Source organism: Bartonella sp. TS25HLJMH (assembly GCF_042193505.1).
Lineage (GTDB): Bacteria > Pseudomonadota > Alphaproteobacteria > Rhizobiales > Rhizobiaceae > Bartonella > Bartonella grahamii.
The window spans coordinates 1-89,601 of sequence record NZ_JBHILV010000009.1 but is presented as its reverse complement, the minus strand read 5'-3'; the positions used below and the strand labels follow the sequence as shown (position 1 = coordinate 89,601).

65 protein-coding genes and 1 pseudogene are annotated in these 89,601 nt (G+C 39.0%); 29 read left to right on the top strand and 37 right to left on the bottom strand.

What is annotated here, in order from left to right; genetic code table 11:
• Positions 1–1,742: 1,742 nt before the first annotated feature.
• The 5 genes from ACFINF_RS05795 to tkt all read right to left on the bottom strand — a co-directional run bounded on the left by ACFINF_RS05795 (position 1,743) and on the right by tkt (position 8,896).
• Positions 1,743–1,910 (bottom strand): hypothetical protein, encoded by a 168-nt coding sequence (locus tag ACFINF_RS05795; RefSeq protein WP_244395825.1) that lies wholly within the window; start codon positions 1,908–1,910, stop codon positions 1,743–1,745.
• A 919-nt stretch (positions 1,911–2,829) separates the two neighbouring features.
• Entirely contained in the window at positions 2,830–3,861 is a 1,032-nt protein-coding gene (locus ACFINF_RS05790) for a class I fructose-bisphosphate aldolase (RefSeq protein WP_375620048.1), read from the bottom strand.
• Positions 3,862–3,991: 130 nt separating this feature from the next.
• Positions 3,992–5,185, bottom strand: a complete 1,194-nt coding sequence (locus ACFINF_RS05785; protein ID WP_375620052.1) for a phosphoglycerate kinase — start codon at positions 5,183–5,185, stop codon at positions 3,992–3,994.
• A 515-nt stretch (positions 5,186–5,700) separates the two neighbouring features.
• Positions 5,701–6,708 carry a type I glyceraldehyde-3-phosphate dehydrogenase gene (gene gap, locus ACFINF_RS05780; RefSeq protein ID WP_375620047.1) on the bottom strand — a complete coding sequence of 336 codons (1,008 nt, stop codon included), beginning with the start codon at positions 6,706–6,708 and terminating at the stop codon, positions 5,701–5,703.
• A gap of 181 nt (positions 6,709–6,889) precedes the next feature.
• The gene (gene tkt / locus ACFINF_RS05775; RefSeq protein WP_375620046.1) at positions 6,890–8,896 is read right to left on the bottom strand and encodes a transketolase; all 2,007 of its coding nucleotides are present in this window, start codon (positions 8,894–8,896) and stop codon (positions 6,890–6,892) included.
• Between the two features lie 335 nt (positions 8,897–9,231).
• Between tkt and ACFINF_RS05770 the strand changes: the two genes are divergently transcribed.
• Together ACFINF_RS05770 and ACFINF_RS05765 are read left to right on the top strand one after the other, a co-directional pair.
• A complete protein-coding gene (locus ACFINF_RS05770; protein ID WP_005774573.1) occupies positions 9,232–9,507 on the top strand; it encodes a DUF4164 domain-containing protein in 276 nt (91 codons plus the stop codon).
• 12 nt (positions 9,508–9,519) lie between these two features.
• Entirely contained in the window at positions 9,520–9,903 is a 384-nt protein-coding gene (locus ACFINF_RS05765; RefSeq protein WP_375620045.1) for a cell division protein ZapA, read from the top strand.
• A 1,394-nt stretch (positions 9,904–11,297) separates the two neighbouring features.
• On the opposite strand, the gene pyk is transcribed toward ACFINF_RS05765, so the two are convergent.
• Positions 11,298–12,734 carry a pyruvate kinase gene (pyk, locus tag ACFINF_RS05760; RefSeq protein WP_375620044.1) on the bottom strand — a complete coding sequence of 479 codons (1,437 nt, stop codon included), beginning with the start codon at positions 12,732–12,734 and terminating at the stop codon, positions 11,298–11,300.
• Complete coding sequence (locus ACFINF_RS05755; protein WP_375620043.1) at positions 12,731–13,219, bottom strand: DUF1036 domain-containing protein; 489 nt, start codon at positions 13,217–13,219, stop codon at positions 12,731–12,733. Before ACFINF_RS05755 ends, pyk begins: the two co-directional genes overlap by 4 nt.
• A gap of 264 nt (positions 13,220–13,483) precedes the next feature.
• Here ACFINF_RS05755 and ACFINF_RS05750 point away from each other — a divergent pair, with 264 nt between their 5' ends.
• Positions 13,484–13,744 carry a DUF2312 domain-containing protein gene (locus tag ACFINF_RS05750; RefSeq protein WP_039760779.1) on the top strand — a complete coding sequence of 87 codons (261 nt, stop codon included), beginning with the start codon at positions 13,484–13,486 and terminating at the stop codon, positions 13,742–13,744.
• 536 nt (positions 13,745–14,280) lie between these two features.
• On the opposite strand, the gene rimJ is transcribed toward ACFINF_RS05750, so the two are convergent.
• From rimJ to ACFINF_RS05730, 4 genes are all read right to left on the bottom strand, one after another.
• Positions 14,281–14,844: a ribosomal protein S5-alanine N-acetyltransferase gene (rimJ, locus tag ACFINF_RS05745; RefSeq protein ID WP_375620051.1), complete on the bottom strand. Its 564-nt coding sequence runs from the start codon at positions 14,842–14,844 to the stop codon at positions 14,281–14,283.
• Positions 14,845–15,380: 536 nt separating this feature from the next.
• Positions 15,381–17,243 carry an ABC-F family ATP-binding cassette domain-containing protein gene (locus ACFINF_RS05740; protein WP_375620050.1) on the bottom strand — a complete coding sequence of 621 codons (1,863 nt, stop codon included), beginning with the start codon at positions 17,241–17,243 and terminating at the stop codon, positions 15,381–15,383.
• On the bottom strand, positions 17,243–17,629 hold the full coding sequence (locus ACFINF_RS05735; RefSeq protein WP_375620042.1) for a hypothetical protein: 387 nt from the start codon (positions 17,627–17,629) through the stop codon (positions 17,243–17,245). Before ACFINF_RS05735 ends, ACFINF_RS05740 begins: the two co-directional genes overlap by 1 nt.
• Positions 17,630–17,732: 103 nt before the next feature.
• The gene (locus ACFINF_RS05730) at positions 17,733–18,368 is read right to left on the bottom strand and encodes a thiamine diphosphokinase (protein WP_375620041.1); all 636 of its coding nucleotides are present in this window, start codon (positions 18,366–18,368) and stop codon (positions 17,733–17,735) included.
• Positions 18,369–18,521: 153 nt separating this feature from the next.
• Between ACFINF_RS05730 and ACFINF_RS05725 the strand changes: the two genes are divergently transcribed.
• Positions 18,522–20,099 carry a M48 family metalloprotease gene (locus ACFINF_RS05725; protein ID WP_375620040.1) on the top strand — a complete coding sequence of 526 codons (1,578 nt, stop codon included), beginning with the start codon at positions 18,522–18,524 and terminating at the stop codon, positions 20,097–20,099.
• Between the two features lie 314 nt (positions 20,100–20,413).
• Here ACFINF_RS05725 and ACFINF_RS05720 read toward each other — a convergent pair whose 3' ends face one another.
• Entirely contained in the window at positions 20,414–21,325 is a 912-nt protein-coding gene (locus ACFINF_RS05720; protein WP_015856975.1) for an RNA polymerase factor sigma-32, read from the bottom strand.
• Between the two features lie 581 nt (positions 21,326–21,906).
• On the opposite strand from ACFINF_RS05720, the gene ACFINF_RS05715 reads away from it, so the two are divergent.
• The 3 genes from ACFINF_RS05715 (at position 21,907) to ACFINF_RS05705 (ending at position 24,739) form a co-directional block, all read left to right on the top strand.
• Positions 21,907–23,487 (top strand): hypothetical protein, encoded by a 1,581-nt coding sequence (locus ACFINF_RS05715; RefSeq protein WP_375620039.1) that lies wholly within the window; start codon positions 21,907–21,909, stop codon positions 23,485–23,487.
• Positions 23,488–23,508: 21 nt separating this feature from the next.
• A complete protein-coding gene (gene fdxA, locus ACFINF_RS05710; RefSeq protein ID WP_375620038.1) occupies positions 23,509–23,850 on the top strand; it encodes a ferredoxin FdxA in 342 nt (113 codons plus the stop codon).
• 304 nt (positions 23,851–24,154) lie between these two features.
• Positions 24,155–24,739 (top strand): CarD family transcriptional regulator, encoded by a 585-nt coding sequence (locus ACFINF_RS05705; protein WP_273787664.1) that lies wholly within the window; start codon positions 24,155–24,157, stop codon positions 24,737–24,739.
• Positions 24,740–26,018: 1,279 nt separating this feature from the next.
• On the opposite strand, the gene ACFINF_RS05700 is transcribed toward ACFINF_RS05705, so the two are convergent.
• Positions 26,019–26,147 (bottom strand): hypothetical protein, encoded by a 129-nt coding sequence (locus ACFINF_RS05700; RefSeq protein ID WP_375620053.1) that lies wholly within the window; start codon positions 26,145–26,147, stop codon positions 26,019–26,021.
• Between the two features lie 268 nt (positions 26,148–26,415).
• Positions 26,416–26,595 (bottom strand): 50S ribosomal protein L32, encoded by a 180-nt coding sequence (gene rpmF / locus ACFINF_RS05695; protein WP_005774555.1) that lies wholly within the window; start codon positions 26,593–26,595, stop codon positions 26,416–26,418.
• Between the two features lie 409 nt (positions 26,596–27,004).
• Between rpmF and ACFINF_RS05690 the strand changes: the two genes are divergently transcribed.
• Complete coding sequence (locus ACFINF_RS05690; protein ID WP_375620037.1) at positions 27,005–27,907, top strand: polyprenyl synthetase family protein; 903 nt, start codon at positions 27,005–27,007, stop codon at positions 27,905–27,907.
• Between the two features lie 1,943 nt (positions 27,908–29,850).
• Here the strand turns inward: ACFINF_RS05690 and ACFINF_RS05685 are convergent.
• From ACFINF_RS05685 to ispG, 3 genes are all read right to left on the bottom strand, one after another.
• Positions 29,851–30,228, bottom strand: a complete 378-nt coding sequence (locus tag ACFINF_RS05685) for a hypothetical protein (RefSeq protein ID WP_375620036.1) — start codon at positions 30,226–30,228, stop codon at positions 29,851–29,853.
• Between the two features lie 773 nt (positions 30,229–31,001).
• The gene (locus ACFINF_RS05680; RefSeq protein WP_375620035.1) at positions 31,002–32,153 is read right to left on the bottom strand and encodes an MFS transporter; all 1,152 of its coding nucleotides are present in this window, start codon (positions 32,151–32,153) and stop codon (positions 31,002–31,004) included.
• 491 nt (positions 32,154–32,644) lie between these two features.
• The gene (gene ispG / locus ACFINF_RS05675) at positions 32,645–33,886 is read right to left on the bottom strand and encodes a flavodoxin-dependent (E)-4-hydroxy-3-methylbut-2-enyl-diphosphate synthase (RefSeq protein ID WP_375620034.1); all 1,242 of its coding nucleotides are present in this window, start codon (positions 33,884–33,886) and stop codon (positions 32,645–32,647) included.
• 869 nt (positions 33,887–34,755) lie between these two features.
• On the opposite strand from ispG, the gene ACFINF_RS05670 reads away from it, so the two are divergent.
• Positions 34,756–35,040 (top strand): hypothetical protein, encoded by a 285-nt coding sequence (locus ACFINF_RS05670; RefSeq protein ID WP_375620033.1) that lies wholly within the window; start codon positions 34,756–34,758, stop codon positions 35,038–35,040.
• A gap of 476 nt (positions 35,041–35,516) precedes the next feature.
• Here the strand turns inward: ACFINF_RS05670 and ACFINF_RS05665 are convergent, their stop codons facing one another.
• The 8 genes from ACFINF_RS05665 to ACFINF_RS05630 all read right to left on the bottom strand — a co-directional run bounded on the left by ACFINF_RS05665 (position 35,517) and on the right by ACFINF_RS05630 (position 47,540).
• Positions 35,517–36,524 (bottom strand): HlyD family secretion protein, encoded by a 1,008-nt coding sequence (locus ACFINF_RS05665; protein ID WP_375620032.1) that lies wholly within the window; start codon positions 36,522–36,524, stop codon positions 35,517–35,519.
• A 29-nt stretch (positions 36,525–36,553) separates the two neighbouring features.
• The gene (locus ACFINF_RS05660) at positions 36,554–38,182 is read right to left on the bottom strand and encodes an MFS transporter (RefSeq protein WP_375620031.1); all 1,629 of its coding nucleotides are present in this window, start codon (positions 38,180–38,182) and stop codon (positions 36,554–36,556) included.
• A 24-nt stretch (positions 38,183–38,206) separates the two neighbouring features.
• On the bottom strand, positions 38,207–38,623 hold the full coding sequence (gene atpC / locus ACFINF_RS05655; protein WP_015856985.1) for an ATP synthase F1 subunit epsilon: 417 nt from the start codon (positions 38,621–38,623) through the stop codon (positions 38,207–38,209).
• A 108-nt stretch (positions 38,624–38,731) separates the two neighbouring features.
• Positions 38,732–40,375, bottom strand: coding sequence for a F0F1 ATP synthase subunit beta (atpD, locus tag ACFINF_RS05650; protein WP_375620030.1), 1,644 nt, complete (start codon positions 40,373–40,375; stop codon positions 38,732–38,734).
• Positions 40,376–40,394: 19 nt separating this feature from the next.
• Positions 40,395–41,306: a F0F1 ATP synthase subunit gamma gene (locus ACFINF_RS05645; RefSeq protein ID WP_375620029.1), complete on the bottom strand. Its 912-nt coding sequence runs from the start codon at positions 41,304–41,306 to the stop codon at positions 40,395–40,397.
• A 20-nt stretch (positions 41,307–41,326) separates the two neighbouring features.
• Positions 41,327–42,862 carry a F0F1 ATP synthase subunit alpha gene (atpA, locus tag ACFINF_RS05640; RefSeq protein WP_026500438.1) on the bottom strand — a complete coding sequence of 512 codons (1,536 nt, stop codon included), beginning with the start codon at positions 42,860–42,862 and terminating at the stop codon, positions 41,327–41,329.
• A complete protein-coding gene (gene atpH, locus ACFINF_RS05635; protein ID WP_375620028.1) occupies positions 42,862–43,446 on the bottom strand; it encodes an ATP synthase F1 subunit delta in 585 nt (194 codons plus the stop codon). The genes atpA and atpH overlap by 1 nt, the downstream gene beginning before the upstream one ends.
• Positions 43,447–45,332: 1,886 nt before the next feature.
• A complete protein-coding gene (locus tag ACFINF_RS05630; protein WP_375620027.1) occupies positions 45,333–47,540 on the bottom strand; it encodes a primosomal protein N' in 2,208 nt (735 codons plus the stop codon).
• Positions 47,541–48,680: 1,140 nt separating this feature from the next.
• On the opposite strand from ACFINF_RS05630, the gene fsa reads away from it, so the two are divergent.
• The gene (gene fsa / locus ACFINF_RS05625) at positions 48,681–49,334 is read left to right on the top strand and encodes a fructose-6-phosphate aldolase (RefSeq protein WP_375620026.1); all 654 of its coding nucleotides are present in this window, start codon (positions 48,681–48,683) and stop codon (positions 49,332–49,334) included.
• Here fsa and ACFINF_RS05620 read toward each other — a convergent pair.
• Positions 49,331–49,927 carry a hypothetical protein gene (locus tag ACFINF_RS05620; RefSeq protein ID WP_375620025.1) on the bottom strand — a complete coding sequence of 199 codons (597 nt, stop codon included), beginning with the start codon at positions 49,925–49,927 and terminating at the stop codon, positions 49,331–49,333. The two genes, fsa and ACFINF_RS05620, sit on opposite strands and share 4 nt — an antisense overlap.
• Positions 49,914–52,556 carry a leucine--tRNA ligase gene (gene leuS, locus ACFINF_RS05615; protein WP_375620049.1) on the bottom strand — a complete coding sequence of 881 codons (2,643 nt, stop codon included), beginning with the start codon at positions 52,554–52,556 and terminating at the stop codon, positions 49,914–49,916. Before leuS ends, ACFINF_RS05620 begins: the two co-directional genes overlap by 14 nt.
• Before the next feature lie 165 nt (positions 52,557–52,721).
• On the opposite strand from leuS, the gene ACFINF_RS05610 reads away from it, so the two are divergent.
• Entirely contained in the window at positions 52,722–53,411 is a 690-nt protein-coding gene (locus tag ACFINF_RS05610) for a YggS family pyridoxal phosphate-dependent enzyme (RefSeq protein ID WP_375620024.1), read from the top strand.
• A gap of 641 nt (positions 53,412–54,052) precedes the next feature.
• On the opposite strand, the gene ACFINF_RS05605 is transcribed toward ACFINF_RS05610, so the two are convergent.
• On the bottom strand, positions 54,053–54,220 hold the full coding sequence (locus ACFINF_RS05605; RefSeq protein WP_375620023.1) for a hypothetical protein: 168 nt from the start codon (positions 54,218–54,220) through the stop codon (positions 54,053–54,055).
• 307 nt (positions 54,221–54,527) lie between these two features.
• Between ACFINF_RS05605 and ACFINF_RS05600 the strand changes: the two genes are divergently transcribed.
• The 5 genes from ACFINF_RS05600 (at position 54,528) to ACFINF_RS05580 (ending at position 60,728) form a co-directional block, all read left to right on the top strand.
• Positions 54,528–54,821: a hypothetical protein gene (locus ACFINF_RS05600; protein ID WP_375620022.1), complete on the top strand. Its 294-nt coding sequence runs from the start codon at positions 54,528–54,530 to the stop codon at positions 54,819–54,821.
• Between the two features lie 1,124 nt (positions 54,822–55,945).
• Positions 55,946–57,889 carry an acetate--CoA ligase gene (gene acs, locus ACFINF_RS05595; RefSeq protein WP_375620021.1) on the top strand — a complete coding sequence of 648 codons (1,944 nt, stop codon included), beginning with the start codon at positions 55,946–55,948 and terminating at the stop codon, positions 57,887–57,889.
• A 557-nt stretch (positions 57,890–58,446) separates the two neighbouring features.
• Complete coding sequence (gene ftsE, locus ACFINF_RS05590) at positions 58,447–59,106, top strand: cell division ATP-binding protein FtsE (protein ID WP_273723097.1); 660 nt, start codon at positions 58,447–58,449, stop codon at positions 59,104–59,106.
• Positions 59,099–60,052 (top strand): cell division protein FtsX, encoded by a 954-nt coding sequence (locus ACFINF_RS05585; protein ID WP_375620020.1) that lies wholly within the window; start codon positions 59,099–59,101, stop codon positions 60,050–60,052. Before ftsE ends, ACFINF_RS05585 begins: the two co-directional genes overlap by 8 nt.
• 4 nt (positions 60,053–60,056) lie before the next feature.
• The gene (locus ACFINF_RS05580; RefSeq protein WP_375620019.1) at positions 60,057–60,728 is read left to right on the top strand and encodes a YdcF family protein; all 672 of its coding nucleotides are present in this window, start codon (positions 60,057–60,059) and stop codon (positions 60,726–60,728) included.
• Between the two features lie 1,353 nt (positions 60,729–62,081).
• Here the strand turns inward: ACFINF_RS05580 and ACFINF_RS05575 are convergent.
• The 8 genes and pseudogenes from ACFINF_RS05575 to ACFINF_RS05540 all read right to left on the bottom strand — a co-directional run bounded on the left by ACFINF_RS05575 (position 62,082) and on the right by ACFINF_RS05540 (position 77,808).
• The gene (locus ACFINF_RS05575; RefSeq protein ID WP_375620018.1) at positions 62,082–67,040 is read right to left on the bottom strand and encodes a DEAD/DEAH box helicase; all 4,959 of its coding nucleotides are present in this window, start codon (positions 67,038–67,040) and stop codon (positions 62,082–62,084) included.
• Positions 67,041–68,020: 980 nt separating this feature from the next.
• Positions 68,021–70,030: a MacB family efflux pump subunit gene (locus ACFINF_RS05570; protein WP_375620017.1), complete on the bottom strand. Its 2,010-nt coding sequence runs from the start codon at positions 70,028–70,030 to the stop codon at positions 68,021–68,023.
• Positions 70,031–70,033: 3 nt separating this feature from the next.
• Positions 70,034–71,260 carry an efflux RND transporter periplasmic adaptor subunit gene (locus tag ACFINF_RS05565; RefSeq protein ID WP_375620016.1) on the bottom strand — a complete coding sequence of 409 codons (1,227 nt, stop codon included), beginning with the start codon at positions 71,258–71,260 and terminating at the stop codon, positions 70,034–70,036.
• A complete protein-coding gene (locus ACFINF_RS05560; protein ID WP_375620015.1) occupies positions 71,257–72,738 on the bottom strand; it encodes an efflux transporter outer membrane subunit in 1,482 nt (493 codons plus the stop codon). Before ACFINF_RS05560 ends, ACFINF_RS05565 begins: the two co-directional genes overlap by 4 nt.
• A gap of 61 nt (positions 72,739–72,799) precedes the next feature.
• Positions 72,800–73,615 carry an exodeoxyribonuclease III gene (locus ACFINF_RS05555; RefSeq protein ID WP_375620014.1) on the bottom strand — a complete coding sequence of 272 codons (816 nt, stop codon included), beginning with the start codon at positions 73,613–73,615 and terminating at the stop codon, positions 72,800–72,802.
• Between the two features lie 30 nt (positions 73,616–73,645).
• Positions 73,646–74,254 (bottom strand): outer-membrane lipoprotein carrier protein LolA, encoded by a 609-nt coding sequence (locus ACFINF_RS05550; protein WP_375620013.1) that lies wholly within the window; start codon positions 74,252–74,254, stop codon positions 73,646–73,648.
• 132 nt (positions 74,255–74,386) lie between these two features.
• Positions 74,387–74,649, bottom strand: a pseudogene (locus tag ACFINF_RS05545) (DNA translocase FtsK); the annotation flags it as partial.
• Positions 74,650–75,366: 717 nt separating this feature from the next.
• The gene (locus tag ACFINF_RS05540) at positions 75,367–77,808 is read right to left on the bottom strand and encodes a DNA translocase FtsK 4TM domain-containing protein (protein ID WP_375620012.1); all 2,442 of its coding nucleotides are present in this window, start codon (positions 77,806–77,808) and stop codon (positions 75,367–75,369) included.
• A 731-nt stretch (positions 77,809–78,539) separates the two neighbouring features.
• Between ACFINF_RS05540 and ACFINF_RS05535 the strand changes: the two genes are divergently transcribed.
• Positions 78,540–79,817 (top strand): ubiquinone biosynthesis hydroxylase, encoded by a 1,278-nt coding sequence (locus ACFINF_RS05535; protein WP_375620011.1) that lies wholly within the window; start codon positions 78,540–78,542, stop codon positions 79,815–79,817.
• Between the two features lie 1,547 nt (positions 79,818–81,364).
• Here the strand turns inward: ACFINF_RS05535 and ACFINF_RS05530 are convergent.
• Complete coding sequence (locus ACFINF_RS05530; protein WP_015857007.1) at positions 81,365–81,652, bottom strand: H-NS family nucleoid-associated regulatory protein; 288 nt, start codon at positions 81,650–81,652, stop codon at positions 81,365–81,367.
• 128 nt (positions 81,653–81,780) lie between these two features.
• On the opposite strand from ACFINF_RS05530, the gene ACFINF_RS05525 reads away from it, so the two are divergent.
• The 12 genes from ACFINF_RS05525 (at position 81,781) to ACFINF_RS05470 (ending at position 89,369) form a co-directional block, all read left to right on the top strand.
• Positions 81,781–82,395 (top strand): hypothetical protein, encoded by a 615-nt coding sequence (locus ACFINF_RS05525; protein ID WP_375620010.1) that lies wholly within the window; start codon positions 81,781–81,783, stop codon positions 82,393–82,395.
• On the top strand, positions 82,395–83,018 hold the full coding sequence (locus tag ACFINF_RS05520) for a TrwN protein (protein WP_375620009.1): 624 nt from the start codon (positions 82,395–82,397) through the stop codon (positions 83,016–83,018). Before ACFINF_RS05525 ends, ACFINF_RS05520 begins: the two co-directional genes overlap by 1 nt.
• A 124-nt stretch (positions 83,019–83,142) precedes the next feature.
• Entirely contained in the window at positions 83,143–83,442 is a 300-nt protein-coding gene (korA, locus tag ACFINF_RS05515) for a KorA family transcriptional regulator (RefSeq protein WP_015857010.1), read from the top strand.
• Positions 83,405–83,728: a VirB2 family type IV secretion system major pilin TrwL gene (gene trwL / locus ACFINF_RS05510; protein WP_375620008.1), complete on the top strand. Its 324-nt coding sequence runs from the start codon at positions 83,405–83,407 to the stop codon at positions 83,726–83,728. Before korA ends, trwL (ACFINF_RS05510) begins: the two co-directional genes overlap by 38 nt.
• Positions 83,729–83,841: 113 nt before the next feature.
• Positions 83,842–84,162: a VirB2 family type IV secretion system major pilin TrwL gene (trwL, locus tag ACFINF_RS05505; protein WP_375620007.1), complete on the top strand. Its 321-nt coding sequence runs from the start codon at positions 83,842–83,844 to the stop codon at positions 84,160–84,162.
• A 113-nt stretch (positions 84,163–84,275) separates the two neighbouring features.
• Positions 84,276–84,590, top strand: a complete 315-nt coding sequence (gene trwL / locus ACFINF_RS05500) for a VirB2 family type IV secretion system major pilin TrwL (RefSeq protein ID WP_375620006.1) — start codon at positions 84,276–84,278, stop codon at positions 84,588–84,590.
• 130 nt (positions 84,591–84,720) lie between these two features.
• Positions 84,721–85,032 (top strand): VirB2 family type IV secretion system major pilin TrwL, encoded by a 312-nt coding sequence (gene trwL / locus ACFINF_RS05495; RefSeq protein WP_375620005.1) that lies wholly within the window; start codon positions 84,721–84,723, stop codon positions 85,030–85,032.
• 34 nt (positions 85,033–85,066) lie between these two features.
• Complete coding sequence (gene trwL / locus ACFINF_RS05490; RefSeq protein ID WP_375620004.1) at positions 85,067–85,387, top strand: VirB2 family type IV secretion system major pilin TrwL; 321 nt, start codon at positions 85,067–85,069, stop codon at positions 85,385–85,387.
• A 120-nt stretch (positions 85,388–85,507) separates the two neighbouring features.
• Positions 85,508–85,819: a conjugal transfer protein gene (locus tag ACFINF_RS05485; RefSeq protein ID WP_375620003.1), complete on the top strand. Its 312-nt coding sequence runs from the start codon at positions 85,508–85,510 to the stop codon at positions 85,817–85,819.
• A gap of 12 nt (positions 85,820–85,831) precedes the next feature.
• Positions 85,832–86,140 carry a type IV secretion system protein VirB3 gene (locus ACFINF_RS05480; protein ID WP_005774947.1) on the top strand — a complete coding sequence of 103 codons (309 nt, stop codon included), beginning with the start codon at positions 85,832–85,834 and terminating at the stop codon, positions 86,138–86,140.
• Positions 86,141–86,142: 2 nt separating this feature from the next.
• Positions 86,143–88,614 (top strand): VirB4 family type IV secretion/conjugal transfer ATPase, encoded by a 2,472-nt coding sequence (locus ACFINF_RS05475; RefSeq protein WP_375620002.1) that lies wholly within the window; start codon positions 86,143–86,145, stop codon positions 88,612–88,614.
• Positions 88,611–89,369: a type IV secretion system protein gene (locus tag ACFINF_RS05470; RefSeq protein WP_375620001.1), complete on the top strand. Its 759-nt coding sequence runs from the start codon at positions 88,611–88,613 to the stop codon at positions 89,367–89,369. The genes ACFINF_RS05475 and ACFINF_RS05470 overlap by 4 nt, the downstream gene beginning before the upstream one ends.
• The last annotated feature ends 232 nt before the right edge of the window (positions 89,370–89,601 follow it).

Here is an 89,601-nt window from a genome sequence, read left to right as displayed (position 1 = left end):
ATAAAATGATACCAAGTTAATCTCTATGGGCTATGAAGATGTGCAAGGAGTTCTTTTCATAACAGCACTGTCACGTTTATTTATAAGAGTAATTCATTGTTTTTCATGAGAGATCATGAATACCATAGGATTTTCTCATGTCAAACCCTCATAGTAAGTCAAACAAAATCTCTTGGCTTGCACATCACAAGCGGAGTGAGCGTGTGGAGTGAAACTGTACAAAAAAGAACAAAATGCCTATCTTACCTCTTTTAATACCAAAGGCTGTCACAACATTGGGGCGCTGACAAAAAGAGTAGACGCTGGAAAAAAGTATAATGGTGCTCGTTTTCTGGAGGTCCTTATGCGGCTCACTTGATAGGCTATAGGGACACAAGCTCTATCCTAAAGACTCATCACACTCTTTAAAAAACTTAATACGAAAAATTTTTCATACCCTCTATCACCGCCCTAAACAATAGTGTTTACCGAAAATCATGACAAATTGTAATTCACAAATAGGCTTTTCTCATCTACAAGAGTATCCTTTATTCTCTTTCAAAAGAACGAAGACTCTTTTAGCGCTTTTGGGCTTCTTATAACTTTTTTGTGAGCGCGTATAAGCAACAGCTTTTATAATAAACCAGCTGTTGGCAAAATCGTAAAATTTTATCAAATTTATTGTTTGTAAATATTACCACGACCACTGTTTTGCTCTTGCAGACACACAACCTCAAAACACTTTCTCTTTGCTCACAAATTGTCTCTCCAGCTCTCTCTTCCAGTCATAACCTACAAAAATAAGGATAGAATGCTTCGATTGGACACCATCTTCCCACACCACCACCAATCCCATCATTTATATATTTACAGCCCTCAACTTTATAGCACCCCCTGTCGTGCTTTAAGAAGGCACGTTAACGATAATAGAAACATGTACAATGAGAATATATCTTTAAGGTATTTATGTTTTAAAGCTTGCACCAAAGCATAATTTTTTTGCATAACTAACCAAGCCTATGCAGAACTGACACCCTAACCCTTTCAAATCATTCAGCTGTTTTAGTAACAGATAAGCCAAGTTCTATTATTATATCTTCAACCACAAATTCACCGAGGTGCAGAGAGGTTTTTCCATCATTTTTTAGCACTCCCTCTTCAGTAATCCTCTAGATAATCAACTAATTCGGCATCTATACCAGCAAAGCGAAATATTACGTGCTAATTTTCCTTTACAATCATTAACCAAGAACCCTCAAAATGACCTTTTAGTGAATAGAGCTAAAAGGCTAAGTCATTCAAAGTCATCTGGAGATATAGCTATATCAAAAGCACCTAAAATACGCCCTAGTTGCTAAGTATAGGCGACCTTCCCCCTTTTATCGTATCAGCTTGTAGAAGACTTTAAATCCTTTATGTTTAAATAAAAAAATCATAATTGGATTATATTACATAAAGATGCTTTTTCTGATTTTTCCATTTAACACACGATAAGGTACCATTTAAGCACCATGAGAAGCTTTCCCCTTAATCATGATTTCAGAGCCGCATGAGAAAAACAAAATAAGCCGTTTGGGTGTCTTAAGGTCAAGGATGCCGTTAGACGCAACCTTTAAAGAATTTCCTTGAGCTTAAGGACCAAGGCTTGTTAGTCCTCTCATTAAACGCAGGTCTGATGTTATGATTTTGGAGAGCGATTATTAAGAATTTGAGAGGCAGACAGCCTCTCATCTTGATTTATACACAAACGAATTGCACTCTATTTATTCAAAGAGCATAATTTCATACTCAGGAGGTGCTAAACGGAATAAGAGAGCGTCGTAACCCCATGCAGCAGACAGGCAGCAAATAGAAAAAACGCCTTCACCAATTGCTAAGAGTAATGTGAACGATATACCGGCTTCATCTGCTGTTGCTTCGCGGCGTTCCAAGTAGTATCCGACAAAAAAGAAAAAGCACGTTAATCCGCTCGCACCCGCAAAGAAGCTTAGTACGGCATGAACCGGTCTACGCATGCTGAACAGGATAAGAAAAATTATGAAAGTAAACACTCCAAATATTACAGCGAATGTTCTACGCACCATATTGCACAATTTTCGCATCATAATTACAGAAAAGCTCTGTTCTGCGTATCGATTTTTTCTTTTTGTGCTTGTATTCTTAGAAGATATGCTGTCCACAACTCCCCCCATTTTAAACCAAAATGCTGTAAAATTAGCTATTTGTAATTATATCATCATAAAATACAAGAAAAATTTATTCATTTTAACGAAAAATAGGTGTTTTATTGAGATGCAAATCTATTTTGTTAGCAAGAGTTATTCAATCCGTTCGTCAATAAAAAGCCACCCACCTTGCAGAGGAAGCTATCCTGACGCACAAAAACTTCATAAGCTGTATATTAAAATCCACTCAGACATCGCAACTCTCTAATCTACCCGCTTAATCCACCTTTGAAACTGCAATCAAATGAATTCTGCTGATGACAAGTAATGATAACATGAAAAAGAAAAAATATCACAATATCAAACTCTTCAATACAGTCTTAGCTTTATGATTTTCACTCAAAAAGCACGTGCCCTCCCATGAACGACACCATACTAAGATGCTGCGCATTCACAAATTTCCTTTAAAGCACCATCTCCCCTTCCCGAAATCGCACCTCTTGCGCAATCTTATCTCTCGATAGTACCCATTAGAGACTTTTAAAAGGTCCAAGGAGAAAACTCTCTGAAAAGGCTTTCAAGCCTAAAATGCCCTCGCCATTTTTATCATGATGAGAGCACCCCAAATCACGCAGAAACATGTAAAATCTCTCCGCATTTAGGCACTAGGCACAGAGCTTGTGCTTCAAGCGCAGGCTTTTTCTCGTTCTGTTGTCCATTGTCCCAAAGCCGCAAGATGATTCATCAAAGCCCGATGACTAAATGCCTTCTGTGCAACAGCAATATTCTCATCTTTTCCAGCCCATGCTTTTAAAGCAGCTGCTTGCAATGCCCGTCCATAAGAAAAAGTCAATTTCCAAGGCAATGCGCCCAAAGAATTCATGGCAGATAAATGCGCCGTTGCTTCTTGATCAGACTGTCCTCCAGAAAGAAAAGCAATTCCTGGAACAGCGGCAGGAACAGTCTGTTTAAGCACTTGGACGGTCTTTTCAGCAACTTCTTCAACAGAAGCGTTGCGGGCATCCTTTCCATCAATCACCATATTGGGTTTTAAAATCATCCCCTCCAAAAGAACACGAGCTTCAAACAATTCTTTAAAAACGGTCTGTAAGACAGCTTTTGTCACCTCAAAGCAGCGTGTAATGGAATGCCCACACGATGATCCATCCATCAACACTTCGGGCTCAACAATCGGCACAATCTTGAACTCCTGACACAAAGCAGCATAGCGTGCAAGAGCTTGTGCGTTTTGTCTTATTGCGCCTCTTGTTGGCAAAGTGTGTTCATCAATAGCAATCACCGCACGCCATTTAGCAAAACGTGCTCCCAAAGCATAATAGTCTTTTAGCCGCTCACGAAGACCATCCAACCCTTCGGTAATCGTTTCCTGAGGAAAAGCCGCCAAGGATTTGGCACCAGTATCAACTTTAATCCCTGGCAAAGCACCTGCATCCCGAATAAGATCCGTCAACATTTTCCCAGTTGATGCTTTTTGCCGAATGGTTTCATCAAATAAAATAACCCCAGAGATGGCGCTTTCCATTGCTTCTTTTGTACTAAAAAGCATTTCACGATAAGCACGGCGCCTATCTTCATTGGATTCAACACCAATGCTTTCAAATCGCTTTCCAATGGTCGCCGTACTTTCATCTGCCGCCAAAATACCTTTACCCGCATGCACCAAAGCAAGTGCAATATCTTCAAGCCGTTCATTCATAAAAAATTCCTCTTTATTTTGTCTTAAAATTTCATTTTGTCTTAAAACTTCCAAAAGTGCGCAACACATTAAACACAGTCTACACAACGACACACAGCTCTTTTTTAAAGCTGCTCTTTCAATAAACTCTCTAAGCCTGCATAAGGGCAAGAATGCCAGGCAGAACCTTACCTTCCATCCATTCTAAAAAAGCCCCTCCAGCAGTCGAGAGATAAGTAAAATCATTGGCAACACCAGCATGATTAAGAGCAAAAACTGTATCGCCCCCTCCCGCAATTGAAACCAACTTTCCCGTCAAACTACGTTCTGCTGCATGGCGTGCAACTGCAATGGTTCCCTTATCAAAAGGAGACATTTCAAAAACACCAAGGGGTCCATTCCACACAAGAGTAGCAGCTTTATCTATCACAGTATTGATATGCGCAATAGAGCGTGTCCCAATATCCAATATCATGCCATCTTGTGGAATATCTTCAATGTCATAAAGACGATGCGGTGCATCTTTTTCAAAGCGAAATCCAACGACAGCATCCTGAGGGAGCAGAAGCGTACATTGACACTCTTGCGCTTTTTTGATGATTTTTTTTATCGTGTCCATCAGTGCATGTTCACACAGTGACTTACCAACAGACACACCTTGCGCTGCTAAAAAACTGTTAGCCATGCCCCCACCAATCACGAGATGATCAACCTTTTCCACCAAATGATTGAGCACAAAAAGCTTGCTGGAAACTTTCGCTCCTCCCACAATGGCAACCACAGGGTGTGTTGGATTGCCAAGTCCTTTTTCTAATGCCTGCATCTCACCTTGCAAAGAGCGCCCTGCATAAGAAGGCAACAAATGCGTTATTCCCTCCACCGAAGCATGGGCACGATGAGAAACTGAAAAAGCATCATTGATATAGAGATCCCCATTATGGGCCAAAGCTTCCGCAAAAGAACAATCATTCTTTTCTTCACCAGCATAAAAACGAACATTTTCAAGCAGTAAAACACCCCCATTTTGTAATGACTCAACCGCAACCTGCACCGCCGAACCGATACAGTCAGGAGCAAAAGAAACAGGCTGATTAATGATCTTTTCCAGCACTTGCACAACAGGACGGAGTGAAAACTCTGGCTCTACCTTTCCTTTGGGGCGACCACAATGAGAAAGCAGAATAAGTTTAGCACCCCGCTTTTGTAGCTCAACGAGTGTCTCTTTATGTCGCTCTAAGCGCGTCGTATCACAGACCTCGCCCTGCGCCATTGGCACATTAAAATCCACCCGCACAAGAACACGTTTTCCAGTGACATCAACATCATCAAGTGTACGAAACCCCATCACTGCTTCCTCTTCACTTTCCATTATTTCAAATAAAAACGTATCCAACAACCCTGCCCACTTTTCTTTCCACTTATCCCCCTCTTTGCTTTTACAAGAGATCCAAGACAACCTATCTCTCACCCTCTGCTTGAAAAGCCGAAGCTTTCATCATCAAATGTACAAAAGTCTACCATTGCTCTTAATCTTCATATCCTATTGCGACAAAAAAAAATGCATTGGCTCAATTTGATCTCTATTAAAGCTTCCTTTTACTTCTAGGCAAAAGAGTTTACATCTCCTATTTTCTGACGTTTTCTCAAAGGGCGTCTCGTTCAGATCTTACTTTTTCAAAGTTTACTCTTTCATGCAGCTTGTAAAAGCACGTATTAATCCAGTATTAAAACAAAACACATCATCAATTTTTCAATAGTTTCTTCTCTCTAGCGCATGAAAACAACAGCCTCTATCTGTTTTTCTCAAAACTGTACAAAAATGAGACTTTTTCCTATAAAAAGAAGGACCCTGAGGTCTTCTTATATTGTCTTAGCAAAAGCCACAGCCGTATCACTCATACGGTTAGAAAAGCCCCATTCATTATCATACCAAACCAAAACGCGACAGAGCTTACCATCAATCACTTTTGTTTGATCATTGTGGAAAATAGCTGAATGAGGATTATGATTAAAATCACAACTTACGAGTTTTTCTTCTGTATAATCCAAAACGCCCTTCAAAGGACCTTGTGCAGCAATAGCAATGGCTGTATTAATTTCTTCGATTGTTGTGGAACGCTTAGCGGTAAATGTCAAATCAACCACAGAAACATTAGGGGTCGGAACACGAATCGATACACCATCAAGCAATCCCTTTAATTCTGGCAAGACCAATCCTACAGCTTTTGCCGCTCCTGTTGAGGTAGGAATCATAGAAAGAGCTGCCGCACGTGCACGATAAAGATCACGATGCATTGTATCCAACACAGGTTGATCACCCGTATAAGAATGGATTGTTGTCATAAAGCCCTTTTCAATGCCCACCGTGTTGTGCAAGACTTGTGCAACAGGCGCCAAACAATTGGTTGTACAAGAAGCATTTGAAACAACGCGATGCTCGCTGCTTAAAGATTGATGATTAACCCCATAGACAACCGTGAGATCTGCTCCTTCAGAAGGCGCAGAAACAAGAACACGCTTTGCCCCCGCATCCAAATGAGCACTTGCTTTATCACGCGCAGTAAAAATGCCCGTACATTCTAAAGCAATATCGATATCCAAATCTTTCCAAGGCAATTGAGCAGGATCACGCTCTGCGCATACCTTTATTAAACCACCCCCCACATCAATGGCATCCCCTACCACCTTAACGTTCCTAGGGAAACGCCCATGAACTGAATCATAGCGCAATAAATGGGCATTTGTTTCCACCGATCCCAAATCATTAATTGCGACCACTTCAACATCTTGCCGTTCACTTTCCACAAGTGCACGTAAAATATTGCGACCAATACGACCAAACCCATTAATTGCAACACGAACTGTCATTTCACATGTTTCCTCATCAATTTTTTTAAGCACAACATTTAAAACACAATAAATGGGTATTTCACCAATCTAAAATCATTAATTCCCACAATGTCAATATCTTGATCACTCACTCACTTATCCACAATAATGCACAGAATATGATGCCCTAAAACCACCCCATTCATGACAACACAAACTGTCATTTTGTCTTTTCCTCTTTGATCTTTTCAAGCTCTTTTTCAACGGTAGCGACCACATTCTCACAAGTAATACCAAAATGCGCATAAAGGGCATCAATTGTTCCACTTGCCCCAAAGTCCTCCATACCAATAAACACACCATCACAGCCAATAAAACGGTCCCATCCTTGCCGGATAGCAGCTTCAATGGCAATTTTAATCGGCGCATCTCCAATGAGAGCACGCTGATAGGAGCAAGACTGTTGAGAAAAGAGTTCAAAACAAGGCACAGAAACCACACGCGTTGGGATGCCTTTTTCTTCTAACACCGCATGTGCCTCCACCGCAATTTGCAGTTCCGAACCAGAAGCAAACAGCGTCACTTGTGCATCATCGCTAGCTGTTAGGAATTCATAAGCACCAAGCATACAGAGATTTTCTTCTTCATACTCTTGACGCAAAAGCGGTAAATTTTGTCGGCTCAAAGCCAAAGTAGAAGGCGTTTTGCGTGCTTTCAAAGCCAATTGCCAACACTCGACTGTCTCCATAGCATCAGCAGGACGAAACACAAGATGATTAGGCATTGCACGCAAGGAAGACAAATGCTCTACGGGTTGATGGGTCGGACCATCCTCACCAAGGCCAATAGAATCATGAGTCATGACATAAATCACCCGCAATCCCATAAGAGAAGAGAGCCGCATAGCAGGACGCATATAGTCAGAAAAGCATAAAAAGGTTCCCCCATAAGGAATAAAGCCGCCATAAAGGGCAAGACCATTCATCACAGCCCCCATTACATGTTCGCGAATTCCATAATGCAGATAGCGCCCTGAAAAATCTTCAGCAGAGATACTTTTCATCTGGCTGCTTTTTGTATTATTAGATCCGGTTAGATCAGCCGAACCACCAATGGTCTCAGCAACGACTCCATTGATAACTTCAAGAGCCATTTCCGAAGCTTTACGCGTAGCAACAACAGGGCGCTCTTCAACCAGTTTCTGTTTATAAATATCAATAGCGCCATCAAATCCGCCCACGAGATCGCCTCGCATCAATCTTTCAAACTCCACACGCTCTGAGACAGGAAGATCAGCAAATTTTGCTTCCCACTTTTGGCGTTTTTTAGCAGCATTGAGACTAGCCAAGCGCCAATTATCGAGAATATCAGCTGGAATAACGAAAGGCTCAGCATCCCACCCTAAAGCGATACGGGTTTCAGTGATTTCTCGTGCACCCAAAGGAGCTCCATGAACTTTATTGGTACCCGCTTTATTTGGCGCTCCAAAACCAATTGTTGTTTTACAAGCAATCAAAGTCGGTTTATCGGAATTTTGTGCCGCCTCAATAGCCCGTGCAATTGCTGCTTGATCATGCCCATTGACTTTATGTGTCTCCCAACCAGAAGCTTTAAAACGCGCAATCTGATCAGTACTGTCAGCAAGGGAAATCTCTCCATCAATGGAAATATTATTATCGTCCCACAACACAATAAGCTTATTGAGTTTCAAATGACCAGCAAGGGAAATCGCTTCTTGAGATATCCCTTCCATAAGGCATCCATCGCCCACCAACGCGTAAGTGTAATGATTGACGAGATCACCAAAACGGGCATTTTGCAAACGCTCCCCAAGAGCCATTCCCACGGCATTTGCCAACCCTTGTCCAAGAGGACCAGTCGTTGTTTCGATTCCCGCCACATGCCCATATTCTGGATGCCCAGCAAGCTTTGCCCCTAATTGGCGAAAATTTTTGAGATCCTCAAGAGAGAGATCTTCATAACCAGAAAGATACAAGAGAGCATAAAGCAACATAGACCCATGCCCTGCCGATAACACAAAACGATCACGGTTAGGCCAGCGAGGATTTTTAGGATCATGAGCAAGGAATTGTGTATAAAGAACCGTAGCAATATCGGCCGCCCCCATTGGCAAGCCCGGATGACCAGAATTTGCTTTTTCAATCGCATCAATAGCAAGAAAACGGATAGCATTGGCCATCTGATTCTGTTGGTGGGTGTTTGTCATGAATAATCGACCATTTCGTTAAATACGTTATTCTGTTGCTTTTTCCGTATTCTCTTAAAAATTCTCAAGAAATACTATTTTCTAACCATTAGCGTGAGACTTTTTGCCACCACTTCAATAACATTAATAACATTCCCCTCACGCGTCCTGTATATCCATGTCATTTATGCCAATACGCGCAAAAAATCCAGCTTTTAATTTATATCTATCCCCTGCTTTGCTTGCTAAAATATCCTACATACTTAAAAATAAAATGCACACAATACAAGAGTGAAAGTGATTCGTTTTTGCATAACACATTGATAAAGGATACAATTACCCAAAGGATAAAAGCAATGAACCAAGAAACGACGGTTCTACAAGATGCTCTAGAGCACCTAGAAAAAGCACTTAGAACTTTAGAGATCACCATAATAAACCGCAATGCCGTTATTGATAAAAATAACGAATGGGAAGAAGAAATTCAACGAATGAATGCTGACCGCAGCCATCTTGCCCAAGCGCTTGACAAAGCTGAAGCCCAAATTGAACGCTTAGAGTCCGTAAACAAAGAGGTTTCCAAACGTCTTATTAAAGCAATGGAAACAATTCGTGTTGTCATTGATAGATAAAGGTTTGAATGTATGGAAACTGTTTCCGTTACCATTGATGGTAAAATTTACCGCATGGCTTGTGATAAAGGACAAGAACGTCGTCTTATTGCGCTTGCTGCTCAATTGGATCAATATATCACACATTTAAAGAACAATTTTGGTGAAATTGGCGACCATCGTTTATCGGTTATGGCTGGCATAATGATTATCGATGAAATGGAAGAAATAAAACGAGAAAATAAAAAATTACAAGAAGACTACAATGCTCTTTTACGACTCCACAACGAAAAAGACCGCACCATGGGGAAAATTATGCGTGACACCACACAACGCATTGAAAATCTCACCAACCAATTGCTCAAAGATGATCAAAACAGTACAAACATTCAAGAACAAGAACAGGAAGATTTCTAAACGTACATCAGCGCGTAACAAACCAGTGATTTGACTTGTCCGCTACACCTCACAGGATAAAAATTCTTAAACCCACACCAGTCTGTAAATAATCCGGTTTTTATAGAGAGGATTCCAGCTACTCACCACTTATGGGATTAACTTAAAACTCAACAAGAAAACCCGACCCTGAATCTTTCATCTCCGCACAAACACTTCTTATATCAAGGAGGCAACCTTATACCACCATACTTCAAATGAGATGTCTTTTAACAGCGCAACAAGATAACAAAACCAACATCATTGTAAAAAAAAATCATATAAATGACAACAGCAGCAAACAAATAAAGCATCCTTCGAGAAAAAGAACTATATTCATGTTCCCTATGAATGCATACCAAAAGTCCTTTCCCTTAGATAATATCAAGCAGATTCAATATATATTAAAAATATATTAAAAAAATAACCTTATCTATTATTCCGTAAAACACCGCCATTTGATAATATAAGCACCATGCAGTCTTTGCACCTGAAATGTCCATCCGATGAAACCCACCGAAAAGAGCCGTATCATTTATAAACCAGCGTGAATTAAGTATTTTCATCCTTTAGAGCAGGAAAAAAGTCAAACCCGAAGAGTATGTTAATCTCATACAACCTCAACCATCATAAACAACAATAATAGCTCTTGAAAACATCCTCTACCGCTATTTTTATCCTTATAACAAATAATCCATATTCCTCTCCCCACCCCTCAAAATCTCCACGCTTAATAAAAGAGGAAATCGGCACCATCATTATAGCCAGCCCTCAATATTGCGACAGCCCTTAACACTTGAAACAATTCATAAGAGGCATTTTTAGTCATTTTTGTACAATTTTTACCCATATGGACCACTCACTTGTGACGTGCAAGCAAATAGTTATGATTAACAAAACATAAATAAATTTAAGAGAATCTTACGGAATTCGGGCTTCTAATTCAAGTTTAATCCAGCATGACTTTTTAGGCACATAATTCTAATTTTATTCATTTTTATTTGCAAAAGTTTAAAATGAGAAAAATTTCAAGGCTCTCATTCAAAAAGCAAAAGAATGAACTCTCATTATCAATGAACATCTCGCTCATATAACCATCAATAAAGCAATCCCCAATATGCCTCAATGAAATAAAAGGGGGGATCCCATTAAATGCCCTACCGTAAAAGCAGTTTCCTCAGAACTAAAACGAAATCAACAGACAACATCACCGCATCTGCTCCCATTCCCAAACCTGACGACCTAACGCAGCACCTTTCTATCTTACGATAGGAGATAAAAAATAATGGGTCTAGGGAGGCATTCACAAGAGGCGCACAGCCGTTGTTTTTAAAGCCTGTTCAAAGACGCATGAAAAAACACCATGCGTAAACGGCTCAAATCCCTTTCGTTCCATCTTGAGAGACAGAAGCAATACGCAAGAGATTTGTGGCACCAGGCGTTCCAAGGGGAACACCAGCTGTCACAAGGAAACGATCTCCCCCTTTGCAAAAACCTTCCTGAAATGCAATGGCTGCTGCACGATCAACCATATCCTCTAAACTCCGCGCATCTTGCGTGACCACACAATGAAGCCCCCAAACTAAGGCCAAACGCCGAGCTGTTTCCACAATGGGAGATAAAGCAATAATCGGTCTATTGGGACGTTCACGAGAGGCGCGCACCCCCGTTGTTCCTGAAGCCGTATAGGCAACGATAGCGGATAGCGCAAGTGTTTCAGCAATCTGACGCGCAGCAAGAGAAATCGCATCCGTTCCTGTTGATTCTGGTGCTGGATGTTGTGCCCCAACCTGAGCTGCATAAGTATGATCTTGTTCGATTTGCCGCGCGATTCGGTCCATCATAAGCACAGCTTCTTCAGGATAACGACCAGAAGCAGATTCAGCAGACAACATCACCGCATCTGTTCCTGCATAAACTGCTGTAGCAACATCCGACACTTCTGCGCGTGTCGGAACAGGAGATGTGATCATTGATTCGAGCATTTGTGTTGCCACCACAACAGGCTTTCCTGCTAAACGACAAGCTTTTATGAGCTCCATCTGAAGTGCTGGGACCCTTTCCAAAGGCATTTCCACTCCAAGATCACCCCGTGCAATCATAATACCATCGGATACCTCAATAATTTTCTCTATATGCTTTAAGGCTTGAGGCTTTTCGATTTTAGCCATCAAAGACACCTTGCTTTTCGTCAACCGGCGCACCGCTATAATATCTTCTGGACGTTGAATAAAAGAAAGAGCAACCCAATCAACAGGCTGCTGTAAAAGAGCCTGAAGATCCTCCTTATCTTTTGACGTCATCGAATCAAAAGGCAAAATTGTATCGGGAAAACTGACACCCTTTCGATCAGAGATACGAGTTCCAGCAACCACGCGACACTGTACAGAATGACCATCACACAACTCAGCACGCAGTTCCAGTTTTCCATCATCAATCAACAACCGATCCCCTGGTTTAACAGCCGAAAATACATCCTCATGAGGGAAAAAAACACGCTGTGCATCACCTGACACATCGCGATTATCTAACGTAAAGCTTTGCCCAACACGCAAATCCTCTTGACCCTTGGCAAAACGACCCACACGCAGTTTTGGCCCCTGAAGATCCACTAAAATACCTATGGGTCGCCGAACTGTTTTTTCAACTTCTCGTATAGACTTGACCAAATCACCCATCATATCACGGTCAGTATGGCTCATATTAAGACGAAAAACATCTGCTCCTGCCCTAAAAAGCTTCTCAATCATCAAACGAGAAAAAGAAGAAGGACCAAGAGTCGCAATAATTTTTACTTTACGTGCACGTTTCACGGTGGAGAATTTCCCGAAAGAGAAGGGATGACTGAATTGTTTAATAAAGACTCATCCGTCAACTGTACCATCCAACTGGTTTGATTTCCGGTATCGATTTCTTTAAATTCAGCCTTTTGATATCCTCGAGGGAAACAATCATGAACCCCTTGAATGGTAAACTGGCTATCTTGCACACACATGGTCACAGAGCCTGCCCAGTTCCCTTTTTTTTGTGCCCCTTCCGCATAAAAATAATAAAACCGTGAAGCAAGAGGCCCCTCAATTAAGGTTTTACACTCCGTCACGGGTACCGTCCACCAGCCTTCGCTCACCCACCCTGAAAATGTACGATATCCAAGAGCAACCCCTACAGACTGTTGAGTTGTATTACAAACCCTAAAGTCAGCTTTTGCAAAAACAACAAGGGGAAACAAGAGCAAAATGCTCAAGAAAAAAACCTTTAATCCTTTTTGAAATACCCAATATCGTTTTTTTAAAATCACAAAACTTCCTCTATGATGTCAAATTTTCAAAACAAATTACACATTTCTTTTTTCAAAAGCTTTTCAAACCTAAAACGTATATTTTTATATTTTTCTTTTTATAGCCCTTTTATCAATGCATATATCTTAAAAATTTTACAAAATATTTAAAGTCAATTTGTAAAAAAACTGTGTAGCTTGATTTACTTTTTGTTTTTCAAGCTTTTTCAACATAAATTCGTCGTCGAAAAATAACTTAAAATATATAACTTGGAGAAAAATACAATGAACGATACAGTAACCGATCAAACACACGCTATATCCGTCAACCAATTACGCTCTTTTATCGAACGCATTGAACGGCTAGAAGAAGAAAAAAAAACCATTTCTGATGATATTAAAGACGTTTACACTGAACTTAAAGGCTCTGGTTTTGATAGTAAAGCCGTTCGCAGCATTATACGGTTGCGTAAAAAAGAAGAGCATGAACGAATGGAAGAAGAAGCAATCATTGAGCTTTATAAAAATGCGCTTGGTATGAGTTAAAGCTATTGATAAAATTGGAAAATTTCTTAAGAAAAGAAAATGCAAAAAAACAAATGAATGTATAAAAATTTCACCCAATAATAAGCTGTTTGTGTAACTTGTAACGAGACTATCGGTCACAAAATACACAATATTGCAACAGCCCTCACATTAAAAGGATTTATACAGAGCATTTTTATCCTTGTCCTCCAATCATTTTTATCCACACAACCCCTCACTTGTACGCCAATCCAATTTGTGATGTGCAAGAGAGGTGATTTTTATGATTAAACATCTATAGATTTGAAATGAGAAAGTCTTACGATATTGAGGACTCTCTTCCTTCAAATTGAAAAAATGAATTATGACGATAAATCAATTCATTATCTACAAAAAGAAACATATAAAGTGGTCAGCAGTTGAAATCCACTAAATGAGAGTCTGAACTGTTTACAAAAGAAGAGCTGGTTAAGGATCTTTATCTTTTAGGATAGGCAGAAATTCGGCATATTTACACATTTGATAAAAAGCCCCTTGATAGAACTTTTAATAAAACTTTATTCGAATCTATTAACGGACTCATACAGATCATTGATTCGAGAGGTTAGAATGTGGTCTCTCCATTTTCCAGAAATCATCAAATAGTCTTTGGCATAGCCTTCTTTTTCAAAATGAAGGCGCTTTAATAAACGTTCGCTTTTTATGTTCTCAGGTCTATAATTTGCCATCACTCTATGCAGATGATAAACATGAAAGATATGCCGTATTAGAGCCGATAAACTCTCAAACATGAGACCTTTGCCTTGTTGTTTTTCATCAAGAGAAAAACCAAGATGACAAGCTTGAAAAACACCCCGAACCACATTTGTAAAATTCACAACACCAATGACTGTGTTTTCATTTTTTAATCGTACGGCATATCGGTATGCTTGTCCTTGTGCACTTTCATAAGCAAATTCATTAGCTCGTATTTCCCAAGCTGTTAGGCTGTGGTAACCATCAGATCTTAACGGTTCAAAAGGACGCAAATGATTCGCATTACGGAGGTAATAAGAAGACAGTTCAGCTGCATCTTCTAAACTGATCAATGTGGAAATTGTTCGCTTTGTTTTAATTGCCATCATTTTCTCTTCCTAGAAATGTTACAACAACACGTTGATTTATCCTGACAAATCATCATTTTTAAACTTAAATCATAACGTCGAATACAGTAAGCTTTCCTCATCACAACACTTCTCACAGTAGAATCAATGAGGATCATTTGCTTTTCCGTCATAAGCGGGGATGGTGTATTTAGGGTATAAGGTAAAGACAAGGAAATATTTCTTATGGATGCCCTCAAGTTCCAAAGGGGCTGTAGAAACATTGGGAACTGGCGTGCTTCCATATACGAAATTTTGAAAAAACTCACGGCAAAGGTAGTTTTGTTTCTTTGCCTTGTAAGCTCAGAGCATGCTTGTTTTGCGCTATCATATCACTGCACCCACATACAAATCCCAATGACCATCGCCTTGAGGTGCTATAGTTACAGTGCGATCTAAAAGTCTCTGCCATAACTCGTCAACAACACTGTTTCCGCTAAATCAGCCACAAACTCTTGTAACAAATCGAAGAAACCGTAATAATGCAATACAAATCTTTTAAAATGTCTTAGACATTACCGTGAACAAGCTTCCATTTCTTCGCGTAAAATTTCAAGTTCTAACCATTCTTCTTCTTTTTGTGTGCAAGTATTTTTCTTTTTTTCCAACGCTGTTGATAAACGCTCAAAACGCTCTTTATCACTGCGATAAAGAGCTGGATCAGAGAGTTCTTGCTCAATTTTTTTGATTTCATTTTGCAAAACAGCAATTTCTTCAGGCAATTTTTCCAATGCATAAACCTGCTTATAAGACAATTTACCTCGTGTTTTTTTCTCCCGCACTATCAAGCTATGATCTGTTGATGAATCCTGCCTTGAAAGCTCTCCCGCATGAGATTTTGAAGGTGCTTTACGCTGCGATAATTCTGTTTTTCTGCGTTGTAAACTCAGAGCATGCTGATTTTGCGCCATCATATCACTATAGCCGCCCGCATACAAAACCCAATGACCATCACCTTGAGGTGCTAACATATGCGTTACAGTACGATCTAAAAAGTCTCTGTCATGGCTGACCAACAATACTGTTCCCACAAAATCAGCAATAAATTCTTGCAACAAATCCAAAGTTTCCATATCTAAATCATTGGTCGGTTCATCAAGAATCAAAAAGTTTGCAGGACGTGAAAGAAGTCGTGCAAGCATGAGGCGTGCTCTTTCTCCCCCCGAAAATTCTTTAAGGGGAGTGCGTGCTTGTTCAGGCAAAAATAAAAAGTCTTTCATATAAGAAACTACATGCCGCTCCAGCCCATTGATCACAAGAGTATCACCCCTTCCTCCCGTTAAATAATGCGCTAAAGTTTCCTCTTCATTTAAAATACGTTGCTGATCAAGCAATGCCATAGAGAGGTTATAGCCATGCCTCACCGTTCCACTATCCACGGCTTCTTGCCCAATTAATGCAGAAAGGAGCGTTGTCTTTCCGATACCATTGGGTCCTACCAACCCGATTCGATCACCACGCTGAATGCGCAAAGAGAAATCTTTCACGATAATGCGATCACCATAGGATTTTGAAATTTTCTTTGCTTCAAGCACCAATTGCCCAGACTCATGACTTTTCGTTGCTGTCAAAAGTGCATTTCCCGGCTGCCCTTTATAGTTTTGATGACGCTGTCTTAAGTTTTTTAATTCCCCCAAGCGCCGTACGTTACGCTTACGCCGTGCGCTCACGCCATAACGTAACCATTGCTCTTCACGGGCAATTTGGCGCCCCAATTTATGCTGCTCGATGGCTTCTTCTTGCAACGCCTTATCACGCCAACTTTCAAATTCTGAAAAACGCTTTTCCAGTCTTTTGGTTGTGCCACGATCAAGCCATACCGTTGACCGTGTAACATTTTCTAAAAATCGCCGATCATGGGAAATCACCACAATCGCTGAACGCAAAGACGATAAAACCGCTTCCAGCCATTCAATGGTTGGTAAATCAAGATGATTGGTTGGTTCATCCAAGAACAAAATATCGGGTTTTGCAGCAATGGCCTGTAATAATGAAACACGCCGCTTTTCGCCTCCCGAAAGCGTTTCCAATTTTTCCGCCCCCGAAAACCCTAAATTTGTGCGAAGCGTATTGATCCACTGAACATCAGATGTATCATCCAGCCCCGCTTCCATATAAGCGTTAATATCTTCAAATCCTGCACAATCCGGATTTTGTGAGACATAACGGAGCGTCACTCGTGGGTGGCGAAAAATTTCACCACCATGAGGCTCTAATATCCCTGCGGCAATTTTTAACAGGGTTGATTTTCCACAACCATTACGGCCGACCAACGCGATACGCGCCCCCTGCTCAACCGATAAACAAGCTTGATTGAGCAAAGGCGTTTTTCCAAAATTTAAGAAAATGCGGTCAAGCCGCAGAAGCGGCGGCGCCATTAACGAACGCGGTGCGGACAAGGTGCTTTATACATCACCCCTCTAGCATCACGGTAAGAACACAATTGTCGTACAGGGACTCTTTGGGCACAAGGTGCTTGGTAAACATGTCCTCTACGACCACGATACGTACACAATTGTGATGCCTGTCTTTGTTGTTTTCTTTGATTTGCAGCCGCACCTGTTACTGTTCCAGCCAAAGCACCAAATGCTGCACCGGTAAGTGCTGCTCCAGGAGTACTTCCAGCAATAGCAGTTCCAGCCAAAGCACCGATTGCTGCTCCTCCTACGCCGTAACGTGCAACGCGTTCATCGTTTGTGGTACAAGCGACTGAACTGAAACCAATGGCTGAAACAACTGCCACTTTAAAAATTGATTTTAACATATCAAAACCTTTCCTTCTCAAGATCAATACATAATATATCGTTTATGTCGGCACTTAATCACTAGGCCCCCCCCTGCCTTATTCAAAATATATTGGAAGAGCTTTATGGAATAGGCACAGACGCTAACAATATAGCTTTTCCAGAACCTAAATGGCAAGAAAAGGTTCCACAAATACGGTTAGAAAGTGTTAAAGAAGAGCCAAATGACACATTTTTGTCACAAATCGGCCATTTTACCCCTGCAAGAGTTAAGCCTTCTAAATCAGAAAAACCGATAATACTAAACAAACATCCCTTAGGCAAATCATACGAACAAGGTTTCGACAAAACCGGCCAACCTTCTTCTAAACCACTTGTCAACAACACTGAAATACCCCTTTCAGCCATCATCAACGCTTGCGTCATATGAGAAAGGCTATGATCACTTCGCTCACCTGCCAAAGCACCGCATAAAATAAGCTTTTTAGCGCCATTTTGCAACGCTCTTTCACATGCCAGAGCACTATCTGTCATATCTTTATCAGAAGGAAAAACTTCACGCGGAACATGACTATATTCGCGTATTAAATTCTCATCCGATGAATCAAAGTCGCCTAACCACAACTCAGGCGACACATTAAGCGCTGCCGCATGACGCATACCACCATCGGCAGCAATCACCCGACTGTTTTGAATTTGATTAAGCAAGCGATCAGTGATACAAATGTCTCCATTTAACAATATCGTAAATGTTGTCATGCCATACTTTGCCTTTCACAAAATTTCCTTTATAGCTATAGCGCACCCTTTTATAAGCGAGAGTTATTTTTTATAAACAAAAAGCATGATATAGCCAAACGAGTCCTTATCCCTAATGACTCTCTTAAAGAAACATACGATACAAAGATACAAATGCAATTTGCCAAATTATTCCGCAAAAACAATGTGCACCATGGTCCAACGCACCCCATTTTTCAACGCAATCTTCTTTTTCGCTCGCGCCTGTATAAAGCAACTTTCATAAGTTTAATGTTTCTCCTTTCAGCTTGTCATACGCCCCTCTCTCAAAATGATAAGCTTTCTTCCACATCTTCTAAAACGATCAAACGTACCAACAATCACAATATCTATGTCACATTAAGCGCTCGGCAACACCCACGTATTTTGAAAATGTATGGCGGCGCTTATTATAATGCAAAACTTGAATACCTTTTAGCAAAGATTGTCCATAAACTGACAGTTGCATCACATAGTTCTCATCAAAGCTATTCTGTAACAATTTTAAACTCAGAAAGTATTAACGCATTTGCGCTCCCCAATGGTGCGATCTACATCACTCGTGGTATGCTGGCATTAGCCAATGATTCTTCAGAAGTTGCAGCCATTTTAGCCCATGAGATAGCACATATCAGAGCCAATCATGGCATTTTACGCCTGCAAAAAGAAGCTCAATTAAAGATGACAAGTCATACATCTTCACGTCTTCTTTCTTCTATTGGCAAAAAACTTCATAACCCTATGCAAAACAAGCAACAACTCGCGCAATTTTCCCGCAATCAAGAGCTGGAAGCTGATTCCCTTGCACTTGAAATGCTCCAACAATCAGGATATGATCCTTTTGCTTCACCGCGCTTTCTTCAAACAATGGAAGCCTATAGTGCTTTGCGTAATATCTCTGGCACCCAAAATGCCTCTCTAGATTTTTTAGCCTCCCACCCAACCACCCCTCAACGCATTCGACTTGCGATAGAAAAAGCGCGTAAAATCAGTAAAGGGAATAGTAAAACAACTGATCGCGATTCTTTTCTCAAAAGCATTGATGGCATGATTTTTGGAGGAGGCTTTTATACAGGTTTTGTACGAGGCAACCAATTTATTCACCCACAATTGCGCATAGCTTTTTCTGTTCCAAACAATTTTACAATAGAATATTCAGCACACACTGTTTGGGCCAGTGGACCAGATAAAATTGCGATTCGTTTTGATGCTATTCCGCATCCTGCTGGAATATCTGCGAGTGATTATTTGAAAAGCGGCTGGATTATCGGGCTAGACCAATCATCTATCCGCCCCATCAAAATTCAGGGGCTCCCCCATCAAGAATTTACGCGTCAAGGATTTCAAAGCCAAAGTTTACTTGGAGCACAAGCCCATGCTACCAATGAGCAATGGCAATTTGATGTAGTTGTCATTCCATTCAACAACCACATCTTTCGTTTTCTGACAGCCGCCCCACATAATTCTCAAAATTTTGTAGAGGTTGCACAAAAAACTCTACAAAGCTTTCATTCTCTTTCATCTTCACAATTAAAAAAACTGAAGCCCTTAAAAATCCGTGTTGTTCGCGTAAAACAAGGAGAAAACGTTGCAAACCTAGCCAATAAAATGCAACACACACCAGATAAAGAAAAACTCTTTCGCATCCTCAATGCCCTCTCACCAACACAAACTTTATCCGCAGGTACAAAAGTGAAAATTATTACAGAATAAGCCTTTTTTCTCATCTGCTACAGTTTTGATTCTTTTCTATCTGTATCACGCCCTCCCCCTTAAAGCATATTCGCAAATGAAGAGGACATTTTAAAAACCAATTTCATCATACCTTCATACGACTCCGTTTGATACATACTTCCTCGAACTAATATCACCCCCAATCCTCCTCTGTTCATCAATAGCACCAAACGCATCCCCAAGGAGGCATATCCCTAGACAAATCTGGCAATCCCTAAATCCAACTTCACCATACTCTCATATACCCCTACTTATACGTTCTCTCTCTGTCCTCCCACAAAGCCTTTCACTGCTTATATATCGTAAGCATCTTCTGAATGAACCGTAAGAAGAGCAGAACGCAATTTCTGCAAAGCCCGAGCTTCAATTTGACGCACGCGCTCTTTCGAGATTCCTAACTTTTCACCCAAAACTTCAAGAGTCGCACCCTCTTCATTTAAGCGACGAAAGCGAATAATTTCCAACTCCCGTTCATTGAGAATTTGTAACGCATCGTAAAGCCATTGTGTACGCCGTTGACCATCAATTACTTGCTCAATTAAAGCATCAGGAAGAGGACTATCATCCACCAAAACATCCATCTTAGCAATGGGATTATCACTGTTTTCAGAAACAGAAACACTCAAGGAATTATCAGAACTGGAAAAACGAAAATCCATTGTTTCAACATCGCGCACGGAAACGCCAAGCTTTTCAGCGATTGTGCGAAAAATATCCTGTTTTGACAAAGCACTATCATCTTGTATCAGTTTTGCACGCAAACGCCTAAGATTAAAGAAAAGTGCTTTTTGCGAAGAACTAGTTCCCCCTCGAACGATTGACCAATTTCGCAAAATATAATCTTGAATAGAAGCGCGTATCCACCACGTTGCATACGTTGAAAAACGCACTTCCCGATCAGGTTCAAAACGTGCAGCTGCTTCCAATAGCCCCACATACCCTTCTTGTACCAAATCCCCCAATGGCATTTTGAAACGTTTAAAGCGGTTAGCAATAGCAATCACTAAACGCATATGAGCCGCTGCAATTTGATGCATGGCATCATCATCACGTTTGTCTTTCCACCGCAGAGCCAAATCATGCTCTTTTTGTCGTTCAAGATAAGGTGCTTGCATAGCAGAACGCATCATATTACGTCCTAAGCTTTTGTCTGCATCGCTATAATTTTTGCTGCTTTTATAAACAGCATTTGAAAGATTACCCATAATAACCCCTTGCGATTAAAATTATCAAAATTGATTTGGCAACGACATCATTGTTCTTTGCATTGTTCTTTGCTTAAAAAGAACGCAAAAGTTGTTAACTTCCGCACCCACTACTTTAACGTGTATTTTTATAATCGCAATTGTTTTTTTTACTGTCATGGTAAAATTTCTTGTCATAAGACACAATTTCACCTGAAAAATGCCTTTAAAATATGCCTTTTAGCCTATGAAATATTTGAAAAAACTTTCTCTGCACCTTTCATAACAAAACAGCAAAAAAATAAAATGATCATGTAAAACAAAAGCTGTTTTTTGATAACCGGTTCTATTTCCTTTTAAATTGAAGAATTTATTTAGGCTTTCAGCTTTACAATACAACCAATAAGTGTAATTTGCAAATATAAAGCATCAAAACTGAATAAAAAAAAAGAATCATCCAAGTTTTAAAGACGCAAAAAGAAACAGCAAAAAACGACAAGAGTGATTGAAGCAAACGCAACAAACGTGTTAAAGAAAAAGAAGCATTATGAAATTGTCGCAAAAAGCTTTTGACCAATTTCGCACTGAGAAAGAAAATGATCATGGATAGCAAGATTGTTCAACAGGATGAAATTCTTCAAGATGATATTCTCATTGAAAAACACGGAAGGGGTAAATTTGAAGGTTTTCGTTTTTATGCCAACAAAAACAGTACTGATCAAATAGCTGAGAAGCAAATTTCAACAGAGAATGAAAATTTGATTCTTGCTTTTTCCAAACGCGCGACACGTTTTTGTGCTTGTGCAAATGGAGATTTTACCCTCAGTTCTGATGGAATTGTGCGCTGGATTGGTCAACCCGTAGGACAGCTTGTAGCAACAGAAGATTTTTTCAAACCAAAACTGATTGTTTTAGCAGATGAACAACTCACAGGAGAATCCCGCAATAACGTTGTGAAGCGATTAGAACGCTTTGTCACCTTTCATTTTGAAACGACTTTAAAACCTCTATTTGATTTGCGTAATGCTGATAATTTAACGGATTCAACAAACAGTCTTGCTTTACAACTTTTTAACTCTTTAGGGATTTTACCACGCCGCGAAGTCTTAGACATTGTCAAAGAACTTGCGCAAGAATCACGTGCTGTGCTTCGGCGTCTAGGCGTACGTTTTGGCGCTTTTCACATCTATGTTGCCGGAATGCTTAAACCTGCTCCGGTTCAAGCCATTACTCTCCTGTGGAATCTTCAAAATGCGGGACAAGATCAAACTGGTTTGGGTGAAATTTTGTCAGCATTATCTGCTGGTCGCACCTCTTTGATTGTTGACCCTACCTATAACCGCCAATTTTATCAATTAGCCGGTTACCGAATCTTAGGACAACGTGCTGTGCGAATTGATATTTTAGAACGTCTCGCCAATCTCATCCGCCCCGCACTTCATTGGAAACAAGGCAGTGATCCCAAACCCGATGGCGCCTATGATGGCAAAAGTTTTTTTGTTACACCAGCCATGATGTCCATTCTTGGAGCCAATGGAAACGATATGGAAGAAATCCTCAAAGGACTTGGTTATCAATCGTACAGCATAAGCAATACTGTTTTTGAACAAAATCTCCTTGCACACCAAGCCTCTTCCCCTGTCAATGGGACAATGCAAGATGTTCCTGCAGCAGAATGCGTTGGCAGTCAATGGAAAACAATAAGCGATTCAGAAACAACACGAGAAGAAAAAAATACCTCATACCCAAATACTTTATCCTCTTGTATTGAAAAACATCCCCATAAAACCAATCGTTTACCGGCAGCTGAACCTGTTGGAAATTTTGCCAAATCCCCTCTCCCTACAGAAGAAGATAAAGTTATTTTATTATGGCATTATAGACATCAATTTCACCACCACGCACAAAAAAAACGTGATAAATTAGGAAATAAGTGGCAAAATAAATCGAAGAACGCTGTAAAAAAAGGGGAACACACAAATGAAAATTTCCCTCAAGCAGCACCATCACAAACAAAACGCTCTTATAAGTTACACAAATCCCAAGGCAAACATGCAAATCATAAGCCTTTACAAAAAGAAAAGCGCTTTAATCCTGATTCACCTTTTGCGAAACTAGCTATACTACGCGATCAACTCACCAATCATAAAAATACGCACACACTTTCCTCTAAAGAGAATTAAAGTAACAAATGGAGTTTGATCTTGACCCACGTAGTAACCGACAACTGCATTCACTGCAAATATACGGATTGCGTTGAAGTCTGCCCTGTTGATTGTTTTTATGAAGGGGAAAACATGCTTGTTATTCACCCCGACGAATGTATCGATTGTGGTGTTTGTGTGCCAGAATGCCCAGCAGAAGCGATTTTACCTGATACAGAACCAGGATTAGAAAAGTGGTTAGAACTTAATCTTCATTATGCAAACAAATGGCCTAATCTAACCACCCAAAAAAATCCTCTTCCTCAAGCAAAAGAAATGGATGGCGTTCCAAATAAATTAGAAAAGTATTTTTCAGAAAATCCAGGAAGCGGCAAAGAGTAATGATACAGTGTACACCCTCCTCCTTCAACAATTGAAAGACTTCTCTTGTAAAAATAAAAAAATCCTTAAGCGAAATGATTGATTCTTTGAAAGTTTGATGTTAGTGTTATTTTAACATGATCATCTTTCTAAGTATTTTTCTTTGCTTTTTATAGTAAAGCGACGTATTTTTTTTGGATTTAAAAGTACTCGGCTTTTATGCTCACTTAATTGGTACAATATACTTGGTTAAAGAAAACTCAACCCTCAGGTTTATAACCTGTTTTCCGATACATTTGTTGATCATAAGGGAGTAAACTAAAATATGGCATCCCAACATGGAACGTCTTCCAAGACCAAAGAATTTGCAACCTCTGAATATATCGTCTACCCTACGCATGGAGTAGGGCAGATTATAGCGATTGAAGATCAAGAAGTTGCAGGACATAAATTAAAACTTTTTGTCATTCATTTCGCGAAAGATAAGATGGATGTCAAAGTTCCCATTGCAAAAGCCCTTTCCGTTGGAATGCGTAAATTATCTGCTAGTGATTCTGTCGAACGCGCCTTAAAAGTTTTACGTGGAAAAGCACGCGTTAAACGAACCATGTGGTCACGTCGTGCACAAGAATATGATGCTAAAATCAACTCAGGAGATCTTATTTGTATCGCCGAAGTGGTACGTGATCTTTTCCGCTCTAATTTACAGCCTGAACAATCTTACTCTGAGCGCCAACTTTATACAGCTGCTCTTGAAAGAATGGCCCGCGAAATTGCGGTTATTAATAGTCTTTCTGAAACAGAAGCTATTAATCTCATAGAGATGCATCTCTCCAACAAGCCAAAACGCGAATTTAAAACTGAGAGAGAAGAAACAGATGAAAACAGTAAAGCTGTCTACGCTGCGTAACACACTCTTTCATCATAATGATGATATTTTGATAAAACCAGCTTTTCGCTGGTTTTATTTTTTTAACATCCTCTCTGCCCTTAAGGACGAAGTTTCTTAACCAGCGCCAACCTATAAACAATCTAACTTTTCGACAAATTCCTCCTCCTCATTTTCTTGCTTGATAGATAACAAATTGATTAATCATCATAATCTAGAATTATTCATATTAAATTAGAATCTTGAATATCGTAAGATTTCTCATTTCAAATTTTTTTCATGCTGAATCAATCAAAATCTCTTGCTTTTCAGTCACAAGCGAGGCTGATCTGTGGATAAAAACTGTACAAAAAGAGCTAGTAGAACTGTCCAAGCACCAAAGGATATACCAACATTGGAATCTAGCAAAATGTGTAAGGGGCTGCGGACTTGCTTTTTCATTAAGCGTAAAGACCATAGTGCCGTTTACACACTGCACCGAGACTTTACCATTTACCCTTCTACAAAACCATTATAACATTCAAAAACGCTGTCATAAAATGGATGCAACAAATATTGAAAAATATTCCTTTTAAAAAAACGCGTGACGGTACAACATAAACATATTTTGTCTTGGGCGCTCTATTTTGCATGAGAAGCATTCCCCATTAAAGAACACGATAAAGAAAAGCATAAACTAAAACATCATCTCCATTCTGTAAAAGGCATTCCAAATACTTTTGAAAGTATTCATTATAGACATTTTGTCCTTTCTTATAGAATGTTCATCCACATGCCAGCCCCACTTGTGACCGAAAAGCAAGTGATTGCCATTGATTCAACATGCAAGAAATTTGAAATGAGAAAATCCTACGATAGACCTTTCATTCAAGGCACAAAACAACGAATGAACTTTATAAATCAATGTGATGTAAATCTCTATTTTTATGGAGAATCACATGTCACAATATAAGCCTATAGACAAACCATTGCCTTAAATATTCTCATAAAAAACACCAGTATGCTTAAAACCTTATATGGGTTAACCACCTTAAACGACGATATTTACGGTCTAATAGGATTTCCTTCTAGAGTGAGTAAAATAAGTGCGATACAAAATAACTCCATTACTGACCTAACTTATATCAATACCCCAGCTCTTAACGAAATCATCATAAAAGACACTGACACAAGCAATCCTTTATAGCCTCTCAAAAAAACAAAAAAATCATCTCCCACAATAGAATCATTTTTCTATGGCAAAGCCTTATCCCACACATGTTCTCAAGAAAAAGCGAAAAACGCATCTTACCCAATGCATTCACTCATGAATCAAAGGAAGCTTACCACTGGAAAAAAGATAAAACGCTAAAGTTTTAACCACTAAAACGGAACGCCCGCGATACATTCCCGTTTTCAAATCAATGTGATGAGGGCGACGCAAGGACACCTCAACATCCATCTTAAAGCGAAAATGCACGCCCCAAACGTGCATTCACTCATGAATCAAAAGAAGTTTACTACTGGAAAAGAGATAAAACGCTAAAGTTTTAACCACTAAAACGGAACGCCCGCGATACATTCCCGTTTTCAAATCAATGTGATAAGGGGCGACGCAAGGACACCTCAATATCTATCTTAAAGCGAAAATGCACGCCCCAAGCGTGCATTCACTCATGAATCAAAAGAAGCTTACTACTGGAAAAAAGATAAAACGCTCAGTCTTTAACCACTAAAACGGAACGCCCGCGATACATTCCCGTTTTCAAATCAATGTGATGAGGACGGCGTAATTCACCAGAATTTTTATCTTCGATATAAGTCGGCGCCTTCAGAGCATCAGCCGAACGGCGCATGCCCCTCTTCGCTGGAGAGGTTTTTCGTTTAGGTACAGCCATAAAAAGACACTCCAAATCCACTAAAACAGAAAAAGCAATGTCAAAAATGACAATGCTTCATTTAAAAACACCATAAAATTTGAGGATGTTATACACTGATAAAAAAGAAGAGGCAATGTCAAAATGAACAAATGAATATCAAAAACACCACAAAATTTGAAAATTTTATACACCAATGAAAGCATTCTCATAAGACCTTCATTCAATTTTTATTTGGCTTAAAAAGGGATTTGCACATACAATAGAGATACGGATAAAAAGAGAATTTGCACATACAATAGAGATACGGATAAAAAGAGAAATTGATTTTTAATAAAAAGCGACGCCAATTTATGAAAACAAGAAAAAGCAACAACATTTCTCTTTAAAACTTCATAATTTCATTTTTGTAAAAACAAAGGAAGCAAGAATGCACGAATTTACCACCCTTCTTGCAAAACACGGACACACCGTTGAAAAACGGCTTGATACCCTGTTAAGTGATCAAATCGAAAATGGTGAAATTTCACGCCCTAAAAAATTAATCAATGCCATGCGCTATGGTGTGCTGAACGGTGGAAAACGCCTGCGTCCTTTTCTTGTGATTCAAAGTGCTGCACTTTTTGATATCCCTGTCGAATATTCTCTTGATGTTGCATGTGCCTTAGAATGTATCCATTGTTATTCGCTCATTCATGATGATCTTCCCGCTATGGATAACGATATACTCCGGCGTGGAAAACCCACCGTCCATATAGCATTTGACGAAGCAACAGCAATTCTAGCAGGCAATGCCCTCTTAACATTTGCCTTTGAAATCATTGCCCATAAAGCCAGTACTCTATCTACAGACATTAGAATCAAACTGATCACGTCTCTTGCACAATCGGCAGGACTTGGGGGTATGTTAGGTGGACAAATGCTGGACCTTGAAGCTGAAAAAAGACCGCAAGAAAGTACTGACATCATCACTCTACAACACATGAAAACAGCAGCCCTGATAAGCTTTGCTTGCCAAGCAGGCGCCATCATTGGCAATGCATCTAAAGAATTAACCGAAAAACTTACTAATTTTGGTACCTATCTTGGTTTAGCCTTTCAATTAACCGATGACCTTCTTGATGTCACCGCCAACACGCAAACCTTAGGAAAAACTGCTGGGAAAGATGAAACGGCACAAAAAGCAACTTTTGTTCATCTTTATGGCATTGAAGAAACCCAAAAAAAGCGAGATACACTCATCAGTAAAGCAGAAGCATTCTTACATCCTTTTGGCGCTAAGGCACTCCCCCTCCAACAAGCAGCACACTTTAGTGCAATACGCAAAAATTAAACTTCATCCGCTCTTTTGCACATAGTGTACACCATCATCTTTGTTGAATGCATAATAAATCTTTCAAAGAAACGTTACCATTAATCTCCATTATAGTCCTTCTCATGAAATGAGATGCGACAAATATTGAGAGGAATTTCATTAAAAAAAACGCGTGAATTTATAACACAAGTGCATTCCAGGTATCCTATTTTGCATGAAAAATACCTTCCATTAAAGAATGAACGAAAAAAAATGTGAAACAATGCGCAATCACCATACTTTAAAAGATATTACCGTGAATGCTTTAAAGCCGAATAAAAACGACCGGAAAAAAGAAAACTCGTTTTCTCTTTCATGTCTTTAATCTTCTAACGATAAGGCAAAAAATAAACAGGATAAGTATAAAACAGGGCATTTCATAAACCCGCAAAAGACAATAAAAATGCCGATTGGCTTTGTAACCTTATCAAAGTCATCTGTTGTTCATTGCCAACCGTGGGAGTACACTGCCCTCAGTAGAGAATCATAATTTTTATGCCTTTCCACGCTATCTTGTTATAGAAGATCAAATATGGTTACATTCTGTAAATTCACTCGTATATTGCTTTCTCTCTAAAAACACTTTTACAAAAATGCTCGTTGTTTAGTTCAGGCATCATTTTTTTGAAGCCCGTATTTAAAATATCAGAAAAAATGAACACAATGGCTATTTTGATTTTTATGCCACCCTCAAAGAACAAAGTTTTTTAACCCAATCTGCTCTGTAAACAGTCTAGATTCTTAACCGAGTAAGTTCCTCTAGCTTTCCACGCATGCGATTCACTTAAACTAAAGACTCGATAAACAAGACTTAAGAATATTTACCATGCAATTTTTAAAATACTTAATGTGTCAAACAGGCGACCTTCACCACCCCTCAAATGGCAGTGTGTTACGGCATAATAGGATAAATAAAGTCATCAATTTCAATAGAATGAAAGACCAAAGCAGTATTATTACTGATCTCTCTTTTCTTCGCAAGAAAGCTACAAATAATTTATTTATAATAATAATTCAGCGTTATTCAACTTGAATTAGAACTCTGAAGACCGTAGGATTCTTTCATTTCAATTTGTATATGTTGAATCAACCAAAATCATTGGCTTGCCCCTCACAAATGGGGAGCGCCGCGTGGGAAAAAACATCAAAGAACGGATTAAAAAATACCTCTTATGAATCGTCTCAAGAGCCAAAAGCTGTAGCAACATTGGGGGACAGCAAAGTGAATGATAGTGTCAGCGCGCTCCTTCAAAAGTAGAAACATTTTTACAAAACTATTTAATAACTTCAATTTAATAATAATCATGATCACTGTACAAATTTAATTCGTCACGCTCTTTATCTCGTTTATTCAATTCATCACATAAAAAGAGAATTGATAAGATTAAACAGAGAATGATCATTGCAACAGAAAGATAAAAAAGATCTTATTATTATATGTAATAGCACAATTTAATTGATGATAAGTACTTTTTTCAAACTAAGTTTAAATTTCCTCCTTTAAGTGCAATTTTCTTATTAAGATGAAAAGCATCATTGTAAGTGAACCTATGCCTGTTGCCAAAGCTGGAAAATATGTCCACCTTTTGAAGACATAATAAAAAACATGCAACATGGCTAAGAAAATATCGTGATGATCAATAGAGTATCATAGCCATTTAATATCTTTCAGAAGAATTTTGCCCATTACCCATTAAATGTCATTTGTAAATTCTTCTTGGTTGCATCATGTCATATATCGTATTAAACTCTATGCAAAAACGCGCTATTTTTTTAGTATTGTCATCATGACCAGCTCTCATACTAGACACAAGGTCAATAATTTGTGTTGTTAGGCTAATACCATTTCCGCTTGAAGAATTAAGAAATTTTTTCGCATAATCAATCATGGGGTCGGTAGAATTCATAGACATATTATAAGCCTAGATAAAATCGCTTTCTCTCCAATTATAGTCATAACGCAAACTGCTTATGACATTGGGTAGCATTGCCCATGACATCTCCTCATTGTAATCACCACGTAATAAATTAACAAAGCGTCCACATAAAACAATAAGTATGTGACGATGCCATATAATATCAAATTTGGGCGCTATATTCTGATAACCACGGCTATAGACGAAATTTCTTGCTTGTTCTTGCTTTTGAAAATGTTCAAAAGCCTCGTATTTTTCACTGATGTATTCTTCGTAAAGTTTATTGTACTGCTCTAGACTATCTACGCGCGTACATCCCAACAACACAGATACAGAAAAAAGAGTTGTAAATGTTACAATATGCGTTATGGATAACGATTCCATCACTTTACCTTTTAATAACCATAATTTGTACGGCTTAACAAATTCCTATCAAATATATCAATATGGGTTGGTTTCTTATGGCTTATTTATAGCAAATTGTACTCAACAATATTTCTGTACTTGGTTTTATTCCTTCTCAAAGAGGGGGATGTCATTCAAAGTTTCCATAGATAAGTTTATTATCTGGATCAGAAATTCTATGACATCAGAAAATACAGAGCTAACGCCACAACCAAAGAGAAAATACTCAAAATGAGAATGAACAACGTAAAAAATTATCTCAACAAGATGATTGATATTTTAAAGAAAACAGCAATAAAACGCGTTAAATATATCAATAATAAAATCAGTCATGAGGAAAGCCTATTTAAACAGGCTATAAATTGTCCGACTGCTTAAATTAGCTCAATGAGATAAAGTGTTACCAGCCAGTAACCAATGAAAATGGGAAAACTGCTCCATCACCATTCCTTAATAAGCATATAATCCGGTACAATCATTTTCTTTATCAGCGTCCAATCTTGTCAGCAACTCTTGGTGCAATATTCATGAGAAGCATTTTTATTTCCTTTTTAATGATTGTGATGCCACGCCCACTTATAACGTACAAGCAGATGACTTTGATTGCTTCAACATACATAGATTTGAAATAAGAATAACGGATAACATTCTGCTTTCCCATTCAACATGCAAAAACAATGATGCGCCTTAATAAATAAAAGCCTTGATCCACTATAAACCCCATGAAACACACGTGAAATACGTTACTATTTTCACTGAGATTTCTTTAGGGCTCCTTCTAAAAAAAACATTGCCAACAGATAAACCAATAAATAGATACCAAAAACATAAACGAGTGAGAAAAAGCCAAATATATCGACCATATACGCACTCATGTAAAAAAATACCAATAAGCTAAATCTCCCAACAGTTGACAAGAAAGATTCATATGTAGCCCTGAAATGATCACTAATGCTATCGTGCAAAACAACTTCTACACGCAGATATGTATACTTAATTAAGTAAAAAATCATACAGACTAAAATAACAGCAATTTCTTTTTTCGGCTCAAAGAAAACCACTGTAAAAATCAGTGAAACCAAAAGAAACAGCAATAAAATAAAATTCACTCTTTCACTTAGTTTTGTAAAGAGAAAACTAGCCAAGAGCTGAGAGAGCAATATCAGTGAAAATGTCACACCAAGATCAAAATAAGTGACATTAATATTATGATCTTTAAATATCCACTGCCAATACTGCGAGAATATATTGAAAAAGATCAGTGAAAAATAAAAGCATAAAGAGATATAAGGAACTTTAATAAAAATAGACAACATCTCTTTAGCATCATAAATGAGAGAATTCGCTTTATTTGGTTTTTTCTCTCCCTTCAGGTCATCAAGAAAAAACAAACCAAATAGTGTTGTCATCAACATTAAAAACGCCGCGATATACCATATATATTGGCTAGAATAATCAGCAAAATATGCGCCAATTAAACTGAATATAAACATGCCGATGTAATTATATTGAGAGCTCGCTCCCAGCACTTTTTTAGTCGATGTCAATTTTTCTTTTGCATATTGAACAAGTAAAGCATTATAGGCGCCAGCAATCAATGTCAGCGATAAGGCATTAAAAGATTCTGCCAAAAGAAATCCATAAAAGCTTGTAGAAAATCCCATGAGACATAGCCATGTAGCAGCAAAAGCCGCTGCCAAAACAATCGATATTTTATAACTTTTTCGATCAGCAAAATATCCCAGAGGAATATCGGTCACCATCATAATAAAAGCCTGAAATGACTTAATAATCCCAATATCAATAAGAGTTAGCCCTTTTTCAAGCATATAAAATACAATAAAGGCACCTGTTAAAATTCTTATACCGTTAAATAAAAATCCAAATGCTAATATACTGGTCATGCATTCCCCCAATAACGCCCCAAAAGACACCCGTATACATCATTTTATATCAACATAAAAGCTCACATTTTACGACAAATAGGGCAATAACCGCTATAAGGATCTTCGATCCTATCAATTTTATAGCTGGAAAATGCCGAAACAATACCGAAACAATGAATGAATAATGTTTTTTCTATAATTTGACATTTGAAAAATCCGTTATTACTACCTCAAGAGCAGTCAAAGAACCAGCAACAACATTTACGGATCTATCAAAGTATTCATATAGTTTTGCTTAATAGTCTTAACAAACTCATTAACATCCTTCATATGATTCTGATTCACACATGCATAACATCTGGTTTTACCTAGAATAATAAAGCCGCCCAATAACAATATTGACCGTAGCTAAAGCAACATATAACAGCATCCTCTTCACATTGAAGACAGCTTGTTTTTAAAAAACAACATCACCACCTTTTTTACTCCAACCTTATGCGACTTTTACCTCAACCTTGTCCAAAGCGTGTATGAATATAATCACTCAAAAGCGCTTCAAATTCTTCAGCAATGTGATCACCCCGCAAAGTTTTTACCTTTTGTCCCTCAATAAAAACAGGTGCCGCAGGACTTTCCCCCACTCCAGGCAAAGAGATTCCAATATCCGCATGTTTTGACTCCCCCGGTCCATTGACGATACACCCCATCACAGCAACTTTCAAACTTTCAACGCCAGGGTATTTTTCACGCCAAACAGGCATATTTTTGTATAAATCTGCTTCAATTTTTTGCGCCAATTGTTGAAAGACCGTTGAAGTTGTGCGCCCACAACCAGGACAAGCCGCAACCACGGGCAAAAATTGCCGAAAACCCATCACTTGCAAAAGTTCTTGCCCCACCTTTACTTCTCGTGTCCGATCACCACCAGGTTTTGGTGTTAAGGAAATTCTTATCGTATCGCCAATCCCTTGCTGTAATAAAATGCCCAAAGCCACCGAAGAAGCAACAACGCCCTTTGTTCCCATCCCAGCTTCCGTTAATCCCAAATGAAGAGCATAATCACAACGCGCCGCCAAGGTGGTATAAACAGCAATAAGATCTTGAACATCACTCACTTTAGCAGAAAGAATAATTTTATCACGTCCCAATCCCATCTCTTCAGCCCAAAGAGCCGATTGCAGAGCAGACTGCACAACAGTTTCCCGCATCACTTCAGCAACCGATAAAGGATTTTCTTGCTGTGCATTTTCATCCATAAGCCGTGTTAATAATGCATTATCAAGAGAGCCCCAATTCACGCCAATGCGAATAGGTTTATGATACCGACAAGCAATCTCTATAATTTCTGCAAATTGACGATCTTTTTTTGCGCCAAAACCAACATTTCCAGGATTGATGCGATATTTTGCAAGCGCCTCAGCACACGCAGGATGCTCAGATAAAAGCTTATGACCAATATAATGAAAATCCCCAACCAATGGTACAAAAAATCCTAACCTCTCCAATCGCTCCCGTATTTTTGGTACAGCTGCCGCCGCTTCATCGCGATCAACAGTAATTCGAACCAATTGTGAACCAGCTTGCCAAAGAGCAGCCACTTGAGCAACAGTTGCATCAACATCAGCTGTATCCGTATTGGTCATTGACTGTACAACTATCGGGCTCTGCCCCCCAACGATCACATCACCAACAGCAACACCAATAGACCGACGACGCTCAAGTGGTTTAGATAAAAAATAGGTCGTACTCATTAAGTCCTCAAATTTTTAAAACCTGCGCTATCAATCATCATTTACATTGACTTCCTCCGCGCTTCAAAGGACGAAAATTACACCGCCCCCCAATCTTAACCGATTGCTCTCAAAAGGCTCCACCTACTAACCACTGACGCAATTCAACTCATAGGTGCGATTCATCCTATAGACGCACCGGATAAGTTCTACTACTTCTGTTCAAGTTTATACTTCTACACTTGGTTGATTCAAAAAGAAACCGAAACCAAACAGAGACAATACTGTATTTTTAAGTTGTATGCCTATCACTTAACATCCACGTCATCGCAAAACAGTGTTTTACAACGCAACAGATAACGCCGATCAAAGCACAATTTTTAAAAATGCATGAAAAACACCATCCAATTAATCCAACATACTGATTTATAATAATCTATTTTTTACAGATTTGAACGGCAACCCCAAATATCGTAAGATTTTCTCATTTTAAATCTTCTTAATTGAATCAATCAATACCACTCCCTAAAGCCACAAGAGAACACGTAGATAAAAACTTCTTATAAACTATTTCAAGTGCCAAAAGCTATCCCAACACTTTAAACAAACAAAACAATGAAGACACCGGCTTACATCTTTATGAAATAAAGATGATTGAATGAATCTTACACCATTTTGTAAAAATTTTTACCTTACATCCTTAACAAACACCATCATGAAATGAACTCGAACACATTAAAAAATGCCTCATTAAAACCAAACTCTTAATTCTCATCTCACCCACGCGCAGCATTATCAATGCAACCTTTCAATTTTCAAGCCGTTATAGCAAAACCCCAAACACAATTCCAACTGCCACGCAACAATTTAACACATGAAGGAGTCAATAAATGTGTCTATTTTCACCCAACGCCAAAAATGCTAAAATTAAAAAACGTATAGCACAATTAAAAAGAGAGCTGGTCCCCGTAAATCATTGGAGTTCTCAAAATGATAACTTTGAAAACATTTCTGAGCTGTTTAACACATGGAAACAAAAAGTCCGTCACGCGCTTTATCACCTCAACGAACATGCTACAGAATTAAAGAAAAAAGCAAAAGAAAATCCTAAAAAAACCCTCGCACTAGCAGCAGGAGTCGTTTTAGTAAGCTTCTTGCTGATCCGTAAAAATTAATAACACACCCAACAACCTTCCCTTTTAATGCCCGATTCAAAGCGGGCATTTTTTATGGTTTACAAAATATAAACTTTACGTCTTTCCCCCTAACTTTACATTTTTCTTCAAAAGATAAGTTTTCCATCCATCTCGCCAGTCTATTATCCAATTTTTTATCTGGCAATCCCCTACCCCTGTCCTCAAAACACGCGGTGGCACCACTTCTCAAAGGGCAGTGTTGTGAGAAACTATAAGAAAAGTTTTCAACATTGCATCTATCCCCCCTACTGAGTTATTTCAAAAGAAATGGAAGTGAGTAAAGATGCATGCGCTTTAATATTCTAAGAAACATTATTTTACATCATGATATAGGAGTATAAGAAGCTTAAGAGCTTTAAAAGATGTATCATAACAAACCAAACGAAATCTTCCAACGTGAAGAGCCATTTACTATAAGTAAATGGCACAAGAATTAAACTGAAAAAACCCAAAATTTATCCTCCAGAATCGACCCGCTGCGAAGTATCCACATACGTAACCACAGACATCCCAGGAATGAGCTTTTCAATCCCCTCCTGCCCAGGATCTAAAGAAATCCGTACTGAAATACGTTGCGCAATTTTAATAAAATTACCAATTGTCGTATCTGTTTTTAACAATGAAAACTCTGAACCTGTCGCTGGAGCAAAACGAACCACACGCCCCGTTAACTTTTTGTTGTTCAATGCATCAACAGAAAAAACAACCGGCTGTCCCACACGCATCTGAGAAAGTTGCGTTTCCTTATAATTAGCAATAATCCAAATATCATCAGAAATAACAGAGACCAATTGCGTACCCGGCATAACATATTGCCCTACCCTAGCGCCAACCAATCCAATATAGCCTGTTCTAGGAGATAAAATCTTTGTATGATCGAGATTAATTTTTGCCAATTCAACACTCACCTTCGCTCCCGAAACTTCTGACTGTAAACTTTGTTTTTCAAGATTTAATTGTTTTTGCAATTGTCGTTTTGTTTCTAGAGCTGCTAAGAGTTGTGAAAGAGGGCGAGAAACAGAAATTGCCGCATCACCAAAGCCTAACTTTTTACTATCAGGAACAACATTAGAGAATGCTCGTGAACGCGCTAATTCTGCTTCTGCAGCATTAACTTCTCCCTGTAAAATCTGAGCTTGCAATTCAATACTTGCCAGTTTTGCATTTTTTGAATCGAGAACAGCCTGTGCTCGTGCAAGCTGCTGACGAAAAAGAGAATCATCAAGCTCAAAGAGCAGCATTCCTTTTTCAACACGTTGATAATCTTGCACATAAATCCGTGCAATCACCCCAGAGATCTGTGAACTAACCAGAGTAACATTGCCCTTAATGGAAGCATTATCCGTTATTTGAATGTTATTTACAAAAGGAGGAAGTCTCCAAGCCCACAAAATTAGCAAAATACCCGTAATACCTGACAGGAATGCAACAATCGTAGCTTTTGACCGTAATGCTTTTATCATTTTTTGCACCCCTCTTCTATAATATCACTCTACTTTTCTAACGCCCGCAAAGAGCATGACTTAACAACCATTGTGACAAGAAAGATAATGAATACAACCATTGAAATATAAAAATAAAGCCGAAAAACGTCATCATAAGCAAAAATATTTGCTGTTAACTTAAATTTTTCTATCAACATAGAAGTACCCTGTTCACTCCCCAAGCCATGGGGAACAGAAGCACCATAAGAAGGTGAAAACAAAGTATTCATCTCACCAGAAATAAGCGGATCAGTCACAACAATATTTTGTGTTAAGGACTCAAAGTTTTTATGGGCAAAATAAAACTGTAGGCTGCCAAAAAAAGCTGATCCCATCAATCCCCCTGTCACTTGCGTTAGCAAAAAAATCGCAATAAAACTCAAAACATAACGCGGTCCTCGCTCACCAGCAATCACAAACCCTTTGAAAAGAGCAGGAGGCAAAAAAAGTGCATAACTAAAACTCACCAACCCTTGGCTCAACATCATATCTTTCGGACGCGTTAAATAGTTCACACGACTATCTAAATAAGCTCCCAGCGCCAAACAACCTAAAGATAACAAATAAAAATAATCTTCACGCCCCGCCCGTAAAAAAAAGACACAAACAGCTCCCCCTAACAGAATACCCAATGTCACCGCAAGATACATGGGTGCCATTTCACGATTAAGCAAACCAAAAAGATTAAAAAAACCTACAGGCAAATTTGACCGCTCTAACAAAAAAACATGAAAGATCAATAAAATAAAAACAGATTGAACCATTTCTTTACTGAAAATCCAACGTAAATCAATCAACGGTTTTTCTCTATTAAGCTCAATAATAATAGCAATAACCAATGAGAAAATAGCAAGTGCAAGCCCCCAACCAATCCATGGTGCTTCATACCACCAATACAATATGCCAACAGACATAATCACGGCATTTAATCCAAGACCAAGAGCAATCAAACCATAACTTATCCAATCTAACTTTTGAATAACCTTACTGCGGACAACAGGCGTTAGAGGCAAAGTATAGATACAAACCAAGCTGATGAGAACCAACCCCATTTCTAGAGCGGAAAGACTGGAAAAACCACCATTTTCCAGTAAATTAGGAGAAATCAAACGTGATAAAGGTGCCGCTAAAGCCGCATTCATATAATTCAAACTAAGACCAACAGTAAACTTCTTTGCTGGAGCAAAAGCCTCCATCATATAAAGTAGCGCAAGCGAAGCCAAAGGAGCAGCAGCAATCCCAGCAAAAAAGCGAATAATCAATGCAGAACGCAAATCCGTAACAAAGAGTTGTAACACGCAAACCAAAACGAAGCCAAGGATTGATAATTCAGCAAAAGCACGCAACCCAAATTGATAGCGGATTTTGATCAACATAATCGCTACACTCACATTTGGCGCCATATAGGCCGCTACCAACCATGTTGTCTCGGTCAAAGTTGCGTGAAAATCACCCGTAAGATGGACAATGTTAGACTGAACAATATTAGCCCCTAAACCATAAGCCCATTGCAAAATAAGAGAAGCAAAAATATAAACAAAACATTTTGGCAAAGGTCCTGCAAAAATACGACCAGGATGAGGAAAAGGTTTTCCACCCCTTTTAGCAAACACAACCGTACTCTTTTTTCCGCTCATGTCACCTTTTTCCTGTATACGCTGCTACGCTTCTATCAACACAGCACCATCAGCTGACAATTGCTGGAAAAAAGCCTCTATTTTATGATTATCCTCATCTCTTGTCCCCCCTTCTAATGTCGCTTGAACCTGCAAAATCCGCTGTTCCAATACATCAAAAGAAAGATGCTCTACAGCCACAACGTGCTCTACCAATAAAGAGCAGCCCGAAAAGGTAATATTTGCAACGCCTCCGCATACAGCAAATAATTTTTCACCCAAAGAGGTGCGAACACGCACACTACCCAACACAATGCTTGCCACCAATGGCGCATGATGCGCCATAACTGTCAAAGAACCTGAAGCTGAAGGAAGAACAACAGACACTACCTGCTCTGAAAACACAATTTTTTCAGGCGATACAAGCTCAAATAAAAAATGCTCTTCTCTATTGTTTTCCACAAAAGTCTCCACAATACCCGATATAAGGACTCTCTGTTTTCTTCAACGACTTGTCCTTTTTAACGAAAAATATTCATGACAGTTTTCTCTTGAACAAGAAGCTTCTTACTAAGACGCCTCTGCCATGAGACGCTTTCCTTTTTCAAGTGCTTCATCAATTGAACCAACCATATAAAAAGCAGCTTCTGGCAAATCATCATAATCGCCAGCACAAAGACCTTTAAAGCCTTTGATTGTCTCTTCTAAAGGAACGAGTTTCCCTGGTGAGCCAGTAAAGGCTTCCGCAACATGGAAAGGTTGCGAAAGGAAACGTTCAATTTTACGCGCCCGTCCCACCAGCAATTTGTCATCTTCAGAAAGTTCATCCATTCCAAGAATAGCTATAATATCCTGAAGCGCTCTATAACGTTGTAAAATGGTTTGTACTTGACAAGCAACAGTGTAATGCTCTTCCCCTACAATCAATGGATCCAACATACGCGAGAAAGAGTCAAGTGGATCAACGGCCGGATAAATTCCTTTTTCCGCAATAGAGCGCGAAAGAACAGTTGTTGCATCCAAATGAGCAAAAGACGTTGCCGGCGCTGGATCCGTCAAATCATCAGCAGGAACATAAATTGCCTGAACGGAAGTAATAGAGCCTGTTTTTGTACTGGTAATACGTTCTTGCAAAGCCCCCATATCCGTTGCCAAAGTCGGCTGATACCCCACAGCAGAAGGGATACGCCCTAAAAGGGCTGACACTTCAGCACCAGCTTGCGTGAAACGGAAAATATTATCCACAAAGAAGAGAACATCTTGTCCTTCATCACGGAAACTTTCTGCAATTGTCAATCCTGAGAGAGCCACACGCGCACGCGCTCCTGGTGGTTCATTCATTTGCCCGTAAACAAGAGCACACTTTGACCCTTCCGTTGAACCATTATTCTCTTTTGGATTCACATTCACGCGGCTTTCGATCATTTCATAATAAAGATCATTTCCTTCCCGTGTACGTTCTCCCACACCAGCAAATACAGAATAGCCACCATGTGCCTTTGCAATATTGTTTATAAGCTCCATAATAAGAACGGTTTTTCCAACACCAGCACCACCAAACAAGCCAATTTTACCTCCTTTAGAATAAGGAGCTAACAAATCCACAACTTTAATACCGGTGACGAGAATTTCTGAAATGGTTGATTGCTCAACATATGCAGGTGCCTCTTGGTGAATAGAACGCGTTTTGGTTGCAGGAATTGGTCCCACATTATCCACCGGCTCTCCAATCACATTCATAATACGTCCCAATGTTGCTTCTCCTACAGGAACGCTAATTTGCGTGCCTGTATCCACAACCTTTTGGCCCCGCATCAAACCATCAGTTGTATCCATAGCAATCGTACGCACGGTATTTTCACCCAAATGCTGCGCAACTTCTAATACCAAGCGATTGCCTAAATTCTCTGTTTCCAAAGCGTTAAGAATATTTGGCAATTCACCTTCAAATTGCACATCAACGACAGCACCAATAACCTGCTTGATCTCACCAACAGCGCCTTTTGCACGCTCTTCTTTTTTTGCGGATGTATCTTTTTTTACAGGTGTATCTTTAGCTGCACTACGCGCAGACGCAGAGGAAGCCTTTACATCCGCTGAAGCCGTTACATCCACTTGAGACTTCGAAGCGGCTTTTTTGACGCCGGAACGAGCAGCTGGTTTCTTTTTTTCACCTTTTTCTGTTCCTTTGCTTGAGGTTACTGCTTTTACCATCAATCCTTACCTTTTCCATTTAAAGCGCTTCAGCGCCCGCAATAATTTCGATCAATTCTGTCGTAATCTGTGCCTGACGTTGACGATTATAAGCTACCGTCAATTTATTAATCATTTCACCTGCATTGCGCGATGCATTGTCCATAGCTGTCATCTTCGCACCCATCTCACCAGCAATATTTTCTAGTAAAGCCCGAAAAATTTGCACCGAAAGATTGCGTGGCACAAGCGCCTCTAAAAGAGAAGCCGCATCAGGTTCATACTCATAAACAATTGATTGTGAACCTTTGCTATGATCGGTTTGCTCCTCAACATCTATTGCCTCAACAGCTGCTTTTGGAGCAATCATCGGAATCAAGCCAAAAGCTGTTGGACGCTGATTAATCACAGAAATAAATTCAGAATAAAACAGCGTACAGACATCGAAAGCGCCTTCATTGAATAAATCAACAATCCGTTGACTAATCATCACCGCCTCTGCAAAACCAATGCGCTTTACAGCATGCAAATCGATATGATCAATTATCAAGCCTTTGTAATCACGCGATAAAATATCCGCACCTTTTTTGCCCACAGTAATAATTTTCACTATTTTACCAGCTGCCAACAATGCCTTAATCTGTTCACGTGCACGACGAGCGATTTGCACATTAAAAGCACCACACAAACCACGCTCAGCAGTACACACCACCAAGAGATGCACATCATCTCGCCCCGTACCACGCATAAGAGCAGGCGCATCAACACCATCTACATCAGCAGCAACACTGGTCAAAATATCAGCCATCCTCTTCGCATAAGGACGCGCAGACTGTGCTGCCTCTTGAGCACGATGCAACCTCGCCGCTGCAACCATCTGCATAGCTTTGGTGATCTTTTGTGTTGCTTTAACCGAAGCGATACGGTCTCTAAGATCTTTTAGTGAGGCCATTCAAGCATTCCATCAATTCATCACGAGAAATTTTTCGCATAAGTATTAAGAACAGTTATCAACTTATCTTTCAGCTCGTCTGTTATTTGCTTTTGCTCAGCAATTGCCTTTAAGAGATCTTGATAATCACTACGCAAAAGTACCAAAAGTCCCTGCTCAAACCGCGCAACATCAGAAACCGCCAAGGCATCAAGATAGCCATTCACACCTGCAAAAATAACCACAACTTGTTCTTCTGTTTTGAGTGGAGAAAATTGTGGCTGCTTCAACAGCTCTGTCAAGCGTGCACCCCGATTCAACAGCCGCTGGGTTGACGCATCCAAATCAGAACCAAACTGCGCAAAAGCTGCCATTTCACGATATTGCGCCAATTCACCTTTAATTGAGCCAGCAACTTGCTTCATTGCCTTAATTTGTGCGGCAGAACCAACACGCGACACAGAAAGACCAACATTTACAGCAGGACGAATTCCTTGATAAAATAAATTAGTCTCTAGAAAAATTTGCCCATCAGTAATCGAAATCACATTTGTAGGAATATAGGCAGAAACATCATTTGCTTGCGTTTCAATAACCGGCAAAGCTGTCAACGACCCAGATCCATTTTCCGCATTCAACTTCGCAGCCCGCTCTAAAAGACGCGAATGCAGATAGAAAACGTCTCCCGGATAAGCTTCACGACCTGGAGGGCGGCGCAATAAAAGAGACATTTGACGATACGCCACCGCTTGTTTTGACAAATCATCATAACCGATCAAAGCATGTTGTCCATTATCACGGAAATACTCACCCATAGCACATCCAGCAAGAGGTGCAATAAATTGCAGTGGTGCTGGATCAGAAGCGGTCGCTGCAACAATAATAGAATATTCCAACGCTCCACGTTCTTCTAAAACTTTAACGAATTGTGCCACCGTCGAACGTTTTTGACCGATAGCCACATAAATACAATAAACTTTGTCTTGCTCTCGTCCAGCCCCTTTTTCATGAAAAGGTTTTTGGTTTAAAAATGTATCGAGCAAAATTGCTGTTTTTCCTGTTTGGCGATCACCAATCACCAATTCACGCTGCCCCCGTCCAATAGGGATGAGTGCATCAATCGCTTTCAATCCGGTCGACATCGGTTCATGCACTGACTGACGCGGAATAATTCCAGGAGCCTTAACATCGACACGACGACGCTCTGTTGCTTTAATAGGACCCTTACCATCTATAGGGTTTCCCAACGCATCAACCACACGCCCGAGCAAAGCGGGCCCCACAGGAACATCGACGATAGCGCCTAACCGCTTTACACAATCACCTTCACGAATATCGCGATCTGAGCCAAAAATGACCACACCAACATTATCAACTTCCAAATTGAGGGCCATACCGCGCACACCGTTTGGAAAAGCAACCATTTCCCCTGCTTGGACATTATCCAAACCATAAACGCGAGCGATACCATCCCCTACAGAGAGAACCCAACCAATTTCTGAAACCTCAGCCTTTTGGTCAAAGTTTTTGATTTGCTCTTTTAGAATTTTTGAAATTTCAGATGGTCTAATATCCATCAGCTGACCTCTTTTTTCAATGCAAGCTTAAGCGAAGACAATTTTGTGAGAAGAGACGTATCAATTTGAGACGACCCCACACGAACGATTAATCCACCAAGAATTGTTGGATTCACAATGCTGTGTAGCAAAACTTTTCCTCCAACGACACCTTCCAAAGCCTCACACAACTCTTGTCTTTGTTGAGAACTTAAGGGGCGCGCAGAAACAATTTGCGCAGTAATCTGCCTACGAGCGCGTGCAACACAACGCTGGAAAGCGTGTAAAATACCAAATACGGCACTAAGCCTACGGTTTATTGCAACAACGCGTAAAAAATCACCAATAACCTGCCCTGCGTTTTTATCAGCAAATTTGATGTTTGCACAAACAGATTGCATCACCTTAATTTGCTCTTTAACTGAAAAGAATGGACTAAGCACAAAGCGTTTTAAATCTTTATTTTGCTCCAAAACAAGTAAAAGATCTTCCACTGCCTTTGCAACCTTTTCAACGTTTCCGGCTTCTTGAACGCAATCAAAAAGCGCTTGCGCATAGCGTTGATCTACCAACGGCAGCGGTATGAGAGAAAATGAATCCGACACGAAATACCGCCTCTTTCCCTTGAGCGATTCTCTGATAGTTATCAGATGAAATGAAACAGACATTCTCAATCTTAAGAATCTTCTTCTTAAAACCTAGAACAAAAATCACTTGATTTCTAGCATAGACATAGCCGACTCGCAACACCACAAATCGCTGCTTTTTAAAAATTTTAATAAAATATTCAAAATATTTTTGAAAAGAATTTTTTTTAGATATACAGGATGGCATCACAGTTTTTTTATGCCTCTTTTTAACATTCTCTGAGCGATTTTTTCATTCTCTTTGATTTTTCTTCAAATGCTCTTGCCACCATAAAAAAACACTTTTTCTCTAAAAACACTCCCTTTATCACCACAAGACCTTTAATGAGATGCGAATGCGACTGAAAAAGTCTATTATTGCAAACTGATAAGAAAGAATTGATCTTTTTTCTTCAAATACCTACTCCTTTTAAAAAATTTCACCAAGTATATTTTTTTGTAAACACAATCTTTAAGCATACAATGCATTGATTTATAAGGATAATGTATCATTTTTCATACCAGATGAGCCCCAAACATCGAAAGATCTCTCTTTTCAAATCTTTCTATCAAAATCACTCCCTTGCTCCATCACAAACAAAAAAGGAAATGATTAAAGAAAAAAACACCTCGTATAAACGCTCTCAAGTACCAAAGGCTTTCGTAATACTAAAAGATGAGGAGCCTTAACGCGGTTTTTTCATTCATGAAAGCTTTTACATTCTACACTCGAGAAACATCGTAAAATGAATTCAAGCATGCTGAGAAATATTTGCTTAAACCAGCATATGAATACAGTAATACAATAGATATTCTGTAATATTCCGTTTTGGACATTCTGCTTACATGAAAAATGTGCCCCCATTAGAGAATGAAAGTAACAAAAGCATGAAACAATGGATAATCTCCATTTCACGACAGCACCCATGAATGCTATAATGGTAACCTCATCGAGCAGCCTCATCTTTACACTTATGAAAGAACAAGCTGGCACCATCATATACTTTACCATCTCCCAATTTTACGACAGCCCTTAATACTTGAGATGATTGGGTATTTTAGTCCCTTCTTGTATAGTTTCACTCGACACAGTCCCCCCGTCTGTAACATGCAAACGAATGGTGTTAATTGATCAATATAAACAGATTTGAAATAAGAGAATCCTACAATAGTTGAGACTCTAATGTGAATAACGGCATATTATCACTATAAATCAATATGTTATTATTTACAAAAATTATAATTATGGGTGCTTTTGAAAATTCTAGAGCCGTAAATAAGGATAACAACGATGAATACGCATTTTGACCTTTACGCTCCAAAATGAGTCTTCTATGTTCTCGTCAAAGATAAATAAAATAGATATATGCAATATTTTCGCCCTAATCTAGCATACAAAAGCAGCTACGACTCGTACAGTACTAATACACCTTATGAACGCTGCTTCATAAGGTTTTAAGGTCAAACAATATCAAAAACACGACCTTTTATGCCACATAGCTTCACTTTATATTGCAATATATTGCACTGTTTTTAGAAAAAGCATAGATCAATATCAATTTGAACCCGTATAGAATTCGATTTTTGGTGTATTTGCAGGCATCTTCAGCCCCTATAATCAACCATTATAAAAAGAATAAAGGATACTATCCCTAAAACAAAAAAGTAGTAAAAACCGAAATGATAGCGCCCTCGAATAAGAGAGACGCTTCTGCTGGTTTTATAACAAAAATATTTTTTCCCGTGGCGCTGCTTAATGCAATGCACATATCATATTCTGCTACTTGGATACTTATTCTGAAATATATAATATTAAAGTAAAGCACCTTAAGCTAAAGAGACCTTCACTTTATGTGAGACTGGTTTTAGAAAAAACTTTGCGGATCAATATCAATTTGAACCCGAACGGAACTGGGCATTTTGGGTGTACCGCTAAGCATTGCACGTATAAACCCTTGTATATCAAAAGAGCGCTGTCCTTGCAGCAAAAGCCGAAAACGATAACGCCCCCGAACCAAAGCCAAAGGCGCTTCTGCTGGTCCCATAACCGAGATATTTTTTTCCCGTGGCGCTGCTTGACGCAATGCGCGCGCATAATGTTCTGCTGCTTGGCGCTGTTGTGCAGAAACAATCAAAGAGGCAAGCCGCCCATAGGGAGGCAAATGATAATGCTGGCGCGCCGCAATCTCACGTGTATAAAAATCTTCTGACTGACATGAAAGTAAGGCTTTAATGACCGGATGATCTGGTTGATAAGTTTGCAATAATCCTAAGCTTTCCAATCCCACACGCCCTGCTCTTCCGGTAACTTGGGAAAGCAGCTGGTAGGTACGTTCACTTGCGCGTAAATCGCCATTGGCAAGACCAAGATCAGCATCAATAACGCCAACCAAAGAGAGCTTGGGAAAATGATGTCCTTTAGCAACTAACTGTGTTCCAATAATAATGTCCACATCGCCATTTGCAATGGCTTGTAATTCGCTTCGCAACTTCCCAATCCCTCCTTTGAGATCTGTTGAAAGAATCAATGATCGCGCTTGAGGAAAAAGCATTTGTGTTTCCTCAGCAATTCTTTCCACACCCGGTCCACAAGCCACGAGATGGTCTAATGTCCCGCATTCAGGACAGGCTTGAGGAAGTGGTTGATGATACCCACAATGATGACATTTCAGTTGCCCTTGCGCACGATGTTCTACCAACCAACTTGAACAATCAGTACAATGAAAACGATGTCCGCAAATTCGGCATAAAGTTAAAGGTGCATAACCACGACGATTAAGAAAAAGAAGAGCTTGTTCGCCCTTATCAAGCGTTTGTTTTAAAGCCCTTTCAAGAGCAAAGGAAATAAAGCGCCCCTTTTGCACCCCTCCTTGGCGCATATCAACCACCCGCAACTGTGGAAGTGCTACTTCTTTAAAACGGGAAGGTAAATGCACCTTTTGATAACGCCCTTTTAAAACATTGGCTTGGCTTTCAATCGACGGTGTGGCTGAAGATAAAATAACAGGAAAATGCTCAAAAGAGCCCCGTGCAACAGCCATATCACGCGCATGATAAAAAATGCGCTCTTCTTGTTTATAAGCGCTATCATGTTCTTCATCGACAACAATCAAGCCAAGCTCATGAAAGGGAAGAAAAAGCGCTGAACGAGCCCCCGCAACGACACGCACCCGCCCTTCTGCAACTTGCCGCCAGACGCGTTCTCTACGACGTGGCGTCAAATCAGAATGCCATTCCGCTGCCGCAGCTCCAAAGCGTGCATAAAAACGATCTAAAAACTGCTGTGTTAAAGCAATTTCCGGCAATAAAATTAAAACCTGCTTGCCCCCTTTGAAGGCTTGAGCAACCCCTTCAAAATAAACCTCTGTCTTTCCTGATCCCGTAACACCATCAAGCAAAAAAACTTGAAACTGAGAAGATAAAACACCTTCTCGCAACATTTTTGCTGCTTTATTTTGCGCTCCCTGCAACTGAGGAGGACAAAAGTCAGGATCAGGCATTGCCACAATATCAGAAGCAGGAACTATAATATCTTCAAAAACCCCTAGCGCTTTTAAACCTTCAACAACAGAAACCGAAGTGCCAGCCGCATGCGCAAGACCAGAACGTGTCCATATCTTCTCATTACGCACCAATTCCAAAACCCGTGATCGCGCTGGTGTGAGACGTTCTACATTTCCACCACAATATCGCAAACCCAGCATCTGCGCTTCCGGCTCTAAAGCAGCCGGTACAGATAAAACCAATCGCGCGACAAGACCAAAAGGCGCCATTGTATAGCGACTAACAAAACGCAAAAATGTGATCATTTCTGCCTTTAATGGGGGACAATCAAAAACATGAAGCAGAGAGCGTAATTTTTCACGCGCCACCGAACCAGACCTTTGCCCATCTGCTGTCTTCTCTCCAACATCCACAACAAAACCGCAAAGCTCACGCCCCATCACCGGAACCCGAACAAAGGAACCAACGTTCACCTCCATAGAAGATGGAACTTTATAACTATAAGCGTGAGCAACAGGAAGAGGAACCAATACGGATACAATCTCTTCCTCTATCACGTTTGAATGCATCTTTTAAACCAATCTATGACCTCTTGAGCACCAACAGGTCTACACCTTATCTTTAAACACTCTTATAAAATTCATTGCGGGATTCAATCTCTCCCCCCTCTCACAACACTTTTCTCACAAAAATTCTTTTTAATACTCATTTCATCACCAAAGTGCCAATAAAAAAACCAATCTCATCGTCTATAACAAAAAAACTCTATAGCAAAAAAACCAGCGCCATTCTTCTGTGCAAATAAAGCTCATTACTATAAGCATTCAGCATGATATTGTAAGTGAGCTCTTCAACAAAGCTATCCCATAGTGTAACTTCTTCCCAACACACACGTTTATTTTTTTTACCGCCTCCTATCTCAATTTATCTTCAACAAACTGATTTATAAAGATATAATCATCATTTACCTATTGTAATAAAAATCCTCAATACGATGAATTTTTCTCATTTCAAACCCATCGAGGAACATTTGTAAATTCTTATTAATGAGAGAGTATCCCATGGTTTTAATTACAGGGAGAATAATATTGCAAATGGAACCGTTACAATAGTCACCTTAGCTTTGTGCCAAAACCTGGAAACATGTGCGTACATCTTTCAGCTTGATTGAGAATCAAGCAACAATACAAGCAGCACAAAAACCTATTATTAAAGAATGGGTAACACAGAATAAATCAATGTAATTGACCATAAAAAACACTTCATGTGTAAAATTTTACATATCTTCTTCAATGGTGTTTTACGATAAAATAAATCCATTCGCTTCTATCAAAAATGAGGTTAAACGTACCCCCTGAAAAAAGGAGGTATCTTATGATGCTCTCTCAAATATCAAGAGCAATCGCAAATAGGAAATGAACAAAGTGTGTGATAATGCTAGCTTATTTTCATAAGTATAAAAATACCGCTACGCAAAGATTCCAATACGCAAAAATGTTGGTACACAATAAGCCCTATGCCTTATTACGAGCAACGATATAAAATGGGTACGGAAACAATAAGTAATATTTCTTTACCGAAAACGGGTACATGGTTAACATCATAGCATTCTTGTTCTTTACACAGAGAGTAATTCTTTCTCTTGCTTTTGCAGTCAACAATAGCGCATAACAAAAAATAGGATAAAAGCTAAAAAGAAGAGGTTAGATATGAAGTTTTTTGTGGATAGCGCCAATATAGAAGAAATCCAAGAGTTACAGAATTTAAGCCTTGTAGATGGTGTCACCACCAATCCCTCTCTTATCCTAAAATCAGGACGCAATATTCTTGATGTCACAAAAGAAATTTGTGCTCTCATTAGCGGACCTGTTTCTGCTGAAGTTGCAGCAACGGAATTTGAAAACATCATGAAAGAAGCGGCTGTTTTAGCAAAGATTGCCGACAATATTTGTATCAAGCTTCCTTTAACACTCGATGGATTAAAAGCCTGTAAAGCCCTCACAAAAGAAGGACTAAAAACAAATCTTACACTTTGCTTTTCTGCCAATCAAGCCTTATTAGCAGCCAAAGCAGGCGCAACATTTGTTTCGCCTTTTATTGGTAGACTTGATGATTGCGGAAATGATGGAAGTGAACTGCTTCATGAAATTCGCACAATTTATGATAACTATAACTTTGAAACACAAATCTTGGCCGCTTCAATCCGCACCGTTAATCATGTCAAAGAAGCGGCACTAAGTGGTGCTGACGTTGCAACAGTTCCACCAGCAATCTTAAAAGCACTGGTCAAACACCCTCTCACTGATAAAGGGTTGCAAATATTTCTCAACGACTGGAAAAAAACAGGACAAAATATTGCTTAATATCTATAATTTTTATTGGAAAGATCTTTTGAAAGTAACAAAAAAATCTGTTCAGCCAACTCTTCGGCAACCCGTTTTTTTGCGTCTTCTTCTGCTTGCATCGTTGCATATTCTTGACGAAGTCGATCAAAAGATGCATTCATCATTGCTGTTCCTTTTGCAACAAGAGTGTTTTTCATATCCTGCAAAGTGTAAGAAGCTCTGCTCATAACAGTTCCAACAGAAGGTCGTCCTTTTCGTTTTTTCTCGAAATCAACCTCTATCTGCATAGATTCTCTTGTAGATACGGATATCTGCAATGCCAATCGATAAGCAGGTAGAGAAGGTTTACCCCCATTTCCATACAAAAGAAACAGCAGATGATTGCGCACCAATTGACCAAAACGATCCGAAGGCTCTTCCACAACAATAGAAGCAAGCTTTTGCGCAAGCCCCAAAGAAGCTTGCCCAGAAACAGGATTCCCATAAGAAGCAGAATCCATTGTCATTGCACTCTGCAACTCTTGACGATAAAGCGGTTCAACTTTGCATCCACACAACAGTGTGAATACGCCAGCTAAAACGACAAGAATAAAACTTTTAAAAAACGACATTCACAATCCTTTGTGGAACAATAATGATTTTTTTCACAGGCTTTTCCACCAGCTGTGCCTTTACAAAATCTAAAGCCAAAACCGCTTCTTTAATCATCGTTTCATTTGCTGTTGCTGCAACGCTCACCTCACCGCGTTTTTTACCATTAATTTGTACTGGCAAAGTATAGCATTCCGCAACGGTTAACGCGCGATCATAAACAGGCCAAGCAAGCGCAGACATTAAAGTTTTTCCCCCTAAAGCAGCATGACATTCTTCTGCTAAATGGGGCATCATCGGTGCAATCATGGCAAGAAAAAAATCCATGGCTTGACGTAAAGAAGCTTTCATTTCATCGTCAACACTTGCTATCTTGTTGAGCAACGGTGCCATAATATTCAAGAATTCATAAAGGCGTGCAATAGCCCGATTAAAAGCAAATTTTTCCAAATCATCTTCTACAGCGCAAAGCGTGCGATGTGCAACCTTTGAAAGTTCCAAAGCTGCCCCCTGATGCCCTGCACAAGGCGCCACATCCTTTAAAACAGAAGCACTCAAAGCCACACAACGCCAAACACGCTGTACAAAGCGATGGGCTCCTTCAACACCAGATTCTGTCCAGATGACATCCCTATCAGGGGGAGAATCTGACAACACAAACCAACGCACAGTATCAGCGCCATAGGATGCGATAATATCATCAGGATCAATAACATTCTTTTTGGATTTCGACATTTTTTCAATCGAACCAATCATCACTTCACTTTGATCAGTCAATTTGTAAGCCTGTCGTTTTCCATCCTTTTCAACAATGGAAATTTCTGCTGGAGAAACCCACCCTTGATCATCCCGATAGGTTTCATGCACCACCATCCCTTGAGTAAAAAGCCCCTTAAAAGGCTCATCAACAGTCACATGACCGATCAATTTCATAGCACGCATAAAAAAGCGTGCATAAAGAAGATGCAAAATGGCATGCTCAATTCCACCAATATATTGTTGCACAGGCAACCATTCAGAGATTGCTTGTTTGTCGACAGGTTCCTGCGCAAGAGGAGCCGTAAAGCGTGCATAATACCAAGAAGAGTCAACAAATGTATCCATGGTATCTGTTTCACGTTTGGCAGATTGACCACAGGAAGGACAAGTAACATTCTGCCATGTTTCATGCCGTGCAAGAGGATTTCCAGGTTGATCAAACGTAACATCATCAGGTAACACAACTGGTAAATCGGTGCGCGGCACAGGAATCACTCCGCAAGATGTACAATGGATCATCGGAATGGGGCACCCCCAATAACGTTGACGTGAAATCCCCCAATCACGCAATCGAAATTGCACTGTTTTTTTCCCTTGCGGTTGCCCATTGAGCATTTGTTCTTCAAGCCTTTTGGCTGCTTCTTCAAAAGCTTGTTGAGGTGTCAAACCATTCAAAAAGCTGGAGTTGATCATCACACCATCACCCGTATAAGGTGTGTCAGCAATGACAAAATCTTCTGCTTGCTCTCCTTTTGGCAAAACCACCGGTTTTATTGGAAGATCATATTTACGCGCAAAATCGAAATCTCTCTGATCATGAGCCGGACAACCAAAAACAACCCCTGTTCCATAATCCATAAGCACAAAATTCGCGATATAAACAGGAATATGTACTGTTGAATCAAAAGGATGAACTGCCAAAAGGGGCGTAAGAAATCCTTGTTTTTCAGCTGTTTCAAGTGCTGCTGTTGTCGTTCCACCACACCGACAGTTTTCGATAAAAGCACTCAACGCTTTATCTTTCTTTGCCAAAGCTTGTGCAATGGGATGGTCAACAGACAGAGCTAAAAAAGAGGCGCCAAAAAGTGTATCAGGACGTGTTGAATAACAAACAACCTCATCAAATGTCTCACAAACATCATCAACACCACTTGTTGCCTTTAAAGCCCAACGAATCAGTAAACCTTGCGATTTTCCAATCCAATTTTTTTGCATAGTGCGAACTTTTTCGGGCCACTGCTCCAGCTCTTCAAGCCCAGCCAAGAGCTCTTCACTAAAGTCGCTAATTTTGAAAAACCACTGCGTCAATTCACGCTGTTCCACCAACGCACCAGAACGCCAACCCCGCCCATCAACAACCTGCTCATTGGCCAAAACGGTGTGGTCAACAGGATCCCAATTCACCTTAGCCACTTTACGCGCAACCAAACCCTTTTGATAGAAATCAAGGAACAACATTTGTTGACGATGGTAATATTCCACATCACAAGTCGCAAATTCACGCGTCCAATCTAAAGAGAGCCCTAATTGCTTTAATTGCCCGCGCATCACAGCAATATTCTGATAGGTCCAAGTTTTAGGATGCACTTTACTTTGCAGAGCAGCATTTTCAGCCGGCATACCAAAAGCATCCCAGCCCATAGGATGAAGCACATTAAAACCCTTTGCCCTTTTATAGCGTGCCACCACATCCCCCATGGCATAATTGCGCACATGCCCCATGTGAATGCGGCCTGACGGATAAGGAAACATTTCTAAAACATAATATTTTTCACGAGCATCTTCTTGAACAGTCTGAAAAATTTTCTTTTCATCCCAAATTTCTTGCCATTTTTTTTCTCTCGCACGTGGATTATAGCGTTCGCCTATATTATAATGTCCAATCGTCATTCCCATTATACTCTTTTAATAAAACAGAACCAAAAACTTGTTTTATTATGCTTGACCATGGATTAACCTCATCGTCAACATTTTCGTGAAATTTTTTCCTAAGTATTTTATAAAACTTTTAAAAAAACGACCAACTCTTGAACAAAAAAGGTAAAGCACAAAAATATGAATACACAAACGCCCCTCAATGCCCCTTCCATTGAAGCATGGCAAAACCTTCAAAAAGACATTGCTGAAACATGTCAAGAACTACAACGCCCCGTAGAAGAAATTGAACTTATCGCTGTTTCAAAAACTGTTTCTTCTGTTGATATACGACCCCTTTTGCGAGCAGGCCAATCTTTGTTTGCAGAAAACCGCGTGCAAGAAGCGGCACAAAAATGGCTCGAGTTACGTCAACAATTTGAAAATATTAAGCTTCATCTCATCGGTCCCCTACAATCAAATAAAACAGCAGAGGCGGTCAAACTTTTTGATGTTATTCAAACGGTTGACCGTGAAAAAATAGCAAAAAGCTTATCTGAAGAAATGGAAAAACAAAAAAGGCATCTTCCTTGCTATGTTCAGGTTAACATTGGCTTAGAACCGCAAAAAAGTGGTATCGCACCACAAGAAGCGACATCTTTTGTCAACCAATGCAAAAACAACTATGGACTTGATATCATCGGTCTTATGGGCATCCCCCCTGTCGATGAAAACCCCGGACCCTATTTCGCGCTCTTAGCAAAATTAGCAAAACAAGCAGGTCTTCCAAAGCTTTCCATGGGCATGTCCAGTGACTTCAAAACTGCTCTACAGTTTGGCTCTAACGTCCTTCGCATTGGCTCTGCTTTATTTGGAAAACGCCCTGTGTAAAGCAATTTCCCCTCATATAAATTCATTCCCCCTTCATATAAATCTCCCTTGAAAACTCTACGAACAAGCCAAAAACAACAGAAATGAGAAAAAATATTTCCTTCAATATCAATAAGAGCAATTCTAGCAAAAAAGATTCCAGTCCCTCTTTCATCCTGTTAGCAAAATAAGCAAAAAAGCTGATCTTCTCAAATTTCTCACCAGCACATCCACAACACATACAATAGATTTAAGATAGCATTGCAATTTGGCTCTCATATTCTCGCACATTGGCTCTACTTCACCTCCCCTCTGACCGCCTCTCCAGCAAAAGCAACGTAAAAAATAAATCCTTATATAAAGGCAAAATGATAAGAGGGGCGTTGCGCATGAATGAAAAACTATCGCGAAATAAATAATTGCAAAAGAATATTCAATACGATTATCGCAATGATTTCCATTAAAAACCACGAATTCTCTTAAACTTCTCCAACACGCGTAAACAATTTCCCCACATGCCAATGGCGTAAAGCAGGCAAAAAGAGGCTTATGGCTGCATAATACAGTAACAAAACTCTTTCATGTAAGCCACTTGAGCAAAATAAACATCTCAAATGCCCAATAGAGCACCAAAAGCCGCGCTAAACAACATGAATAGCAATCTATAAGGTCCAACGATAGCATAAAGACTTTCTATGCTCTACAAAGCGTAAAATACGGTCAATATTCGCCTGAAAAATAAAAGAACGAATCCCATTCATATGCACATAATACATGCATGCAAAACAATGGCAATGAAACCGATCCCAATAACGATATTTCTTTATCATTATTCCTTTGTGGATTTCTTAAACAAAGAGAAAAACTTCAACTTTTAATATACGCAATTTTTCTAAATTTAAACTTTAATTAAGAAAAAATATGGTATCATTTCTTATATTTTAAAAACTTATAATTAATATTATTATCTTTTTAAGAATAAAAATTTCATATATACATAATATAGTTATTATTTATACAGTATTTTTATTGTTATTTTTAAAGTTTATCTTTGACATTTTCTAAAAATACGCGATAGCCATTTGAAATGTATCATTATGATACTGTTTTAGACCTAGATAATTAAGGAGAATTAATATGTTTGGTTCATTCAACACATTCGGTCATATGGCGACAAAGCCTTCTTTTGGTCATTCGCACAATTCAAGACCTACTCATGGAAATGCATGTAGTCCTGGTGCTTTTATGTCTCACATGAATGCACAAGGGTTCAACACAGCGGGACCGGCAGGAGTAGGTGGAGCAATTCTAGGTGGTATATCTGGAGGACCAGCGGGCGCATTTACAGGTGGAGTTGCAGGTTACACATCGGGATTCATGGGAGGTTTTGTTTGGGGCTTTGCACAAAAAGCTCATGAATGTTGGTTCTAATTTATAGAGAATAGCTACAAAGATATCTCTGAAATTAGTAGTTTTGTAAATATATTTGAAAGAATATACCAAAATAAATATTGCTGGATGAAATAATTTTCAGAGATATCTAATAGTATCAGATAATATAACTAGGATTTTACTATAATGAATATTCGTTATGAAATCGTAAGAATGTTTTGTATGCTTGTTGTATTTGTATCTCTCTATACTAGTATTATCAAAGTATTCTGTGATCGGAGTTGGAAGTTATCTATCATAACATCATTATCGGGAGGAGTTGTGCTATTTATTTTTGATAGTTTGTGTAGATACTTCGGTTTATATTAATATTTATCGGATGAGTTTCGAGTACACTGAACAAATTTTTTCAAAAGTATTTATTAATCTCATTACTATAACTAGGATTTTGTTATAATGGATATTCATTATGAAATTGTAAGAATGTTTTGCATGTTAATTATAATTACTCCTATAATTGCCATTCCTTTTAAAATATTCAGTGGTGTGAGTTGGAAATTGTCTATTATAATGGCATTATCGTCAGTTATTATTTCCTTTATTTCTGATATTTTGCGTAGATATTTCGGTTTATATTAATCTTTATTGAATGAGTTGCGAGCACGCTGAATAAAGTAGCAACGATACTATTAATGAGTGGTTATGATTTATAATGACAGATTTTACTCATAAAATTATTGAATCGCTTATAGTAACATTTTTTTTTGGTTTAATATATCTTTTTTATTATAAGTTTATTTATTATAGTTGGAAAGGTTCTCTAAAAAAATCATTATTAATAAGCTCAATATTCTTTCTTGTTAGTCTTTTATTTAACTATATTGGTTTATATCAACTTATAAGAAATATTTTATAATAGACATTTTTAAATGTCTTTATGCGTTTACAAAAAGCTCTATATCGCAATAGGTTTTGCCACATTTGAGTATCCTAAAAACATAGAATACTCTCTTTAATATCATCACATCAGATTTTAAAAATTGACTATTCTAATCTTTGTCATTTAGTCTAACCTCACAATGAAAAGCTTTTGGGAAAACTCTGCCACAAATATAAAAATACAATGGCTGATTTTTCTAAAAAATAAATAAAAAGAGGGAAGCATGACTGAAAAAATCTATCCAGTATCAGAAGAGATCAAAAAAAATACTTTACTTGATGAGGAAACTTATCAGCAGTGGTATCGAGAAAGCATCGATGATCCAGAAAGCTTCTGGGCCAAACATGGTCAACGCATTGAATGGTTTAAATCTTTTACAAAAGTAAAAAACACTTCTTTTAACGGAGATGTGTTGATTCAATGGTACGAAGATGGGATAACAAATGTTGCCTATAATTGCATTGATCGCCACCTGAAAACCCATGGAGACAAAATCGCGCTCATTTGGGAAGGGGATAATCCTTATCATGATAAAAAAATAACCTATAACGAGCTTTATGAACATGTTTGTCGTTTTGCCAATCTTTTGAAAAGTCGTGGCATTAAGAAAGGCGATAAAGTAACCATTTATCTTCCCATGATACCTGAAGCAGCCTATGCTATGCTCGCGTGTGCCCGCATTGGTGCTGTTCATTCGGTTATCTTTGCTGGCTTTTCTGCAGAGGCAATAGCAGGACGCCTTGTTGACTGCGAATCAACCTTCATCATTACCGCTGATCACGGCTTGCGTGGCGGCAAACGGATCAACTTAAAAGACAATGTTGATCATGCTATTGAGATAGCAGCACGCCAAAACGTGCATGTAGACCAAGTCATGGTTATACGGCGGACTTGTGGACCCATTCAATGGATAGAGGGGCGTGATTTCTGGTACCACGAAGAGATAACTCATGCCAAAACAGATTGCCCACCAGAACCAATGAACGCTGAAGATCCGCTTTTTATTCTTTATACTTCAGGCTCCACCGGCAAACCCAAAGGCGTTTTGCATACCACAGCGGGCTATCTTGTTTATGCCGCGATGACACATCAATACGTTTTTGATTATCACCCCGATGAAATTTACTGGTGTACAGCTGATATCGGTTGGATTACCGGTCATTCTTACTTGATTTATGGACCTTTATGCAATGGTGCGACTACTTTAATGTTTGAAGGCACACCAACCTTTCCTGACAAAGGAAGATTTTGGGAAATTGTCGACAAGCATCAAGTCAATACACTCTATACCGCACCAACAGCTATCCGCGCCTTAATGGGAGCAGGAAATTCGTTTGTTGAACACTCAAAAAGGACATCGTTGCGTCTTTTAGGCACGGTAGGAGAACCGATTAACCCAGAAGCATGGGAATGGTTTTATCATACAGTTGGAAATGACCGTTGTCCGATTCTCGATACATGGTGGCAAACAGAAACAGGAGGGCATATGATCACGCCCCTGCCTGGTGCAACCCCCCTCAAAGCAGGATCAGCCACACGTCCTTTTTTTGGTGTTCAACCCCAAATTGTTGATGCCCAAGGCAATATTTTAGAAGGTGAAGCAGAAGGCAATCTTTGTATCAGTGATTCATGGCCAGGACAAATGCGCACGCTTTATAAAGATCATGAGCGCTTTATTCAAACTTATTTTTCCTCTTATAAAGGAAGATATTTTACAGGCGATGGTTGTAGGCGCGATAGTGACGGCTATTACTGGATCACAGGACGAGTTGATGACATTCTCAATGTCTCGGGGCACAGGTTAGGAACTGCTGAAATTGAATCAGCCCTTGTTTCTCATCCCGCTGTATCAGAAGCAGCCATTGTGGGTTACCCGCATCCCATTAAAGGACAAGGAATTTATAGTTTTATCACCTTAATGGAAGGGACAGCTCCGAGTGAAGAGTTACAAAAAAAGCTTATTAAACATGTAAGACAAGAAATAGGCTCCATTGCCATATTGGATAAAATTCAATTTGCCCCGCAGCTTCCCAAAACGCGATCAGGAAAAATTATGAGACGTATTTTACGAAAAATCGCTGAAAACGATTTTGATACTCTCGGAGATATTTCAACCCTTGCCGAACCACAAGTTGTTGAAGATCTGATTGCTAACCGACAAAATTAAAGAACCCACGAAGAAATATAACATACGGTGGTTTTTGTTTTTCTGCTAAAATTATCCTAGCATTGTTACGAAAACCACCGAGGAGAATAAAAAACAAAACAATTCATGAAAAGCTCAATCATTCTAACAACAAACGCCTTTCTTCATAACAAATAAGAAACAATTGAAGAAAAAACTTCAAGATTGGAATATGTCAAGATTGGAATATGAATACGGATAAGAATAAAAAAGTGAGATAAAAAGAGCAACATAGCTTTTTAAAATTGCCCAGTACCCCCTCAATGCAAAAAAGCCTCTGAGAAAGAAGGAAAAATAGTTCTGATGTTTATGCTAGAATCACTTTGAAATTCCTGCTAAAATCATAAATAAAGCTAAAAAGAGAAAGTATAAGTGATAATATTTTTGAGCAAAAATATTTATCTATAACGAGGGTGTATAAAAAATATTGAAAACCATGAAATCTAAAATAACCAAGCTTACAACAAAAATTTAAAGTAATGAAAGTAAGAGTTCTTAGAATAAATGATGCAATATAAAATCAGGAGTAATAATAAAAAGTGATTCATTTTGAAAATGTCGGTCTACGCTATGGAATGGGACCTGAGGTCCTTCGTGATATTAGCTTTCATATTCCTCCTGGATCATTTCAATTTCTCACTGGCGCCTCTGGGGCAGGGAAAACATCGTTGATGCGTCTTATGTTTTTGGCACTCAAACCCACCCGCGGTCATATTGATTTATTTGGAACAGACACAGCATTACTCAAACGCCAAGAGCTCCCTGCACTGCGACAACGTATCGGTGTTGTTTTTCAAGATTTTCGTTTACTCGACCACATGACCACTTATGAAAATGTCTCCTTACCTTTACGCATTAAAGGACAAGAAGAGGCAACCTATCGCAGTGAAGTGGAAGATCTTCTCTGTTGGGTAGGTCTTGGAGATCATATCCATGTTTTACCACCAGTTCTTTCCGGCGGAGAAAAACAAAGGGTAGCCATTGCACGCGCGCTCATTGATCAACCTGAAATCCTACTTGCCGATGAACCTACCGGAAATGTCGATCCGCCCTTGGCAAAACGCCTACTCCGTTTGTTTATTGAATTAAATCGTTTTGGAACAGCTGTTATCATTGCTACCCATGATATTGCCTTAATGGAACAAGTTGCAGCACGACGTATGCTTCTCCATAACGGACGGATGACGATTCATGAATAAGTCTTTCCCCATTTTTACAAGCAATAAAAAAAATACAACAGCGATTATTCCCAGTGGTAATATTTCTGGAAAAGCATTGGTTGCCGTAATTGCTATTATGACATTTCTTTCAAGCCTCACCTTAATCGGTGTTGATTTAGTCCAACGTGCCGCCCAAAATTGGAGTAATCAGATTAGCTATGAAGCAACAATACAAATACGCCCCATGGACAATGTTGATATCAACAAAGCACTCCGTGATGCCGTCCAATTAGTTAAAACATTTTCTGGTGTACAAGATGCAAAAATTGTTGACCAAAAAGCTACCGAAAAGTTACTGGAACCATGGCTTGGAACAGGCTTCAACGTCAATGAACTGCCCCTTCCCCGCCTTATCATTGTGACCCTGAATGGGGATGAAAAAATCAATTTTGCAACCATTAATCACGCCATTAAAACCCAAATTCCAGGAGGTCAATTTGATGATCATCGTGTTTGGGTGCATCGTTTTGCGACCATGGCACACACCACTGTTTTTATCGGTTTTTCAATTTTAGCATTGGTTCTAGGCTCTCTTATTCTTACCATCATTTTTACCACCCGCAATGCATTGGCAGAAAATGCACATATTATCAATGTCTTATATTTCCTTGGTACTGAAACTCTTTTCATTGCCCGCCAATTTGACTGGCATTTTTTTAAAACTGCACTGCGTGGTGCTTTATATGGTGGCCTCACAAGCATATTCCTGTTTTTAGCCTTTTGTCTCTGGACGAATTATAACTTGGGAAGAGTGGAAGCTAGCCAAGTAACAGCTTTGTTTGGACATATTTCAATAAGTTCCATCCCCTATGGAAAAATCATTTTTCTTATTATTTTCGTTTCTTTTCTTACCACCCTTACAAACCGCATGACTATTTTAGCGCAACTGAAAAAAATCGATCAATGTGAAAACGGTTTATTTTAATTTTATGACTTACCACTCCTACCATTCCAACTCGTTGAGGCAAAACAATTTAGAACGTCCTCTTCCAAAACGACCCCATTATCGTTGGTCTGTGTGCTTTTTATTTCGCTATTTTCCACCGACAACACTTTCTCTTGCAATCATTGTTTTCATTTTCTGTGGCGGTTTTATTGTTTTTTCTGAAAAAACTGAACGACTTTCTCCCCCAAAGCCTCTCCCCAAAGCTGATGCCATCATTGTGCTGACAGGCGGAGAAAACCGAATAGAGACAGGAATCCATCTCTTACAAAAGGGACTTGGTTCACGACTCCTCATCAGTGGCGTAAACACCACAACCAATCTGAAAGGTTTCATGCATAACAGGCATATTACCCCACGGCTTGTCTCCTGTTGTATTGACATTGGTCATCAAGCGATTAACACCAGAGGGAACGCCGAAGAAAGTGCTGCTTGGATCAAAAAACACCACTATAAAACCCTTTATATCGTCACCCATGATTACCATATGTGGCGCTCGATGCGAGAACTTAAATATTTAATGCCTGATATTCATTTCATTGCTTATCCTGTTAAAAAGAGCGATGCTGAAAGCGCAATACAACAGATCAATCAAATCCGCATTCTCATATTCCAATATATTAAAACGCTCCAAGTCTATATCAGAACCGCATTCTAATTTTTATCCTTCTGACTTTTTTAAAAACCTTACCATCTTCTGACCGCTTCATACCGTTCTTTCCATACCCTTCCACACGAGGTTGCCTCTATAAAAGCCCGACAGAGCTACCCTCATATAACACAGAATACCCCAAATACACGTATCACTGTATTGCACGTTCACCCCAAGACATCTCTTACATCCCAAACATATCTCACAGCACGGATCTGTACATACCATCCCAATATATAAGCTCTTGTAAATAGAGCCCAAAGACAACTATAAGATCTCCCGAATTGTTATAGAGATCTATTGATACCACCCTCTTTACGCTTCATAAAAAATGCAAACCGCCCCATCCTATATTTTGCCGCCCCCAATATTACGATAGCTCTTAAGCCACTTGGGATGATTGATAAGAGGCATGCTTTACACCTTTCTTAAACACGAACATACCAACCTCGTATGGCATACAAAGAAGTAATTGTAATAGATTTAAAATAAGAAAATTTATGATACTTAGATTTCTCATTCAACAGAGAGAATATTAAACTATCATTATAAATCAATATATTAGCAACTATTTCTTCATTCTACAAAGCATCTTCATAAGAGCATTTTAGATCACAGATAGGAATAATCTCAAAACACACACCGCCACGAACATTCCCCACTTTTTATAGCAATATCTTTTTGCATAAATCATTTCCCTCTAAAAATACTTTTTGTTTAGCGGCCTCACCAAAAAAACGAAAATTTTTAAACTCTATCGATCTGTAAATAATAACAATCCAGCTTCTTGTCTAACGCGTTCTCCCTGCTCACTTCAGATCACCCCCGCTCAAAGGATAGATTTCATGAGAGTTGTGATTTCCTCCCAACATCTCAAAGGACGATGACTCCCATCAGCAACGGTTTGTAAACAATCCTACTTCTCTGGGCAGGTTCCTCTCAGCTTCCCCATTTATATAGTTTACTCACATAAGGCTCAACGAACAAGCCTGCTCAAGAATATTCATCACTGTCACTAAAGCTCATACATCATCATTTTATCCGTCTACTACCTAAGATGTTTTATCACATGCAACACATTGATTTATAAGGAAAGTTTATACGCTACAACTTGAATGAGATCTCTCAATATCATCAGATTCTCTCATTTTAAATCTATTCTCTGTTGAATCAATCAAAACCATTTGCTTGCACATCACAAAGGACTAGCACATCCAAGAGAAGAGAGCTTGCGTGGCGTAAAACTATACAAGAAAGGCATGCCTCTTATGGACTTGTCTCAAGTGCCAAGAGCTATCGCAATACCCACGAGCTGGCAAAGCGTATGATAGTGCCAGTTTGTTACAACACAGCGCTGTTTTACCGCACAATGGATAACTTAACCTTTTCAGTTTCTCTCACTTCCAATTTTGGAAGACTGCGCACAATTTTCATTGTTTCCAAGCTTACCGTAATAACCCGCTGAAACAATTCCAGAGGATAGGCTGGATTACCCACCGTTTCAACAGCATAGCGATTAGCATCATTCACAAGACCGCTCGCTTTGTCCGTTTTGACAATCTGCCGTTCCATAACCCATTCAAGAGCAGGCCTTCCATTGACAACATACTCATAAGCTTCAAGAGGAATATTCTGCATCGTGATATGCGCATTATAAATCACTGTACTTTTATCAATAGCACCACGCTTACCAGCAAATTTCATCGCTTCAACACGATAGAAACTCTTCTCATCAGAAATCATCCAAGTGCGTGGATCACCTTGTTTATAAGTAACGGGATAGGGCTCAACCTCTTCATAATTCATATGCAAATCACCAAGCTTTCGCCCCGCTGTCACAAAAGCCCAAAAATCCTCTACCTTTTTAACTGTTGGGATACGTGGCAATTGTTTAGACAAATTATGCGCATAACGAGCACGGTAATCCTCAGAATGCAAAATCCCATAAACATAATAAAACAAATCATCCTTTGTTATCATTTCACCAGGATATGCTGCCTTAAAATAGACCAACCCTTCATCCGTGAGTGCATCACGCCGCTCTAAACCAGTTTCTTTGCTTTCCTCTGCAAAATTTGCAAACAAATGAACCTGATCCCCCTCCTTATTTTTCAAAGATACAACATTTTCATAAACATACCGTGGAAAACATTGACCTTTCTCCATTGCATCCAAGTTGGGTAAACTCTTAGTCATAAGAACAGAAAAACCACTGCTTGCTCCAACTCCTGTAATTTGTATTACCCTATTTTCAACCGCTTTTTCTAATGGAAAAATACGCGACATTTGGTAAATCATTTCATTAAAAGCACGATTATAATAGAGCCACTGTCGTATAAAAGGACGATAAAGGCTCTGAATAAGACATGTCTCTTTAAGTTCAAAAACCTTTTCTCTAGCTAACTTTTGTTTAAGTGCACGACTCCAACTTATCTTTTTGGCATCCGTATTAACAAAATCGTCTACAGCACCTATACGCGTTTTACGATCAGAATGTGCATAAGTATTATTAAAACGCTCTACTTCACCGTTATAAAAAGCAATCATATTGCTCATATTTTTTGCTAAAGATTCACGGCTTGAATTATAGACCCATGCATCACGATTAGTTTTTAAACCACAAGAAAACGTTTCAAAGAGTTTTTTATCACTGCCCTTCTTATCACCTAAAGCTAGAAATTTTTCAAAATCACTATTACGCTGATCCAGCCAATCTCCATGCTCATCTGGTGCAATCATCTGCCAGCCTTGTTCACGCTTGATACCGCCAACACTGCCCAACCGCTGAAGCTTACAGAGTTTCTCTTTTGTCGTGAAATTATCACCAATATCGTAATAATGAATTTTGCAATGCTCGGTGACCTTTGGATTTTTAATAAACAGTGTCACAGCAATTCCTGTCATGCTTCCACTTCCGAAAACATTTTGCCCTTCTTGAGCACGCCCTTTGCTCATCATATTTTTGCGAATATCACCACGCAAATTGAGAACATAAATGCTCGAAAATTCTTCATTCAATTCTTTTCGTAAACCACTCGTAGAATATCCATTGATAAAACCTGCATTTGTCACAAAACCAATAACACCACAGTCTTTTATGCGATCACTTGCCCAGCGAATGGCACGAATATAACTGTCATAAAGTCCATTAACATTGCTCGCCCTCGATTGAGCAGCATAAGTTTCACGGATACGACGGTCCAATTTAGGATAACCAATATTTTTCGCATTGTCGTTTTCGCTTTTTTGCCCAGAAGAATAAGGAGGGTTGCCAACAATAACACGAATATCCAGTTCCTTCTGGCGTGATCGACGTGTGCTGTTATCCACCAGCAAATCACTGATCAGGTCTTTTTCTTGCTCATAAAGCTGGAATGTATCGGTCAGACAAATTCCCTCAAACGGAACATAATCGCCCCCCATCAGACCATGATATGTCGTCTCAATATTAATGGCTGCAATATAATAGGCTAAAAGCACAATTTCATTGGCATGAATTTCACGACAAAATTTATGCTTCATCTCCTCTGGTGTAATCAAACCCGATTGTAAAAGCCGCGTGATAAAAGTCCCCGTTCCTGTAAAAGGATCCATGATGTGAATACCCGATGAGCCAAGCGTTTGCCCAAATTCTTGCTCTAAAACATCATTGACAGAGTGCAAAATAAAATCCACAATTTCAACGGGGGTATAAACAATGCCGAGTTTTTCTACAGTGCGAGGAAAAGCATAACGAAAAAACTTATCATAAAGCTCTATAATCAACCTCTGCTTTGCTTTTGGATCCGTAATTCCACTGGCTCGTAATTTTACACTTGCATAAAATTTCTCGAGATCTTTGGATTCCTTATCAAGGTTTGCCTCATCAAGCACATCAAGCATATGCTGCATAGCACGCGAGACAGGATTCTCACGCGTGAACTGATACCCTTCAAACAACACCTGAAAAACAGGACGCGTGATAATATGTTGTGCTAACATCTCAATCGCATCAGCTTCTGTAATCGCATCATTTAAATCATCACGCAGTTCTGCCACAAACTTGTCAAAGGCTTGACGCGCCTCAGTATTTGGCTCTGCCAGAATACCTATTAAGCGCGTGATATGATTCTTGGCAATCTCAGCAATGTTGCTCGCCCAATCTTCCCAATAATCACGTGTCCCACATTTCTTGACGATCTTTGCCAAAATCGCACGAGAAAGTTCATCCACTGAAAAAGAAAGCTCCCCTTGTATTTTCTCTGTACGAATTAAATCATACTCCGGTGTACCAATTCTCGATTGTGCCGGTTGTGCGCGTAGTGGAAGATTGTCTACAACAGCCGTAACAGCCTGTAACTCAGTACTCTGTGTAACGCCAATAATCTCAATCACATTGCTGATATCTTGCCCTAAGGATGCCTTATTAATCGTTGCATCAAAACGATCATCATGCGCACGCAAAGCATTTAAAATTTGCCAAACAACGCGATATTTATCATTGTTGTTCAAAGCCTGTTCCACTGGAATCCCAGAGGGAATACCAATTGGCAAAATGACATACCCCATCTTTTTGCCCTCAGATCGACGCATCACCCGCCCAACGGATTGCACAACATCAATCTGACTCTTGCGTGGATTTAAAAACATGATCGCATCAAGAGCCGGAACATCCACTCCTTCAGACAAACACCGTGCATTGGTTAAAATACGACAAACATCCTCACCACTCTCAGCTTTCAGCCAGTCAAGTAATGCACCACGATCCTTCGCATTGAAAGTGCCATCAACATGCTCAATTTCACACTTCAGAAAGTGCTCATTTTCCGTATCCTCTTTCGTATAATCAAGATATTCTCTAACAACCGCAGAAAATTCATCACGCACCAGTTTAGAACTTTCAATAGTTTTACAAAATGCCAAAGCACGACGCATGGGGTGTGGATCCGCACCAACATCAGCCTTCAGATCTTGTTTTGCCAGCGCCTTATAGCAGCCAATAATCTTCGTTGCATCATCAAGAACAAGTGAAGACTGGTCATCACTAAGACGCTTCTGAACAGCGGAACTGACCAATTTTTCATCCATTGCTAAGACAATAACCTTATAATCCGTTAAAAGATCATTTTGTACTGCCCATGAAAAGCCCCGATAAAAAAGGGTTTTACCAAAAAGCTTTTCATCATCCATCGAAGCAAGAACGGCATTAACTTCATTCGCGCGACTTTTTGCGTTATCACCAAAAATACGTGGTGTCGCTGTCATATAAAGGCGCTTCTTGGCACGAATAACATCATTGGAATGCACCTTAACAAAATTGGATTCATCCTCTCCAACCAGCGTTGCCCCTGTTGTCCGGTGCGCTTCATCACAAATGATAAAATCAAATGTTGGCAAACCATACTTTTTCTGAGCATCCGCAACAACCTGAATGGATTGATAAGTTGCAAACACAACGGTCATCTTATCTGCAACACTCTTACCCGCCTGTTCTGCAAGTTTAGCAGCATCGGTTGTTGCCGGAAAAGCAAGGTCAAACACATCAATTTCAGCAACATCATCACTATTTTTACGACGCTTTCCCACTTGTGTATCGGAACACACAGCAAAGGATCTCAATCCGACTTCTGCATCCGTTGTCCATTCACGGACCGTCTGTGACATCAGCGCCAAAGAGGGTACAAGAAACAAAACAAACTTGCCTTCACCCGCCAAATCCTCAGCAATTTTAAGACTGGTAAATGTCTTACCGGTCCCACAAGCCATGATGAGCTTACCCCGATCTGCTTGAGCAAGCCCAGCACGCACATCACGCAATGCCTCCAATTGATGTGGACGGATTTTCTTTTTATCCTCCAAAACAACTTTGCCCTGGGCTGCAAAAGTTTCCCAACGGATCGGACTTTGTTGTATATCAGAAAGATTAATCCGTATAACGGGAATATCCTGCCCCCGTATCATTGTTTCAGCGTTGTCACTCCAAGCACTCTCAGTGCTATCTATAATAACACGCCTCTTGAACGGAGCTTTCCCTGATGCCGAAATAAAACTATCAATATCTGCTTTTCTAATCCGATATGCTGCATCATAAAATTTACATTGGATTGCTGCAAAACCCTCTTCATTACGAATCTTTGCCACAAGATCGATACCAGTATCATGACCATCCCAATCATTTTCACGAGCCCAATCTCTAAAGGTTTGAACCTTTTCATAACATCCAGACTGAAGAGGATCATGTGTCAGATAAGCAAGAGCAAAACGCTCAAAATATGTACCTTTGTCTCGTTCGGTACGCGCTTCGTCACGATATGTCTGTAAAAGCGATTGCAGCGTCATGCTTCCACCCAACTCAAAATACTTTCAATTATCGAGTCTAGCCAAATTGGTCAATGTCTATTATTTCCCCAAAAGACTTTAGATAACTCGATTTACTAAATGAACCGATATTTACAATAGAATATGTACTAAGCAAAACAAATGAATAAAGTTTTACTTATCAGCAAAAGAATAAGAATCCGTTCTTCCCCCATCCCTGATAAATATCATGTAATCACTTACAAGAATGTAGAGATTTGCTTTATTATTTTGGTGAGCTTCTTTTTGATATTTATCTATTGAAAATAGTTTAAGCTCATATTCAGGAGATGCTAAACGCAATAAAAGTATATCAAAAACCAATAATCAGCTATACCAATACACATAATAATAAATGCAGTATAATAAATGCAGTCATTAACATTCCCAACAGCATGAGCCCATAAGTGTATTCATCTCATTCTCCCTACAAAACTGGAACTTCGTGAAAACCTGTATCTCCGTCACATAAAACCATAAAGAATCTCAAAACCAAACGTTACCAATACCAACATCCCTCTCTTTGCCATACAATTTTTGAGAAAAAGAACATGTCCACGAATAAACAAAAGGAAAAGAAAAACTATAGAGACCAACTCGCCTCGTATACCCGTTCATTTTTTTGGATATAAGCTGTTTTTCGTTTAAATTTTCTTCTTTTTTATCCTGTTTATTAACAGATATATACTCCACTTGCCCTCTTACTTTTAGGTTAAAATCCTAAAGTTCTCGTGCCTTGTATTTTATATAGCTATAAAAATAATAAGGGAAATTTATTCATGATACGTTGTGCCATAAAACTTCATCCTTTAACGTTATATAAAGCATGCTCCACTTAACGAACAAAGTGTTTTCTAAAATAGAACAGCAAATAATGCTAACTTTTCCCATCCATGTTTCGCTTCATAAATGTTTCTTCCAAGTAGAAAACATCACAACAAACACGCTTCAATTGATAAAGCTTAATCGCGTGAAAGAGCGACAACAGGGTCAAGCCGTGAAGCTTGCCGCGCTGGAGAAAAACCAAAACATATTCCAATGAGGGTCGAAAAAGTAAGGGATAGGATGATCGAATCAATCGTATAAACCAAGTGGATAGGGGCCTTAAACAGAAGAAATAAACCACCGATAGAAAGCCCAAACAGAATCCCCAAACCACCACCAATGACACAAACCAAAACCGCTTCAATGAGAAACTGCTGCAAAATATCACTTTGGCGTGCACCAACTGCCATACGCACACCAATTTCATTAATCCGCTCAGAAACGGTGACCAGCATAATATTCATCACCCCAATACCACCAACAATCAGGGAAATCGCTGCAATTGAAGAAATTAAAAGTGTTAAGATATGTGTACTCTCCATGATACGTTCACGAAAGAATTCTGAATTTCTAATGAAAAAATCTTCTCCACCATGCCGCATAATGAGAAAACGTTTCACCATGTTTTCCGCTAAATGTGAATCGACATCATCAGCAATCCTAACAGTAATCGCACGAACTTCTGTTGTGCCAAGAAAACGCGTCTGCACTGTTGTATAGGGCAAATAAAGCTGTAATGTATTTGATGTATTTCCATTTGCGTTATTTTGCGAATCAACAACACCAATAATACGCGCTGGAACATTACCCACATGCACCACTTTACCAAGAGGGCTTTCATGGCTATGGGGAAAAAGAACAGACAATGCTTCTTTTTCAATCACGAGATCAACCGCCCGATCATGCACACTTTTTTGATCAAAAAACTGTCCTTTGAAAACTTTAAGCCCCTGTGTCTGAAAAAATTGTTCTCCCACCCCCACAATGACAGCATTGACTTCAACTGCACCAAAACGCACTTTCGAGCTTGTTGAGATCTGAGGTGTTACACCAGAAACATAAGGTAACCCAGACAAGGCTTCTGCATCAGCTTCAACAAGAGTTGTTATTTTGTCCGCTTGTGGATCAGAAAAACTTTTGCCAGGTAAAATTGTTAATGTATTAGCACCCAAGCTTTTAAAATTTTCCAAAATTTTCTCTCGTGTACCATTCCCCAAAGCCACCATAGCAATAATCGCCCCAATACCGATAATCACCCCAAGCATTGTTAAAAAAGTTCGCATTCGATGTGCATTCATTGCCAACAAAGCCATAACAAATGCCTCACGAAACCGCTCAACAAAAGACCAAAAAGAGCCAAGCTGTTGTTTAACTTTTAGTTTCTGTTTTTCATAAAAAGATTGACTATCCGTTTTTATTTTTGCCCCCACTGCTCTTTTCTTTGCAACCTTTGTCATACTGTCAGCAATAATTTCTCCATCACTGATTTCGATAATACGCTCTGCTCTTTTGGCCACCTGCATATCGTGGGTTACAATGATAATAGTACGACCTTCTTGATGAAGCTCATCCAAAATACGCAACACTTCCTGTCCACTCTGTTTATCCAGTGCACCAGTTGGCTCATCGGCAAGAATAACCTCCGCATTATTCATCAACGCTCGAGCAATAGACACTCGTTGTTGCTGACCACCTGAGAGTTGATTTGGACGATGATTCACCCGATCACCCATGCCCAAGCGCGTTAAAAGATCTTGTGCACGCTTTTTCCTTGCTTCCACAGCACATCCTGCATAAATAGCCGGAATTTCAACATTCCCAAGAGCTGTCAATTCATTCAACAAATGATAGCGCTGGAAAATAAAACCAAAATGATTGCGCCGCAAAGCCGACAATTCATCAGCTGAAAGAGAGGCTGTTTCTTTCCCTGCAATCCAATAACGACCAGAAGTTGCCCGATCAAGACAGCCTAAGATATTCATCAATGTAGATTTTCCTGAACCAGAAGCTCCCACAATCGCTACCATTTCACCGCGCTTAATGGTAAGATTGATATCCTTCAAAATAGTAACAAATGTTTCACCCGCTGGAAATTTACGTACAATATTTTCCAACACAAGAACAGCATCCGCTTGGTTTGTGTTCATGGCTTAAATCTCGTCTTCACTATGCACATCAGAAGGTTCTGGCATCACTCCATCAGGCGAGCCGGTGATAACAACATCGCCCTCATTAAGTCCTGAAATAATCTCTGCCATCACCTTATTATTCAACCCAACACTCACCTGTTTCGTAACCACCTTGTTTCCCCCCTCCAAAACAGAAACCCATGCCTTATGCTCTTTTGTCTCATCGCGTAAAGCATCGCTTGGAACCAACAAGACATTTTGAGCACGCCCTAAGATAATATGAACTTGAGCAGTCATATAGGTTCGCAAAAAATTGTCGGCATTATCAACATGTAGAATTCCATTATAATAAATAGCTGATGAGATTAAAGCACTAGACCCCCCTACCATACCAGGGTTAATACTCACATCAGCACGAATTGCTTCAGGAGCAGGCTCTATCTTTTCTAAAACGCCCTCATAACGACGCTGTGAATTCCCTAAAACTGTAAAATAAAGTGGTTGTCCAGCCTGAATTTTAAGAACATCAGCTTCTGAGATTTGCGCCTTGATCGTCATCTTTGACAAATCGCCCAAAATAACAATTGTTGGCGCCGACTGAACCGCATTCACATTCTGCCCTTCTTCCACAACTGTTGCCAAAACCGTTCCCGCTGAAGGGGCAATGATACGTGTATAACCTAAATTGACCTCTGCACTATCCACATCAATTTGTGCTTGCACAATCTGCTGTTGAAGTTGAGCAATTTGCGCCTCACGTATTTTTACTTGTGTCGCAGCATCATCGAGATTAGCCCGTGAAACCGCACGTGACTCGATCATTTTTTTCTGACGTGCTAAATTTTTCTGTGCAAGAGAAAGAAGGGCTTCTTGTTCTACCAAACTCGCATAATAGTGAGATAATGCTGCTTTTTTTCTTTTTAAATCATTTTCTTGATCTGTAGGATCAATTTCTGCCAAGAGATCGCCTTCTTTCACAACACTCCCAGGAGAAACCCGCATTGACACCACACGCCCTGTTGCACGCGCACCAACAGCCACCAACCGATAAGGACGTACAAGACCAGAAGCTAAAACACTTTCCTCAATATCCCCACGCTTCACCACCGCTGTTACATAAGTTGGGCTAGATGTTCCAAAAACAACAGAACGCAACCATAAAAACAAGAGAAGAAGGAATATAGCAGTTAAAAAGAAGGAAAGTTTTTTGTGTTTTGTAATGAAATTTTTGAGTAAACTTTTTTTCATTTCCCTACCTTTGCACGCGAACGAGGTGCACCATCAACGACTTCCGGACGTGATACATCAACAACGCCATCCCAGCCCCCCCCCAATGCTTTCATCAACGTGATATATTGCGTAACCAAAGAAACACGGCTATCTTTAAGTGCCATTTGTGCAGAATAATAAGAGCGATCAGCGTTTAACAATTCAAGAAAACTAGTATTTCCATTCTCAAAAAGGCTCCGTGAAAGTTTTAAAGAATGAAGAGCAGCTTTATTCGCAACGATTAGCTTTTCTAAGCGTTGATGTTCTTTAGTTAATCTTATCAGCGCATTTTCTACATCTTCTAAAGCTCCCAACACAGCAGCGCGATAAGCAATAAAAGCTTGATCACGCTGCGCACGCGCTACCGCAATAGAAGCCTCAACCTGACCTCCATTAAAAAAAGGAAAACGCAGACCAGGTCCAAAAGACCAGCCAATCGTTGAATTTTTCCACAACTGATCAATCGCCGTTGCTGCTGTCGAAATATTACCTGTTAAAGTAAGTGATGGATAGCGATCTGCTTCACGTTGACCAATCCGCGCTGTCGCTTGCGCATATTGACGCTCTGCCCGTCGCAAATCCGGACGTGTTAACAAAATATCAGCTGGAATTCCTGCTGGTATCGGCCAGCACGGTTGTGGAATCTTTACATGCTTAGCATTTTTTTGTAAAAGATCCTTCAATGCCGTAGGCACACGACCAGTTAAGACAGAAAGGCGATGAACGCTCATTGCTAAATTTGCTTCCATCTGTGATATATCTGCTTCTGTATTTGCCATTTGTGCTTGCGCATTTGAAACATCGAGCTCAGAAACATCACCAGCTGTTAATCTAGCGCGCATCAATTCATAGGTTTTACGTTGTGATACAGCAATTTGCCGCACAATCAACAATTTCTGTTGCCAACCACGCATTTGTACATAATTTGTTGCCACATCTCCTAGCAATGTCACCATGGTAGCGCGCATATCTTCCACAGTCGCATCAAGACCATAACGCGCTGCTTCAACCGCTCGTTTATGCCCACCAAAAAAATCAAGCTCCCAGCTTGCATCAAAACCACTATGATATTGGGTTAACAATGCATCAGACTGTGCAGAATGACTACGAGTTCCTGAAATTGAATTGGACACATTTGGCAAAAGAGTTCCCACAACCTGTCCTAAACCCGCACGCGCCTCACGTACCCGGGCTTTGGCAACAGCAACATTATTATTTCCAGAAATCGCATAATCCATTAATGCATCTAGAACAGGGTCATTCAAACGCCGCCACCATCCGGCAAGTGCAACTGGCTGCCCTGCAGTCTGTGCAGATTTTTCTCCCCAAACTGCTGGAACACGAAAAGATGTTTTCTGGTAATTAGGACCAACCATACATCCTGACAAAAGCAAACACAACAAAACACTAGAAAGTAATCCACGAGAAGCGCCCCTTTTGAGATTTCTGATATACATCTAGTCTCCCGCATTCTTTCAGAATCATTATTTAATATTAATACTTTATTTACCTCTTATTTCAAACTTGACGTGAAAAATCAAATACAGTTTGCACAGGAATATGATCTGAAGGACGTGCCCATCCGCGCGCATCACGAAAAATCGAAAGATCTACAACAAAAGGTGCTAAATCAGGAGAAGACCAAACATGATCAAGCCGCCGCCCATAATCGGTAAATGCCCAATCGCGTGCACGATAACTCCACCATGTATAAAGCTTGGCAGGAGCAGGAATATGCAACCGCATCAGATCAACCCATCCACCTTGACAACACAAGTCCTGTAAACGCTCGGTTTCAATGGGAGTATGGCTTACAACCTTCAACAACTGCTGATGAGACCAAACATCCTCTGCCAAAGGAGCAATATTTAAATCGCCCACCAAAAGAGAAGAAAGACCATCTCCTTGATCCGCACGTATAGAAGACATTTCTTCTAAAAAATCAAGCTTATGACGAAATTTTTCATTTACATCAGCATCTGGAATATCTCCCCCAGCAGGAACATAAAAATTATGAATCCGCAAGCTTCTCCCATGGGCTTCCACAATAACTGAGATATAGCGGCAATCTTGGTTTTGGCAAAAGAAACGCTTTTCTACCTTTTTAAAAGGCAAACGAGAAACAATAGCCACCCCGTTATAAGATTTTTGTCCACTCAATGCGATATGCTTATAACCCGCTGCTTCAAAATCCTCCACTGGAAATAAAGCATCTGGACATTTTGTTTCCTGTAGACACAAAACATCTGCGGAAAAGAGTTCCAAATACTGAAAAACCTGTGCAAGACGCAAACGAATAGAATTAATATTCCAAGTTGCAATACGAAAGGACATCCATTTCAATCCCAATGAAATAACACAGCACTATTTCTTCGAAGGAAGTGTAAACATTCCATTAGCGAACCGGACGTCCGTTCGCACATTCATAATTTGCACAGTAGTTTCCAAATTTTGTTGATCAACAATTGTCCACTGCCGTAAAGCAGAGCCTTTAGAATCAAAAACCATCCTTATTTGCCCTGCCCCAATCGTTTTATCACGCAGAACAATCGTCACAGCCCCTGGATCTTCGCGAAATGCCAATAAACGCCCAGAAGATACATCAATTTTATCAGCTAATAGAAACTTCATTGGCGTTTGCGAAAGTTGTGAAAAGTTCCAAGTATTCAAAGCCCGATTGTTAATACCTACAAATTGGCCATCTGCAATAATCTGTAAAGGCATTTTCTTATAAATAAAACGAATTTTCCCTGGGCGCTCTAAATAAAATGTCCCCTGAGACATTTTTCCCTTTGGACTAAACTGAATAAAATCACCCGTCATTTTTTTGATTGCCGCAAAGTGATTTACAACATTTTGCGCCTTTATCACTTTATTAGACGCTTGAGAAAAAACAGGAAAAGTTAAACACCAAAAGATAATAATTCCCACCAACCCAAAGATTCTTCTTTGCGGTAAAAAAGACGTTTTCATAAAAAATGCTCCCAAGCAATACTTAATTGACTTTATAATTTATAACTTAAGTGATCAACGATGAATAATACCCTTCTTTATAAGATAACGATATTGTTTGAAAAAACTATCAAAAGATTTTTAAAAGTATTCTTATTCAACAGTCCCCAAAACTTTCCGCTTACCCATACTATTTGCTAGACTAATAACACCTTCTTCTTCCATCCTTTCAATCAATGTTGCGGCACGGTTATAACCAATGCCTAAACGACGTTGAATATAATGCAGTTGAAGCTTTACCATCACGAAGCACAATAGCAATAGATTGACAATAGGAATCATCTTCTAAAGAAAAAGCTAAAGAAACATCCTTCTTTATTTCTTGCGATCTCTTGCGGTATCGTTTCCAAATAATCAGTCTGCGTTTAAGTTTCCGAAAGCATCCAAATTTCCTGCTTTTCCGCTGATTTTCTAAACGCATAATCTATTCTTTCCCACCCCTAATCTGTGAAGCAACATAAATTATAGTCAATACATAACGGATTAAGTACTAAACATATTGCTCGCGAACCTGAAAACTCTTTTAAGTGGCAAAAATGCTTTTTTGGCTTCCTTCCAATCCAAAAGAATAAAAATTTGCACCCGAACCCGTCTGTAAACAGTTTAGCGTTTAGCAGATTTCACTTGGCTTCCCACCCCATATGATTCATTTATATAAGGCTCGACAGATAAGCCTTGCCCTCAATATTTAGAGCACACTTAAAAAAACACTTAAATATCAAGCCTTACATACTTTTATACCCCTACATTCGCAATGACATTATTTTATACTAGGATATTGATTTATAATAAATTATCTTTTTAACTTAAATCATAATGCCAAATACAGGAAGATTCTCTCATCACATACCCTCTCATATTGAATCAATTCAAATCATTTGCTTGCACGTTACAAGCAAGGTTGGTGTGTGGATAAAAGTTATATAAGATAAAGGATTCCCTTATAAAGAATCCCAAATGCCAAAGAGCTATCGCAAATCGAGAGCTGGTGTATAAAAATGCAGACTTTCTACGATATAGTGGGATAAACAATTGTTTTATAAGATATTATAAAAAACAACTATAAAGATTTTTCAAAAGCGTTCTTCTTCGGCAGGCACTAAAATTTCTCGTTTCCCTGCGTGATTTGCTGGACTAATGATACCTTCTTCTTCCATCCTCTCAATCAATGTCGCAGCACGGTTATAACCAATGCCTAAACGGCGTTGAATATAAGAAGTCGAAGCCTTACGATCACGAAGCACAATAGCAACAGCTTGACTATAGGGATCATCTTCTGAAGGAGAAGCCAAAGAAACACCAGCACCATCCTCTTCAACTTCTTGCGTAATTGTTTCCAAATAATCAGGTCGTGCTTGCGCTTTGAGATGCGCAACAACTTGCTCCACTTCATCATCCGCAACAAAAGGACCATGCACACGTCGAACACGTCCTCCTCCCATCATAAAGAGCATATCCCCTTGTCCCAATAATTGCTCAGCCCCCTGTTCGCCCAAAATTGTTCGGCTATCGATTTTTGAACTTACAGAAAAAGAAATACGTGTAGGAAAATTGGCTTTGATCGTCCCAGTAATAACATCGACGGAAGGACGCTGGGTTGCCATAATTACATGGATACCGGCAGCACGCGCCATTTGTGCCAAGCGTTGAACCGCTCCTTCAATGTCTTTACCAGCAACCATCATCAAATCAGCCATCTCATCAATAATAACAACAATATAGGGCATAGGACTAAAATCAAGTGTTTCCGTTTCATAAAGAGGCTCACCAGTTTCATGATCAAAGCCCACTTGAATTGTACGCACCATTGTCTCTCCTTGACTTTCTGACTCCTTGAGACGTGCATTAAACCCATCAATATTACGAACGCCCAGTTTTGACATTTTACTATAGCGCTCTTCCATTTCACGAACAGCCCACTTTAAAGCAGTCACGGCTTTTTTAGGATCTGTCACCACGGGCGTTAATAAATGGGGAATACCATCATAAACCGAAAGCTCAAGCATTTTCGGGTCCACCATAATGAGACGACATTGTTCAGGTGTCATCCGATAAAGCAATGATAAAATCATTGTATTGATAGCAACAGACTTTCCCGATCCTGTTGTACCAGCAACCAAAAGATGGGGCATTTTTGCTAAATCTGCAATAACAGCTTCCCCCCCGATTGTCTTACCCAAAGCAAGCCCTAATTTTGCTTTGCTTTCAATAAATTCCTGCGCCTGCAACATTTCTCGTAAATAAACCATCTCACGCTTTGCATTGGGCAATTCTATTCCAATCACATTACGCCCTGGAACAACCGCAACACGCGCCGAAATCGCACGCATTGAGCGTGCAATATCATCTGCCAAACCAATGATACGGGAAGACTTAATGCCAGCAGCCGGTTCAAATTCATACAAAGTTACCACCGGTCCAGGACAAACATCAATAATTTGCCCCTTAACTCCAAAATCTAACAAAACCCCTTCAAGTTCCTGAGAATTTGCTCTTAAAACAGCAGGAGAAAGTTTTGCATCCCTAACAGATAGTGGTGGAACCGAAAGATAGTCTACAAGAGGAAGAACAAAACCACCATTTGAAGAAGCTGTTAAAGACTTTCGATTTTTTACAGGAGAAACATAGGCTTTATTTTGATTTTCCTCACACTTTACTTTTTCACCCAAAAAAGTTGGCTCAATCCGATCAAATGGCTTTCCTTGCCCCTTACTCTGAAAACGCCTTTTAAAACAGAACAAACGAAAGAAACGCGCTTGTAAAAAATAAAAAAGATGTAAAAGGGCGCCAAAAGTTGTCGCAAAAAAACCATGATTTTCACGATCATCCTCGGCGGCATATTCCGTATCTTCTTCCAATTCAAAGACTGGATTAACGATTGCATCTTTTGGAGTGCTTTTTTCTTTTCTTTTCTTTGTTCGACGCCGCCATATCACATTGCCAGCAAAAGCAGCAGTGAAAAAACCTAAAAGAATAAAAACAACACTGAAAAACACCGTGTAAAGAGGAGAAAGAAAAAGAGGAAAGACTGAAGAAGCAACACTTAAAGCTTTATCTCCTACAACCCCTCCCAATCCCATTGGCAATGGCCAATAAGTAAAAGAAGCAACAGGTGACATAAGAGCAAAAGCAATTAAAAAACAAATCGTTGATAGCACCCATAAAAAAAAGCGCAAAGTCAAATTGTAGATATTCTTTTGCGCCAACAAGAGAAAAGACCAAAATAATGGCGGCAACAAAACAGCAAGACTTGCCAAGCCAAAAAACTGCATAATAAAATCTGAAAAAATTGCCCCCATCCACCCCATAAGGTTTGTAACCTCATTTGTACTTGCATGGGTTAAAGATGGATCCTCAACATTCCACGTCGCCAAAGCAAACACACAAAAAATAATAAAGCCCAAAAGCCCAAGCCCAATAAATACCCCTATCTGACGTAAAAACATCTCAATAAGACGCGAACCTTGAGAATTTCGCACTTCTAATGAATCATAAGGAGAAGAACTTCGGTGCATCTATCAATTCCAAATACAAAACTTTCATATTTTAAAGAGTTATAACTCCCTCTCTCTTAAAAACGGATGAAGCTTAAACTCTGTGCCGATCTGTAAACAAATAGCCTGTAAACAATCCGACGTCTTATCTAGCGCGTTCTACCTTCTAACCACTTCATATCACTCATATATCACCACCCTAAGAGACAATCCTTCATAAGGCGCACAAAAAGCTCTCCCAGAATATTTATCACACGATCAACCAAAAAACACCTCATGTGTAAAGTTTTACATGGGTCCTATAGGCGCCTTCCTAAACAGATGATGTTTTTTACGCCACATCATGATAACAGCAAAATATGAATACTGTTTTAACTATCACGAATGAACACAATTTTTTATCTATCATACTAACTAAATATTCCCCTTCAGTGCAAACATACTAAAGTAATTCATACAACTTAAAAAATATACGATCATCTTTGTTTATTTTTAGTTTTCTTTTTTATCAACCAAGTGTAAAAAGAATTGAAGAGGACATTCAAAAAAGCTTATCCAATAAATCTGTAAAATGAATCACATAAATGATGAAGCAAAAGAACTATGAAAAATCAATCTGTCATCAGATTGGCGCCAAAAAGAAACCTCGTTTTTGTAAAGCAGAGAGAAAAGTAAACGTTAAGATATTTTAGGCAATTTAAAAAGATATTCTTTTTAAAAGAAAGCAAACTGTAAACAATGGAAGAAGTATTGTGTGTTCTAATCGCAATAAAGACGTAAAACCCAATAAAAAAATTAAATCTCATAAAACTAAACAATGTGATCTTCTCATTGCAGGGGGGGCGGCTGTCGGTTTAACCTTAGCGATAGCACTCAAGCAAACAGCCCCTAATCTGAAAATAAAAATCGTTGATGCTGCTTCACAAGGAGATACTCCTGCTTCTAACATACGAACCATTGCCCTTACTGCTGCTTCTATTCGTATGTTAAAACAATTACAATGTTGGGAACCTATAAAATCCTATGCGCAACCCATTCATTCAATGATCATAACAGATACAAGCACAAGTGACCCTGTCAAACCCACTCTTTTAACCTTTGAAGGCGACATTAACCCTGGTGAGCCCTTTGCTGCTATGATAGAGCATAGAGAACTCATAAACACTTTAAAAAAGCGTGTCAAAGATCTCAATATTCCTGTTCTTTCAAACACGCGTGTCATTGATTTTCATCAAGAAGACCAACATAAAACCATCACTTTAAATAATGAAGAGGTTTGGCAAACAAAATTGCTTATTGCAGCCGACGGAGCCCATTCGAAATTACGCCAAAAAGCAGGTCTTAAAAACTTCTCTCATCCCTATAAACAAACAGCAATCATCTGCACAGTTGAACATGAAAAACCCCATAATGGTCAAGCAATTCAACATTTTTTACCTGCCGGTCCTTTTGCTCTTCTCCCTCTCAAAGGCAACCGATCCGCCATTGTGTGGAATGAAGATCATAAAACTGCGCAATATTATCTCAAAGCTAATACCCTTATTTTTGAAACAGAACTCGAAAGACGCATTGGCCATCGATTAGGCAAACTCTCTTGGAATGGCGAACGTCAAGCTTTTCCTTTGAGTCTTTCTTTAACACGTCAATGCGTTAAGCCACGTTTTGCTCTCGTTGGCGACGCCGCCCATACCATCCACCCCATTGCAGGACAAGGACTCAATTTAGGATTACGCGATAGCGCTGCCCTCGCTGAAGTAATTATTGAAACAGCACGACTAGGTCTTGACATTGGCTCCCTCACTGCTTTAGAGCGCTATCAAAGCTGGAGACGTTTTGAAGTTGTCCGTATGGCTTTAAGCAATGATTGGCTTAATAAACTCTTTTCTAATGATAGCCTTCTTTTACGAATGCTCCGCGATACCGGCCTTGGAATCGTTAATCAAGCGCCAAAAATAAAAAAATACTTTATTCAAGAAGCTGCCGGTCTCACTCCAAATGCCCCACGTCTTCTACACGGCTTCCCACTTTAAGCAAAAACTCATCCTATTTCACTTTTTTTACAACCTTTGCCTCCCTCCTTCAAAGAACAAAAAATTCCTATCTCATCTAATCTGTTTACAAACCAGATTCCTGTCGAGTAATTTTCTCTTGACTTCCTCCTCCCATATTTCACTTAACATAAGACTCGACAAGCGAGATACATTCTAAGAATATTCACCACGCACTAAAAAAAACATTTAATGTCTCAAAGAGGTTGCCTTATATCACCACACCTTAAAAGAAGCCATTTTACGGCATAACGAAATAAACAAGACTTTTTTAGCACACAACATTTTATTTATAATAATAAATTCATTGTTCTCATATTGAGTGAGAAATCTAACGATCATAAAATACCCTTATTTCAAATCTCTCTCATGTTGAAGCAATCAAAATCATTCACTTGCACATCACAAGCGGGAGTGTCGTATAAATAAAAACACTTAAACAAAGCAATAAAAAACCTCACCCTCTCAAGTACTAGGTTTTAGTAACATTGGAGGCGAGTAAAGTGTATAATGGCGCCGACTTATATTTTTTATTGAAATAAAAATGCTGGCGTACAAAAATGGATTTTATGTAATCATAGGGACTTTCACGTTATACTATTCACGAAAAGCACCATAAAATAAGCTTCGTTGCATTGAAAAATTTTTCTTTTAAAAAAAGCGCGTAAATTGGTAACACAACTGTATTCCGTTTGGGGTATTCTGCTTCTCAGACAAACCCTTTAACTTATTGTGGAATACCACACGATTTTAGAAAAAATATTCTAATATATAACAAAATGTTCCGCACTCTATACCATTACACACAATTGTAAACTTGCATATCACCCCCCTATTTTACACCATAAAAGAAGATAAACCGCAATAGAAATGACTCAATCCTTTTATTTTCAAATATGCTCTTTATTCATTATTCATAAATGCTCATAAATGAATTTTAATCACAAATGCTCAGAAATATGTCATAAATTCTATAAACCCCATAACAGCCATAGAAATTTTTCATTTCCCACACACTCACTCATCTCAACAAAATGAATAATAAATAAAGTAAATGCCTCACATATAATCTTACAGAAAAAAGAGCAAACAAAATCTACAACATCAGGCTTGTTCTACAGAACAATATTTCAAAAATATAAGTATGCTAATTTACTAACATATTAATTGATAAAATTATCATTTTACATATTGAGTGAAAATCCCTATGTAATAAATTATTCTCATTTCGACCATTTTTATAAATAGAGTCAATAAAACTATAAAAAGAAGTAAAATATCCCCCTCTCTCAAATGCCAAAAGCAATTGCAATATTTTAATCTGGCATCATCATGATGCTTACCAGATTATAACAACAAAACCCTTTTCATTTAAATACATTTGTTCATGCCCCCTATCATTTTATTTGATCACTCAATACCTTAACATATTCGTTCAGTATGTTTATACAATCAAATTACCCAAAAGAGCATACTTCTTGCATTTACATTCCTTGGTATTCCCTTATCTTGTAAATATCGCACACGTGTTATGTTACTTCAAGTTCATCAAGTGTATACCCATTCTCCAACCACTCTTTAATCCACTTAGGTCTACGTCCACGCCCATTCCATAATTCCCATTGGTTATTGGGATTTCTATAATGGCGCTCTTTGCTTACAAGATCAGCGATATCAATTCCATGGGCATTAGCAATTTCAAGAATTTTTCGTCGTGCATTTTGCTTTTCCTTTGCTTGCCGTTTTTTTAATTCCACATCGATTTGTGTACGCATCTCTTGTAGTTCATCAAAATTCATATTTTTGAGATCATTCACCTTAATTACTCCCCTTGCAAAAAAGAATTTTTTCTTGCCATATTTTAAACACAATTATAGACAATTTCTGTCTATTTATTATCGAAATTAAAATTACGATACATATATCACTTTGACGGAGATGTGCTTTGGACCACAAAGAACTGTTTATTGGTATATCAATTACCACCACTGCATCTTTTTTCAGTTCAATCGCTGGAACTACTAAATGCAGTGCTCAAACACCATTACACCTCTCTGACTCTCATGAATCAGTAGTCAAAAGTAAATATAAATCGTCACTCTATAAGTTATGGCAATACGCAACAAAGAACAAGCCCTCTCTGTATAATGATAGTGTAGTTCATTATGACAATAAAACCTCCCCTCATACACAACGGCTTTTTACTTCGTATAAATTTTTTTTGAAAAGATTTTTGCAACTAGAGAATTATATAAAACAAGCAGCTTCAATACAGTATCGAAGATTATTATTTTTTAAAAGCAGCGCCTTTTTTCGTGATTCCAATAATATTGATTGGCGTAATGTGCTCTATTTTATTCCGCACTTTCATCTTGTTGGTTGGATATTCGCCTATATTAGAAATCTTCTTAGAAGAGAACAAAACAATAATCACAAGGAATATTCTAAGCTAAATAATCTCATTCTGCAAATTTATAAAATCAAAAAACAACGAGAAAAAGCACCACAAAGAATTAGCATTTGTATTAATAAAATTCTTAATAATAAGGTGTATTGCTAATGATTGTTCCAGATTTCACATTTTTTGCTGCTGCATACATATCCAATACGCCTCCCATAACATTTTCAGTTATCGCCGAACAAGAAGCGCGTGACAATGTCTATACGACACATGGTAAAGATAACTTCTTCTATCAATCATCTCAGCTTAAGGAAACAATCGCAACAGCTGAACAAAGTGAACATAATTTTAACATAATTTTAGGGCAAATTGATGTTGGAAATGTGAAATTGTTTTCTCTTTTTGATGCATTTGATTTTTACAGAAATATTACAACTGTACAAAGCACTTTAACTTACTGCTATGAACAAACAACATCAAAGTGCATCTTTGAAAAAGCGACTTTCCAGTCTGTGCTAAATTTTTACAGCACAGAAAACTCAAACCACACCTCTATGCAGAAAGTTACTTCATATATTGGAGTAAAAGCTGCTGTACGAGGGAATGAAGACTTGCAGAAGCCTGTAAAGCTTAAAAAAGAAGAACCAAAACAGACAACTAACGTAGATTCTCTTCCTCTCTCTTCAAAAGGAGAGGAAGATGCCTTTACACATAAAGAAAGTGGCACCAGCGATGCTTTTTCAACTGAAGATTCTTCTTCATCGAGAGGATCACTAGAGTGACAACTGATATTTTCACGAAACCCTAGAATTTTGATAGGATATTATAATGAAAGGTAGATAAGAAAATGTTAAAGCTCTAATTAGTAAGATTGGACAAAATCTCTTCTAATTGAGGGCAAAGATAATGAAAATGATAGAACAAAACAGTGTTGATATAGCATTTAGTCAAAAAGCAGCACGTGAGATTACAGTCGTGATGCTTTCAGAAAGAGAATGGTATTTTACGTTTATTTCCGATGATCCAATCACCGGAAAGCCAAATAAATATACGTTACTTACACAAAGAGGAAAACTAAGAACTTGGGCTGATCCAAAATATCTCTTTAAGTTTCTTCATGAACGAGGGGTCATTTGTGGGAGTTTTAATCTTAATCAGGATAAAGAACATGAAACAATTAAATATTCTTCACACAACAGCTCGTAATAAAATTGCTGCATTTTCAGCAGCTTTAACTGTGTTTTTTACTGCACATCCCATATGTGCTCAGGCGCAAGTTTTGGGCAAGGCAAAGACAGCTCTAGACGCTCTGAAAACAGATCTTATTGGACACATTATCCCTGTTGCTGCTGCCGTTATCCTCTTGTGCTTAGCAATTGGTTATGCGGGACGCTACATCGGAAAGGATACGTTTGTACGCTGGGCAATCGGTGTTGTCATCGCAGGTTCAGCAGCTGAACTTGTCAAAATGCTATTTGGAACAGCTCCATAAATTATATGTAAGTATAATTTTACCAAAACAGATTTTACTTATTAATTTTAGATAAATTAGTAATAATCTCAATGATGTTGAAAATAACGATAAAACTCTTACGAGAATAGAAAATGAAACAATTAAGTGAATCGAAATCAAAAAATAATCGAATTATTGCATTTTCTGCAGCTTTAACCGTATCTTTTATGGCACATCCCATATGTGCTCAAGCGCAAGTTTTGAACAAGGCAAAGACAGCCTTAGATGCTCTGAAAAAAGATCTTATTGACAGTATTATCCCTGTTGCTGCTGCCGTTATCCTCTTGTGCTTAGCAATTGGTTATGCAGGACGTTACATCGGAAAGGATACGTTTGTACGCTGGGCAATCGGTGTTGTCATCGCTGGTTCAGCAGCTGAACTTGTTACAATGTTGTTTGGAACAGCTCCATAAATTATATGTAAGTATAATTTTACCAAAACAGATTTTACTTATTAATTTTAGATAAATTAGTAATAATCTCAATGATGTTGAAAATAACGATAAAACTCTTACGAGAATAGAAAATGAAACAATTAAGTGAATCGAAATCAAAAAATAATCGAATTATTGCATTTTCTGCAGCTTTAACCGTATCTTTTATGGCACATCCCATATGTGCTCAAGCGCAAGTTTTGAACAAGGCAAAGACAGCCTTAGATGCTCTGAAAAAAGATCTTATTGACAGTATTATCCCTGTTGCTGCTGCCGTTATCCTCTTGTGCTTAGCAATTGGTTATGCAGGACGCTACATTGGAAAAGACACATTTGTACGGTGGGGTATCGGTGTTGTTATCGCTGGTTCAGCAGCTGAACTTGTCTCAATGCTATTTAAACCATAATGAATTATATGTAAGTGTAATTTTAACAAAATAGGTTTTATTTATCTATTGTAGATACACTGGTGATAGTAGCATTTAATATAAAATAACAACACACAGCATTCATAAATGCTTCATGAAAGAATAAAAAATGAGAAAATTAAATAATTTAAAATCACAAAATAACAACAGAATCATAACAATTGCTGCAGCTATAACAACATTTTTTATGAGCAATTCTGTGTATGCTCAGGCAACATTAACAAATGCGGACACAGCTTTAAAAGCGCTCCAAACAGACTTAAAGCTGCTTATCCCTATTGCTGCTGCCGTGATACTTTTGTGCTTAGCAATTGGTTATGCAGGGCGCTACATCGGAAAGGATACGTTTGTACGCTGGGCAATTGGTGTTGTCATTGCAGGTTCAGCAACTGAACTTGTTGGAATGTTATTTACTAAGTAATAATAAATTTAAATGTAATTATTGGTTAACAAAAATGAGAAAATTAAATAATTTAAAATCACAAAATAACAACAGAATCATAACAATTGCTGCAGCTATAACAACATTTTTTATAACTCATCCTGTACATTCCCAAGCACAAGTTTTGGGTCAAGCCAACAAAGCTTTAACAGCTCTACAAACAGATCTTACTACTCATATTATTCCTGTTGCTGCTGCTGTTATACTTTTGTGCTTAGCAATTGGTTATGCAGGACGTTACATCGGAAAGGATACGTTTGTACGGTGGGCAATCGGTGTTGTCATCGCAGGTTCTTCAACCCAACTTGTTACAATGTTGTTTAAAACAGTGTAAAGTTAACAATAAATAAAGTTAATAATAAAATGAATAGTAGCTGTATACCAGTAATAATGTAGCCATACTGAAAAAAGGAATATTATTTATAGCAAATTTAATTAAAAGGGGATAAAGGATATGAAGCAATTAAACACACTTCGAGTAAAAATATGTAATAAGATTAGTGCTATTGTTATCACTTCAGTTATGTTATTAATAACTCAATCTGCATATGCTCAAACGGAAACGAAAAGTTTAGATGTTTTCATAGGGATGCAATATGGATTAAGTATACTTATTCCTATCGTCGCCATCGTTATTCTTTTATTTCTTTTGCTTATTTATATATTTCGCATCATCGCAAGAGCTACATTTATACGATGGGCCTTCAGCGTCATTATTGCTGGTGCAGCCTTTTATATTAGCCACATATTATTTCACCTCCACTGACAAGAGCACTCCATGAAGTCACAAGAACAAAAAGAATTCCCCCTATTCAAAGGAGCGACGCGTGTTCCAACTATATGGGGTGTCCCCATGATGCCATTTATCGTTATGCTTATGGGAGTCGCTGTTATTGCTATGACAGTAAGTATCTTTTTGTGGATTATAGCACCTCCATTATGGTTCATTATGGTGCAAATTACTAAAAACGATGATAAGGCGTTTCGTATCTGGTGGTTATGGATCGATACTAAATTTCGCAATCGCAACAAAGGTTTTTGGGGCGCATCAAGTTATAGTCCCTCTGATTATAGTAAAAGGAGATAAACATGACAGCTGTTGAAAGTAGCAAACGCCTTGCATCAGAGACACCTGTAAGCCTGTTTCTGCCTTATTCACATCATATTACAGATACGATTATTTCTACTAAAAATGCGGAATATTTGTCAATTTGGAAAATTGACGGGCGTTCGCATCAAAGCGCTTCAGAAGAAGATATTTTTCAATGGATAAAAGAGCTTAACAATACTCTACGGGGTCTTGCATCAGCCAATTTATCATTTTGGACGCATATTGTGCGCCGCCGTGTTTATGAATATCCTGATTCAACATTTGATCAAATGTTTTGCTATCAACTTGATGAAAAATATCGGCAAAGCTTTACTGGTTATAATTTGATGGTCAATGATTTATATCTGACTGTCATTTTTCAACCGATAGCGGATAAAATTATGTCGTTCTTTTCTAAACATGAACGTGAAACGCTTGATCAAAAAAAGATGCGACAAGACTCATGTATCAAAGAACTCAATGACATCAATCGTACTTTAGGCCAATCTTTAAACCGTTACGGTGCAGAACTTCTTGGTGCTTATGAAAAAAATGGGCATGCTTATTCTTCTGCACTTGAGTTCCTTGGAATGCTTGTCAATGGTGAATATCGCCCTATGCCAATTTGCCATGACCGTTTTGCTGACTATATGTCTGTCAATCGACCTTTTTTCTCAAAATGGGGCGCTCTTGGTGAACTGCGAACAACCAGTGGAATGCGTCGATTTGGAATGCTGGAAATTAAAGAATATGATGCAACAACCAAACCAGGACAATTAAATGTTTTGTTGGAAAGTGACTTCGAGTTCGTATTGACGCAGAGCTTTTCGGTGCTCTCCCGACATGCTGCTAAAGACTATTTACAACGGCATCAGCGTAACCTTATTGATGCACGAGATGTGGCAACGAGCCAAATTGAACAAATTGACGAAGCACTAAACCAGCTTATCAGTGGGCATTTTGTCATGGGAGAACATCACTGCACATTGACGATCTATGGTGATACAATTCAACAAGTTCGCGACCATATGGCTAAAGCGAGTGCAGCATTACTAGACGCTGCGCTACTCCCCAAACCTGTAGACTTAGCAATAGAGGCTGGCTATTGGGCACAACTTCCTGGCAATTGGAAATGGAGACCGCGTCCTGCTCCGATTACATCATTGAACTTTTTATCATTTTCATCTTTTCATAATTTTATGTCAGGAAAACCCACTGGTAACCCATGGGGTCCAGCCGTTACAATTCTTAAAACAACCAGTAAAACACCGCTTTATTTCAACTTTCATGCCTCCAAACTTGAAGAGGACTCAACAGATAAACGTTTGCTCGGTAATACCGCACTTATCGGACAATCTGGTTCCGGTAAAACCGTGTTACTCGGCTTTTTGGTAGCACAAGCACAAAAATTTAAGCCGACAACTGTTGTTTTTGATAAAGATCGCGGTATGGAAATTGCCATTCGAGCGATGGGTGGAAAATATTTAACATTCAAGCCAGGCAGGAAAAGTGGTTTCAATCCGTTCCAACTCCCACCCACACAAGAAAATCTGATTTTTCTGAAGCAATTTGTTAAAAAATTGGCAGAAGCTGGTGGTGAGGTCACGCATCACGACGAGGAGGAAATTAACAAAGCGGTTATGTCTGTTATGAGCAGTAACATTGACCAATCACTCCGTCGTTTGTCCTTTCTGGTACAATTTTTACCAAATCCACGTTTAAGTGATTATAATGCTCACCCATCCGTTCATGCTCGCTTACTAAAATGGTGTGAAGGTGGTGATTATGGATGGTTATTTGATAATCCTCATGATGCTCTTGATCTCTCAACACATCAAATTTACGGCTTTGATATCACGGAATTTTTAGATAATTTTGAAACTCGCACCCCAGTGATGATGTATTTGCTTTACCGCACAGAGGGCATGATTAGCGGACAGCGATTTATGTATATCTTTGATGAGTTTTGGAAGCCTTTACAAGATCCGTACTTTGAAGATTTGGCGAAAAATAAGCAAAAGACTATCCGTAAACAAAATGGTATTTTTGTTTACGCAACACAAGAGCCTAGCGATGCCTTGGAAAGTAATATTGCCAAAACACTCATTCAACAATGTGCGACTTACATTTTTCTAGCCAATCCCAAAGCAAACTATGAAGATTATACAAAAGGTTTTAAACTAACAGATACCGAATTTGAACTCGTTAAAGGACTTGGTGAGTTTAGTCGCCAATTCCTCATTAAGCAAGGTGATCAATCTGCGCTTGCAGAACTGAATCTTGGTAAATTCCATCTGACAAGCGGTGGAAAAACCATCGAACACGACTTTAGTGACGAGCTCTTGGTGTTATCAGGTACACCTGATAACGCAGAATTAGCCGAAAGCATTATCGCGGAAGTTGGTGATGATCCGGCAATATGGTTACCAATTTTCTTACAGCACGCAAAAAATGACAGGAGGGAAACATGAAAAAAAAGGTCATTCCAATAGTAGTTGTAATAACTTTAGTGATTTCAAACCCAGCAATGGCCTGGGTTTTTGGCGCTGGAGCGGCGGATTTGTCATCATCCGTTCCAACGACATTGCCCAATTTTTTTGGAAAGTCACGTAAAGCAACGCCTAAAAAACCTCCACAACAAAAGGAAGCGCCACCTGACCCACTTATCGAAACACTAAAAAAACAACTTGAGGAAGTAAAAAAGATACACGAGTCTATAACGGGAAACCAAAAGTTCGACACTAAAAAACTTAAAAATGCACAAACAGATCACAGCAGTTTTTTTCTCAAAAATCCGGAGACGCTCTACAATAGAAATAAATCTTCTGCTCTAGCTACATCACTTGAAAATATTTTAAAAGAAGAAGAAATTCCTGTCTCTGTCCATGAATCTAGCAATTTTATCAACAAGCGTAGCCAATATGCAGCCATCACTGATAAAGCCGTAAGTCTAAAGACTTTTGAAGAAGCAGACAATCGTTTTCAGCAAATTGAAGAACTATTAAACGAAATCAAGACAACAAAAGATCTAAAAAGTATTGCTGAGTTACAAGCACATATAATTGGAATGCTCGCTATGCTACAAAATGAAACAGCAAAACTACAAATGGTCACACATTTACGCAATGCTGAATATACACTTATCAGACAGCAGAAGGATAAACATAACATAAAAATTTTGAATAGTAAAAACACGAAAATGCCTACCATAAGATTTATTAGATAAGGCTTTTTATAACAATATTTCGTATATTATTTTTCCTGTATGCTCGTAAAAAGCAAAGGTTAGTGCATAATATTCAGTTCTCTCTCATAGACTGAAAAGATCTACGAAATTTAATTCTATCCTAAAAAACTCAACGAAAAATGCTTAAAAATCATATAAAAAGTTGAAACTTCGTTAAAGAGGAATTCCATGGACTTTACAGTGTTCACGCAACTTTTCGATAAAATTGATC

Bases quoted from the DNA above. Each gene is read 5' to 3' on its own strand.
- ACFINF_RS05475 (WP_375620002.1), top strand. From the start codon at position 86,143: ATGACAGCTGTTGAAAGTAGCAAACGCCTTGCATCAGAGACACCTGTA.
- ACFINF_RS05470 (WP_375620001.1), top strand. From the start codon at position 88,611: ATGAAAAAAAAGGTCATTCCAATAGTAGTTGTAATAACTTTAGTGATT.
- ispG (WP_375620034.1), bottom strand. From the start codon at position 33,886: ATGAGTACGACCTATTTTTTATCTAAACCACTTGAGCGTCGTCGGTCT.
- ACFINF_RS05520 (WP_375620009.1), top strand. From the start codon at position 82,395: ATGATTGTTCCAGATTTCACATTTTTTGCTGCTGCATACATATCCAAT.
- ACFINF_RS05620 (WP_375620025.1), bottom strand. From the start codon at position 49,927: ATGTCGTTTTTTAAAAGTTTTATTCTTGTCGTTTTAGCTGGCGTATTC.
- ACFINF_RS05790 (WP_375620048.1), bottom strand. From the start codon at position 3,861: ATGAATGAACGGCTTGAAGATATTGCACTTGCTTTGGTGCATGCGGGT.
- tkt (WP_375620046.1), bottom strand. From the start codon at position 8,896: ATGACAAACACCCACCAACAGAATCAGATGGCCAATGCTATCCGTTTT.
- ACFINF_RS05575 (WP_375620018.1), bottom strand. From the start codon at position 67,040: ATGACGCTGCAATCGCTTTTACAGACATATCGTGACGAAGCGCGTACC.
- ACFINF_RS05735 (WP_375620042.1), bottom strand. From the start codon at position 17,629: ATGTTAAAATCAATTTTTAAAGTGGCAGTTGTTTCAGCCATTGGTTTC.
- ACFINF_RS05725 (WP_375620040.1), top strand. From the start codon at position 18,522: ATGCAATTTGCCAAATTATTCCGCAAAAACAATGTGCACCATGGTCCA.
- ACFINF_RS05570 (WP_375620017.1), bottom strand. From the start codon at position 70,030: ATGAACACAAACCAAGCGGATGCTGTTCTTGTGTTGGAAAATATTGTA.
- trwL (WP_375620008.1), top strand. From the start codon at position 83,405: ATGAAACAATTAAATATTCTTCACACAACAGCTCGTAATAAAATTGCT.
- ACFINF_RS05705 (WP_273787664.1), top strand. From the start codon at position 24,155: ATGGCATCCCAACATGGAACGTCTTCCAAGACCAAAGAATTTGCAACC.
- korA (WP_015857010.1), top strand. From the start codon at position 83,143: ATGAAAATGATAGAACAAAACAGTGTTGATATAGCATTTAGTCAAAAA.
- ACFINF_RS05785 (WP_375620052.1), bottom strand. From the start codon at position 5,185: ATGGGGTTTCGTACACTTGATGATGTTGATGTCACTGGAAAACGTGTT.
- ACFINF_RS05585 (WP_375620020.1), top strand. From the start codon at position 59,099: ATGAATAAGTCTTTCCCCATTTTTACAAGCAATAAAAAAAATACAACA.
- trwL (WP_375620004.1), top strand. From the start codon at position 85,067: ATGAGAAAATTAAATAATTTAAAATCACAAAATAACAACAGAATCATA.
- ACFINF_RS05580 (WP_375620019.1), top strand. From the start codon at position 60,057: ATGACTTACCACTCCTACCATTCCAACTCGTTGAGGCAAAACAATTTA.
- fsa (WP_375620026.1), top strand. From the start codon at position 48,681: ATGAAGTTTTTTGTGGATAGCGCCAATATAGAAGAAATCCAAGAGTTA.
- trwL (WP_375620005.1), top strand. From the start codon at position 84,721: ATGAGAAAATTAAATAATTTAAAATCACAAAATAACAACAGAATCATA.
- ACFINF_RS05540 (WP_375620012.1), bottom strand. From the start codon at position 77,808: ATGCACCGAAGTTCTTCTCCTTATGATTCATTAGAAGTGCGAAATTCT.
- ACFINF_RS05630 (WP_375620027.1), bottom strand. From the start codon at position 47,540: ATGCATTCAAACGTGATAGAGGAAGAGATTGTATCCGTATTGGTTCCT.
- ACFINF_RS05555 (WP_375620014.1), bottom strand. From the start codon at position 73,615: ATGTCCTTTCGTATTGCAACTTGGAATATTAATTCTATTCGTTTGCGT.
- ACFINF_RS05550 (WP_375620013.1), bottom strand. From the start codon at position 74,254: ATGAAAACGTCTTTTTTACCGCAAAGAAGAATCTTTGGGTTGGTGGGA.
- ACFINF_RS05740 (WP_375620050.1), bottom strand. From the start codon at position 17,243: ATGGCGCCGCCGCTTCTGCGGCTTGACCGCATTTTCTTAAATTTTGGA.
- ACFINF_RS05560 (WP_375620015.1), bottom strand. From the start codon at position 72,738: ATGTATATCAGAAATCTCAAAAGGGGCGCTTCTCGTGGATTACTTTCT.
- atpD (WP_375620030.1), bottom strand. From the start codon at position 40,375: ATGGTAAAAGCAGTAACCTCAAGCAAAGGAACAGAAAAAGGTGAAAAA.
- ACFINF_RS05670 (WP_375620033.1), top strand. From the start codon at position 34,756: ATGTGTCTATTTTCACCCAACGCCAAAAATGCTAAAATTAAAAAACGT.
- rpmF (WP_005774555.1), bottom strand. From the start codon at position 26,595: ATGGCTGTACCTAAACGAAAAACCTCTCCAGCGAAGAGGGGCATGCGC.
- ACFINF_RS05665 (WP_375620032.1), bottom strand. From the start codon at position 36,524: ATGATAAAAGCATTACGGTCAAAAGCTACGATTGTTGCATTCCTGTCA.
- rimJ (WP_375620051.1), bottom strand. From the start codon at position 14,844: ATGGCAATTAAAACAAAGCGAACAATTTCCACATTGATCAGTTTAGAA.
- ACFINF_RS05605 (WP_375620023.1), bottom strand. From the start codon at position 54,220: ATGATAAAGAAATATCGTTATTGGGATCGGTTTCATTGCCATTGTTTT.
- ACFINF_RS05770 (WP_005774573.1), top strand. From the start codon at position 9,232: ATGAACCAAGAAACGACGGTTCTACAAGATGCTCTAGAGCACCTAGAA.
- ACFINF_RS05600 (WP_375620022.1), top strand. From the start codon at position 54,528: ATGTTTGGTTCATTCAACACATTCGGTCATATGGCGACAAAGCCTTCT.
- ACFINF_RS05565 (WP_375620016.1), bottom strand. From the start codon at position 71,260: ATGAAAAAAAGTTTACTCAAAAATTTCATTACAAAACACAAAAAACTT.
- ACFINF_RS05645 (WP_375620029.1), bottom strand. From the start codon at position 41,306: ATGGCCTCACTAAAAGATCTTAGAGACCGTATCGCTTCGGTTAAAGCA.
- trwL (WP_375620007.1), top strand. From the start codon at position 83,842: ATGAAACAATTAAGTGAATCGAAATCAAAAAATAATCGAATTATTGCA.
- ACFINF_RS05480 (WP_005774947.1), top strand. From the start codon at position 85,832: ATGAAGTCACAAGAACAAAAAGAATTCCCCCTATTCAAAGGAGCGACG.
- ACFINF_RS05660 (WP_375620031.1), bottom strand. From the start codon at position 38,182: ATGAGCGGAAAAAAGAGTACGGTTGTGTTTGCTAAAAGGGGTGGAAAA.
- leuS (WP_375620049.1), bottom strand. From the start codon at position 52,556: ATGACGATTGGACATTATAATATAGGCGAACGCTATAATCCACGTGCG.
- ACFINF_RS05715 (WP_375620039.1), top strand. From the start codon at position 21,907: ATGGATAGCAAGATTGTTCAACAGGATGAAATTCTTCAAGATGATATT.
- atpA (WP_026500438.1), bottom strand. From the start codon at position 42,862: ATGGATATTAGACCATCTGAAATTTCAAAAATTCTAAAAGAGCAAATC.
- ACFINF_RS05765 (WP_375620045.1), top strand. From the start codon at position 9,520: ATGGAAACTGTTTCCGTTACCATTGATGGTAAAATTTACCGCATGGCT.
- ACFINF_RS05690 (WP_375620037.1), top strand. From the start codon at position 27,005: ATGCACGAATTTACCACCCTTCTTGCAAAACACGGACACACCGTTGAA.
- ACFINF_RS05685 (WP_375620036.1), bottom strand. From the start codon at position 30,228: ATGGAATCGTTATCCATAACGCATATTGTAACATTTACAACTCTTTTT.
- acs (WP_375620021.1), top strand. From the start codon at position 55,946: ATGACTGAAAAAATCTATCCAGTATCAGAAGAGATCAAAAAAAATACT.
- ACFINF_RS05610 (WP_375620024.1), top strand. From the start codon at position 52,722: ATGAATACACAAACGCCCCTCAATGCCCCTTCCATTGAAGCATGGCAA.
- trwL (WP_375620006.1), top strand. From the start codon at position 84,276: ATGAAACAATTAAGTGAATCGAAATCAAAAAATAATCGAATTATTGCA.
- ACFINF_RS05720 (WP_015856975.1), bottom strand. From the start codon at position 21,325: ATGGGTAATCTTTCAAATGCTGTTTATAAAAGCAGCAAAAATTATAGC.
- ACFINF_RS05750 (WP_039760779.1), top strand. From the start codon at position 13,484: ATGAACGATACAGTAACCGATCAAACACACGCTATATCCGTCAACCAA.
- ACFINF_RS05485 (WP_375620003.1), top strand. From the start codon at position 85,508: ATGAAGCAATTAAACACACTTCGAGTAAAAATATGTAATAAGATTAGT.
- gap (WP_375620047.1), bottom strand. From the start codon at position 6,708: ATGACAGTTCGTGTTGCAATTAATGGGTTTGGTCGTATTGGTCGCAAT.
- ACFINF_RS05680 (WP_375620035.1), bottom strand. From the start codon at position 32,153: ATGACCAGTATATTAGCATTTGGATTTTTATTTAACGGTATAAGAATT.
- ACFINF_RS05730 (WP_375620041.1), bottom strand. From the start codon at position 18,368: ATGACAACATTTACGATATTGTTAAATGGAGACATTTGTATCACTGAT.